The sequence below is a fragment of the Vibrio sp. MMG023 genome, from assembly GCF_021654215.1.
Classification (GTDB): Bacteria; Pseudomonadota; Gammaproteobacteria; order Enterobacterales; family Vibrionaceae; genus Vibrio; species Vibrio jasicida.
The window spans coordinates 1-115,343 of the sequence record NZ_JAKFZP010000008.1 but is presented as its reverse complement, the minus strand read 5'-3'; the positions used below and the strand labels follow the sequence as shown (position 1 = coordinate 115,343).

General features: G+C 45.6%; 99 protein-coding genes, 1 tRNA gene and 1 other RNA gene (1 of these 101 running past the window's edge). 50 read left to right on the top strand and 51 right to left on the bottom strand.

Annotation, left to right across the window (positions count from 1 at the left end; genetic code table 11):
• Positions 1–870, bottom strand: partial view of an amidohydrolase gene (locus tag L1076_RS22890; protein ID WP_237304533.1) — the 5' end (the start) only. The gene continues 873 nt to the left of window position 1, outside the view; the window shows 870 of its 1,743 coding nt (coding positions 1–870); the start codon lies at positions 868–870; the stop codon falls past the left edge of the window.
• A 247-nt stretch (positions 871–1,117) separates the two neighbouring features.
• On the opposite strand from L1076_RS22890, the gene L1076_RS22885 reads away from it, so the two are divergent.
• The 3 genes from L1076_RS22885 (at position 1,118) to L1076_RS22875 (ending at position 4,752) form a co-directional block, all read left to right on the top strand.
• Positions 1,118–2,386, top strand: coding sequence for an O-acetylhomoserine aminocarboxypropyltransferase/cysteine synthase (locus L1076_RS22885; RefSeq protein ID WP_005440265.1), 1,269 nt, complete (start codon positions 1,118–1,120; stop codon positions 2,384–2,386).
• Positions 2,387–2,593: 207 nt separating this feature from the next.
• Positions 2,594–3,925 (top strand): aspartate aminotransferase family protein, encoded by a 1,332-nt coding sequence (locus L1076_RS22880; RefSeq protein ID WP_237304532.1) that lies wholly within the window; start codon positions 2,594–2,596, stop codon positions 3,923–3,925.
• The gene (locus tag L1076_RS22875; protein ID WP_237304531.1) at positions 3,916–4,752 is read left to right on the top strand and encodes a 3-keto-5-aminohexanoate cleavage protein; all 837 of its coding nucleotides are present in this window, start codon (positions 3,916–3,918) and stop codon (positions 4,750–4,752) included. The genes L1076_RS22880 and L1076_RS22875 overlap by 10 nt, the downstream gene beginning before the upstream one ends.
• A 47-nt stretch (positions 4,753–4,799) precedes the next feature.
• Here the strand turns inward: L1076_RS22875 and L1076_RS22870 are convergent, their stop codons facing one another.
• From L1076_RS22870 to smpB, 6 genes are all read right to left on the bottom strand, one after another.
• The gene (locus L1076_RS22870; protein WP_038868783.1) at positions 4,800–6,167 is read right to left on the bottom strand and encodes a Na+/H+ antiporter NhaC family protein; all 1,368 of its coding nucleotides are present in this window, start codon (positions 6,165–6,167) and stop codon (positions 4,800–4,802) included.
• A 179-nt stretch (positions 6,168–6,346) separates the two neighbouring features.
• On the bottom strand, positions 6,347–6,922 hold the full coding sequence (locus L1076_RS22865) for a DedA family protein (RefSeq protein ID WP_237304550.1): 576 nt from the start codon (positions 6,920–6,922) through the stop codon (positions 6,347–6,349).
• Between the two features lie 145 nt (positions 6,923–7,067).
• Positions 7,068–9,110 (bottom strand): FUSC family protein, encoded by a 2,043-nt coding sequence (locus L1076_RS22860; protein ID WP_237304530.1) that lies wholly within the window; start codon positions 9,108–9,110, stop codon positions 7,068–7,070.
• A 99-nt stretch (positions 9,111–9,209) separates the two neighbouring features.
• Complete coding sequence (locus tag L1076_RS22855) at positions 9,210–10,103, bottom strand: LysR family transcriptional regulator (RefSeq protein WP_039975380.1); 894 nt, start codon at positions 10,101–10,103, stop codon at positions 9,210–9,212.
• Positions 10,104–10,241: 138 nt separating this feature from the next.
• Positions 10,242–10,608, bottom strand: a transfer-messenger RNA (tmRNA) gene (ssrA, locus tag L1076_RS22850).
• A gap of 66 nt (positions 10,609–10,674) precedes the next feature.
• Positions 10,675–11,160, bottom strand: a complete 486-nt coding sequence (gene smpB, locus L1076_RS22845) for an SsrA-binding protein SmpB (RefSeq protein WP_038868779.1) — start codon at positions 11,158–11,160, stop codon at positions 10,675–10,677.
• Positions 11,161–11,279: 119 nt separating this feature from the next.
• Between smpB and L1076_RS22840 the strand changes: the two genes are divergently transcribed.
• Together L1076_RS22840 and L1076_RS22835 are read left to right on the top strand one after the other, a co-directional pair.
• A complete protein-coding gene (locus L1076_RS22840; protein ID WP_005424743.1) occupies positions 11,280–11,723 on the top strand; it encodes an SRPBCC family protein in 444 nt (147 codons plus the stop codon).
• Positions 11,713–12,015, top strand: a complete 303-nt coding sequence (locus L1076_RS22835) for an RnfH family protein (protein ID WP_038868778.1) — start codon at positions 11,713–11,715, stop codon at positions 12,013–12,015. The genes L1076_RS22840 and L1076_RS22835 overlap by 11 nt, the downstream gene beginning before the upstream one ends.
• Positions 12,016–12,070: 55 nt before the next feature.
• On the opposite strand, the gene L1076_RS22830 is transcribed toward L1076_RS22835, so the two are convergent.
• The 6 genes from L1076_RS22830 to nadK form a co-directional block, all read right to left on the bottom strand.
• Complete coding sequence (locus L1076_RS22830) at positions 12,071–13,336, bottom strand: erythromycin esterase family protein (protein ID WP_237304529.1); 1,266 nt, start codon at positions 13,334–13,336, stop codon at positions 12,071–12,073.
• Positions 13,337–13,559: 223 nt separating this feature from the next.
• Positions 13,560–13,919 (bottom strand): outer membrane protein assembly factor BamE, encoded by a 360-nt coding sequence (gene bamE, locus L1076_RS22825; RefSeq protein ID WP_038868775.1) that lies wholly within the window; start codon positions 13,917–13,919, stop codon positions 13,560–13,562.
• 251 nt (positions 13,920–14,170) lie between these two features.
• A complete protein-coding gene (locus L1076_RS22820) occupies positions 14,171–14,653 on the bottom strand; it encodes a GNAT family N-acetyltransferase (RefSeq protein ID WP_237304528.1) in 483 nt (160 codons plus the stop codon).
• 21 nt (positions 14,654–14,674) lie between these two features.
• Entirely contained in the window at positions 14,675–16,339 is a 1,665-nt protein-coding gene (gene recN, locus L1076_RS22815) for a DNA repair protein RecN (RefSeq protein WP_237304527.1), read from the bottom strand.
• Positions 16,340–16,507: 168 nt separating this feature from the next.
• Entirely contained in the window at positions 16,508–17,695 is a 1,188-nt protein-coding gene (locus L1076_RS22810; protein ID WP_237304526.1) for a DUF3103 domain-containing protein, read from the bottom strand.
• Between the two features lie 240 nt (positions 17,696–17,935).
• Complete coding sequence (gene nadK / locus L1076_RS22805; RefSeq protein ID WP_038868771.1) at positions 17,936–18,820, bottom strand: NAD(+) kinase; 885 nt, start codon at positions 18,818–18,820, stop codon at positions 17,936–17,938.
• 145 nt (positions 18,821–18,965) lie between these two features.
• Between nadK and grpE the strand changes: the two genes are divergently transcribed.
• The 4 genes from grpE to dnaJ all read left to right on the top strand — a co-directional run bounded on the left by grpE (position 18,966) and on the right by dnaJ (position 24,842).
• A complete protein-coding gene (gene grpE / locus L1076_RS22800; protein WP_038868770.1) occupies positions 18,966–19,562 on the top strand; it encodes a nucleotide exchange factor GrpE in 597 nt (198 codons plus the stop codon).
• A 419-nt stretch (positions 19,563–19,981) separates the two neighbouring features.
• Positions 19,982–21,256, top strand: coding sequence for a dicarboxylate/amino acid:cation symporter (locus tag L1076_RS22795; RefSeq protein ID WP_038868768.1), 1,275 nt, complete (start codon positions 19,982–19,984; stop codon positions 21,254–21,256).
• Between the two features lie 319 nt (positions 21,257–21,575).
• Entirely contained in the window at positions 21,576–23,492 is a 1,917-nt protein-coding gene (dnaK, locus tag L1076_RS22790) for a molecular chaperone DnaK (RefSeq protein ID WP_038868767.1), read from the top strand.
• Between the two features lie 201 nt (positions 23,493–23,693).
• Positions 23,694–24,842 (top strand): molecular chaperone DnaJ, encoded by a 1,149-nt coding sequence (dnaJ, locus tag L1076_RS22785; RefSeq protein ID WP_237304525.1) that lies wholly within the window; start codon positions 23,694–23,696, stop codon positions 24,840–24,842.
• 96 nt (positions 24,843–24,938) lie between these two features.
• Here dnaJ and L1076_RS22780 read toward each other — a convergent pair whose 3' ends face one another.
• Complete coding sequence (locus L1076_RS22780; RefSeq protein WP_237304524.1) at positions 24,939–25,373, bottom strand: prepilin-type N-terminal cleavage/methylation domain-containing protein; 435 nt, start codon at positions 25,371–25,373, stop codon at positions 24,939–24,941.
• 103 nt (positions 25,374–25,476) lie between these two features.
• Between L1076_RS22780 and L1076_RS22775 the strand changes: the two genes are divergently transcribed.
• From L1076_RS22775 to tadA, 6 genes are all read left to right on the top strand, one after another.
• Positions 25,477–25,992 (top strand): GspH/FimT family pseudopilin, encoded by a 516-nt coding sequence (locus tag L1076_RS22775; RefSeq protein ID WP_047482221.1) that lies wholly within the window; start codon positions 25,477–25,479, stop codon positions 25,990–25,992.
• Positions 25,993–26,001: 9 nt separating this feature from the next.
• Positions 26,002–26,628 (top strand): hypothetical protein, encoded by a 627-nt coding sequence (locus L1076_RS22770; RefSeq protein WP_047482223.1) that lies wholly within the window; start codon positions 26,002–26,004, stop codon positions 26,626–26,628.
• The gene (locus tag L1076_RS22765; RefSeq protein WP_237304523.1) at positions 26,628–27,956 is read left to right on the top strand and encodes a hypothetical protein; all 1,329 of its coding nucleotides are present in this window, start codon (positions 26,628–26,630) and stop codon (positions 27,954–27,956) included. The genes L1076_RS22770 and L1076_RS22765 overlap by 1 nt, the downstream gene beginning before the upstream one ends.
• Positions 27,946–28,356, top strand: coding sequence for a prepilin-type N-terminal cleavage/methylation domain-containing protein (locus L1076_RS22760; protein ID WP_005424851.1), 411 nt, complete (start codon positions 27,946–27,948; stop codon positions 28,354–28,356). Before L1076_RS22765 ends, L1076_RS22760 begins: the two co-directional genes overlap by 11 nt.
• Before the next feature lie 288 nt (positions 28,357–28,644).
• Complete coding sequence (locus L1076_RS22755; RefSeq protein ID WP_005440222.1) at positions 28,645–30,204, top strand: AbgT family transporter; 1,560 nt, start codon at positions 28,645–28,647, stop codon at positions 30,202–30,204.
• A gap of 459 nt (positions 30,205–30,663) precedes the next feature.
• Positions 30,664–31,197 carry a tRNA adenosine(34) deaminase TadA gene (tadA, locus tag L1076_RS22750; RefSeq protein ID WP_038865456.1) on the top strand — a complete coding sequence of 178 codons (534 nt, stop codon included), beginning with the start codon at positions 30,664–30,666 and terminating at the stop codon, positions 31,195–31,197.
• 483 nt (positions 31,198–31,680) lie between these two features.
• Here tadA and mltF read toward each other — a convergent pair whose 3' ends face one another.
• On the bottom strand, positions 31,681–33,282 hold the full coding sequence (gene mltF, locus L1076_RS22745; protein ID WP_039975395.1) for a membrane-bound lytic murein transglycosylase MltF: 1,602 nt from the start codon (positions 33,280–33,282) through the stop codon (positions 31,681–31,683).
• A gap of 323 nt (positions 33,283–33,605) precedes the next feature.
• Between mltF and purL the strand changes: the two genes are divergently transcribed.
• Together purL and L1076_RS22735 are read left to right on the top strand one after the other, a co-directional pair.
• Entirely contained in the window at positions 33,606–37,517 is a 3,912-nt protein-coding gene (purL, locus tag L1076_RS22740; RefSeq protein ID WP_237304522.1) for a phosphoribosylformylglycinamidine synthase, read from the top strand.
• A gap of 380 nt (positions 37,518–37,897) precedes the next feature.
• Positions 37,898–38,206 (top strand): DUF3622 domain-containing protein, encoded by a 309-nt coding sequence (locus L1076_RS22735; protein ID WP_038865460.1) that lies wholly within the window; start codon positions 37,898–37,900, stop codon positions 38,204–38,206.
• A gap of 88 nt (positions 38,207–38,294) precedes the next feature.
• Here L1076_RS22735 and L1076_RS22730 read toward each other — a convergent pair whose 3' ends face one another.
• The 3 genes from L1076_RS22730 to L1076_RS22720 all read right to left on the bottom strand — a co-directional run bounded on the left by L1076_RS22730 (position 38,295) and on the right by L1076_RS22720 (position 42,325).
• The gene (locus tag L1076_RS22730) at positions 38,295–38,717 is read right to left on the bottom strand and encodes a hypothetical protein (protein WP_050568398.1); all 423 of its coding nucleotides are present in this window, start codon (positions 38,715–38,717) and stop codon (positions 38,295–38,297) included.
• 98 nt (positions 38,718–38,815) lie between these two features.
• Positions 38,816–41,002 (bottom strand): TonB-dependent receptor, encoded by a 2,187-nt coding sequence (locus tag L1076_RS22725; RefSeq protein ID WP_343231857.1) that lies wholly within the window; start codon positions 41,000–41,002, stop codon positions 38,816–38,818.
• A 252-nt stretch (positions 41,003–41,254) separates the two neighbouring features.
• A complete protein-coding gene (locus L1076_RS22720) occupies positions 41,255–42,325 on the bottom strand; it encodes a succinylglutamate desuccinylase/aspartoacylase family protein (protein WP_038865448.1) in 1,071 nt (356 codons plus the stop codon).
• Positions 42,326–42,655: 330 nt separating this feature from the next.
• On the opposite strand from L1076_RS22720, the gene L1076_RS22715 reads away from it, so the two are divergent.
• Positions 42,656–43,195 carry a DUF3332 domain-containing protein gene (locus L1076_RS22715; RefSeq protein ID WP_038865446.1) on the top strand — a complete coding sequence of 180 codons (540 nt, stop codon included), beginning with the start codon at positions 42,656–42,658 and terminating at the stop codon, positions 43,193–43,195.
• 84 nt (positions 43,196–43,279) lie between these two features.
• On the opposite strand, the gene L1076_RS22710 is transcribed toward L1076_RS22715, so the two are convergent.
• Entirely contained in the window at positions 43,280–44,752 is a 1,473-nt protein-coding gene (locus L1076_RS22710; protein WP_237304520.1) for a beta-Ala-His dipeptidase, read from the bottom strand.
• Between the two features lie 1,035 nt (positions 44,753–45,787).
• Here L1076_RS22710 and L1076_RS22705 point away from each other — a divergent pair.
• From L1076_RS22705 to pgpA, 14 genes are all read left to right on the top strand, one after another.
• Positions 45,788–47,077: an NCS2 family permease gene (locus L1076_RS22705; protein WP_038865443.1), complete on the top strand. Its 1,290-nt coding sequence runs from the start codon at positions 45,788–45,790 to the stop codon at positions 47,075–47,077.
• A gap of 304 nt (positions 47,078–47,381) precedes the next feature.
• Positions 47,382–47,846, top strand: coding sequence for an oxytetracycline resistance phosphoribosyltransferase domain-containing protein Tet(34) (tet(34), locus tag L1076_RS22700; RefSeq protein ID WP_005440202.1), 465 nt, complete (start codon positions 47,382–47,384; stop codon positions 47,844–47,846).
• A gap of 91 nt (positions 47,847–47,937) precedes the next feature.
• Positions 47,938–49,185, top strand: coding sequence for an esterase FrsA (gene frsA, locus L1076_RS22695; protein WP_102388295.1), 1,248 nt, complete (start codon positions 47,938–47,940; stop codon positions 49,183–49,185).
• A gap of 118 nt (positions 49,186–49,303) precedes the next feature.
• Positions 49,304–49,693 carry a sigma factor-binding protein Crl gene (gene crl / locus L1076_RS22690; RefSeq protein WP_038865441.1) on the top strand — a complete coding sequence of 130 codons (390 nt, stop codon included), beginning with the start codon at positions 49,304–49,306 and terminating at the stop codon, positions 49,691–49,693.
• 122 nt (positions 49,694–49,815) lie between these two features.
• The gene (gene proB, locus L1076_RS22685) at positions 49,816–50,955 is read left to right on the top strand and encodes a glutamate 5-kinase (protein WP_038865440.1); all 1,140 of its coding nucleotides are present in this window, start codon (positions 49,816–49,818) and stop codon (positions 50,953–50,955) included.
• Between the two features lie 17 nt (positions 50,956–50,972).
• Complete coding sequence (locus tag L1076_RS22680; RefSeq protein WP_045460885.1) at positions 50,973–52,223, top strand: glutamate-5-semialdehyde dehydrogenase; 1,251 nt, start codon at positions 50,973–50,975, stop codon at positions 52,221–52,223.
• A gap of 127 nt (positions 52,224–52,350) precedes the next feature.
• On the top strand, positions 52,351–52,800 hold the full coding sequence (gene nrdR / locus L1076_RS22675) for a transcriptional regulator NrdR (protein ID WP_038865435.1): 450 nt from the start codon (positions 52,351–52,353) through the stop codon (positions 52,798–52,800).
• Positions 52,801–52,807: 7 nt separating this feature from the next.
• Positions 52,808–53,932 carry a bifunctional diaminohydroxyphosphoribosylaminopyrimidine deaminase/5-amino-6-(5-phosphoribosylamino)uracil reductase RibD gene (ribD, locus tag L1076_RS22670; protein ID WP_237304519.1) on the top strand — a complete coding sequence of 375 codons (1,125 nt, stop codon included), beginning with the start codon at positions 52,808–52,810 and terminating at the stop codon, positions 53,930–53,932.
• 11 nt (positions 53,933–53,943) lie between these two features.
• Positions 53,944–54,597 (top strand): riboflavin synthase, encoded by a 654-nt coding sequence (locus L1076_RS22665; RefSeq protein ID WP_038875569.1) that lies wholly within the window; start codon positions 53,944–53,946, stop codon positions 54,595–54,597.
• A gap of 159 nt (positions 54,598–54,756) precedes the next feature.
• A complete protein-coding gene (gene ribBA, locus L1076_RS22660) occupies positions 54,757–55,866 on the top strand; it encodes a bifunctional 3,4-dihydroxy-2-butanone-4-phosphate synthase/GTP cyclohydrolase II (protein ID WP_038865430.1) in 1,110 nt (369 codons plus the stop codon).
• Between the two features lie 168 nt (positions 55,867–56,034).
• Positions 56,035–56,505 carry a 6,7-dimethyl-8-ribityllumazine synthase gene (ribE, locus tag L1076_RS22655; RefSeq protein WP_005440184.1) on the top strand — a complete coding sequence of 157 codons (471 nt, stop codon included), beginning with the start codon at positions 56,035–56,037 and terminating at the stop codon, positions 56,503–56,505.
• Positions 56,505–56,972, top strand: a complete 468-nt coding sequence (nusB, locus tag L1076_RS22650) for a transcription antitermination factor NusB (RefSeq protein ID WP_038865428.1) — start codon at positions 56,505–56,507, stop codon at positions 56,970–56,972. The genes ribE and nusB overlap by 1 nt, the downstream gene beginning before the upstream one ends.
• A 78-nt stretch (positions 56,973–57,050) precedes the next feature.
• A complete protein-coding gene (thiL, locus tag L1076_RS22645) occupies positions 57,051–58,016 on the top strand; it encodes a thiamine-phosphate kinase (RefSeq protein WP_237304518.1) in 966 nt (321 codons plus the stop codon).
• A 56-nt stretch (positions 58,017–58,072) separates the two neighbouring features.
• Complete coding sequence (gene pgpA, locus L1076_RS22640; RefSeq protein ID WP_038865424.1) at positions 58,073–58,576, top strand: phosphatidylglycerophosphatase A; 504 nt, start codon at positions 58,073–58,075, stop codon at positions 58,574–58,576.
• Between the two features lie 93 nt (positions 58,577–58,669).
• Here pgpA and dxs read toward each other — a convergent pair whose 3' ends face one another.
• Genes dxs through xseB form a run of 3 tightly spaced genes read right to left on the bottom strand, consistent with a single transcriptional unit; the run spans position 58,670 to position 61,705 of the window.
• Positions 58,670–60,535 (bottom strand): 1-deoxy-D-xylulose-5-phosphate synthase, encoded by a 1,866-nt coding sequence (gene dxs / locus L1076_RS22635; RefSeq protein WP_038865423.1) that lies wholly within the window; start codon positions 60,533–60,535, stop codon positions 58,670–58,672.
• Positions 60,536–60,555: 20 nt separating this feature from the next.
• Positions 60,556–61,440, bottom strand: a complete 885-nt coding sequence (ispA, locus tag L1076_RS22630; RefSeq protein WP_045400175.1) for a (2E,6E)-farnesyl diphosphate synthase — start codon at positions 61,438–61,440, stop codon at positions 60,556–60,558.
• A gap of 22 nt (positions 61,441–61,462) precedes the next feature.
• Positions 61,463–61,705 carry an exodeoxyribonuclease VII small subunit gene (xseB, locus tag L1076_RS22625; protein ID WP_038865420.1) on the bottom strand — a complete coding sequence of 81 codons (243 nt, stop codon included), beginning with the start codon at positions 61,703–61,705 and terminating at the stop codon, positions 61,463–61,465.
• Between the two features lie 265 nt (positions 61,706–61,970).
• On the opposite strand from xseB, the gene pomA reads away from it, so the two are divergent.
• The 7 genes from pomA (at position 61,971) to rlmM (ending at position 68,860) form a co-directional block, all read left to right on the top strand.
• The gene (gene pomA / locus L1076_RS22620) at positions 61,971–62,732 is read left to right on the top strand and encodes a flagellar motor protein PomA (protein ID WP_038865419.1); all 762 of its coding nucleotides are present in this window, start codon (positions 61,971–61,973) and stop codon (positions 62,730–62,732) included.
• 15 nt (positions 62,733–62,747) lie between these two features.
• Positions 62,748–63,692, top strand: coding sequence for a flagellar motor protein MotB (locus tag L1076_RS22615; protein WP_005440148.1), 945 nt, complete (start codon positions 62,748–62,750; stop codon positions 63,690–63,692).
• Between the two features lie 197 nt (positions 63,693–63,889).
• A complete protein-coding gene (gene thiI, locus L1076_RS22610) occupies positions 63,890–65,338 on the top strand; it encodes a tRNA uracil 4-sulfurtransferase ThiI (RefSeq protein WP_038865418.1) in 1,449 nt (482 codons plus the stop codon).
• 521 nt (positions 65,339–65,859) lie between these two features.
• On the top strand, positions 65,860–66,780 hold the full coding sequence (locus L1076_RS22605; RefSeq protein ID WP_005447583.1) for a transcriptional regulator GcvA: 921 nt from the start codon (positions 65,860–65,862) through the stop codon (positions 66,778–66,780).
• On the top strand, positions 66,761–67,384 hold the full coding sequence (locus tag L1076_RS22600) for an alpha/beta family hydrolase (RefSeq protein ID WP_038875574.1): 624 nt from the start codon (positions 66,761–66,763) through the stop codon (positions 67,382–67,384). Before L1076_RS22605 ends, L1076_RS22600 begins: the two co-directional genes overlap by 20 nt.
• Positions 67,374–67,772 carry a DUF423 domain-containing protein gene (locus L1076_RS22595; RefSeq protein WP_237304517.1) on the top strand — a complete coding sequence of 133 codons (399 nt, stop codon included), beginning with the start codon at positions 67,374–67,376 and terminating at the stop codon, positions 67,770–67,772. Before L1076_RS22600 ends, L1076_RS22595 begins: the two co-directional genes overlap by 11 nt.
• On the top strand, positions 67,769–68,860 hold the full coding sequence (rlmM, locus tag L1076_RS22590; protein ID WP_038865414.1) for a 23S rRNA (cytidine(2498)-2'-O)-methyltransferase RlmM: 1,092 nt from the start codon (positions 67,769–67,771) through the stop codon (positions 68,858–68,860). Before L1076_RS22595 ends, rlmM begins: the two co-directional genes overlap by 4 nt.
• A 78-nt stretch (positions 68,861–68,938) precedes the next feature.
• Here rlmM and xni read toward each other — a convergent pair whose 3' ends face one another.
• The 5 genes from xni to queF all read right to left on the bottom strand — a co-directional run bounded on the left by xni (position 68,939) and on the right by queF (position 76,327).
• Complete coding sequence (gene xni, locus L1076_RS22585; RefSeq protein ID WP_038865412.1) at positions 68,939–69,721, bottom strand: flap endonuclease Xni; 783 nt, start codon at positions 69,719–69,721, stop codon at positions 68,939–68,941.
• 58 nt (positions 69,722–69,779) lie between these two features.
• Positions 69,780–71,156 (bottom strand): nucleotide 5'-monophosphate nucleosidase PpnN, encoded by a 1,377-nt coding sequence (gene ppnN, locus L1076_RS22580; protein WP_038865411.1) that lies wholly within the window; start codon positions 71,154–71,156, stop codon positions 69,780–69,782.
• 218 nt (positions 71,157–71,374) lie between these two features.
• Positions 71,375–72,940, bottom strand: a complete 1,566-nt coding sequence (locus L1076_RS22575; RefSeq protein WP_038875579.1) for a GGDEF domain-containing protein — start codon at positions 72,938–72,940, stop codon at positions 71,375–71,377.
• Positions 72,941–73,038: 98 nt separating this feature from the next.
• Complete coding sequence (locus L1076_RS22570; protein WP_038865409.1) at positions 73,039–75,321, bottom strand: hypothetical protein; 2,283 nt, start codon at positions 75,319–75,321, stop codon at positions 73,039–73,041.
• Positions 75,322–75,481: 160 nt separating this feature from the next.
• Positions 75,482–76,327: an NADPH-dependent 7-cyano-7-deazaguanine reductase QueF gene (queF, locus tag L1076_RS22565; protein ID WP_038865407.1), complete on the bottom strand. Its 846-nt coding sequence runs from the start codon at positions 76,325–76,327 to the stop codon at positions 75,482–75,484.
• A 107-nt stretch (positions 76,328–76,434) separates the two neighbouring features.
• Here queF and syd point away from each other — a divergent pair, with 107 nt between their 5' ends.
• The 4 genes from syd (at position 76,435) to L1076_RS22545 (ending at position 81,553) form a co-directional block, all read left to right on the top strand.
• Positions 76,435–76,980: a SecY-interacting protein gene (gene syd, locus L1076_RS22560; RefSeq protein ID WP_005440129.1), complete on the top strand. Its 546-nt coding sequence runs from the start codon at positions 76,435–76,437 to the stop codon at positions 76,978–76,980.
• 2 nt (positions 76,981–76,982) lie between these two features.
• Entirely contained in the window at positions 76,983–77,759 is a 777-nt protein-coding gene (locus tag L1076_RS22555; protein WP_038865405.1) for a Zn-ribbon-containing protein, read from the top strand.
• A 318-nt stretch (positions 77,760–78,077) separates the two neighbouring features.
• Positions 78,078–80,273 carry a 5'-nucleotidase C-terminal domain-containing protein gene (locus tag L1076_RS22550; protein ID WP_237304516.1) on the top strand — a complete coding sequence of 732 codons (2,196 nt, stop codon included), beginning with the start codon at positions 78,078–78,080 and terminating at the stop codon, positions 80,271–80,273.
• An 89-nt stretch (positions 80,274–80,362) separates the two neighbouring features.
• Positions 80,363–81,553: a YibE/F family protein gene (locus L1076_RS22545; RefSeq protein WP_104028671.1), complete on the top strand. Its 1,191-nt coding sequence runs from the start codon at positions 80,363–80,365 to the stop codon at positions 81,551–81,553.
• A gap of 87 nt (positions 81,554–81,640) precedes the next feature.
• Here the strand turns inward: L1076_RS22545 and L1076_RS22540 are convergent, their stop codons facing one another.
• From L1076_RS22540 to metN, 3 genes are read right to left on the bottom strand one after another with little or no spacing between them, the layout of a single operon-like run.
• Complete coding sequence (locus tag L1076_RS22540) at positions 81,641–82,450, bottom strand: MetQ/NlpA family lipoprotein (protein ID WP_038865401.1); 810 nt, start codon at positions 82,448–82,450, stop codon at positions 81,641–81,643.
• A 32-nt stretch (positions 82,451–82,482) separates the two neighbouring features.
• Positions 82,483–83,160: a methionine ABC transporter permease gene (locus tag L1076_RS22535; protein WP_038865400.1), complete on the bottom strand. Its 678-nt coding sequence runs from the start codon at positions 83,158–83,160 to the stop codon at positions 82,483–82,485.
• Entirely contained in the window at positions 83,150–84,184 is a 1,035-nt protein-coding gene (metN, locus tag L1076_RS22530; protein WP_237304515.1) for a methionine ABC transporter ATP-binding protein MetN, read from the bottom strand. The genes L1076_RS22535 and metN overlap by 11 nt, the downstream gene beginning before the upstream one ends.
• A 343-nt stretch (positions 84,185–84,527) precedes the next feature.
• Between metN and gmhB the strand changes: the two genes are divergently transcribed.
• From gmhB to treC, 4 genes are all read left to right on the top strand, one after another.
• Positions 84,528–85,079: a D-glycero-beta-D-manno-heptose 1,7-bisphosphate 7-phosphatase gene (gene gmhB, locus L1076_RS22525; protein ID WP_038865397.1), complete on the top strand. Its 552-nt coding sequence runs from the start codon at positions 84,528–84,530 to the stop codon at positions 85,077–85,079.
• Between the two features lie 74 nt (positions 85,080–85,153).
• Complete coding sequence (gene treR, locus L1076_RS22520; RefSeq protein ID WP_237304514.1) at positions 85,154–86,098, top strand: trehalose operon repressor TreR; 945 nt, start codon at positions 85,154–85,156, stop codon at positions 86,096–86,098.
• A 178-nt stretch (positions 86,099–86,276) separates the two neighbouring features.
• Positions 86,277–87,701: a PTS trehalose transporter subunit IIBC gene (gene treB, locus L1076_RS22515; protein WP_104037605.1), complete on the top strand. Its 1,425-nt coding sequence runs from the start codon at positions 86,277–86,279 to the stop codon at positions 87,699–87,701.
• A gap of 92 nt (positions 87,702–87,793) precedes the next feature.
• Positions 87,794–89,479 carry an alpha,alpha-phosphotrehalase gene (gene treC, locus L1076_RS22510; protein ID WP_237304513.1) on the top strand — a complete coding sequence of 562 codons (1,686 nt, stop codon included), beginning with the start codon at positions 87,794–87,796 and terminating at the stop codon, positions 89,477–89,479.
• Positions 89,480–89,572: 93 nt separating this feature from the next.
• On the opposite strand, the gene L1076_RS22505 is transcribed toward treC, so the two are convergent.
• From L1076_RS22505 to L1076_RS22495, 3 genes are all read right to left on the bottom strand, one after another.
• Positions 89,573–90,472 (bottom strand): hypothetical protein, encoded by a 900-nt coding sequence (locus L1076_RS22505; RefSeq protein WP_039973738.1) that lies wholly within the window; start codon positions 90,470–90,472, stop codon positions 89,573–89,575.
• A gap of 131 nt (positions 90,473–90,603) precedes the next feature.
• The gene (locus L1076_RS22500) at positions 90,604–92,130 is read right to left on the bottom strand and encodes a winged helix-turn-helix domain-containing protein (protein ID WP_237304512.1); all 1,527 of its coding nucleotides are present in this window, start codon (positions 92,128–92,130) and stop codon (positions 90,604–90,606) included.
• A gap of 90 nt (positions 92,131–92,220) precedes the next feature.
• Entirely contained in the window at positions 92,221–92,823 is a 603-nt protein-coding gene (locus tag L1076_RS22495; RefSeq protein WP_237304511.1) for a YitT family protein, read from the bottom strand.
• A 348-nt stretch (positions 92,824–93,171) separates the two neighbouring features.
• On the opposite strand from L1076_RS22495, the gene glyA reads away from it, so the two are divergent.
• Positions 93,172–94,422, top strand: coding sequence for a serine hydroxymethyltransferase (gene glyA, locus L1076_RS22490; RefSeq protein WP_038865388.1), 1,251 nt, complete (start codon positions 93,172–93,174; stop codon positions 94,420–94,422).
• A gap of 305 nt (positions 94,423–94,727) precedes the next feature.
• Here the strand turns inward: glyA and lipA are convergent, their stop codons facing one another.
• The 12 genes from lipA to leuS form a co-directional block, all read right to left on the bottom strand.
• Positions 94,728–95,693: a lipoyl synthase gene (lipA, locus tag L1076_RS22485; RefSeq protein ID WP_038875607.1), complete on the bottom strand. Its 966-nt coding sequence runs from the start codon at positions 95,691–95,693 to the stop codon at positions 94,728–94,730.
• Positions 95,690–96,352, bottom strand: a complete 663-nt coding sequence (gene lipB, locus L1076_RS22480; protein ID WP_038865385.1) for a lipoyl(octanoyl) transferase LipB — start codon at positions 96,350–96,352, stop codon at positions 95,690–95,692. Before lipB ends, lipA begins: the two co-directional genes overlap by 4 nt.
• A 176-nt stretch (positions 96,353–96,528) precedes the next feature.
• Positions 96,529–96,807 (bottom strand): DUF493 family protein YbeD, encoded by a 279-nt coding sequence (ybeD, locus tag L1076_RS22475; RefSeq protein ID WP_038865384.1) that lies wholly within the window; start codon positions 96,805–96,807, stop codon positions 96,529–96,531.
• A gap of 161 nt (positions 96,808–96,968) precedes the next feature.
• Positions 96,969–98,147, bottom strand: a complete 1,179-nt coding sequence (locus L1076_RS22470; RefSeq protein WP_038865383.1) for a serine hydrolase — start codon at positions 98,145–98,147, stop codon at positions 96,969–96,971.
• Between the two features lie 92 nt (positions 98,148–98,239).
• A complete protein-coding gene (locus tag L1076_RS22465; RefSeq protein ID WP_038875609.1) occupies positions 98,240–99,043 on the bottom strand; it encodes a septal ring lytic transglycosylase RlpA family protein in 804 nt (267 codons plus the stop codon).
• A 3-nt stretch (positions 99,044–99,046) separates the two neighbouring features.
• Positions 99,047–100,168: a rod shape-determining protein RodA gene (rodA, locus tag L1076_RS22460; RefSeq protein WP_038865381.1), complete on the bottom strand. Its 1,122-nt coding sequence runs from the start codon at positions 100,166–100,168 to the stop codon at positions 99,047–99,049.
• Positions 100,168–102,093: a penicillin-binding protein 2 gene (mrdA, locus tag L1076_RS22455; protein ID WP_102388286.1), complete on the bottom strand. Its 1,926-nt coding sequence runs from the start codon at positions 102,091–102,093 to the stop codon at positions 100,168–100,170. Before mrdA ends, rodA begins: the two co-directional genes overlap by 1 nt.
• Positions 102,094–102,122: 29 nt before the next feature.
• Positions 102,123–102,593, bottom strand: coding sequence for a 23S rRNA (pseudouridine(1915)-N(3))-methyltransferase RlmH (rlmH, locus tag L1076_RS22450; RefSeq protein WP_038873801.1), 471 nt, complete (start codon positions 102,591–102,593; stop codon positions 102,123–102,125).
• A gap of 4 nt (positions 102,594–102,597) precedes the next feature.
• Positions 102,598–102,915, bottom strand: a complete 318-nt coding sequence (gene rsfS, locus L1076_RS22445) for a ribosome silencing factor (protein ID WP_038875827.1) — start codon at positions 102,913–102,915, stop codon at positions 102,598–102,600.
• An 88-nt stretch (positions 102,916–103,003) separates the two neighbouring features.
• A complete protein-coding gene (gene holA, locus L1076_RS22440) occupies positions 103,004–104,023 on the bottom strand; it encodes a DNA polymerase III subunit delta (RefSeq protein WP_038873805.1) in 1,020 nt (339 codons plus the stop codon).
• Positions 104,024–104,028: 5 nt separating this feature from the next.
• The gene (gene lptE, locus L1076_RS22435; RefSeq protein WP_038873808.1) at positions 104,029–104,586 is read right to left on the bottom strand and encodes an LPS assembly lipoprotein LptE; all 558 of its coding nucleotides are present in this window, start codon (positions 104,584–104,586) and stop codon (positions 104,029–104,031) included.
• Positions 104,587–104,757: 171 nt separating this feature from the next.
• Positions 104,758–107,331 carry a leucine--tRNA ligase gene (gene leuS, locus L1076_RS22430; protein WP_042601004.1) on the bottom strand — a complete coding sequence of 858 codons (2,574 nt, stop codon included), beginning with the start codon at positions 107,329–107,331 and terminating at the stop codon, positions 104,758–104,760.
• Between the two features lie 155 nt (positions 107,332–107,486).
• Here leuS and L1076_RS22425 point away from each other — a divergent pair, with 155 nt between their 5' ends.
• Entirely contained in the window at positions 107,487–107,957 is a 471-nt protein-coding gene (locus L1076_RS22425) for a zinc ribbon-containing protein (protein ID WP_038873812.1), read from the top strand.
• 60 nt (positions 107,958–108,017) lie between these two features.
• On the opposite strand, the gene lnt is transcribed toward L1076_RS22425, so the two are convergent.
• From lnt to miaB, 5 genes are all read right to left on the bottom strand, one after another.
• Complete coding sequence (gene lnt / locus L1076_RS22420; RefSeq protein ID WP_038873814.1) at positions 108,018–109,535, bottom strand: apolipoprotein N-acyltransferase; 1,518 nt, start codon at positions 109,533–109,535, stop codon at positions 108,018–108,020.
• A gap of 37 nt (positions 109,536–109,572) precedes the next feature.
• Entirely contained in the window at positions 109,573–110,472 is a 900-nt protein-coding gene (corC, locus tag L1076_RS22415; RefSeq protein ID WP_038873816.1) for a CNNM family magnesium/cobalt transport protein CorC, read from the bottom strand.
• 105 nt (positions 110,473–110,577) lie between these two features.
• Positions 110,578–111,042, bottom strand: a complete 465-nt coding sequence (ybeY, locus tag L1076_RS22410) for an rRNA maturation RNase YbeY (RefSeq protein WP_038875833.1) — start codon at positions 111,040–111,042, stop codon at positions 110,578–110,580.
• A 2-nt stretch (positions 111,043–111,044) separates the two neighbouring features.
• Entirely contained in the window at positions 111,045–112,142 is a 1,098-nt protein-coding gene (locus L1076_RS22405; RefSeq protein ID WP_038873820.1) for a PhoH family protein, read from the bottom strand.
• A 73-nt stretch (positions 112,143–112,215) separates the two neighbouring features.
• Complete coding sequence (gene miaB / locus L1076_RS22400) at positions 112,216–113,640, bottom strand: tRNA (N6-isopentenyl adenosine(37)-C2)-methylthiotransferase MiaB (RefSeq protein ID WP_038873822.1); 1,425 nt, start codon at positions 113,638–113,640, stop codon at positions 112,216–112,218.
• 258 nt (positions 113,641–113,898) lie between these two features.
• Here miaB and L1076_RS22395 point away from each other — a divergent pair, with 258 nt between their 5' ends.
• A complete protein-coding gene (locus L1076_RS22395; RefSeq protein WP_237304510.1) occupies positions 113,899–115,074 on the top strand; it encodes a 2-octaprenyl-3-methyl-6-methoxy-1,4-benzoquinol hydroxylase in 1,176 nt (391 codons plus the stop codon).
• 153 nt (positions 115,075–115,227) lie between these two features.
• On the opposite strand, the gene L1076_RS22390 is transcribed toward L1076_RS22395, so the two are convergent.
• Positions 115,228–115,312 (bottom strand) — tRNA-Leu (locus L1076_RS22390).
• Positions 115,313–115,343 lie beyond the last annotated feature (31 nt).

Sequence of the window (115,343 nt, the reverse complement as noted above, 5' to 3'; positions counted from 1 at the left end):
GCCGTCTTTAGAGGCTCGTTTCATCGCTTCATAACCTTCGATAGTAGCGCGCCCCTCCTGAGCCGTTGTATAACCATATTCGGCATACATCTTCTGAGCGGCTTCGAGCATCATGTCTTGCAGTTCAAGGTCTATAACCTTAGTGAGACCGAAGAGCATAGCAAAGTGCGCATTTTCTTCTAATACCCCGTTTGGTTCTTGGCTGCCCTCCATTCGACGAATGATGCCACCCTGAGGATCTTGAGATTCCGCTGTGATGCCTGCTAATTCAAGCGCTTTACTGTTCGCGACACTCAAGTGTCCGGACGTATGAATGATCATCACTGGTTTTTCGGTACTGACTTTGTCTAAATCGGCTTTGGTTGGGTAGCGATCTAGTTGTGCATCGTCGTAACCAAACCCTAGTATCCAGCCGGTTTTCTCAATGAACAGGCGTTGTTTATCGTCTTGTCCAGCGGATTTTAGAATTGCCACAATTTCATCCACAGTGTCTGCTTGATCATCAGGAGAAGGTAGAACATTTGCCACCATTGCCTGCAAGCCGACACCATAAACATGGCTGTGTGGATCAACAAAGCCAGGAAGTAAAGCCTTGCCTTTTAAATCAACCAGTTGGGTTTTACCAAACTGATGTTCCATCGCGCCTTTTTTGTTGCCTACGTAGATAATTTTTTCACCCAATGTTGCAATTGCTTCGGCGTACTCTGGGGTGTCTCCTGCCATTGTGAGGATGTCGCCACCAAAATAGATCTTATCGGCAGCGGTCACTTTGATTGGTTCTGCAACGGCTTCTGTTTGTTTCGTTTCTTCAGAAAAGCATCCCGTAAGTATAAGGCTTGAAAGGGCGATAGGAATACACGTTGATTTCATATAAAGACTCCGTTCTGATGTTGACTTTAATCAATCTAGTGCATATCTGTTGCAGTGTGTGCAATGTTGCATGGATTTATAAGCCCGATCAGGTAAATAGGGAATATGCGTGCTAAATCTGTTAGCCGAAGCTTGCTCAGTGAGGGATTAAAGTCGCAAAAGTTGTGTGACTTAGGACGCTTTTCTTTGCTGAAAAAATCGGCAATATAAAAGAATAACCATTCACTCAATAGTTCAGGGAAGATGCATGAAAGACGAAACACTCTCGATCCATTTTGGCTACGAAACAGACCCAACAACCAAATCTGTTGCGACACCGATTTACCAGACCGTCGCGTATGAGTTTGATAATGCTCAACATGGCGCAGACCTGTTTAACCTCGAAGTTCCGGGAAACATTTACACTCGAATTATGAACCCAACCAATGATGTGTTGGAAAAGCGTATGGCAGCACTAGAAGGCGGTATTGCTGGTTTGGTTGTTAGTGCAGGAAGTGCGGCAATTAACTACGCCATTCTCACGCTTGCGCAAGCCGGCGATAACATCGTTTCTACTCCTCAGCTATACGGTGGCACCTACACTTTATTTGCGCATATGTTGCCGAACCAAGGTATTGAGGTACGTTTTGCCAAGGATGACAAACCTGAAAGTCTCGCTGAGCTTATCGATGAGAATACCAAAGCGGTTTATTGTGAAAGCATTGGTAATCCGGCTGGCAATATCATCGATCTTGAACGTGTTGCTGAGTTGGCTCATGCGCAAGGCGTGCCTGTGATTGTAGACAATACGGTTGCAACTCCTGTGTTATGTAAACCAATCGAATTTGGTGCAGATATCGTGGTTCATTCACTGACTAAGTATGTGGGGGGGCACGGTACGACATTAGGTGGCATCATCATTGACTCGGGCAAGTTTCCTTGGGCGCAGCACAAAGATCGTTTCCCAGTATTTAATCAGCCTGAACCTTCTTACCACGGCGTGGTTTACACCGAGGCATTTGGAGAGGCAGCGTTTATTGGCCGTGCTCGCACCGTTCCTTTGCGTAATACCGGTTCTGCTTTGTCACCGATGAATGCGTTTATGTTGATGCAGGGGCTAGAAACGCTGTCGCTGCGTATGGAGAGACACACCGAAAACGCACTCAAAGTTGCGGAATACTTAAGCCAGCACGATAAAGTGAGTTGGGTAAGTTACGCAGGCTTGCCAGACTCTGAGTTCTATCCATTGGCAGAGAAATACATGCAAGGTAAGCCGTCGGCGATCTTGTCGTTTGGTTTAAAAGACGGTTACGAGGCGGGTGTACGTTTTTACGATGCGCTTAAGATATTCAAGCGACTGGTGAACATTGGTGATGCGAAGTCGCTTGCTTGTCATCCTGCATCAACTACGCACCGACAGTTGAGTGAGGCGGAGCAAAAGCAAGCAGGCGTCTCTCCGGAGATGATTCGTTTGTCTGTCGGTATTGAACATATCGATGATATTCTGGCTGATTTAGAACAAGCGCTGAACGCGTAATTATACTTTTCAATAGAGCTTTGGGTTACCCATAGGCCAGCCTTACTAAAAGCTGGCCTTATTTCTATAACGTACTTATTTATAATAATTTTTGAGTACTTGGGTTACGGTATTCCAAATGCTCATGATGGTGTACTTTTCTTACCTTGCGTATAAGTCTCATCTTACTGACTATGCTTAGAAAATAGCCACTAGGAAGGGGCGCTCATGTCTTACGTGTTTCACCGTCATTGCCACGCCAAATTGCCCACTATCGCCAGAGGGGAAGGGGTTTACCTGTTCGATAATCAAGGCAACCAATACCTCGATGCTTGCGGCGGTGCTGCTGTTTCAAACCTTGGGCATAGCCACCAAGCTGTTAAACAAGCCATGCTCGACCAAATCGAAAAAGTGCCTTTTGCTCACACGGGCTTTTTTACTAGCGAAGCAAGTGAGCAGCTGGCTGAGTTGATTTGCCAGCAGATGCCATCGCAATTTAATCATGTCTACTTAGTCAGTGGGGGCTCTGAAGCGGTTGAATCTGCGCTAAAGATGGCAAGGCAATATTTTGTGGAATGTGGCAAACCTGAGAAAAAGCAGTTTATTGCCCGCCAACAAAGCTACCACGGTAATACACTTGGTGCGTTGGCTGTTGGTGGTAATGAATGGCGGCGTGAGCCTTTTAAACCCATTTTGCACCCAAGCCATCACATTGCGCCGTGCTATGCCTATCGTCATCAAAGAGAAGATGAATCAGAGCTCGATTACTCACTGAGAGCTGCCAATGAACTTGAAGCTAAAATTTTAGAACTGGGCTCGGATAACGTCATGGCATTTGTTGCAGAGCCGATTGTTGGCGCAACAGCTGGCGCAGTGCCTGCCACTCAAGGTTACTTCAAACGAATACGAGAGATTTGCGATCGCTATGATGTGCTGCTGATCATGGATGAGGTGATGTGTGGCGTTGGGCGCAGCGGTAGTTTTTTTGCTTTTGAACAAGAGCAAACCGTCCCAGATTTAGTCTGTATGGCGAAAGGGCTGGGGGCGGGTTATCAACCTATCGGTGCCGTTGTTGCCAACGATAAAGTCTATCAAGCAATCGCGTCTGGTAGTGGCTTCTTTCAGCACGGACATACCTTTATGGCGCATCCTGTTGCGTGCGCAGCTGCCGTTGCGACCATTCAGACCATCGGTGACCAAAAGCTCCTGCAAGCCGTCAATCAACAAGGGACGATGTTAAAAAGAGAGCTCGAATCGGCGCTTTCAGACTTCCCGCATGTTGGGGATATTCGTGGTAAAGGGCTGTTTCTTGGCATTGAGCTTGTCGCAGAGAAAGTAAGTAAAATCCCGCTGCCTAATTCAACTTTGGCAGACAAAAAGATCAAGCAACAAGCGATGGCAAATGGACTGATGTGCTACCCAATGGGCGGCACGATTGATGGTGTAAATGGGCATCATATCCTTCTTGCACCGCCTTTTATCATCGAACGAAGCCACATTGACGAGCTGGTGGAAAAGCTCACTCGTACACTTAGAGAGGTGTCGCAGAAATGGCAGTGAACTCCCAAACTAAAAGAGCTCGAATCGCGATTATTGTTGCGCCCAATGGGGCGAGAAAAACTAAGCAAGACCATGATCAATTGCCGATGACTATTGAAGAAATGGTTGCCGAGGCGAAAGCATGTCAAACAGCAGGGTCTACGATGATCCATTTGCACGCGAGAGATGTGCAAGGCAGGCATTCTCTAGAGGTTGATGACAACTTAGAAATCTACCACGCGGTGAAAGCTGCGGTTGGGAATTCGATGGTTGTTCAGCTTACGACTGAGGCTGTTGGTATGTATTCATCACAACAGCAAATGGCGCTGATCAAAGTGGTAAAACCAGAGGCCGCTTCTTTTGCTTTGCGTGAACTGATTCCTGATGAGCAGAGTGAGGAGCAAGGTCTTGTCTTTTTTGATTGGGTCGCTGAACAGGGCATTCTCAGCCAAATCATTTTGTATGATCAGGCAGACATCGAGCGCTATTTCTCCCTAAGAGAGCGAGGCGTTTTACCAAAGCAAAACCAACACGCGTTAGTTGTACTTGGTCGATATCATGAGGCTCAACAATCTTCGCCATGGGATTTACGGGCACTGCATTTAGAGCGATTTATCGAAGAGAATGTTAGGTGTGCCGTGTGCGCGTTTGGCGCGAGAGAGCAAGACTGTTTAACCCATGCATTGTTATTGGGATTGGATGTTCGGGTAGGCTTTGAGAACAACCATTTGAGTGCTGATGGTCAGCCCGCGAACAGCAATGCGGAGCAAGTTCAACGATTAAAAGAGATCTGTGAATTGCTCGATGTGCCACTGCATGATGCGGAGAGTTTTCGAGAATCCATTTAGCAACAGGTACAAAAAAGGCTCCAATCGGAGCCTTCTTCAAATGTATTTTAGTTTTCAGCCTGAGTCACTGTTTGGCGCGCTGGGTGTTTGATAAACACCGCTACGACAGCGGCAATTGCCAGAGCGAAACAGTAGTAAGAGTTCGCAACAACTTCTAGTGGAGAAAGGTTAAATACCGAGCCCAATAGCAGAACCTGTGCACCGTATGGCAATACACCTTGGATAACACACGAGAAGATATCCAACAAACTTGCAGAGCGACGCGGTGAAACGTTGTTCTCTTCTGCCAGTTGGCGAGCCACGCTACCTGATACGATGATGGCAACGGTGTTGTTAGCGGTACAGGTATTCACCATCGAAACCAGACCAGCAATACCTAGCTCGCTTGCACGACCATTTGCTTCTTTCGAGTGGCTAGAACCAAACGTACGGATGATGCCGCTCACTAGGTTAGTCAGAAACGCGAGACCACCTTGGCGACGCATAAGCTCACTCAAACCGCCAATCAGCATGGACAGCAAGAAGATCTCTTGCATATTGCCAAAGCCTGAGTAGATGTCTTGAGCGAAGTTGGTTAGACCGTAATTTTCGATAGAAGACAAGCTCACGCCGCCCGCCAAAACGATACCAATAGTCAGTACCACAAATACATTCATGCCTGATACCGCAAGGATAAGAATCGTTATGTAAGGAAGTACTTTCAACCACTCAATAGAACCGGTTTCTGGTACTTGAGTCGCTGTGCTGTTGAAGGCGAAGATAACAAGCGCAACCAGTGCTGCTGGCAGTGCGATACGGATGTTTTCTTTGAATTTGTCCTTCATCTCACAGCCTTGAGAGCGTGTTGCCGCAATGGTGGTGTCCGAGATGATCGAAAGGTTATCACCAAACATTGCGCCGCTTAGCACTACGCCTGCCGTTAGTGGAAGGCTCATACCTGCCGATTGAGCAATGCCCAGAGCAACAGGCGCAACTGCTGCGATGGTACCCATTGAGGTGCCCATCGCTGTCGCGATAAATGCAGAAATCAGGAAGATACCCGGCAAGATCATGCTGGTTGGAATCGCAGAAAGACCAAGGTTAACTGTCGCATCTACACCGCCAGACGCTTTTGCAACTGCAGCAAAGGCACCGGCAAGCAGGTAGATCATACACATCGCGATGATGTCTGGATGACCAACGCCACGCATAAAGTGTTCGATAGAACGATTGAGCTTGTCTTTGCTTAGGATGAGCGCAAGGATCACCGCAGGTAATACCGCGATAGGCGCTGGCAGTTGGTAAAATGCAAAATCCACCCCTTGCAGAGACAAGTAAGTGCCCACGCCAATAAACAGCGCAAGGAATAGTACTAAAGGTAAAAGTGCGACCGCTGATGGTGCGATTGCTTTATTAGAATTTTTAGAACCAGACATGTGAACGACAACATAATCAACAAATAAGGCGAGCAGACTAATCGGACACCAAAGACTTGTCAACGTCTAGACGTCTAAATGGCTGGTTATTTTAAATCGAAAAGACCAAGAAAAAAGGCTCACATAACATATCTTATTGATACCGTGAGCCTTTGCGGAATTATATTGGTTTAGATCACTTACGCTTTTTTTCGTTTAAGAAGCGCGAAGATCATCAGTGAGAACAGCAGTGCTGCGCTAGACCAAACCACGTAACGGTGATCGGTATAGAACTGGCTAAGGACGCTCAAATGCTCAAATGCGAAGTTGGTGAGCAAACTGAACACGGCAACCCAAATGGTGGTTGCAAGCGCATTACCCAACAAGAACTCTTTGCGCGGCATCTTAGCAATACCGCAAGCAAGCGGCATAAACTGCTTCATCCCTTCTACAAAGCGACTAACAACCAAACAAGCAGGACCGTACTGCTGAATCGTACTTTGTAGCTTCTGCATCTTAGGGCCAGATATATAGCCTTTCTTATCTAGCCAACCTTCGAAGTAATAGCCAATCAGGTAGCCGCACGTGTTGCCCAAAAAGCAACTCAACCAAGAGACTATCATTACTAGGCTAAGGTTCATGACATGCTCAGATGAGATGATAGACGCTGCAATCATCAGCGATTGCCCGGGCATCGGAATACCAATGCCTTCAAGAAAGATGCTGACGATAAGGGCGAGATAGCCATATTGCTCAAGCAGCGGCTTCATCGCCATTAATAGTTCATTTATGTGTTCCAAACGCTTTCCTCTAACAAAACTGGAACGAAGCTGGAGTGATACTCCTGTTAGTTCGCTTGGTCAATCGACGTTGTTCTCCGTTAGTAAAATCTGACACGCCGTTGATAATAGTGCTGCGGATTTAGTCTTTTAGGTTACGCCTTACTAAGTCGTGCATTTGCTTAATCGTCATCAATGCTAACCAGATGATCTCTTCGACAGATCGTTGACCAGCCGTTGAGGAGGGATGATTGGCATCGGTTTTATTGCTCAGTGCTGGCAGCTCATGCACGCGATTGTCACGAATCGTACTGATCAACGCATCCATCGCATCATGAATCAGGCGTTCGACTTGCGGTGAGCCTTGATAATGGGTGCCCGTTCTCACTAGAGGGATCAGCAAGCAGAGGTAGTGACTCAACAAGCGATAATGGCTCAACATATCTTCGTAATAATGCGGATCGGCGCGAGTGTGCCTTGGCTCTTGCTGCATCTCGTTGTAAATCAGTTCAAGGTCGCTTTCAGCAGTGAGCATAGCGGCACGTTGCTTAGTGAGCGTCATATGATCACGTTGCTCTGTGTCGACTTGTAACTGCTCATAGCAATACACAAATAAGCTTTTTGAACTATCGAGCGCTTTTAATGCTTGGGTATGAATCTCCTTACCTCGCCACTGCGGCCACAATAAGCCATAACCGAGTAGGACAATTGCGCCACCGACGACATTGTCGATCAAGCGCGGTGCAGCAAAGTCGAGCCCTTGGTGTGCCATGGTCTGATAAACCAAAATTAACAGTGCGGTAATACAGCCAATCGCCATCGAGTAATGACGCATAATATTGAGCATTGCGACGGGTAATAGGACAGCTATTAACACAAACAGGATGGTCGTTGGTACGCCAAGGTGAATCAAGGAGGTGGCGAACAGTACCCCAAGCGCCGTACCTAAACAGCGTTGCCAAGTTTTACTTCGGGTTGCCAAGAAGCTCGGCTGAATGACCATTAACATGGAAATTAATACCCAATCCGGGCGAATCAATTCAAAGTATTCAGCAATCCCAGATCCAAGAGCAAACATCAAACCAACGCGAGTCACGTGGCGCCAAATCGGGTTGCCTCGACTTGGTAAACGAAAAGACAGCTCGAATGGTTGCACATCAAAGGAGCGTTCATAAGCGGGTTCATTGAGCTCAATACGACGAGAAATATGCTTGACCGCGTATGCCCAGTAGCGAAAGCGAGGTTGGTCTTCTAGCTTCACTGCTTCAATCAAATCATGAGCTTCCTGTTCTAGTGAGCTCAAGTGTTCCATCTCTTCATGCGTGTTATGCAAAAGCTGCTTGGCTTTGTGTCTTAATCTTTGCTGACAGTGTTGGCTCCAAACCAAGAGCAGATCTCGTTTCGGTTTACTGGATTGAAATTGCTTGAGCAGATCAGGGTTGCTGGTATGGCTGCTCAAGACGACTTCAAATGTATCGAGCGCCAAAAACAAAGCCTGACGTAGTGAGTTGGCGTCTTCATGTTTCGATCGAAAAGATTCCGATTGCAGAGCTTGCTGAAACAGTTCAATCAACTGATATTTGATGCGTCGTTTCGGGGCATCGTTTTCGCTTCCAAGCAAGAAAGCTTGGCGATATTGAATGTAGTCCGCTAGCGTTTCGTAAATCGCAGAAAGACAAACACGCAGCGCGTAATGTTTCCATAAGGCAAACCAAAGCCAACTGAACAGCGCAAAAGTGAGTGGTCCCAACACCAACATAGGATAGAGACCAAGTACCGCGCTGGAATTTTGTAGCGACAAACTCACGACCGCGATCAGCAAGCTCGACATGCCAAGACGTCCCCAAAACGGACCATTCACTGCTGTACTCGCCAATACTGCTCCCATCGCGCCGTAAGTCAGCCACAGTGGTAAGCCCATATTCAGCAGGGCATAACTGATGATGAGCGTAATGCTCCACGTGAAAGCAGTAATCGCAAAGCGTGTCCAGCGCCTAGGGCCGGCAGTGTCTAAACCACTGATCAATGCTGCGGGCATGGTCATTAAAGCCGTCATGGCGAGATTGATTTGGTTGAATAGCACACCCAACCCCATAAACAGAACAATCGCGCTGGTGGCACGCAGACCAAGGTTGACAGAAGGGGAGTACCAGATTTTACGCAGAAAGGCAGGAGATAACGTCATAAACCCTCATTACAGTTGGCAACCCCTTCAGTGTAACGCGAATATCTTTAGATGTGCTGGCTTCAACCACAGTTTGAAAAATTGAAGCGGAGTCGTAATCTAATCGACGCCTTCTCCAAGTTGAGTAAATAGCCAATCATTGAACAGCGAGACTTTTCGCGCCGCTAGACGGTAGTTCGGCACAAATACGTAATAGCCATAATGGCTATGCATACGCAATTGTTGGATGTGGTAGACCTCATCTCTCGACATCGCCTGTTGCACCATAAAATCAGGCAGAAGAGCAAGCCCTTTGCCGAGCTTTACCGCTTCATAAGAAAGATAGAAATGCTCATGACCGACAGGGTGATAATGAATCGTACTTTGCAGACATTGTTCTAGTTTGAACTGCTCCCACAACTGCGGGCGTGTCGTTTGAGGAATAAAAGCGAAATCCGTGATGGATTGCTTGTCGTTACACGTTGAAGAACTTGATGAGCCAGTTAGCAGCAGCGTTTCTTGACGCAACAATCGACCATGTTCGTAGTGGCTGGAGAGAGGAAGGCAACGGATAGTGATGTCACTGTCTACTTCTAACTGATTTATTGGACCGTCACTGGTGCGAACTTTAACGCGGATATTAGGATGGATTTGATGGAAGGCATCAATGTTTGGCACCAACCACAAACTGGCGAAAGAAGGCGTGACATCGACTACCAGTAACTCTTGCTCTGTGTCGGTTTGAATCAAGCTTGCCGTCGCATGTTGGATGATCTCCAACGCTTCAGTTACCTTGGGTAAGTAACGTTTTCCTTCTTCAGTGAGCTCAATACCATTGATACCACGTTGGATTAAAGGTAGCCCAACCAGTTGCTCTAACGTCGCAATTTGTTTGCTCACGGCACCTTGAGTCACGCACAAACTCTCTGCCGCTTTAGAAAAACTCAGATGGTTAGCAACCGCAACAAAGGTTCGAAGTGCACGAATAGAAGGATATTCACTGCCTTTTAGCATGATCTCATGTCCATTGATGAATGCTTAACCACAGACTAAGAGATTTTGGCTAAGAATCAAAGCGATGAGTTGAGGGGGAGATATAAATTGCAGATACAAAAAGGGCCAACCCTTTCGAGTTGGCCCTTTCCAAACGTTTGGTGGAGCTGGCGGGAGTTGAACCCGCGTCCAAAAATCATTCATCATTGGTACTACATGCTTAGTCGATCTTTAATTTCACCAGCAACCTGCGAACCGACACGCTAGTTAAAGGCTAACCTGAATTATAATTCGCGCTTTTCCTCTCAGGTGGGAGAAGCCACGCTAGCTAGTTTGGGTTTGATCTCTTATTGGTCCCCGTCTTACGAGCGGAAGCTAGGGTAAGAGAGCTCTAAGCAGGTTATTAAGCTGCTAGTGCGTAGTTTTCGTCGTTTGCGACTATTTTTTTGCGGCTTTTTACGTGGCCAACCGCCCCACGGCATGCACCTCAGACTTCAAAATTCCTGTCGAATCCTAAATCAGCCCCAAGTGTTATCCGCATAGTACCAGAAAAGCTTTCCTTGTCTAGCTCTGTGCGTTTAAGTGCTCAAGATTAACGCAAGTTACTCTTCATGATACGTGCTTTATCGCGAGCCCAATCTTTTTCTTTCATATCAGTACGTTTGTCGTGAAGCTTTTTACCTTTTGCAACACCGATTTTGATCTTCACCCAAGAGCGAGACCAGTACAGTGACAGTGCTGCTAACGTCATACCTTCACGGTTAATGCGACCAAGAAGGTTGTCGAGTTCACGACGACTCATCAATAGTTTACGCACACGTGTAGGGTTTGCGACAACGTGAGTTGATGCTTGATTAAGAGGAGTGATGGTCATTCCGCTCACAAAAGCCTCACCGTCACGCATGAAAACATAGCTTTCGGCGATATTAGCTTTTCCTTGGCGAAGGGCTTTCACTTCCCAGCCTTGTAGCTCCAAGCCGGCTTCAATTTCATCGTCAATGAAGTATTCGTGACGAGCTTTTTTATTCAGCGCGATAGTGTTGCTACCCGCTTTTTGCTTTGATTTTTTCTTTACCATAATGGGCTCATTATACGGGTTGGATATACGTTAGGAAATCCTTTTATTTGCGCTATCGTGGAATAAAAGTAAAATTGGCACAAGCCTTAAAACATGTACGCGTATCGATAGGAGTGTGTATGAAGCAAATCAGCCGTTCTGCTTTGGTGTCTTTTAGTGCAGAGCAGATGTTCGATCTGGTCAATGATGTTTCGAAGTATCCTGAGTTTCTACCTGGTTGTTCAGGTTCACGAATCATTGAGTCTTCGGGCGAGGGTATGGTGGCTTCTGTCGATGTTGCGAAAGCGGGTATCAGCAAAACGTTCACAACTTCAAATGAACTCATCCCAGGTCAGGCTATTATGATGAACTTGGTGGATGGTCCCTTTAAGACGCTGCGTGGTGGTTGGATCTTCACTGCTTTGGATGAGCAAGCGTGTAAAGTAGAACTAAAGCTTGAGTTTGAGTTTTCGAGCAAAATGATCGAAATGGCTTTCGGCAAAATATTTAATGAGCTAACCAGTAATATGGTGAACGCTTTTACTAAACGTGCGAAACAGGTGTACGAGTGTTATGAGTATTGAGTCGGACATGATTCACGTTGAGGTGGTGTATGCGCTTCCTCAAGAACAACGTGTGTTTAATCTAGTTGTGAACAAACAAGCGACAGTTGAAGAGATCATTCGTCAATCTGGTGTTCTGGAACTGTACCCTGAAGTTGATTTGAAAAAGAATAAAGTCGGCGTATACAGTCGAAATGTTCGTTTAGATGCAACTATCCGTGATAAAGATCGTATCGAGATATACCGACCGTTATTGGCCGATCCAAAAGAAATTCGCCGTAAACGTGCAGAGCAAGCAAAAGCAGCTAAGTAACGCTTATAGACAGCTGAAAAACCTCCCAAATGGGAGGTTTTTTTGTTTTAAGGTGCTATCTTGGAGAGTCAATAGAGCTTGGTGTTTCTGTTCTGGTGTAGATGATGCCGTCGGCCAGTTCTGTAGCGTAGTTGATTGGCTGCTTAATGATGCTATTTGGGTAGGTTAAGTTTGCGATATCTTCCATTTTTATGAACGCATTCTCGACGCCATTTTTTGCTAAGAGTTTCTCGACACTTCCCAGCTCATTTGTTGCGAAATGAGGGATAGCACGTAACTCAGGGTCTGATTCCATTGGTGTAATGTAACCGTCTTCAAAAGCATGGATTAAGCTATATACCTCATTAGGGTTTACTTGCTGTTTTAAGTGCCAAAATGCCCCTGTGCTGTCTGGCCAAGCACCAACATAACTGCTGATGTGGACGTTATGTCCCCACGCCAAAATACTTTTTTGTGGTAACCATTCTTTTTGTAACCAGCGCAAGTTGTCCGCTTGCATGATCTCATCTGGATTATAGGTGTCAAACCAACGGCTTTGAACGTGGGCTTGCATGCTTTTGACTATCTGTAACCAAAAAGTCGCATACTCACGAAAATCTTGGCGCTCTGTGAGTGGAGGAAGGTATTGTTCGGCTTTCATTTGAGACATTACGGAGTTGAGTGAAACCAGTTGGTTGATAAAGGCTTGTTGTGCGCTGTTATCTGGCTTATCGAAATACCAAGGGCACATCATGGCTTCGCCATTGGCGATAAAACTTTGCCAATCAAGGTTGATGAGTTGATATTTTTCGACGAAGGTTTGCATCTCCGGCAGCATGAGGCTACAAGCCGGATCGCTACTGTGTCTACCATCAAAAGCAACCAAATACAGTGGTGTGTCGGTAAACGCTTTCTGTTCTACGTATTCATAGAGTGGGTAAATCTCAGGGGTTTCAGCGTACAAGAACATGAAGGAGTACAGCATGGCATCTCGAACATCGGTCACTTCTCCATCCATTAACCTCTGCCAAAGGCGAAGGCCGTCATACAGTCCACTTTCCATGGCGAGTACATCTATTTCACCTTCTTGATGCAGGTATTTGGTTATTCGCGACTTGGCTTTAAAGCCTTGCGCACCACCATGCGTTGCTTCTCCTAAACCAATGAATGATTTTCCAGCGACAGCTTGTTTTACGGCCTCCAAGTCGGAGTTATCCGTGTGGTTAAACTCCAAGCTTTTTATGTGAGATGTTATGTGGATTTGTTCTTGGTTATCGTCCTCACCACATCCAAGCAGAGCTAGAGAAGATAAGGCAAGCAAACCGCATGATAGTGCTTTCATTTTCGTGTTCCTACATGAAAAATTCTACACTCAGAATAGGTGTGCTTAGTTGCATAGAAAACTAACGTGAAAATGATCTGCGAGTTTATTCAAATATTCCAATGAGTAAGAGAACAAATAACGAGATAGTTTGTGATTGGGTTTATGGGTTTATGGGGTTATGGAAGCAATAAAAAAGCCTCCGACGAGGAGGCTTTGAGAATTCTGTGAAAATAAAGACGGGCTACTGAATCTTTTCGTAAAAGGCATCACTTTTCGGGTAGTCGCCAGTCAGATCGGCTAACGTACCTTGGTCATTGAATTGAACAACCAGATCTTTTTGCACAGGTTCACCGTGCCCAGGAGTGTGATGGTAAATGTAGTACCAAGTATTTGGGTAGCCATTTTCAACCAACATAGGCGAACCAAGAACGTAGCGAACTTGTGCTTTAGTCATCCCAAACTTTAATTTATCAACCGCACTTTGTTCTACATAGTTGCCTTGGTTGATATCAATACGATAAACCAGTTTTTCCAATACCGAACATCCTGTCAGCAAAGTCATTGCTAATGGTACGGCAACTAACCACTTCTTTAATTGCATAATAATTTCTTAGTAACCTTTAAAATACTGCGCTGATAATAAACAAGCTCGACGCAGATGTAAAAAGCTATGCGTCGTATGGTAGAAAATCTGACAACGAATTTTGAGTTGAGTTGCATTTATTCGCTGATATTAGACGATAACTGGCGGAACATGACTCATCAAGTATGTTGTGTGTTTTTTATGATATGGGATTTAAGAGAGTGCCCGCAATATTTCGCGGGGGCGACTACTGTTGGTCGTGCGTTGCATTATCGCGGGAGGGAAAATGCTTTGAGCGTTTCACCTTCAAACCGATAATATTCTTTTTCAACAAGGTTTGCTGCACCTATGGAGCGGTAAAATTGACCAGCGATAGGATTGGTGTTTTCTGCTGTCCAATCAAGTCTTTGGCAACCCGAGGTAACTGCTAGGGTCGCTAAATGTTTCATTAGTTGAATACCAACGCCTTTTCCTCTCGCGATTGAAGAAACGAAGAGATCTTTCATGTACATTTGGCCGGAAAGTTTAGGGGCAGGGTACATCACTGTGTAAGACGCAAAACCAATAATAGAGTCGCGCTCATAAGCTGCGATGATTTTGATACTAGAATGCTCAGAGAAGACTTGGTGCTTTAGATAGTGCGTCAATTCATTCTCTGATGCGGCGTCCTCTTTGAAGTAATAGCATTCTAACTCAATAAAAAGAGGGACGAGCTCTAAACAGTTTTCTTTGTTGATGGCTTTGATATCCATTTCTCATCCCTTGTTGAATGGTTAAACCGCGATGAGTAATTCTTTTGCGTTGGCTAATGTTGAGTCGGTAATTTGGCTTCCGCCCAATAAACGAGCGAGTTCTGCCACACGTTGTTGTTCATCTAGGGCATGCATTTTTGTTTCGGTTTGCCCACTCTTGGTGTGTTTAGCAACAAACATTTGTTGATGACCACAGCCAGCAACTTGCGGTAAGTGGGTTACACACATCACTTGAGTCGACTCGCCTAACTTGCGCAGCATCTTACCGACAACCGCAGCCGTTGGGCCGCTGATACCGACATCAACTTCATCGAAGATCAAGCTTGGCGTATCCACTTTTTGTGCGGTGATAACTTGTATTGCTAGCGAGATACGTGATAGCTCACCACCTGATGCGACTTTAGCGATAGGTTGTAATGGCTGACCTGGGTTGGTTGAGACCAAGAAACACACACTGTCCATACCCAATGGAGATGGGTGGAGGTTTTCGTTGTTTACCTCGATGCTGAATACCGCTTTCTCCATGCTCAATTCGTGCATGCTTTGCGTGATAAGTTTGTTCAGCTCTTTTGCGTAACGGCTACGTGACTTGTGCAGCTTCTCTGCTTGAGTTAAGAAGCTTTGGTATTTCTGTTCTACTTCTTGAGCGAGTTCATCCAGACGCTCGTCAGAGCAATCTAATGCTTCGATTTGTGCAAGAAGATCTTGGTGATGTTGGTATAGCTCATCGGGTATAACATGGTGTTTGCGAGCCATCGACATCACTTTAGAAAAACGTTCTTCGACATAAGCCATGCGACCGGGATCGACATCAATGCCATCTAGGTAGCTGCGAAGTTCGTTTTTGGTTTCTTCTAGCTGGATCATTGCCTCTGCCAGCATGTTTGGCAATTCAGCTAACTTCTCATCCAATTCGGCTAACTGGATTAGGGAGTGATTGGCCGATTGCAAAATACCAAGCGCATTGACTTCTTCACCTTCGTAAATAAGTTCGAGGGCTTGCTGACAGGTAGTGGCGAGTTCACCACTATTGGACAGTCGTTTGTGCTCTTGCTCGAGCTCTGCGAATTCTTCTTCACCTAGCGATAACTCATTCAGTTCTTTAATTTGGTATTCAAGCAACTGTTTTTGGGCCTGATTTTGCTGGCTGTTCTCTTTTAGTTGCTTAAGGTTGTTGTCTGCTTGACGCCAATGCTGGTAAGCACTGCGTGTGCTTTTTAATAGGTTTAAATGTCCAGCATATTGGTCCAGCATGGCCATTTGATGCTCGCTCTTCATCAACTGATGATGCGCGTGCTGTCCATGGATGTTGATCAATAACTGCCCAAGAGATTTGAGTTGTGAAAGAGGGACTGGGCTGCCATTGATAAAGGCTCGAGAACGGCCTTCTTTCGTGATGATGCGACGCAAGATACATTCGCTGCCATCCAGCAGGTCGTTATCTTCTAGCCAACGCGTTGCGTGTAGATTGTTGTCCAGTAAAAAGGCGGCGCTGACTTCTGTTTTCTCTTCGCCTTGTCGTACCATGCCTGCATCGGCACGTCCGCCTAAACAAAGACCTAATGCGTCAATTGCAATAGATTTACCTGCACCTGTTTCACCAGTGATGGTGGTCATGCCCTTTGAAAGCTCGAGCTGTAAAGACTTAACAATCGCAAAATTATTAACACTTAGATGAGCCAGCATTTTTATTTACCTGTATAACTGAACAATACTGTATAAGAAAACAGTATATACTGTTTCTTTATACAGTAAAGGTGGCTGCTGGATTTTTTGTAGGAAGAAGGTATTTTTTGTGATGGTGAAGAGAAAAATAGGCCGAGCAAATGCAACGACCTATTAAAATTGAACAAGTTACGGTCGAGTTGGGTTAATTGTGAGCGGCTCAAACGTTGCCACAGCATTAACCCCTGCTCCAGGATGGTCGACATAGGAAGTGTCTTGCATCAGGGTGTAATACACATCGACAAAATCGTCATCGTTAGTGAGTGCGCCATCCGGAATTGCATCGATAATTTTGTTGGTGATCTGAGGAATAATGGCATAGGCCTGAACTTCGGGATCTGGAATTGCCTTCAGGACTTCTTCTGCAACCTGAACAAGCAGTTTGGCTAACTGTTTGTAATCGGTGCCGTCATCTTGCTCCATTAAGACGATATCCGCCGCCCCCCAACGGTAACGAGACCAGTGAATGATGATTTGGTTGGGTAAGTAGGTGGTGTTGTCGTAATCCAAATAAGGTAGCTCGACGAGATCCAAAGTGGGTTCATCACGCGTAGGGTTTACACCTGTGACAATGGCGTAGATTTCAGCTTTTCCTGAAATCCAAGGCTCTTGGTCATTGGCAAGACGAATCTTCTTCAAAACCGTAGTTTGAATTGGTTGAGGTGTACTTTCTGTGTGGGAGAAAAGAGATTTTTGAGCCTTTGCGATGTCAGTCATATAGGGTTGGACCATGGTTGCTTGCCCAAGCTTGCTCATTTCTGCCTGCATAGCCTGTAGCCCAGCTTTTAGCTCTGCAGAGCTGTTGCTGTCGACAACCAATACAGGCACGTCTGGAAGTTGATAGACATCGAGTTGGTGGACTTGGCCATAAACATCGTAAGCTTCGATGTATTGCCACTGCTCATCATCCCCTGTTGGTTCGAAAGCAAAGAGTGGGTCGACGGTCCCTTCTTGCCACACGCCGAGCATTTCTTCATTTGCAAGTCGAACTTCAAGCAATTGATCTGAGTATTCAGAGATGCCTTTCCACGCCCGAATTTGTGTATCGGCTTGTATGAGTTGTTGGCTAAATGCTGATAAAGGTTTCTGTTCGGCGAATGAGGAAAGGGGGACATTAATGTGTTCGGCAGTGATGTCTTTGCGCAGCATGGGTTCTATGTTGGCATAACTTTCGCTGAGTTGCAGAGCTAGTGTCCGCTTGGTATTCGAGATGTCCTCGGCTTTTGCGTTTGATATATCGGTAACCTTTGCCTCCTCAGATTGACAGCCAGCAAGCGCTAACGTACTGAGAACGGACAATATCATTGTTTTTTTCATAATGTGCCCTTTGAGATAATAAGTATGAATTAGAGTTTACATTCTATTCATACTGAGAATATCATCAGTCGGACACCTTTCAATTTGAGCTCAGAATTTTGTATAAAATTTACCCACAAGATCAAGTTTTATAAAATTAAATTTAACAAGGAATTAATCTGTGTCGCCTTGGGTGGGGATGCAATTGGAGTTAATGAGAGCATAGAAAAAAGGTTGATGCCTTCACATCAACCTTTCTTGTTAAAACAATTTGCTTGACCAACCGAGCTTGTTTCTTAGCACGTGGTAGTAGCTGTAGTCTTTTGGGTGGATCAGTTTAAGTACATTCGGGCTTTGATAAATATGAACTTCATCGCCTGGAGAAACCGGTAGTGAAACTTGTCCATCACAACTGACTTCTTGCGTACCGCGGTTTTCTGGTGACACGATCAATTTAATGCGTCGTTTTCCATCAACCACTAAAGGACGGCTTGAAAGAGTGTGAGGAAACATAGGTACCAAAGAGATAGCATTCAGGCTTGGCGACAAGATAGGACCACCACCGGAAAGGGAGTAAGCGGTTGAACCTGTTGGAGTTGAAACGATTAAACCGTCGGCGCGCAGCGAAAACGCAAAGCTATCATCAATGTAAACTTCAAACTCGATCATATGTGCGACTTGACCAGGGTGAAGTACTGCTTCATTTAGGGCGGCATTGTGGCTTTTAATTTGGCCATGACGATGCACTTCGGCCTCAAGTAAAAATCGCTCTTCTTCAATATATTCGCCATTCAGAACGGCTTTCAATGCCGTTTTGAAATCATCGGGGTTAAGGTCCGTTAGGAAACCAAGGTTACCTCGGTTCACACCGATCACTGCGACATCAAAGCGAGATAAAATGCGAGCTGCGCCTAACATGTTGCCATCGCCTCCAACGACAATAGCAAGATCGGCGTTTTTACCAAGTTCCACTAGGCTGGCAAATTGATTTTGTGGAATATCGTCTAAAATTGCAGCAAGGCGGTCATCGATAAACACTTGGTAACCTTCAGAGGTTAACCATTGGTAAAGCTCTCTATGAGTTTGAATAGCCTGCTGATCTCGAGGTTTTCCGATAATCGCGATCACGTTACATGGGTTTTTCATAGCATTTCCGCATTAAAGAGGCTTGAATCAGGAATCTTCATCCCCATAATAATGGCAAGTTACCTAAATATGCGAATTTTAATGTGGTTAGAGCCCGCAAAACGTGCGTAAGCTTTGAGGACATTATGTTGATTCTGGAGATATCATGAGCAACGAAGAAAACAAAGTTACTGAAGCCGAGCTTGATCAGATCATCGAAGAGGCTGAGAAAGTAGAGGCAGCCGCTCAAGAAGCAGAAGCGGAACTTGAAGACATTGGTGATGAAAAAGACGCTAAGATTGCTCAACTAGAAGCAGCACTTCTATCAAGTGAAACGAAAGTGAAAGATCAGCAAGATGCCGTTCTACGTTCTAAAGCAGAAGTAGAAAACATGCGTCGTCGTACAGAGCAAGAAATTGATAAGGCGCGTAAATACGCTTTGAACAAGTTTGCTGAAGAGCTTCTTCCTGTTATCGACAACCTAGAGCGTGCTATCCAAGCTGCTGATGCTGAGCATGAAGTGGTTAAGCCAATTCTTGAAGGTGTTGAGCTAACGCATAAGACGTTTGTAGACGCGGTATCGAAATTTGGTTTGAAAGAGATCAATCCAGAAGGTGAAGCTTTCAACCCTGAATTCCATCAAGCGATGTCTATCCAAGAAAGCCCTGACCATGAGTCAAATACCGTTATGTTCGTAATGCAAAAAGGTTACGAGCTAAACGGTCGCGTGGTACGTCCTGCAATGGTTATGGTTGCAAAATAATTCAGTAACCTACTGATATATATATTTAAATGCCTACTGGTTCTCGGTGGGCATTTTTGTTTCAAACATTGTCATTCTCATATTCACTCCTCTGAATATGAGCTAAATTTCGAAATTTGATCCTCTTCAAACTTTTTCCTATTGGCAAATAATTTTCCTATAGGAGATATCCTCTCTTTATCTTGCTTACTTATGGGATGCTGTGTCTATAAGTACCTGTTATGACTTGTCTTCAAAATAAAATTCTGAATATCAATCTAGAACTGGTGATTTACTTTTAATGTTAGTTATTAACATTTCTGTAAAGAAAGCCTTTATTTTGTAACTCCGATGTGTATTATTCGCGAGGTCTGCCGTAAAAACTAGCAGATGTAACTATAAAAATATAAATAGCAAACACAACATTTCGGAGATTTATGATGGATAAATCGCTTTCTAGTAAGATTTTTATCGGCTTGTTCGCCGGCCTCGTGCTGGGTACAGCTATTCAGTACTTATTTAGCGGTATTGCGATTTTTGATACCTATATTCTAGGTGCAGCAGAAGGTGCGGGCGGCATGTTCGTTTCGCTGATTAAACTTCTGGTTGTTCCTCTGGTTTATGTATCAATTGTATGTGGCATTGTGGAACTTAAAGACATTCGTTCTTTTGGTCGCTTGGGTGGTAAAACTTTTACTCTTTACATTTTAAATACCGTCGTTGCGATCATTGCTGCTCTTACTGTTGCTATGATTGTTCAGCCTGGTGCAGGTGCAAACCTTGCGGGTACGATTTCTGATTCTGTGGCGCTTAAGTCAACAGAAACACCAGACATCTTCTCTATGGTTGTGAACATTGTTCCAAGCAACCCTGTACAAGCGTTTGCAAATGGCGACATGCTACAAATCATCTTTATGGCAATTCTGACAGGTCTTGCAATTCAAGCGCTTGATTCAAAAGGCGGCCCTGCGGTTCGTACTTTTAAGATGGCGAACGAAATCATGATGAAACTAATTGGTCTCGTAATGAGCTTAGCGCCATACGGTGTATTTGCTCTGATGATTCAACTTGGTGCAACCTTGGATGCGGGTACGCTTGCATCAGTAGCCGGTTACGTTGCTCTTGTGGTTTCAATGCTAGTGCTTTGGATCTTCGTGGTTTACCCTCTAGCGGTTCAAATGTTCACGGGTATTTCTGCGCGCGAGTTCTCTCGTAAGACGCGTGAACAAGTGTTGTTCTCTCTATCTACAGCAAGTTCAAATGCGACGATCCCAGTAACGATGCGTACTCTTACTGACAAGATTGGTGTGTCTAAGTCGGTAGCTGGTTTTGGTGTACCACTAGGTGCAACTATGAACATGGCAGGTGCTTCAATCTACATCGCAATCGCAGCGGTATTCTGTGCAAACGCGTTTGGTCAGCCTATTGCGGTATCTGACCTAGTGACTCTAGGCTTCACGGTTCTGCTACTGTCTATCGGTGCTGGCGGTGTTCCTGGCGGCGGTGTAGTGATGGTTGGTGTTATCCTTCACCAATTGGGTCTACCACCAGAAGGTCTAGCAATCGTTGCAGCGGTTGATCGTATTAACGATATGTTCTGTACATCATCTAACGTAGTCGGCGATACAGCAGTAAACACGATTGTTGCTAAGTCTGAAGGCGAGATTGGTAAAGAAGAAATCGTGGATGCTGAACCTGCACAAGCGAGTGCGTAATTCTTAATCGCTCACTTAATCGAATTCACAGCGAGGTCTTAGGGCCTCGCTTTTTCTTTTTAATAGACGCTTCGCTTCGGGAATGGACTTCGTCCTATGGAACGCTGCGCTTCGAGATTCCAACATCCCGCTTTTTGCACAACTTTTTTCAATTTTTTTTGCTCTTTCCCTTGAAAAGCCATTTGCAGCCCTTATCTATTGGGCATAAGAGAAGCAAACATAATTATTTTTGTTTGTGAGCAAGGGTTGAAACCCGATTCTACGTCCCCACATAGGGGATATAGCAAAACGAAAATAGAATTTATTCGGAGATAGCCTGATGGGTAAAATCATTGGTATTGACTTAGGTACTACTAACTCATGTGTTGCTGTACTAGACGGCGACAAACCTCGTGTAATTGAAAACGCTGAAGGCGAACGCACAACGGCATCGGTTGTTGCATATACCGATGGTGAAACGCTAGTAGGTCAACCTGCAAAACGTCAAGCGGTTACAAACCCAACTAACACGCTATTTGCAATTAAGCGTCTAATTGGTCGTCGCTTTGAAGATGAAGAAGTTCAGCGTGATATCGAAATCATGCCTTACAAAATCGTTAAGGCTGACAACGGTGACGCTTGGGTAGAAGCGCAAGGCCAAAAAATGGCTGCTCCTCAAGTTTCTGCTGAAATCTTGAAAAAAATGAAGAAAACTGCTGAAGACTTCCTAGGTGAGGAAGTAACTGGCGCAGTTATCACAGTTCCTGCTTACTTTAACGATGCTCAACGTCAAGCAACAAAAGACGCTGGCCGTATCGCAGGTCTAGAAGTTAAACGTATCATCAATGAACCAACAGCGGCTGCTCTAGCATACGGCCTAGACAAGTCAGGCGGCGACCGCACTATTGCGGTATACGACCTTGGTGGTGGTACATTCGATATCTCTATCATCGAAATCGATGAAGTTGAAGGCGAGAAAACTTTCGAAGTTCTAGCAACTAACGGTGATACTCACCTTGGTGGTGAAGACTTTGATACACGTCTAATCAACTACCTAGTTGACGAGTTCAACAAAGAGCAAGGTATCAACCTTAAGAACGATCCACTAGCGATGCAACGTGTTAAAGAAGCAGCAGAAAAAGCGAAAATTGAGCTTTCTTCTACTTCTCAAACTGACGTAAACCTACCTTACGTGACTGCAGACGCGACTGGTCCTAAGCACATGAACGTGAAAGTGACTCGTGCGAAACTAGAATCTCTAGTTGAAGACCTAGTACAACGTTCTCTTGAGCCACTAAAAGTTGCTCTAGCTGACGCTGACCTATCTGTAAACGACATCACTGACGTAATCCTAGTTGGTGGTCAGACTCGTATGCCTATGGTTCAAGCGAAGGTTGCTGAGTTCTTCGGTAAAGAAGCTCGCCGCGACGTAAACCCTGATGAAGCAGTAGCAATGGGTGCTGCAGTTCAAGGCGGTGTACTTGCAGGTGAAGTAAAAGACGTACTTCTACTAGACGTAACACCACTGTCTCTAGGTATTGAGACAATGGGCGGTGTAATGACTAAGCTAGTTGAGAAAAACACAACTATCCCAACTAAAGCTAACCAAGTTTTCTCTACAGCAGAAGACAACCAGAACGCGGTAACAATCCATGTTCTTCAAGGTGAGCGTAAGCAAGCGTCATACAACAAGTCTCTAGGTCAATTCAACCTAGAAGGCATTCAAGCTGCGCCTCGTGGTATGCCACAAATCGAAGTAACTTTCGACCTAGATGCTGACGGTATCCTTCACGTATCTGCGAAAGATAAGTCAACAGGTAAAGAACAGAAGATCACTATCCAAGCTTCTGGCGGCCTAAGCGACGAAGACATCGAGAAAATGGTTCAAGAAGCAGAAGCTAACAAAGAAGCGGACAAAAAGTTCGAAGAGCTAGCGGCTGCACGTAACCAAGCTGACCAAATGATTCACGGTACTCGTAAGCAAGTAGAAGAAGCTGGTGAAGCACTACCTGCAGATGAGAAAGAGAAGATTGAAGCAGCTATCGCTGAGCTTGAAACTGCTCGTAAGGGTGATGACAAAGAAGCAATCGATGCGAAAGTTCAAGCGCTTATGACTGCAGCTCAAAAGCTAATGGAAATCGCTCAACAACAAGCTCAAGCTCAACAAGCACAAGGTGCTGACGCTGATGCTCAACAGTCTAAAGAAGACGACGTAGTTGATGCTGAGTTCGAAGAAGTTAAAGACGACAAGAAATAAGCTTTCTTAACTAGGCGATTGCGGTCGCCTAGAGTCGATAAGACTTTGTGTACGGGCGTTTGGGGTGACTCTTACGCCCGTCTGTTTGTCAACGTTGTCCTTCTAGCTAAGTATTTTGCAATAAGTGCACTTAGCTAGAATGATACAAACACCAAGCGGTGAATCGATGCCGTTTGCAGTAAATAATTGGTGACGAAGAACATGTCAAAACGTGATTTTTACGAAGTATTAGGCGTAAGCCGTGATGCCTCTGAGCGCGATATCAAAAAGGCGTACAAGCGTCTAGCGATGAAATACCACCCAGACCGTAACCAGGGTGATGAGTCTGCTGCGGACAAGTTTAAAGAAGTAAAAGAAGCGTACGAAATTCTAACTGAGCCTCAAAAGAAAGCGGCTTACGACCAGTATGGTCATGCGGCTTTTGAACAAGGCGGTGGCGGCTTCGGCGGCGGCGGTTTTGGTGGCGGTGGCGCTGATTTCGGCGACATCTTCGGTGATGTATTTGGTGATATCTTTGGTGGCGGCCGTCGTGGCGGTGGTCAGCAGCGAGCACAACGTGGTGCGGACCTGCGTTACAACATGGAACTGTCGTTAGAAGAAGCCGTTCGCGGTGTTTCTAAAGAGATCGAAGTGCCTACGCTAGTCCACTGTGATACCTGTGATGGCAGTGGCGCGAAGAAAGGCTCAACGGCTGAAACTTGTGGCACCTGTCATGGCCATGGTCAAGTACAGATGCGTCAAGGCTTCTTTGCTGTACAGCAGACCTGTCCTACCTGTCACGGTAAAGGCAAGATCATCAAAGACCCATGTAATGAATGTCATGGTCAAGGCCGTAAGCAGAAAACTAAGACACTTAACGTTAAGATCCCAGCTGGTATTGATACTGGCGATCGCATTCGTCTGTCTGGCGAAGGTGAAGCAGGAGAAATGGGCGCACCAGCAGGTGACCTATATGTACAAGTTCACGTGAGAGAGCATCACATCTTTGAACGTGAAGGTAACAACCTATACTGTGAAGTGCCTGTAAGCTTTGCAATGGCTGCACTTGGTGGTGAAGTTGAGGTTCCGACGCTAGATGGTCGTGTGAACCTTAAAGTACCGACAGAAACGCAAACTGGCCGCATGTTCCGCATGCGTGGTAAAGGTGTGAAAGGCGTTCGTGGTGGCGGTGTGGGTGACCTAATCGTTAAGCTAGTGGTTGAGACACCTGTTAACCTAAGCTCTCGTCAAAAAGAATTGCTGAAAGAGTTTGATGAGTCTTGTGGTGGCGATGCTGCGACTAAGCACAAACCAAAATCTGAAGGTTTCTTCAACGGTGTGAAGAAGTTCTTTGATGACTTAACCAGCTAATTGCGTGGTTAACTGAATCCAATAAAAAGCCTGCAACGATGCAGGCTTTTTTTGCATTTAGCGATTGATAGCTTAATGGATTCAAGCAAATGCGCTCTAGTTCCAACAATCGCTTGGCGATTCAATATTGGTTGAAGTGAGTGTTATTTTTTTGTCTTGGCCAGTGAAGCAACTGTCGTTGTCTTGCCCTAAATCAGACTTGGCTGTTGCTTCAATTCTATACGCTAAAGTCGCTGAACTGACGATATGAAATGAAAAGCGGTCTGAGTCTGAATCACAAATCGTACAATGCCCACCAGATACCAATCCACTCCAGTCGTAGCTCCCGTCATAAGACGTTTCGAGTTCCAATTGAAGACGAGCAATATCACTGATCGCAACAGTGCGATGGGCAGTGATACTGTGGTTGCTATAAGACGGATAGGCGATAGCGGCAATGATACCGACGATCACAACGGCTATCAGTAATTCGATCAATGTCATCCCTCTAAATCGTTTGTTGTATCCGTTACAACCAGAAATTCGAATCATGACGAGTAGTTCCCTTTTCACTTTTCCGCCTATTTTTCTTAGGTGATAGCATCAGCGCAAGATGAATTACGGCCCTTTTGCCGTTTGCATAGGAATTTGGGAAATGCCTCGCGGGTTTACGTTGTTGGAGCTTCTGATCACCATCGCAGTAATGAGTGTTTTACTGGCGGCGGCAGCACCATCTTTCCAAAATGTTTTTGAAACCAACAAAATGCAGCGTTTAGCTGATGAGCTACACGGTTTTGTTCTTCAAGGTAAGTCGGAAGCGGTTTTACGCAGAGAAAGACTCTGGGCTCACATTATTATGTCTGGGGCTTCATCAAGTGATGGCAATTGGCGAATAGAGCTTACTGATAACGGAACCGAAGGAGCAGGTACGGTTTTGTTGTCATTTTCGGGAGAGGCTTACAACGGAATTGTGGTTACGCCAAGTTATTCATCGACTCAAATCAGCTTCGATGACGTTCATGGTCGCCCTTCCTCCGGTAATATCAAATTTTATCCGGTAGGAGAATCTACAAAAGCACTTAAACTCATCTCTCACACTCTTTCTGCTCGCGTTCGTGTATGTAGTGATAACAACAATACCGAGTTCTTTGGGTACTCAACCTGTTCTTAAGGGATGAATATGTTTAACCAAAAAGGTGCCAGCCTCGTTGAGTTCATGATTGCCTCTTCTTTAGGACTGATTTCTCTCGCTATTGTCGGGTCGCTTTATATCAGTGGCCAAAAGGTGGCGATGGAGCGCTCTAAAGAGCTGATGTTATTGCAAAACACAGCCAGTGTTCTGCAGATGATGAAGAGCGATATTCAGCGCGCAGGATTTGATGGTAGCGATGGAAATTCGGTCAAAATATCCGGTGCAAGTAACACACTTTATACCATTAGTGGCGCTGACTCTGGGCTTATTGCATACGTTTATAACGTTGGGGTTTCTGGAGCTACGTCTTTGTATAAAAACGTGGTGTATGAGCAACGGGATGGCACACCTGAATCGCTCTTTGTGTGTGAAAAGAAGCAAGCCACTATATGGGATATCAATGATGTGGCCAACCTCTCCGGTACAGGGACGTGTAACACACTCTTCGATAAAAAAGCGATCCACGTTAATCGGTTTGATCTTGTGAGTGAGGTTCTCGAAAACACCGACGCTAAGAGTGCCCTAATAACCGTTACCTTGGGGACTGAATTGAAAGATGCGACGAATATTCGTACGGAGCAGTCCTTTACCGTTAAACAAAGGAACTGGCAATAATGAATAAACAACAAGGTGCAGCAGCGTTACTGGTTGTCAGTGTATTACTTGTCGCTGCGTTAATGATGTCGCTTGGTAGCTACAAGTCTCTTTTTTATCAGATCAAGCGTGCCAATAACCAAATTGAAGCGCGGCAAGAGCACTGGCGTGCTGAGGGGGGATTGGAGTGTGTTTTCGCTCTAGTTCAAGAGACTGGGGCTGTTCCGACTACAATACAGCTAGATGCCTGTAGTTCAAGTTTGACACTGAGTAAAGCCAGCCAATATTTGACGGTAGTCTCTGAGAGTGGGTTTGCTGAAATAACAAAAGTCATAAAATTCGCAGGTAGAAATGGAGCTGGAGCTATCCAGACAACGGCAGATCTTTATTTAAACGGCTCTAACTCTATTAGCCCTGATCCTTTAAAAGAAGCAAGCACTACCAATAAATGGCAATGCCGAGCCGTAACATACAGCAGTAAATTGAAAGTGTTTGGCAATTTGCAGAATAAAGGGTTAACGGATAATGCTAAACCCTATGTTGACTTTCCTTCAGGGCAGGGGTGCGATTCTGGGCATCAATCAACAGTTACTTCTTCGCCAACATCTTCTCAAAAAGATTTCTTGTTAGATGCATCACAACAGCCATTTGAAAACTTCTTTGCTGAAAAACGTGAGGATTGGTTCAAAATCATGTCCAACGAAGAGTTTGTAAAGGTATCTGCTACTTCTTTGACTAAAAGCTCTGGTGAAATGAAATTTACGCAACAAACTTTACCAGCCCCATCAAGGGTTAATGATTGTGGTACCCAGATAAAGAATATTATTAATAATGGAAAAGACTTAATCTGGATTTATGGTAATTGTCACTTAACGGGAACTGATTTAAGTAATATTGGAACTGCTATTAATACTCACACTCCTAGCGGTGTTATCTTGGTTGCTCACAATGGGTTATTTACTACAAGTGGTGCGCTTACTTTCAAAGGGTTACTTTTCCATTTCGTTTCTGGTGAAATAGATAATAGTGGAAACTTCCACCCTGACTTCACTCCCTCCTCTGCTTCATGGAGCAGCAGCTCCGCAACGGTTCAAGACGATTTAGAGGCATTGAAGTTAGTACTTGATGGCCATGTTGCTAACTTTACTCCTAAACCGACTGATACCGACATTGTGTATTATCAACAAGGCGCTTTTTTCCCTTCAGGTGGTTATGTGATGGATGCTCCGGGACAGGCCGCTATTTTTGGTGCTGCACTAGATCTATATTTTGATGGCAACGCAATTGATGTGCCTCTCTCTCGTATTCTGAAGACTAAATGGAAAAAGGGCTCTTGGAATGATCTCTAAACAAAAAGGCTTTAGCTTAATCGAGGTGCTGATTTCTTTTCTGCTGCTTGGTATTGGTGCGCTCGGTTTAACTAAGCTACAAATCTACATGGAACGTGAATCGGATTACGCGATTCAAAGTATCGAGGCACTGCGACTGGCCGAAAATCAACTTGAGTTGTTCCGCACTCGAGGTGCTTCTGAGGCAATGTCTACTATCACACCTGCCAGTTTCGCTGCTATTGCAACAGGATCTTCTGCTACTGGATCTTATATCGTTGAGTGGGAAGTGCCTGCAGCAACGATCTCCGGATCTCTCAAGACCATCACGATAACTTCTAGCTGGAAAGATAGGATGGGGGAAACGCAATCGATTGAGCTAAAAACAATGATTTCGCGTTACAGTGAGTTCGAAAACTAAGGTGTTTTGCATTTCTTGTACAATTGCTTTTATCGTAAATATTGACAATTTTTATGCTTGGTTGGGTGGTTAATAGGTGGTTTTGCAACTGTTAATGCGAATGGTGTGCTACTGTTTTTTTTATGTTTAATTGATATGTCGTTTTTGCAAAATATGTCTCCAAATATGGAAAAAAACATAGAACCTTGTGCTTTCTTAATCACTATTTAATAGAATGCTCGGTTGAAAATAGGCCGTTATAATTACTCAAATAGGCCATGGCACCAACATCATTCATATGGAGTTACCATGAGTAACCAAGCTGTAAATAAAGCACCGTCACCGAAGCCGAGCGGGATGGATCGCTTTCTGAACTTTATCGAAAGAGCGGGTAATAAAATTCCTGATCCAGCGATTCTGTTCTTCTGGGCACTAATCATTACTTGGGCTGCGTCTGCACTTTTGTCGAATGTTTCTTTCGACCTTCTAAACCCTCGAACTGGCGAAGCTCTTACTATTACTAACCTTCTTACGGGTGAAGCACTAGCAAGTTTCCTTGCTAACATGGTGACAACGTTCACTGGCTTTGCTCCACTGGGTATCGTACTTGTTGCGATGCTAGGTGTGGGTGTTGCCGATTCGTCTGGCTTCATCACCACTGGTCTTAAGAAGATGCTGAACTTCACGCCAGCAAAACTTCTTACTCCAATGCTAATTCTTGTGGCAATCGTATCGCACACTGCGGCGGATGCGGGCTACGTTCTAGTTATTCCTCTTGGTGGTATCATCTTCCACGCAGCAGGTCGTCACCCTCTAGCGGGTATCGCAGCTGCGTTTGCTGGTGTATCAGGTGGTTTCTCTGCAAACTTCATCCCTTCAGGTATCGATCCTCTACTAGCTGGCTTTACTCAAACAGCGGCACAGGTTCTTGACCCTGAGTACGTGGTTAACCCGCTAGCGAACATCTTCTTTACTGGTCTATCTTCAGTAATCATCGTTGCTATTGGTTGGTACGTAACTGAAAAAATCATCGAACCTCGCCTAGCGAACACGCCTGTTGATGAAGATGCAGAAAAAGCACCAGATCTTGGTTCTTTCACTGAAACTGAATCAAAAGCTTTCCGTTACGCTGGTTGGGCTATGATGGCAGGTATCGCACTTCTTGTTGTGGCACTTATCCCAGAAAACTCTGCACTGCGTTCACCTGAAGGTGAAATCACTGCGTTCTCTGCGCCAATCATGAAGTCTATCGTTCCGTTGATCTTCATCCTGTTTATCATTCCGGGTTACGTTTACGGTCGCGTTTCTGGCACGTTCAAGACAAGTAACGACATCATCAAAGCGATGGCGGATACTATGTCTACGATGGGCGCATACATTGTAATGTCGTTCTTCTGTGCGCAGTTCCTATCTGCGTTCGCGCAATCAAATATCGGTACGATGCTAGCGCTATACGGTGCGGAAGGCCTGAAAGCGATGAACCTACCTGGTGAAGCAACTATCATCGGTATGATTCTTCTAACGGCTTCTGTAAACCTTCTAATCGGTTCTGCATCAGCGAAATGGGCTCTTATCGGTCCTATCCTAGTGCCTATGCTAATGGCTGTGGGTATCTCGCCTGAGCTATCTCAAGCGGCTTACCGTGTAGGTGACTCTGTATCGAACATCATTTCACCTCTGATGGTATTCTTCCCTCTAGTAGTGGTTTACTGTCAACGTTACGTGAAGTCGACAGGTATCGGTACGCTAGCTTCTCTAATGATGCCATTCTCGATTGCGATGCTAATCGGCTGGTCTATCTTCCTAGTTGCTTACTGGATGCTAGGTATTCCTCTAGGTATCCAAGCGCCATACACATACACAATGTAAATACCGTCATATTTGGCGCTGTAGCGTTGTTAACTGCGCAAGTTCACCCTAATCACATAGAGCCTCTATGCTCATAGGGCTGAACTTGCTTGTTGCCTAGCTACAACACCAACTATTTAGGTATTGGTAATTCGAAAGCGCTGGTCGAGAGACTGGCGCTTTTTGGTTTTCGGGAATCGAAGAACGGACTTTGTCCTATAGAAAGCTTCGCTTTTTAAATCAAGAGGTGTACCGGAAGGTTGATGAGAGAGACTCAGTTTAAACAGCGTTGACAAAATTTGCTCCTAGAAAAACAAAATAAGCCGCATCCCGCATCCCGCATCCCGCATCCCGCATCCCGCATCCCGCATCCCGCATCCCGCATCCCGCATCCCGCATCCCGCACCCCGCTTCCACTTCCTCTCTTTGAAGGTTAAAATCCACTTTCCATAATGACCGATCCCAAAACTGGAGCCTCTTTTGTCAGACTCACAATTCTCCCCTCAAGACGAACTATTTATGCGCCGTGCGATAGAGCTTGCAGAGCAAGCTGAAGCGGAAGGGGAAGTGCCTGTTGGGGCAGTGCTTGTGAAAGATGGTGAAGTGGTTGCTGAAGGTTGGAACCGCTCTATTTGTTCGCACGATGCGACCGCTCATGCTGAGATCCAAACCTTGCGTAAAGCGGGTGAGGTGTTCGAGAACTACCGTTTACTTGATACTACGCTCTATGTGACCTTAGAGCCGTGCCCTATGTGCGCAGGTGCGTTACTACACAGTCGAGTAAAGCGCGTGGTATATGGAGCACCAGACCTTAAAGCTGGCGCTGCAGGGACCGTTCTGAATTTGTTTGAGAGCCAAGCCGCGTATCATTATGCGACAGTAGAAAGCGGTTTGCTGGAAGAGGAATGCAGAGGTCAGTTACAGGCGTTCTTTAAACGTCGTCGTAAAGAAATTAAAGCGAAGAAGCAGGCGCAAAAAGCGTTGGACAATGAACAGGGAACAAAAGACGAATAACAGGGAGTTTGATGGTTGTTTTTAGCAAACACCTACCGTGCAGTAGATGTTTGCTTCAAGTTTTCAGTGATTCACTAAGTGAACGAAAACACGATTACGTGCACTGACTTTTCTTTTCATGGTTGTAAGCGTGCGCTTACGGCGGTTAGCAGCCACTGTTTTATTCAAACGTTTTGACTGCACTCTGCGTTTTCTCATTATCAGAACCTCTTGCAGACAACGAACACACTCTCCGACACTCGCATAGCAAAGTATCCGATTCATGATCAATAGATGTTATTCTTATGATGCATACTCATGGATGATGGTGACATCATATCAAGGAGAGGGTGACCAATTGAGCTCACTGTTTCTCTTCCGTTACTCGGTATTTCACGAAAACACTGGCTAGATAAATGAGCTCGAAAGACGGGATTCTAGTGAGTTTCTGTTGGCGACTCAATAAAAAAATAGCGAGCTGTTAGCTCGCTATTTTCGAAAGGTTTATTCTTCTTTTGGATTCGGCGTTTGCTCTGCATTTTGAGTTGGGCTGGCCTCAGTACTTGGTGTTGTCTCGACCGCTCCCGAAACTTGCTCAGCTAAGGTTTCCACCGCTCCAGACGTTAACAGATCTGGGGAGAGTGGTGGAATGACTTGAAGATCTTCTGTGTCTTCGTCAATCGCAGGCTTTTGGCTGACATGACCAATGATGGATTGATAGTAGCGACGAATGTTCTCAACATAGTTGCGTGCTTCATCACCACGAGCATAACCATAACGTGTTTGGCTGTAGAAGCGCTTCTGGCGCAGCAAGGGTAAACGCTCTTTAACATCTGCCCACGCGTTTGGATCGCCGCCTTGTGCTTTAGTCAGGCGTCGTGCGTCCATCATATGACCATAACCCACGTTGTATGATGCTAAGGCAAACCAAATCTTTTCATGTTCATTAATTGAATCTGGAACACGTGCGACTATACGACGTAGGTATTCCACGCCACCGCGTACGGATTGTTCCGGATCAAGACGATCTGTTACACCAACACTTTTTGCGGTAGGGAGCGTGAGCATCATCATGCCACGAACGCCAGTCGGCGACTTCGCTTTTGGTTTCCAATGAGACTCTTGATAAGCCAATGCAGCAATCAAGCGCCAATCAAACTCTTCACTGTATTTTTGGAACAGCGGTGCCCATTTAGGCAAGGTATTGTCCAGTGCGCGTATAAAAGCACGAGTATCGACATAATCGAAGGCTTCGATATGTCCAATGTACTTCTCTTCTAAAGTCGCCAGTTCGCCAGATTGTTTAATATTGCCGAAGAACTCGATCAACATTGCGTAGAAGCTTTCATCTTCAGAGCGACGAGTAAACCAAGATACGGGTTGGTCTTCTGTCAATTCAAAGGCTAAAGCAAGATCCGGATACAGGCGCTGTGCCAAAGACAGTTCTACTGAATCGGTTACCGTAAAACGTAACTCACCTGTAGAGACATGCTTGAGCAGATCTCGCGTATCCGCATCACCAACAATCTCAAATTGGAAATCTGGGTATTGTTTCTGTAGCGCCGTTAAGGTTGGAACAAACTGAGATTGTTCAACTATCTGAAGAGTTTCTGCCCCAGCATTTGAGCCTTCTTCCGCATTACTGTCTTTTTTAGCTTGATAATTGATCAGCTGATTAATGTCGCGAGGACGAAGCTGACCTTTTTTATAAACCACTTGTTGGCTGACGTAATAGTAAGCGGGTCCAGGACGAAAACGTTGTACAGCTTCAGAAGTTTGGTTTAAACCTGTAGCAATAATATCGATGTCGCCTTTCTTTAATGCAGGGAAGAGATCCGCTTGGCGAAACGCCGGTCGAATCTCCAGCTTCACACCTAATTGCTCAGCAAATTTTCGTGCCAGTTCGTAATCCAAACCTGCCGGGCCATCAGGACCGATGTAGTAGGAGAGTTGGTTGTTTAGCGTGCCAACACGTAGGACACCACGCTCTTGGATTTGCTCGAATTCACTTTTTGGCTCCGATTCAATCTGGCAAGCAGAAAGTAAAAGCACAGACGCGAAAAGTAGGGCGCTGCGCTTGAGTCGGTTGAACTGACTTATTTGCATTAATTCGGTACGTCTCGATAAATTTCTAGTTGCCTTTATATCAAAGCGAGCTGGTTGGGCAAAGTGAATCAGGCAGATAGAGTGCGACATTGTGTGATTTATCGACATTTTAGTCGTAAATCAAATTTGACGAAAAAAATGACGCAAACGGTTGCTTTTGGTGTTACATCACAAAAACAATTGCTATATAATGCGCTCGCAACGAAGAGGTGGCATCGGCATAGGTTTGAAAAACCTTCGGGAATAGCTTCGAAGAAAACAGTATAACCCACTGAATTTATTCCAATATCACCTTAATCACTTGCAATAAGAGACCTAAGCACATGAGAATTTTGCGTGGCTCCCCAGCTCTTTCTGAGTTTCGTGTTAATAAACTACTGGAACTTTGTCGTGAACAAGATCTGCCTGTCACTGGCATTTACGCAGAGTTCATGCACTTTGCGGATCTAAAGTCTGACCTTGATGCTCAAGAGTTGGAAAAACTGGAAAAATTGCTGACTTACGGTCCTACGATCGAAGAGCATGAGCCAGAAGGTCTTCTACTTCTTGTTACGCCTCGTCCGGGCACTATTTCGCCTTGGTCTTCTAAATCTACTGATATCGCTATCAACTGTGGACTAGACAAAGTAAAACGTCTTGAGCGCGGCACTGCATACTACGTAGAGACATCGACTCCTCTTAACGATGCTCAAATTGCTGATGTAAAAGCACTCATCCATGATCGCATGATGGAAGTGACATTTACTGATTTCGATGCAGCAAATGCGTTATTCCAAGCGGCAGAACCTGCTCCTGTAGCAGACGTTGACCTATTAAAAGGCGGTCGTGCTGCGCTTGAAAACGCAAACGTTACCTTAGGTCTTGCTCTTGCAGATGATGAAATAGAATACCTTTACGATGCGTTCGTAAATAAGCTAGAACGTAACCCGACTGACATTGAGCTCATGATGTTTGCGCAGGCGAACTCAGAGCACTGTCGTCACAAGATCTTTAATGCAGACTGGACTATCGATGGCGTTAAGCAAGAGAAGTCTCTGTTCAAGATGATCAAAAACACGTTTGAAACCACACCAGAAAACGTTCTGTCTGCATACAAAGATAACGCAGCAGTTATGGTGGGTTCAGATGTAGGTCGCTTCTTCCCGAACCCGGAAACTCGCCAGTACGGTTACAGCCAAGAGAAAGCGCATATCCTAATGAAGGTGGAAACGCACAACCACCCAACGGCTATCTCTCCTTGGCCGGGCGCTTCTACTGGTTCAGGTGGTGAAATCCGCGACGAAGGCGCGACGGGGATTGGTGGTAAGCCAAAAGCAGGTCTAGTTGGTTTCACAACATCTAACCTACGTATTCCTGGTTTTGAACAGCCATGGGAAACAGATTTCGGTAAGCCAGGTCGCATCGTTACCGCTCTAGACATCATGCTAGAAGGTCCATTGGGTGGCGCGGCGTTTAACAACGAATTTGGTCGTCCAAACCTACTGGGTTACTTCCGTACTTACGAAGAAAAAGTGAACTCTCACGCCGGTGAAGAGGTTCGTGGTTACCATAAGCCAATCATGATTGCTGGTGGCATGGGTAACATTCGTGACGAGCACGTTCAGAAGAAAGAGATCCCTGTTGGTGCAAGCCTAATTGTACTTGGTGGTCCAGCAATGAACATCGGTCTTGGCGGTGGAGCTGCTTCTTCTATGGCATCTGGTCAATCAGCAGAAGACCTAGATTTTGCATCGGTACAGCGTGAAAACCCAGAAATGGAACGCCGCTGTCAGGAAGTGATCGACCGTTGTTGGCAACTTGGTGATGCTAACCCTATCGCATTTATCCACGATGTGGGCGCGGGCGGTATCTCTAACGCACTTCCAGAGCTTGTAGACGATGGCGAGCGTGGCGGTATCTTCCAACTGCGTGACGTACCAAACGACGAGCCGGGCATGAGCCCACTTGAGATCTGGTGTAACGAATCTCAAGAGCGTTACGTAATGGCAGTTGCGCCAGAGAATATGGAAGTATTCGACGCAATCTGTAAGCGTGAGCGCGCACCATACGCCGTAGTAGGTGTAGCAACGGAAGAGCGTGAACTGAAACTTGAAGATTCGCATTTCGACAACACGCCAATCGACATGCCAATGGATGTACTTCTTGGCAAGACGCCTAAGATGCACCGTGATGCGAAAACGCTTAAAGCGAATAACCCAGCGGTTAACCGTGACGGTATCGAGCTAAATGAAGCCGTGGATCGCGTTCTACGTCTACCTACGGTTGCAGAAAAAACATTCCTAATCACGATCGGTGACCGCACGGTGACTGGTCTTGTTGCGCGTGACCAAATGGTTGGCCCTTGGCAGGTTCCAGTAGCAAACTGCGCGGTAACCGCAGCAAGTTACGACACTTACCACGGTGAAGCGATGTCGATGGGTGAGCGTACACCAGTTGCTCTACTAGACTTTGGTGCGTCGGCTCGTCTAGCGGTTGGTGAAGCAATCACAAACATCGCAGCGACAAACATCGGTGATATCAAACACATTAAACTGTCTGCAAACTGGATGTCTCCAGCAGGTCACCCGGGTGAAGACGCAGGTCTTTACGAAGCAGTGAAAGCAGTTGGTGAAGAGCTATGTCCAGCGCTTGGTCTAACTATCCCAGTTGGTAAAGACTCAATGTCGATGAAGACCAAGTGGGAAGAGAACGGCGAGCAGAAAGAAGTAACGTCTCCGTTATCTCTTGTTATTACTGCGTTTGCACGTGTTGAAGATGTTCGTAAGACGATTACTCCTCAGCTTCGTACTGACAAAGGTGTTTCTAGCCTTGTACTTATCGACCTAGGTAATGGTCAAAACCGTCTAGGCGCAACAGCGCTTGCACAGGTTTATAAGCAGCTTGGTGATAAGCCAGCAGACGTAGACAACGCAGTACAACTGAAAGGCTTCTACGAAGGCGTTCAAGCCCTAGTCGCGAATGACCAAGTAGTGGCTTACCACGATAAAGGTGATGGCGGTCTATTCGTGACTCTTGCTGAAATGGCATTCGCAGGTCACTGTGGTGTGAAAGCAGATATTGCTGACCTAGGTGAAGACGTACTAGCAGCACTATTTAACGAAGAGCTAGGTGCAGTACTTCAGGTTAAGAACGAAGATTTAGACGCGGTACTTTCAACGCTATCAGCAAACGGTCTTGAGGCATGTTCTCATGTAATCGGCTCAGTAGAAGCATCTGATGAGCTAGTGATTACTTCTGGTGACACGGTAGTTCTAGAGCGTAATCGTACTGAACTACGTACTATCTGGGCGGAGACTACGCATAAGATGCAAGGTCTACGTGATAACCCAGCATGTGCTGACCAAGAGCATGAAGCGAAGAAAGACAACTCAGATCCTGGCCTAAACGTTAAGCTAAGCTTCGATGTAAATGAAGACATTGCAGCACCTTACATTGCCGGTTCTATGATAAATAAGGGCGCTAAGCCTAAGATGGCAATCCTACGTGAGCAGGGCGTTAACTCTCACGTTGAGATGGCAGCAGCCTTTGACCGAGCAGGCTTTGAAGCAACCGATATTCACATGAGCGACATCCTAACCGGTCAAGCGGTTCTAGAAGAGTACCAGGGTCTAGTCGCTTGTGGTGGCTTCTCTTACGGTGACGTACTTGGTGCGGGTGAAGGTTGGGCTAAGTCTATCCTGTTCAACGAGCAAGCTCGCAACCAGTTTGAAGGCTTCTTCCAGCGTGAAGATACCTTCTCTCTAGGTGTATGTAACGGCTGTCAGATGCTATCGAACCTGAAAGAGCTAATCCCAGGTGCAGACCTATGGCCACGCTTCGTTCGTAACGAATCTGAGCGTTTTGAGGCTCGCTTTAGCCTAGTGGAAGTACAGAAATCTGATTCTGTATTCTTCGATGGCATGGCAGGCTCTCGCATGCCAATCGCAGTTTCTCATGGTGAAGGCCGCGTAGAAGTTCGTGATGCTGACCACCTAGCCGCGATTGAAGCGTCAGGCACGGTTGCAGTTCGTTACGTGGATAACCACGGTAATGCGACTCAGCAATACCCGAACAACCCGAATGGTTCGCCAAATGCAATCACGGGTCTAACGACTCAAGATGGCCGCGTAACTATCATGATGCCGCACCCAGAGCGTGTATTCCGTACAGTTGCGAACTCATGGTCTCCAGAAGGTTGGGGTGAGAACGGTGCTTGGATGCGTATGTTCCAAAACGCACGCAAGAACATCGGTTAATCACGACGTCGTTCGTCAACGTTAACGAAAATCGATAAGCGCTGGTTGAGAGACCGGCGCTTTCTTTATTTAAGAATCGAGAACAGACTTCGTCCTACAGGACGCTGCGCTTCGAGAGTCGGGAAGGCTTCGCTGTAGGAATTGAGATGTGTGTACTGGAATACTAGAGGTCAATGCATGGACTCAATAGGTGTTGACAGTATTTGTTCCTAAGTATTCCAAATGAAATCGTCTCCCGTCTCCCTTAAAAAACTTGCAGCGTTTCGGTAACTTTTATGCTCTAATACCGCGCTTACCAAGGGATGGTGTTAAACAGCTCAGCTTAGATGGAGTTATCAAGTTGACCGAATCCCTGATTAATCCCTTAGGAAATGAAAGAAATGGCTAAAAATCCAAAATTTGCTATCCGCGTAACTGAAAAACGTAACGGTTGGAGCGCAGAGATCACTCGTCAGGTGACTTCTCGTAAAGTAGTGGTATCAAAACGTGAAACTGGTTTTGACAGCGAAGAGAAAGCACAAGCTTGGGCTGAGCAGGAACTTGCAGGTTTTGTACAAAACCAAGTAGTTCGTAACGAGCGCAAAGCAGTACAACGTCAAGAGCGTGAAGCAGAGCAACTAGCGGCAAAAGTTCGCAAAGAAGAAGCTCGTCAAGCTCGTGAAGCAGACGTAGACACTGACGAAGAGTAATCGCAGTGTGTTTGATGGTGATTGACTACCATCGACAATGAATTTGAAAATGCCCCGAGTTAATCTCGGGGCATTTTTATTTGTGTCGTTATAAGCAGTCAGAGGAAACTGAGAATGTCATTGAACTTCCTGATGAAGCGGTATTGTACGTATGGTCTTTGCGCAGTTTTTTAGGTGTGTGAACTGGCTGCAAATCAATGTGGCGTAATCCATCTGACAAATCGGTAGCTTCACCGTAGTCATAGTCTCTTGCCTCGGTAATCTCACCTTTTGCGTAGTTACAGTGACCTGACTTCCCATTTTCTCCCCAAGTCAAAGCTTCAGGCTGAGCGTCTAGATTTAAGTTATCTGAAATGTTGGCAGCGTAATGATCCTCTACTGGTAGTGTCTTACTCTGATCCATTAAATACTGAGAGATATTCTCTTGTGAGTAGCTTGGAGCAGTGAGGAAGGCGAGGCCAATTGTGATTAACGTTCTTGTTAGTAAAAAAGTAATTTGAATCTTCTTCATTAGATATACTGTGAAAAGTGACGGTGAATAAAAAGAAAAATTCGGAGCAAGTACGTATGCTCCGAATTTGGTTCGGTTCGTAATCAGACAAAGCCTGATTAGTATTGATAAGTTAGTTGGACCTTCACTTCTCGGCCGGGAGAAGGCACGCCATTAGATAGGTAAGCTTCGTAATAACGGTCTGTTAAGTTATTCACGACCGCTCCAACACTTAACCCTTTCACCTGCTGAACTTCCCAAGTGACATAAGCATTTTGCAACGTGTATTGCTCACTTGGTGATTTCACTTTTAAGTTATCACCAGACGCGTCTGTTTTGGTTTGAGCATCGTACCAACGAACTTCCCAACCATAGCGCAGTCCCGGAAGCCATTCGTAGCCCAAACCGAGATTAATATTCAAGGGCGGGACGCCCGGGTAGTCATCATCCGAGCCGGTTGAATCCGATAAGCTACCTTTATTTTTCCCGCGAATGTAACTCGCTGAGAAATCACTATAGAAATCGTTAATACGGTATTGTGAAATCAACTCGAAGCCATAGTTCTTGAAGCCATCTAGGTTTGTGCTCCAACTTTGAATATCACCGCTGTCTTTATCTAAGTTTTCACCGGTTCGGATATCAACAGTGTCACTCACATCGTTATAGAACAATGTCAGTTCTGTTGCGAGGTTGTCGCGCTCGCTAACCAATCCTTTGGCCAAATTAATCACACTGGCTTGATAAGCATGAATACGAGAAACATCGAGATCGCGTGCCGTAGCGGTGGCTGTTGCTCGAGCATATTGCACAGAGTAAATGTTATCGACGGTTGGAGCTTTTAAGGCGTAGGCATAAGAGAAGTTCAAACGAGTATTGTTGGTCGCGTCAAAATCGATATCCAAACGTGGACTAAAGCCTTTGTGGCTTGTTTCACTGTAGTCATGGCCGGCTGCTGGGTCATTGTAATCTGGCGCCGCATTACCTTTCCCTTCGCTGGTGATGTACTCATAACGCAGAGAAGGAGTAATCGTCAGGCGGTCGGTTGCTTGATAGTGGTCAGCAATGTAGGCCGCGTATATAGACTGAGTGCCCGATGGTTCATAGTACGGAGTATACCAACCGTAGTTTTTTGCTTCTTTATCATCATAAGAAGCGTTAAATACTAAGGAGTCACGATCCGTTTTTTGATACTGAAGACCCGTAACCAGTGCATGGTCACCAATTTGCGCTTGGTTGAATACATCAATGTAATCACGTTCGTAGCTTAGCCAAGATTCATGACCATAACTGCCAACGGAAACGAACATTTTTTCAAAGGCAATATCTGGACGAACCCAATGACGGTCGTTTTCAGAACGCGCCATTTTTATGTTGAAATCAATGTACGGGCTAGTCGGCATGTAATGGTAGGAGATTGTCGTCGTATTGTCTTTGTATCCGTTGTAGACCGTGTAAGCGTATTGTGCTTTTTCTAACGAACCATATTTTTTGATGTTGTAATCCGAAATGGTTGGCATTTGGCCACGACGGTTAGCCCATGGTTTACGGCCTTCATCTTTGTATCGTGTGTGACTGATTTCAAATTCATGGTCATCATTTTCGTACCCAACTTTGACGAGCATGTTTTCTTGTTCGTAACCTGAGTAATCTAGTGTTTTACCGCCACCCACTTTAATGTCGTCGGAGTCTTTTACTGAACCATTTGCGAGGAAGTAAAAGCCAGCATCATTTTTGCCATAAAGGGAGAGGGTGTATGAGTTCTCTTCGCCATTGTTGTTATAACCCGTTGACGCACGAACGCCGAAGTTGCGATCTCCTCCAAGCAGGTCGTCAACGCTTTTGGTTTTGATTCGGATAGACCCACCAAACTTACCGTTTAGAGCGCGGTAGTCATGTGCGCCTTTGATGATCTCCGCTTCACCAATTAAGAATGGGTCAAAGAAGAAGGTGCCGTAGCGGTATTGCTGGAAACCAATTGGAGCCCCATCAACAAACACGGCGATGTCGCTAGGGTTATCGAAACCGCGAATATTAATGCGTTCCCCACCAGAACGCGCCCCGCCGTCGAGCGTTGCCCCCGGCACAGCATCAATCATTTCAGCGAAGTTAGAGTATTGTTGTTCTTCGATTTGGGTCCAATCAATGATGGTTTCAGCGGGTTCTGCGACGGTAATCGGTTTGGCATAGCGGACACCAATGACTTCGAGTTCTTCGTCGACGCTTTCTGTTGCATGGAGAGAAATTGAGTTGAGCATTGCGAGCGAGACAAGGCTTACTTTTAAGCGATGGGTCGATAATCGTTTCATATTCATTTGTTATCGTAATTTGAGAGGCGGGGATTATATGAATGCTGAAAAGATTAATAAATGATAATGAGATTAATTATCAGTAATGGGTTTTGGTTTTCCTGTAAACTTTTATACCCACGATTAGACGGTAAATTGGATTATTGTTTGGTTTTTGATCTGTTAGTTAGTGAGTGTGTCTATTTGAACGACAAAAGAAAGCCCAGACAAGGAGTCTGGGCTTGGAAGTTGGCTTTCTATACTAGTTCGCAATTATTGTTGCGTTTCTAGCGGGATTTGCCCCGTTGTTACTTGGTCAACATCAAACTCAGTCAGCTCTTCAATGTAGCTTTCTACTGTTTGCTCAACCACATCATCGTCTTGCTTGAAGTAGGCAATATGGAAAATAGCATCACCTTCATTAACCAGTGGCAGTGTTTGCTGGCCAATTACGATACCGCCTTTTGGTGCTAACAGCTCTAGCTCGTCATGACCTAAAGGCGAGCTGATGTAAGCGAGAGTCTCGCCTTCTTCTACTTTATCACCTAAGTTCACAACCGTACGTAGAATACCGTTGCCCGATGCGCGAACCCAGCTGGTGGATTTTGCGATAATAGGCTCTGGTAGCTTTTTGCGGCTCGCACGTAGCATGCCGATAGCCTGCATCACACGTTGCACACCTAGTACACCAGCACTGATCGACAATGGATCAAAGCGCAGCGCTTCACCTGCTTCATAAGTCAGTACAGGAATGTCGCACTTCTCTGCTTCACTACGTAGAGAGCCATCACGTAGAGCAGAGTCTACGATCACTGGGGTTGCAAATGCTTTTGCGATGCGCAGTGTTTCTGGGTTGCTCAAGTTAGCGCGGATCTGAGGTAGGTTCGTTCGGTGAATCGCACCCGTGTGAAGATCCAGAATATAGTCACAACGCTTAGCAATGTTGTTGAAGAACCCATGTGCCATACGAGAAGCCAACGCGCCTTTTTCACTGCCAGGGAAGCAACGGTTTAGATCGCGACGGTCTGGCAGGTAGCGAGATTTATGGATGAAGCCAAACACGTTAACGATAGGCACGGCAATCACAGTACCTTTTAGTTTTGCAGGGTCCAGTTGGTTGATCATCTGACGAACGATTTCTACGCCATTCAGCTCGTCACCATGGATTGCTGCGTTTACCATTAACACCGGACCTTCTTGTTTACCGTGGATAATTTCCACAGGGATAGAAAGAGGAGAGTGTGTGTAAAGCTGCGCCGCTTCAAATTCGGTTTCTAATCGTTGTCCTGGTTGAACTTGGTGTCCTAGTAGCTCAAACACCTTGCTTTTTTTACTTCTGGCCATAAACCATCTCTATCGAATACGTTAGCAACAATGTAACAACTGGTTCAAAATCACACTAATCATTCTTCTTAATGTCACGAACAATAATTTTTATTGAAAAGATTAAAAATTCACCAAGTGTATGGCTTGTGTAAGTACATTTGGGAAATTCTTGTGTTAATTGAGTAGCTGTACGCTGTGTTTTAAATTGTTATATTCATCACAAAAATAAGACTGTGTTAAATTTAATACTAATATTTTTTTCGAGAAAAACTGTCTTTTACCTAAGGTTTTTATCCGCTACTATCCCCGCCGAATTTTTGACCTAATACTATCTAACTAGAGGTTTTGATGAAAAAGGCGATCGCTAAAATTGGCGCACTAACTGCTGTAGCAGTTTCTCTTTCTGGCTGTGTAGGCAGCAACGCTGTAACGGGTTACGTTATGGGCTTCAACTTGAAAGCTGTTGATAACCGTTACGCTCGTGGTGGTCTAAACATGCTAATGGCGCCAGTTTACGGTGTTGCTATTGCGGCTGACTACATCGTGTTCAACTCACTAGAGTTTTGGACTGGTAAAAACCCGCTAAACGGTAAGCCACACATCTTTGACAAGAAGATGGACACTTACATCGACGTAAACCACCAGTTAGATAAATCTCTAACCACTGCACCTGTTGGTCCTCTAACGAACAACCGTGTTATCGAACAAGGTCAAATGCAACAGCTTGACGAGAACACAGTTCAAATGGATATCACTTACAACAACGGTGAGAAAGCGACGCTAATGGGTGTTCGTGAAGGTGACTTTGTGACTTACTACATTGATGGTGAAGTGGTTGCTAAGACTTCTATGGATGAGCTAGCGGCATACGCGCAAACTCGTGCATAATTTGCGAAGTGCTTTTAATAGCAAACTCGCAATAAAAAAGGGTGCTTCGGCACCCTTTTTCGTATTTGTCGTATCTGGTTAAGATTACGCTTTTTCTGGAATAGCTTCTAGAAGTGCAACCATTTGATCCCAGAACAATTGAACGGTATCAATTTTCACTTTCTCATCTGGAGAGTGAGGGAATTTGATGGTTGGGCCGAAAGAAACCATGTCCATAGTCGGGTAAGGTTCTTTAAATAGACCACACTCAAGACCTGCGTGGATAACCATGATGTTCGGCTTGTGACCGTAGATGCCTTCGTACATATCACGGAAAATTGCCATGATTTCTGAGTCTGCATCTGGTTTCCAACCTGGGTAAGCGCCAGAGAACGCGATTTGCGCGCCAGCTAGCTCTGCTACTGATTGAAGCATGCCTTCAACTTGGCTACGACCTGAATCGATCAGCGAACGAATTAGACAAAGTACGGTGACTTTATTCTCTTCTGTTGTGATAACGCCAACGTTAAGAGACGTTTCAACCACGCCTTCAACTTCATCACTCATGCGCATTACGCCGTTTGGACAAGCATTCAATGCAGCGATGAAGCGTTGTTGGTCTGCAACGGCAAACACTTGTGCATCTGTTACAACTTCTTCGTTAAAAGTGACGATATCTGTTTCAATTTTGCCAAGCTCAGTTTTTAGTAACTCAGTGTAGAAGTTGAACAGTTCTGCTAGTTTATCTTGATTTTCTGCTGGTAGAGCAACGGTAATGAAGGCTTCACGAGGGATAGCGTTACGTAGGCTACCACCACGGAACTCTACAAGACGAAGATCCAATTCTTGTGCGTGACCTGCTAGGAAACGGCCTACAAGTTTGTTCGCGTTGCCACGGCCAGTGTGGATGTCACAACCAGAGTGACCACCTTTTAGGCCTTTCAGCGTTAGCCGACGAGTCACAAAACCTGCTGGGATGGCATCACGTGTAATGTCGAATGTCATTGCGCCGTCGATACCGCCAGCACAACCCATGTACACTTCGCCTTCTTGCTCTGAGTCAGTGTTTAGAAGGATGTCGCCTTCCAACCAGCCCGCTTCAAGACCGAATGCACCTGTCATGCCAGCTTCTTCATCAATCGTTAACAGTACTTCAATAGGGCCGTGTTTGATTTCAGTAGAAGCGAGAACCGCAAGACAAGAAGCCATACCAATGCCGTTGTCCGCACCAAGCGTTGTGCCTTTTGCTGTTACCCACTCGCCATCGATGTATGGTTGGATAGGATCTTTTGTGAAGTCATGATCAGTATCTTCATTCTTTTGCGGCACCATGTCGATGTGCGCTTGAAGAACAACGCCTTTTTTGTTTTCCATGCCCGGCGTAGCTGGTTTCTTAATGAACACATTGCCAGTTGGATCGCGGCGTACGTCAAAACCCTGCTCTGTCGCCCAAGTAACAATGTACTGTGCTAGTGCTTCTTCATGTTTAGAAGGGTGAGGGATTGAACAAATCTTATCGAAAAACTGCCAAAGTGGAGCAGGTGATAAGGTACTGATTTCAGAATGGAATTCAGACACGGAGGACTCCTTTTGATGTGCTTTGCCAAATATAAACCGTAAATTTAATAAGTGTTTAGCAGTAAATGCTAATCCGGTTTCGGCTTTGAATTGTTTTCAGCATACCACCAGAAGGGCGCTACTAGTAGATGTGGATAAAAGGATTTGCCCTTGAACTGTCACAGTTTATGGACACACAGAAATACACGAATGCAACTCAATTAGTATCAATTATAAGATTGGTTATTTTTTAATTTACTAAAGTGTAATTTAATTACAGTTAATTCTTGATGAAGATCAATTTATCAATGTTTTGTGATTTCTGTCACTAAAATGCTTGTAATTAAATTTCTTGGTGGTATATTTGTAACCAGCTTCTGAGAGAAGAATGAAATGCTCAAAGGATGAGTCCGTTTGTCGCCTCCAAGGAACCGAGAAATCAACCAAATTAACAGTATTAATTGATTTAGAAGGTGATATTTATGAAAGGTTTACCAAGTGCAATGTTCTGGAACAGCAAATCTGTTTACACCGGTAACTTTGTATACCCAACAAGCTTTGGTTACTAATTGAAGCCAACGCATGTGACTCGAACAAATTTGTTCACCCCTATAAATTGGAATTTTTTTTCAGTGCATAGTGCTGACATGATTCACCGCCACTCAAATTGAGTGGCGTTTTTTTATATCTCGATCCTGAACGTTGACTGATTTCTCACCGCTAAGCACCTATTCTAGGTTTGCTTCCCCAACTTATTTCATTTGCTAACCAAATTCGTGAGTGTTTTACGCTCAAAACTCCATGTTTCTGTTTGAAAGTTTAATACATTGTTCAGTTTGCACTCGTTGTCTTGCTTGAATGCCTTAATTGTTAGTTATTGTTTATTAAGCTTTAAATTTTAATCGCGTTTGAAACGCTAGCGAATCGGTTTCATATCCAAAGAAAAAAATCGCATTAGAGTGAAAATTCTATCTGGAATTTGTTATTTGATAACTTTATAATTCGAGCCAATCGATTACGCAACCGTTTACTTTTTACCCTTTACAGGATTCGATCATGCTCGAAAGGCTATTCAAACTTAGTGAAAATGGCACCAATGTGCGCACTGAGATCATCGCAGGTGTTACTACCTTCTTAACCATGGCTTACATTATCTTCGTAAACCCAGCAATCCTTGCAGATACTGGTATGGATCGTGGTGCTGTGTTCGTTGCGACGTGTCTTGCTGCGGCTATTGGCTGTTTCATCATGGGCTTAGTAGCAAACTACCCAATCGCTCAGGCTCCAGGTATGGGCCTAAACGCGTTCTTTACCTACTCTGTTGTGTTGGGTATGGGTTATACGTGGCAAGTCGCGCTAGCAGCAGTATTTGTGTCGGGTCTACTATTTATTGTGTTGAGTGTGTTCAAGATCCGTGAGTGGATCATTAACTCAATTCCACTTTCTCTTCGTACAGGTATCTCTGCAGGTATCGGTCTGTTCCTTGCGTTCATCGCACTGAAAAATGCCGGCATCGTAGTAGATAACCCAGCAACGCTAGTTTCAATGGGTAACATCACTTCGCTACCATCTGTACTTGCGGCTATCGGCTTCTTTATGACTATCGCGCTGGTTCACCGTGGTGTGAAAGGTGCGGTTATGATCGCCATTTTGGGTGTGACAATTCTTGGTCTTATCTTTGGTGACGTTCAATGGGGCGGCATCATGTCGACACCACCAAGCATCGCACCAACCTTCATGCAGCTAGACTTTTCTGGTCTGTTCGAAGTTGGCATGATCTCGGTCGTATTTGCCTTCCTATTCGTTGACTTGTTCGACACTGCGGGCACGCTAGTTGGCGTTTCACAGAAAGCAGGTCTAACTGACGAAAACGGCAACATTCCACGTCTAAACAAAGCGCTACTTGCTGACTCAACAGCAACATCTGTAGGTGCTCTATTAGGTACATCAAACACGACGTCATACATTGAGAGTGTTTCTGGTGTAGCAGCTGGTGGCCGTACTGGTCTAACGGCTGTGGTTGTTGGCGTACTGTTCCTTCTGGCTCTGTTGTTCTCGCCACTAGCAGGTATGATTCCAGCTTACGCAACATCTGGTGCACTGTTCTATGTAGCGATCCTAATGCTTTCTGGTCTTGTTGGTATCGACTGGCGTGACCTAACAGAAGCTGCGCCAGTTGTGGTTACTTGTTTGGTAATGCCTCTGACGTTCTCTATTGCAGAAGGTATCACGCTAGGTTTCATCGCTTACGCTGCTATTAAACTGTTCAGTGGTAAAGGCCGTGAAGTATCGATGAGTGTGTGGGTGATGTCTGCTATCTTCATTGTGAAATACATGGTCGGTTAATTCCAACGATTGAAAAAAGCCAGTGCGAACTCGATTCACACTGGCTTTTTGTTTGTGGATAATTTTTAAAGTAATTCATCCACTTCTCCATTTTGTATTGTTCACCGAATACGATTTTTCTGCGTAATAGGCAGAGAATTTTGATATCAGCGTTGGTATTAACGATGTGTTTCGGTAGAATAATCGTTTGCGTAGCTTGAAACCCCCATTTCCTCTGGTGTGGAAAGTTTAGCGGGATGAGTCCATTTCAGCGCCATCAGCTAGACAGAGGGGATGCATATTTTGAAATTATTAGGTTATTACAATGAGTAAAAAATTCATTATCACTTGGGATGCGATGCAGTCTTACTGCCGTGAACTGGCTGAGAAACAAATGCCAGCTGAGCAATGGAAAGGTATTTGGGCGGTAAGCCGTGGTGGCCTAGTTCCTGGTGCAATCCTAGCGCGTGAACTGGGTATTCGTCACGTTGATACTATTTGTATCTCTAGCTACGACCACGATCACCAGCGTGATATGACAGTAGTTAAAGCACCAGAAGGTGACGGCGAAGGTTTCCTAATCGTTGAAGACCTAGTAGATAGCGGTGACACAGCACGCAAGTTACGTGAAATGTACCCGAAAGCGAAGCTTATCGCAGTATGTGCTAAGCCTGCAGGTGTTGAGCTACTAGACGATTACGTAGTAGACATCGCTCAAGACACTTGGATCGAGCAACCTTGGGATATGTCTATCCAGTTTGCTGAGCCAGTAAATCGTAAGCAAAAATAAGTTTGCACCAAGAATATTGAGAAATGCCCCTTTATAGGGGCATTTTTTTTATTATTATTACAGCAATTGCCAATAGCTTAGAGTTCTTCCTATGTCAGAAGACGTCAGTAAAAACCTCTCAGAAACCTTGTTTGTTAAGCACAAGCAGGCGAAAGAAACCTCTGCACTTACTCAATACATGCCTACCAGCCAAACAATTCTTGATGAGCGAGAAGGGCAAGATGATCGTGCGTGGTATCGACACTTAAGACGTTTGCAGTGGACTTGGCAGGGTTTATCTCCAATCGAGATGGAAAGTACACTGTCTAAAATTGCGTCGTCGAAACATTCGCGTACGGAAGATAAGTGGTTAGATACAGTGATGGGTTATCACGGCGGTAACTGGACGTTTGAGTGGATAAAGCTTGGGATGGAACACCAACGCCGTTCAACCGAATTGAAAGGTGAAGATGCGGCGGATGAGTTATTTTCCGCTTCGCTGTGTTTCAGTATTGCGGGCTACCCACATTTGAAGAACGATAACCTTGCGACTCAAGCTCAAGTGTTGGCCAATAAAGCTTACAACGAAGGCTCTGAGAAAACGCAATACACGATCAAACAGATCGAAGTGCCTTATCAAAAGCGCAAGATCATCGCGAATTTACACTTGCCACGTACGGACAGGCAATTGCCCGTTGTGATGGTGAGTGCGGGTTTGGACAGCTTGCAAACAGACATGTGGCGTTTGTTCCGCAATCATTTAGCGCCTAAAGACATCGCAATGTTGACCATCGACATGCCGTCAGTGGGTCATAGCTCCCATTGGCCATTAACGGAAGATTCTAGTTGTTTGCATCAAGCGGTATTGAATGAGCTGTACAAACTGCCTTGGGTCGATCATTACAAAGTGGGATTGATTGGTTTCCGCTTTGGTGGCAATGCTATGATCCGTCTTTCATTCGTTGAACAAGAGAAGATCAAAGCGTGTGTGGCGCTCGGTGCACCTGTACATGATTTGTTTACCTCACCGAAGAAGCTGCAGCAGATGCCGAAGATGTACCTAGATCTACTGGCGTCTCGTTTAGGTAAGAACGCCGTGGACATCAATAGCATGGCTGGGCAGATGATGGCGTGGTCGTTGAAAGTACAAGGGTTCTTAAGCAGTCGTAAAACCAAGGTACCTATTTTGGCTTTGAGTTTGGAAGGGGATCCTGTTTCCCCACACAGTGACAACCAGTTGGTAGCGCTGTTTAGTCACTATGGTCAAGCAAAGAAAATCAGTTCCAAAACAATTACAAAAGGTTATGAGCAATCCCTCGATTTGGCCATAAAGTGGTTGGAGGAGGAATTATTAAGATGACAAATCTTCTAATTTAGTTAAGAGTGATATATGTGAGCAAAAAATAAGCTCATGATAATAAAAAATAATAATCATTCTTGGATAGCTAAATATCCTTACTATGGAAACGGAGATTCTTATGTCAGAGACGACTCAAGGGCCGACTCACTTTCGCTTGATGTCTAAGTTAAAGGCGATAGGTCCTTACCTGCGCGAACCACAATCACAAGAAGGCCACTACTATTTTGACTGTCTATCTGTTTGTGTAGACGACAAAAAGTCGCCAGAAAAACGTGAATTTTGGGGATGGTGGATGGACTTGGAGTCCATCGAAGGTGGCTTTACTGCAAAATACCATATTGGTAAATACAACAAAGAAGGGGATTGGACCTCAGAGCCATTACCGAATAAGGTGACTGAAGAGGTTTACCTCACCCAGAGTACCTTTCATCAGAAGCTAGTAGATACGCTGGCTGAGCATTTCAAACTGGAAGTGGAATATCACACAGAATCGTTTGATTTCGCCTAATTTGGCTGTTTTCTTCCTCTATAAGATAAAAAGGTGCGTTTTCGCACCTTTTCTGCTTGTTAAATCCCCATTTGATTGCTAAAACATCCACTCTTTATTTGTTTTTCATTTCAGAAGACATCATGACAACGAATCAACAGAATGCAGTTATTTCACAATCACAAACCGTCGTTGTGAAACTGGGTACAAGTGTGCTGACAGGCGGCACTTTGGCATTAAACCGTGCTCACATGGTAGAGCTGGCTCGTCAATGTGCTGAACTAAAAAAACAAGGCCATTCAGTCGTAATGGTTTCGTCTGGTGCAATTGCAGCAGGCCGTGAGCATCTTGGATACCCCGCATTGCCCAACGAGATGGCGAGCAAACAATTGCTTGCTGCAGTGGGCCAAAGTCGTCTGATTCAAACATGGGAGTCTCTGTTTGGCATTTATGGCATCAAAATTGGTCAGATGTTGCTAACTCGTGCTGATTTGGATGATCGCGAGCGTTTTCTTAACGCGCGTGACACCATCAATGCTCTGGTTGCAAACGACATTATACCTATCGTGAACGAAAATGACGCGGTAGCAACGAACGAGATCAAAGTGGGCGATAACGACAATTTGTCTGCTTTGGTGGGGATTTTGTGTGGTGCAGACAAATTACTGCTGCTAACAGACCAAAAAGGTTTGTTTACCGCAGACCCTCGTAAAGATCCAAATGCCGAATTGATCAAAGAAGTGAAAACCATTGATGATACTTTGCGCAAAATTGCGGGTGGTAGCGGCACAACGCTAGGTACTGGCGGCATGGCAACCAAGCTTCAGGCGGCAGACATCGCTCGCCGTGCAGGCATTGAGGTGATCATCGCTGCGGGCAGCGCACCAAATGTTATTTTTGACTCATTGAGCTCAGAGCCACAAGGGACGCGTTTCCTTCCTTGTGAAGAAGCGCTAGAAAACCGCAAGCGCTGGATCCTAGCGGGCCCTGCTGCATCCGGTGATATCATTATTGATGATGGTGCAGTTAACGCTGTTGTCGGTAAGGGCAGTAGTCTACTTGCAAAAGGCGTGATTAAGGTAAGTGGTGATTTTGCTCGTGGTGAAGTGGCTCGCGTGACCAACGCACAAGGCAAGCTGGTGGCACGTGGTATCAGCGCCTACTCAAGCGAAGACCTAGCAAACATTGCCGGTAAACACAGTAAAGATATCATCTCTATTTTGGGGCATGATTACGGCTCAGAAGTGATTCACCGCGATGATCTTGTCGTCATCCAAGAATAGATATTGAGGGAAGCAAAGTGGATTTAACGAATATGGGTAAAGCTGCCAAAGACGCAGCTTTCGAATTGGCGACAGCGTCAACCGCACAAAAAAACCAAGCACTAGCGATCATCGCTGATGAGCTAGAAGCGAATGCGGCAACTATTTTGGCTGCAAACGCAAAAGACATCGAATTAGGTCGCGAAGCGGGTCTAACAGATGCACTACTAGACCGTCTTCTATTAAATGAAGAGCGCCTTACTGGTATCGCTAATGACGTTCGTAACGTTATCAGCCTAAACGATCCTGTAGGCAGCGAAATCGACAGCAAAGTGCTAGAAAATGGCATGTCTCTGTCCCGTCGTCGTGTACCACTGGGTGTGGTTGGTGTGATTTACGAAGCGCGTCCAAACGTAACTATCGATATTGCTGCTCTATGTCTAAAAACAGGTAATGCAAGCATCCTACGTGGTGGTAAAGAGACGTTCTTTTCCAATATGGAATTGGTAAAGGTTATCCAATCGGCTCTAGCGAAAGCGAACTTGCCGGCGGCTTCCGTTCAATATATTGAAAAGCCAGATCGTGAGTTGGTTTCTCAACTCCTTAAGCTAGACGATTACGTTGATATGATCATTCCACGTGGCGGCGCTGGCTTACACAAGATGTGTAAAGAGAACAGCACCATTCCAGTGATCATCGGTGGTTTTGGTATCAGCCATATTTTTGTTGATGAGTCAGCGGATCTAGAAAAATCGTTGAACGTTGTTGAGAATTCAAAAGTTCAACGCCCTTCAGCATGTAACTCGCTAGATACTTTGCTCGTACATGAAGATGTTGCGGCGCAATTCCTATCAATGATCGTAGAGCGCATGAGCGATAAAGTGGCCTTCGTGACAGAGCCAAAGGCAAAAGTACTGATGGCTCAAGCAACACAAATTCGTGATGCAGTGGAAGGTGACTTTGATACTGAATGGCTAAGTTACACGCTGGGTGTAAAAGTGGTTGCCGACGTAAAAGAGGCGATTGACCACATGCGTGTTCATAACGCGAGCCACTCAGATGCGATCATGACCAACAGTTTGGTTAACTCGGAATTATTCATTAATTCTGTTGGTTCTGCTGCGGTTTACGTGAATGCCTCAACTCGTTTTACTGACGGTGCTCAGTTTGGTCTTGGGGCAGAAGTGGCGGTATCTACTCAGAAACTGCATGCACGTGGTCCAATGGGTTTGGAAGAGCTCACCAGCTACAAATGGGTTGGTAAAGCAAACTACCTAGCACGCAGTTAACAGAAACCGTTTGATATTGATTGAAAAAGGGGCAGTAGTGCCCCTTTTTGTTTTCTCTAACATAGCAATTCCGCTACACTAGTCTTGCTTTTGGGACGAACCCAATCGCACGCTATTTGGAGGTGATATGCATTGTCCTTTTTGTTCTGAGAACGATACAAAAGTAATTGATTCCCGCTTAGTTGCTGACGGCCATCAAGTGCGTCGTCGTCGCCAGTGCTTAGCTTGTAGCGAACGTTTTACCACGTTTGAAACGGCTGAGTTGGTGATGCCTAAAGTGATTAAGTCTAACGGCAACCGTGAACCGTTTGATGAAGACAAAATGGTCGGTGGCATTCAACGCGCACTAGAAAAACGCCCAGTGAGTGCAGATTCTATCGAATTGGCAATCAGCATGATTAAATCGCAGCTGCGTGCAACAGGTGAACGTGAAGTGCCAAGTGAGATGATTGGTAACCTAGTTATGGGCCAATTAAAAGAGCTGGATAAAGTTGCTTATATCCGTTTTGCATCGGTTTACCGCAGCTTTGAAGATATCCGTGAATTTGGCGAAGAAATAGCTCGTCTAGAAGACTGATTGAGTCATGGAACAACAGAACACTTCTTCAGTATTTACCTCTCAAGATTTCGAAATGATGTCGCGTGCGCTGAAATTGGCGAAGCGCGGCATGTATACCACAGCGCCTAACCCCAACGTTGGTTGCGTTATTGTCCGTGACGGTGAGATTGTTGGCGAAGGCCATCATCATCGCGCGGGTGAAGCTCATGCCGAAATTCATGCAATGCGTATGGCTGGGGATAAAACCGAAGGGGCGACCGCTTATGTGACGTTGGAGCCTTGCTCTCACTACGGGCGAACACCGCCGTGTGCTGAGGGACTTATCAAAGCCAAGGTTGCACGTGTGGTTTGCGCAATGGAAGACCCAAACCCGAAAGTTGCAGGGCGTGGTTTTCAAATGCTGCGTGATGCTGGGGTAGAAGTTCACGTTGGCTTGTTGGAAAGTGATGCGATCGAGCTGAACAAAGGTTTTATCAAATTCATGCAAACTGGCATGCCTTATGTTCAGTTGAAAATGGCAGCTAGCCTCGATGGGCAAAGTGCGTTGAGTAACGGACAGAGCCAATGGATTACCTCCCCAAAAGCTCGCCAAGATGTCCAACACTATCGTGCGATGAGCGGTGGTATTCTCTCTACCAGCAAAACAGTGATTGACGACAATGCCTCATTGAACGTTCGCTGGGATGATTTGCCAAAAAACCTACAATCGCAATACCCTCAGGTTGATGTTCGTCAGCCTCCACGAGTCATACTCGATCGCCAATCTCAGCTTCGTAATGATTTAAAGCTATTCAAGACAGAAGGTGAGCGTATTATTGTCAGTCAAGATGGTGATATCGCCCCTAAACTGACCGAAAACGATCAAGTTGACTTAGCTGCGACATTGAAAGCCGTGGCAAGCGAATGTCACATCAATCACTTGTGGGTCGAAGCGGGAGCGACACTCGCGAGTTCATTAATCGAAGCTAACCTTGTAGATGAACTGATCGTTTATCTCGCGCCTAAGTTGATGGGGAGCGATGGACGAGGCTTGATCGGCGCGCTTGGTTTAACCGAGATGGCACAAGTTATCGATTTAACTATTACCGACGTTCGAATGGTGGGGGTGGATATTCGCATCACCGCAACCGTCAAACGCATTCAACGCTAGAAAGAAGCATTATGTTTACAGGAATTGTAGAAGCAGTTGGCAAACTAACTGCAATCACGCCAAAAGGCGAAGACATCACCGTGACGGTGGAAGTAGGCAAATTGGATATGGCTGACGTTAAGCTAGGCGACAGCATTGCGACTAACGGCGTATGTTTAACGGTCGTCGATTTCGGTAGCAACTATTACAGTGCTGATTTGTCACTGGAAACGCTGAACAAAACTGGTTTTGCTGCTTATCAAGTGGGCGACAAAGTGAACCTAGAAAAAGCTATGTTGCCGACCACTCGTTTTGGCGGTCATATCGTTTCAGGTCATGTTGATGGCGTCGGTGTGATTGTTGAGCGTAATCAAGTTGGCCGTGCGATTGAGTTCTGGGTTGAGATGCCAGCGGAAATCTGTAAGTACGTGGCAGAAAAAGGCTCTATCACAGTGGATGGCATTAGTCTGACCGTCAATGATCTACGTAAGAATGGATTTAAATTAACGATTGTTCCTCACACCAGTGAAGAGACAACCATCGATCAGTTCCAAGTTGGCCGTAAAGTGAACCTAGAAGTAGACGTGTTAGCTCGCTATATGGAGCGCTTGCTACAAGGCCAAAAAGAAGAGCCGCAAGAATCACGTATTACAATGGACTTCTTGCAGCAAAATGGTTTTGCGTAAGCGAAACCGACCACAATCACAGAACGTTATCAGGTTAATTGACTTAATAAAGGTTAGCTTCAAACTGCTTTGCTGACTAAAGCCAGTAGACGTAACTCAACGAAACGTTAAACGCATTGCTGCTGCAATAATAAATTTTTGAATAACGGGAAACAGAATATGCCTATCAGCACGCCTCAAGAGATTATTGATGATATTCGCGCAGGCAAAATGGTCATCCTAATGGATGATGAAGACCGCGAGAATGAAGGTGATTTGATCATGGCTGCCGAGCACATTACGCCGGAAGCTATCAACTTTATGGCTACGCATGGCCGTGGCTTAATCTGTCTAACCATGACAAAAACTCGTTGTGAGAGCCTTGGCTTGCCACCAATGGTGCAAGACAACAACGCGCAATACACCACCAACTTTACGGTTTCTATTGAAGCCGCTGAAGGTGTTACCACTGGTATTTCTGCAGCTGACCGTGCTCGCACTGTACAAGCGGCAGTTGCGCCAAGTGCAAAAGCGGCGGACTTAGTGCAACCGGGCCATATCTTCCCTCTAGCAGCACAAGACGGTGGTGTTCTAACTCGCGCTGGTCATACAGAAGCCGGCTGTGATTTGGCTCGTCTTGCAGGTCTAGAGCCTGCATCGGTTATTGTTGAGATCCTAAACGACGATGGCACGATGGCGCGTCGCCCGGACCTTGAAGTGTTTGCTGAAAAACACGATTTAAAGCTAGGTACCATTGCAGACCTTATCGAATACCGCAACAACACGGAAACAACGATTGAACGCGTTGCTGAGTGTGCACTGCCAACGGAATTTGGTGAGTTCACTTTGGTGACTTACAAAGACACGATTGATAACCAAGTACATTACGCGATGTGTAAAGGTGACTTAACTGCGAATGCACCGTTAGTTCGCGTTCACTTACAAGACGTATTTACCGATGTGCTTCGCAGTGATCGTAACGCAGAACGAAGTTGGACGCTGGATAAAGCGATGAAGCGAATCGGTGAAGAAGGGGGTGTTCTGGTTGTACTTGGTCATGAAGACTCGACCGATCTGCTTATTCATCGTGTAAAAATGTTTGAATCGCAAGACAAAGGCGAGGCACCTACTCTTGCTAAGAAGCAGGGTACATCACGTCGTGTAGGTGTTGGTTCTCAGATTTTGGCGGATCTTGGCGTGCACGATATGCGTCTGCTTTCTTCAACCAACAAAAAGTACCATGCCTTGGGTGGCTTTGGCTTGAATGTTGTTGAATACATCTGCGAATAACAACTGAACGATTCCCCCTAGCCAAGTTTCGGCTTATTCTGCTGACGGCTGGGGCTTGGTGACTCGTCTCTAATTTCCATTAGATATTGCTCACAAATTTGTGATAGAATCCGGCGATTCTCACTTGATGAACAATTTTCACTTAAAAATAGAGTTAAAGGAAGGCTTATGAAAGTGATCGAGGGTGGCTTCCCAGCGCCAAATGCAAAAATTGCTATCGTTATTTCTCGTTTTAACAGTTTTATTAACGAAAGCCTACTTTCTGGTGCGATCGATACACTAAAGCGTCACGGACAAGTAAGCGAAGACAACATCACTGTTGTTCGTTGTCCTGGTGCTGTAGAACTGCCTTTAGTTGCTCAACGAGTTGCTAAAACTGGTAAGTACGATGCTATCGTATCTCTAGGTACAGTAATTCGTGGTGGTACACCACACTTTGACTATGTTTGTAGTGAATGTAACAAGGGTCTTGCACAAGTTTCTCTGGAATACAGCCTTCCAGTAGCGTTTGGCGTACTGACTGTTGATACTATCGATCAAGCGATTGAACGCGCAGGAACCAAGGCTGGTAATAAAGGTGCAGAGGCTGCACTAAGCGCACTTGAAATGATTAACGTATTATCTGAAATTGATTCCTAATGGGGGCCAGTGTGAAACCAGCCGCACGTCGTAACGCACGTCAATTCGCTCTACAGGCGATCTACTCATGGCAAATTACTAAAGACAATGTTGCCACGATTGAAGAACAGTTTTTGTCTGGTGACAAATACGATGAAGAAGAACTTCATGCATCTGAGCCAGCACTTGCTGCTCCAGAAACTGACGTAGCTTACTTCCGTGAACTACTAAGCGGTGTTGTACTTAGCCACTCAGAGCTAGATTGCAAAATCCGTCCATACGTGTCTCGTCCAATGCAGGATCTAGACATGATGGAACTTGCTCTTCTTCGCCTTGCTATGTACGAGATGACTCGTCGCGAAGATGTTCCTTACAAAGTGGTAATCAATGAAGCGATTGAACTTGCAAAAGTATTCGCGGCAGAAGACAGCCACAAATTTGTGAATGGTGTGCTAGATAAAGCGGCGCCACACGTACGTAAGAAATAACGATTTCTTTATTAAAAAGGTCAGCACATGCTGACCTTTTTTGTATCAAAAGCTTTTACATCAAAAAGAAAGTGAATTATGTCTGGTGAATTTAATCTTATCGACAAATACTTTGTTGGACGCCAAAGCCAGCGCAAAGACGTCCATCTAGCAGCGGGGGACGACTGTGCGTTAGTGAAAGCACCTGCGAATGTACAAATTGCTATTAGTACCGATACGCTGGTGGCAGGCACGCACTTTCTTTCTAATGCTAACCCTGCGTGGGTGGCGCACAAAGCATTAGCGTCAAACATCAGTGATTTAGCTGCAATGGGTGCAACACCTGCTTGGGTAAGCTTTGCGTTAACTATGCCAGACCCAGATGAAGCATGGCTTGCCCCTTTTTGTGATGCGTTTTTTGAGTTAGCTGATTACTTTGGTATTCAGCTTATTGGGGGCGATACGACCAAAGGTCCACTAAGCCTGACGCTTACGGTGCAAGGCTTTGTACCTGAGGGCAAAGCTTTGACTCGCTCTGGAGCAAAAGTCGGTGACTGGGTGTATGTGACAGGTAACCTTGGTGATGCCAAAGCTGGTCTGGATGTCGTTCTTGATAACACATTACGTACTCGAATAGCTGCCCCAGAGTTAGAGAAAGCACATTATCTCAGTACGCCACGCGTGTTGGCTGGGCAAGCATTAGTCGGGTTAGCGTCATCAGCAATTGATATTTCTGATGGCTTGATTTCTGATATCAAACATATTCTTAAGCGTTCTGATGTTGGAGTCAGTTTAGATGTGTCCCAACTGCCGATATCTCCAGAATTGGTTCAATTTTTAGATGATAAGGTAAGCGCACAGCAGTATGCTTTATCCAGTGGTGAAGAGTACGAATTGTGCTTTACTGTGCCTGAGCAGAACAACGGTTCATTGCAAAGTGCGTTGTCGCACGCTGGGTGTAAGTTTACGTGCATTGGCCAAATTCGACCAAAAGGTACCTTCGAGCTGCACGACAACAATCAACCTCTTGATTGGGAACTCAGTGGCTTTGACCACTTTAGATAATCTGAGCTAGGCTCTAGCCTAAGATTGAAACCAACTAGCAGTATAGGTTTAAGGAAATGACCAATCCCCTCTCTCTGATTTCATTAAAGAATCCGTGGCATCTTTTGGCAACGGGTTTTGGTAGCGGCTTATCACCAGTGGTTCCAGGAACTATGGGGACGTTGGCAGCTGTGCCGTTATTCTTGTTACTGGCGCAGTTACCCTTCCCACTGTATGTCGTATTAGTACTCATCTCTTGTGTTATTGGTATTAAGATCTGCCAAGTGACATCAGATGACATGGGGGTTCATGACCATGGCTCAATCGTGTGGGATGAGTTTGCAGGCTTTTGGATCACCATGAGCTTAGTACCAGCACTAAATATCCCAGTCACGGAATGGAAGTGGTTGCTGACTGGTTTTATTTTGTTCCGCTTCTTTGACATGGTAAAACCATGGCCAATTGGCTGGTTGGATAAACGTGTTCACGGTGGTTTGGGTATCATGATTGATGATATCGTGGCCGGTATCATGGCGGGTATCGCACTGTTCTTAGTGGCGAAATACGCAGGTTGGATGTAGTCATACCGCTTTAACAATCGACAGATAAACAAAAGGGATGCCATCATGGCATCCCTTTTTGGTGTTTACTTTTTAGCGCTTGTTTGCGTTAACTTACTTCGCGAGATACTCGTTGATCGACTTCTCAATGCCCTTCGCGTCTAAGCCAAGCTCTTCATGAAGCTCGTCTTGTGTGCCTTGAGGAATAAAGCGATCAGGCAAGCCAAGGTTGAGTACAGGCTTAATGATCTTATCTTGCATCATAAACTCAATCACACCCGCACCCGCACCGCCAGCAATTGCGTTTTCTTCTAGCGTGACTAATACATCGTGCTCAGACGCTAACTGGCGAATCAATTCTTCATCAAGTGGTTTCACGAAGCGCATGTCTGCGACGGTTGCATCCAGATTTTCAGCCGCTTCTAGCGCGTTACCTAAGAAGGTACCGAAGTTTAGAATCGCGACTTTTTCGCCTTTACGAAGCACACGGCCTTTACCAATCTCAAGTGCAGTAAATTCTGGCTCGATTTCTGTGCCCATGCCGCTGCCGCGAGGGTAGCGAACTGCACTTGGTCCAGTGTGTTTATGACCGGTGTACAGCATTTGACGACATTCGTTTTCATCACTTGGTGCCATGATCACCATGTTTGGGATACAACGCATGAAGCTAAGGTCGAACGCGCCTTGGTGAGTTTGACCATCTGCGCCAACCAGACCTGCACGGTCGATAGCGAACATGACAGGTAAATCCATGATCGCCACGTCGTGGATTAACTGATCGTAGCCACGCTGCAAGAAGGTTGAGTAGATAGCGACGATCGGGTGATCGCCGGCAATCGCCATGCCTGTTGCTAGCGTCACAGCATGCTGCTCTGCAATTGCAACATCAAAGTACTGTTCTGGGTACTCTTTCGAGAAACGAACCATGCCAGAGCCTTCACGCATCGCTGGCGTAATCGCCATTAGCTTAGGATCTTGCGCGGCCATATCACATAGGAAGTCACCAAAGATCTTAGAGAAGGTCGGTTTACCGCCACTGCTCTTCGGCAAACTGTTATGTGATGGGTCGAACTTTGGAACACCATGGTAGCCGATAGGATCTTTTTCTGCTGGTTCATAACCTTTGCCTTTCTTGGTCATGATGTGCAGGAATTGAGGACCTTTTAGCTCACGCATGTTTTTCAGCGTTTTGACTAACTCGTTAACATCGTGACCGTCGATAGGGCCGATGTAGTTAAAACCGAGCTCTTCGAATAATGTGCCAGGAACAACCATGCCTTTAAGGTGCTCTTCTGTACGACGAACCAACTCTTTAATTGGAGGAACGCCAGACAGCACTTTCTTCCCGCCTTCACGGATAGAGGTGTATAAGCTACCAGAAAGGACTTTAGCAAGGTGGTTGTTCAATGCGCCAACGTTTTCTGAAATCGACATCTCGTTGTCGTTTAGAATCACTAGCATATCAGGATGAACGTCACCAGCATGGTTCATGGCCTCGAATGCCATACCTGCTGTGATTGCACCATCACCAATAACACTTACCACCTTTCGACCTTCATCTTCTTTTTGTGCACTGATTGCCATACCGAGCGCTGCACTGATAGAAGTCGATGAGTGGCCAACAGATAGCGTGTCGTATTCGCTCTCTTCACGCCATGGGAATGGGTGAAGGCCGCCTTTTTGGCGGATGGTTGGCATTTGGTCACGACGGCCAGTAAGAATTTTGTGTGGATAAGCCTGATGACCCACGTCCCAGATCAATTGATCCACTGGGGTGTTGTAAACATAATGCAGAGCAACGGTTAGCTCTACTGTGCCTAAGCCAGACGCTAAATGTCCGCTAGACTGACTCACTGAATTTAGCAGATACGTGCGTAATTCATCGCACAAAGTTGGCAATGTTTCTTTCGGAAGAAGACGCAACTCTTCCGGTGTATTTGCTAACGCCAGTGTTGGGTACTTTGAAATATCAAGAGTCATATAAATGCGCGCTTATAGTGTTAGTTCTTGCGCTCGATGACATATCGGGCGAACTCTTCGAGTAACTGAGTATTGTATGGGATTGCCTCCAATGCTTGAAGTGCTTCTTGCAGCAGAGTGTGAGCTTTCTCCATAGCTCCCTCTAACCCCAGTAAAGATGGGTAAGTGCTCTTGTTTAGCTCTTGGTCTGAACCTTGAGGCTTACCCAATGTTTCTGTATCACTAATTATATCAAGAATATCGTCTTGAACCTGAAACGCCAGACCGATCGCTTTAGAGTAGCGCTCAAGGTGAGGCATAACCTCTAGGCCCTTATCGCCAGCGGCAAGTGCGCCTAGTTTTACGGCACAGTTAATCAGTGCACCAGTCTTATTGCGATGAATTTCTTCCAATTCTGCGAGAGACACTCGACGATTTTCTGCACCTAAGTCCAATGCTTGACCAACGCACATGCCATTCGCACCAGAACTTTGTGCAAGGGCTTGCACCATCTTTATACGGTGGCTTTCTGCGTTCGGATTCAGTTCGCCTTCTGCAAGGATCGTAAATGCGAGGGTTTGCAGTGCGTCACCGGTCAGAATGGCTGTCGCTTCATCAAATTTGATGTGGCAAGTCGGTTGTCCACGGCGCAGGTCGTCGTCATCCATAGCAGGTAGATCATCATGGATAAGAGAGTAGGCATGGATACACTCAATCGCAGAAGCCGGTGTATCTAGGTCTTCAGGTTCACAACCCAGCATTTGACCAGTGATGTAAACAAGGAAGGGACGAACACGTTTACCGCCGAGGAGTAGGCCGTATTTCATGGCTTGAATCAACGGCTGTTCTTGATGAGGTAATTGCTCAAGCCATTGATTTAACTGTTGGTTATTTCTTTGTTGATAAGACGTCAATGTCTCTTGCATCACATTGCTCACTACTGATTTATTATTCTGACTCAGGGTTGAAGTCACTCAGTGGTGCTTCATCATCTTCGCTTAGAAGAATGCTAACGCGATGTTCGGCGTCGCTCAGTTTCGTTTGACCAGCACGAGCGAGTGCAATGCCACGTTCAAATTTACGTAGAGCATCATCTAGAGCAAGGTCACCGTTCTCTAGTTGATCAACCAAGCTGTCTAGCTCATCGATGGTTGCTTCAAAGGTCATGTTTTCTGGTTTCTTAACCGCCATCTTTTATCTGCCTTAATCAAGCCTCTAATAGAATGCACGCAAGTTACCTTAGCCTAGTAACTTGGTCAAATTTAACCTTATATAATTGTCACAAATTTAGCGTTCAACGGGTCTGATGAGACGAAGACCATTAATAAGTTAAGGTATTAACGATCTTTTTGTGATGTATTAACCAAGATTTTTCTAAAAATTCTGCTCTAGTTGTCGATACAAGTAATAATTCGCCTGACTGGGCAATGTTTGAGTATAGCGTGAGGAGTGCTTTGTGGATTTAGCAACCCTAATAGGTTTGATTGGTGGTTTTGCATTCGTCATTATGGCGATGGTGCTTGGTGGCAGCATTGGCATGTTCGTAGACGTCACCTCAATCCTAATCGTCGTTGGTGGTTCAACGTTTGTAGTATTGATGAAGTTCACCATGGGGCAATTCTTCGGCGCGACTAAAATTGCGGGCAAAGCGTTCATGTTCAAATCGGACGAGCCAGAAGATCTGATTGCTAAGATCGTAGAAATGGCAGACGCAGCGCGTAAAGGTGGCTTCCTAGCATTGGAAGAGATGGAGATTAATAATAGCTTCATGCAAAAGGGCATCGACTTATTGGTGGATGGGCATGATGCGGATGTGGTGCGTGCTGCTTTGCAAAAAGACATTGCACTGACCGATGAGCGCCACTCGCAAGGCACGGGTGTTTTTCGAGCATTCGGTGATGTCGCTCCGGCAATGGGTATGATCGGTACCTTGGTTGGTTTGGTTGCCATGCTTTCAAATATGGATGATCCAAAAGCGATCGGTCCTGCGATGGCCGTTGCACTTTTAACCACTCTTTACGGTGCAATTCTTTCTAACATGGTGTTTTTCCCAATTGCGGACAAGCTTTCACTACGCCGTGATCAAGAAACACTCAACCGTCGTTTGATTATGGACGGTGTACTCGCAATTCAAGATGGTCAGAACCCACGTGTTATCGATAGCTATCTGAAGAACTACCTCAACGAGGGCAAACGCGTCCTTGAGATTGACGAGTAATCTGGAGGTCATCTAATGGATGAAGATAACAAATGTGATTGTCCGCCACCTGGCCTCCCCCAATGGATGGGGACGTTCGCTGACTTGATGTCCTTGTTGATGTGTTTCTTCGTATTGTTGCTTTCGTTCTCGGAAATGGACGTACTGAAGTTCAAACAGATCGCTGGCTCTATGAAATTTGCTTTTGGTGTTCAGAACCAACTTGAGGTTAAGGACATACCTAAAGGCACCAGCATTATTGCGCAAGAGTTCAGACCAGGTCGCCCAGAGCCAACACCGATTGATGTCATCATGCAGCAGACCATGGACATCACTCAGCAGACGTTGGAGTTTCATGAAGGGGAATCTGACCGAGCTGGTGGCACTAAGCGTGACCAAGGGAAGTTAACCGGTGGTCAATCACCAGAAACGTCAACGCAAAACAACCAATCAGCGGAATCAGACATGCAACAACAGCAGTCTGAGCAAACCTCGCAAGAGATGGATACCTTGATGGAAAGTATCAAGAAAGCGTTGGAGCGTGAGATTGAGCAAGGGGCAATAGAGGTCGAAAACCTTGGCCAACAGATCGTGATTCGAATGCGAGAGAAAGGGGCATTCCCTGAAGGCTCTGCGTTCCTCCAGCCGAAGTTTAGACCGCTGGTGCGTCAGATTGCGGAATTGGTGAAAGATGTACCGGGCATCGTACGAGTTTCTGGCCATACGGATAACCAACCGTTGGATTCTGAGCTGTATCGCTCCAATTGGGACCTGTCGTCGCAACGAGCGGTATCGGTTGCTCAAGAAATGGAGAAAGTACGAGGCTTCTCGCACCAACGCTTACGCGTGCGTGGTATGGCAGACACTGAGCCATTGGCACCAAATGATTCGGATGCGAACCGAGCGCTTAACCGCCGCGTCGAAATCAGCATCATGCAAGGTGAACCACTCTACAGCGAAGAAGTGCCGGTAATTCAATAACCGAGTATTTATTCTTATACTAAAGCGAGCTTCAAGCTCGCTTTTTTTGTCATTCCATTTCGCTTGGGTGTATAATCTTGCGCCTTTAAAAGTGAGCTCAAAAGTTTGAGTGTGACATGCGCGATATTTTTACGTATGAACACCTAGTGCGGAGTATCACTCATTGTTGATTGCGAAACTAACCTGCGAACTAGACTATGAAATTTATTGTAAAGCCCCATCCAGAAATTTTTGTAAAAAGTGAATCTGTGCGCAAGCGCTTCACAAAGATTTTAGAGTGCAACATTCGTAACATCGTTAAGAGCCGTACGGAATCTGTCGCGGTATTCAACCGTCGTGATCACATTGAAGTGACCTCTGAGAGTGACGAGTTTCACGCTGAAGTTTTAGAAGTCCTGACTCATACCCCTGGTATCCACCACGTTCTTGAGGTGAAGCAAACTGAGTTCAAAGACTTGCACGATATTTACGAGCAAGTGTTGGAGTTAAGCGGTTCACTGATCGAAGGTAAGACTTTCGTCGTGCGTGCTAAACGCCGTGGTAAACATGATTTTACTTCTATTGAACTAGAGCGTTACGTAGGTGGCGGTCTTAACCAAGCGGTAGAAAGTGCTCGTGTTAAGCTAAGCAAGCCAGACGTAACGATTAACGTTGAAGTAACCAATGACAAGCTAAACCAAGTGTTGGCTCGTCACAAAGGCCTAGGCGGCTTCCCTCTAGGTACACAAGAAGACGTACTAAGCCTGATCTCTGGTGGTTTCGACTCTGGTGTTTCAAGTTACCTGCACATCAAGCGTGGTTCAAAAGTTCACTACTGTTTCTTTAACCTAGGTGGCCCAGCACACGAGATCGGCGTTAAGCAGGTTTCTCATTACCTGTGGAACAAGTACGGTTCTTCTGCAAAAGTTCGCTTCATCTCTGTTGATTTCGAACCAGTAGTTGCTGAAATCCTAGAAAAAGTCGACGACGGCCAAATGGGCGTGATCTTGAAGCGCATGTTCATGCGTGCCGCTGGTATGGTGGCAGAGAAGTTTAAGATCGAAGCATTGGTTACGGGTGAAGCTCTAGGCCAAGTATCAAGCCAAACACTGACTAACTTGCGTCATATCGATAATGTGACTGACACTCTGATTCTTCGTCCGCTTATCAACTGGGATAAAGAAGACATCATCAACCTAGCGCGTGACATCGGTACTGAAGACTTCGCTAAGACGATGCCTGAGTACTGTGGTGTTATCTCTAAGAAGCCAACAGTGAAAGCGGTAAAAGGCAGACTGAACGCGGAAGAAGAGAAGTTTGACTTTGCGATTCTTGAGCAAGTTGTGCAAGAAGCTCGCGTGATGGACATTCGTGATATCGCAAAAGAGTCTGAGCAAGCAGCACCAGAAGTAGAGCAGGTTCAAGCTGTAGAAGAGCACGCTATCGTTTTGGATATTCGTAGCCCTGAAGAGGAAGACGATAATCCATTAGAAATCGATGGTGTGGACGTTAAGCACATTCCATTCTACAAGCTAGGTACTCAGTTCGGAGACTTAGACCAATCTAAGACTTACCTTCTGTACTGTGACCGCGGTGTGATGAGCCGTCTACAGGCATTGTACTTGCAGGAGCAAGGTTTCAACAACGTGAAGGTTTACCGCCCATAGAATCGTTGTAAAACAGAAGATCACAAAAGCGCAAATTGAGAAATCAGTTTGCGCTTTTTTCGTTTTAGCGCGCGCAAAATGGAGTGTATTAAAGTGGTAGTATTGCGTTAAATCACACGTTTCGAAATTTGTATTGATATAACGATAGATAATCCGAAATGAGGATGAAAAGTGACGTTGATGCCAATTTTTTATAAAAGAAGAAATGTGGATGGTCTAGATAAAAAAACACCGCCTAATTAGGCGGTGCAAGAAATTTGACAGACAGGTCAAAATAAATACAGGAAGTATATGTTTTGTCACAGGGAGTGTGGACAAAACATCATGGTAGAATTCTACCGAACTCGAAATACGAGTTTGCAAACACAACATCGCAACAACGAAGCCAATTGATTCACAAATGGAATCAAGCCGTTCAGGCTCGTGTTGCGGGATGAAATATAGAATTTATCTGGCTGTTCGGCAACGGACATTTTATAATGTTTCAGATTAAAAAAACTAATCCTACTTGAGGTCCCATAATGTCTCGCAGATTGCCTCCGTTAAATTCGCTTCGCGTTTTTGAAGCGGCTGCTCGCCATCTTAGTTTTACCCGTGCTGCTGAAGAGTTGTTTGTTACTCAAGCCGCAGTGAGTCATCAAATTAAAGCGTTAGAAGAGTTCTTATCGCTGAAACTTTTCCGTCGTCGTAATCGTTCGTTATTACTGACGGAAGAAGGGCAAAGTTACTTTTTAGACATTAAAGATATCTTCACTTCCATTGCTGAAGCGACCGATAAGGTATTGGAACGTAGTGAAAAAGGTGCGTTAACCATCAGTTTGCCACCGAGTTTTGCCATCCAATGGCTAGTGCCTCGTTTAGCCGATTTTAACGCGCAAGAACCAGACATTGATGTGCGCATTAAAGCGGTGGATATGGATGAAGGTTCACTGACTGATGATGTTGATGTAGCTATCTATTATGGTCGTGGAAATTGGCCTGGTTTGCGTGCCGATAAACTCTACCAAGAGTTTTTGATCCCACTTTGTTCACCATCGTTACTTTTAGGTAACAAACCATTAGAATCTCTAAGTGACCTTAAATTACACACCTTGTTACACGATACTTCTCGTAAAGATTGGAAGCAGTTTGCTCGCCAACAAAATATCGAAGGTATCAACGTAAACCATGGTCCAATCTTCAGCCACTCAACCATGGTGTTGCAGGCGGCGGCGCATGGGCAAGGTGTTGCACTAGGAAACAACGTACTCGCTAAACCTGAAATGGAAGCAGGACGCTTGATTGCACCATTTGATGAGGTGCTGGTTTCTAAGAATGCCTTCTACGTGGTGTGTCACGAACAACAAGCGGATATGGGACGTATCGCGACGTTCAGGGATTGGATGTTGGCGACCGCACGAAAAGAACAAGAGGAAGTACTAGATGAGCCATTGGATAGCTGAAGGGCCTGAGAACGGACCACTTTTTATTTTTGCTCACGGTGCAGGTGCCGGTATGGAGCATGACTTCATGATTGCTGTAGCCAAAGGATTAGTTGAGCAAGGTATTCGTGTGGTGCGTTTTAATTTCCCTTATATGGTTAAGCGAGCAGAAGATGGTAAAAAACGTCCGCCAGATCGTGCGCCAAAGTTACTGGAAGCATATGAAGAAGTGATCACTCACTTTACTTCACAGCCTATTGTCATTGGTGGTAAATCGATGGGTGGCCGTATGTCGAGCCTGCTTGCAGACAATAACCTAGTAGCAGGCGTTGCGTGTCTGGGCTTTCCGTTCCATCCGCCAGGCAAACCTGAAAAGTACAAAGGTGAGCATCTCGCGACGATCAATAAGCCGACGCTTATTTTACAAGGGGAGCGAGATACCTTTGGCAAGCGAGAAGAATTCGATGGCTTTGCTCTTTCTGACCAAGTAACGGTGAGTTTCTTGCCCGATGGCGACCATGGATTCAAGCCTCGTAAACGTTCCGGCTTTACGGAAGAAGGCAATATTGCCTTGACGGTAGAGCAATTAGCGACATTTATTAAAGAGGTATCCAATGAAAAGTAAGTGGTTACTTTCTTTTACAGGACTTTCTGGTTTAACTTCTGTTGCGCTAGGAGCGTTTGCTGCTCATGGTTTAAAAGCAACGCTCTCGCCTTATTTACTCGGTGTGTTTGAGACCGGTGTTTTGTACCAATTCATCCATACTTTGGTTATCGCGCTTTGTGCCATTTTGCTCGTACTAAATTTGGGACAAAAAGCACAAAAGTATTTTTTCATCGCGGCGATTTGCTTTATCATCGGCATCTTTTGTTTTAGCGGCAGTCTTTACGCGCTGGCGCTGACAGGTATCAAGTGGTTTGGACCAATCACCCCGATGGGAGGATTCTTGTTCATGATCGGTTGGTGTTTGTTCTTTTTTGCTGCGTTTAATATCAAAGAGGTCTCCAAGTGAAACAACTAATGCTCTATTGCCGTTCTGGCTTTGAGAAAGAGTGTGCTGGTGAAATTCAGGACAAAGCAACAAAACTTGAAGTGTATGGCTTCCCTCGTGTGAAGAAAAATTCAGGTTATGTTGTCTTCGAGTGTTACCAAGATGGAGACGCAGATAAGCTAGCGAAAGGTCTAGATTTCAGCGCATTGATTTTTGCTCGCCAAATGTTTGCCGTTGCTGCTGAATTTGAAGCTCTGCCAAGCGAAGACCGTATCAGTCCAATTCTTGCTGAACTGTCTGAAATGGAAGAATTCCCACGTTGTGGTGATCTACGTATTGAAACCCCAGACACCAACGAAGCGAAAGAGCTATTGAAGTTCTGCCGTAAGTTCACGGTACCAATGCGTCAAGCGATGCGTGGTAAAGGTCTGATGTGGAACAAAGACAATGCGAAGAAGCCTGTGTTGCATATTTGCTTTGTGGCTCCTGGTCATTGTTACGTAGGTTACTCTTACCCAGGTAACAACTCTCAGTTCTTCATGGGCATTCCTCGTTTGAAGTTCCCTGCAGATGCGCCAAGCCGTTCTACTTTGAAGCTAGAAGAAGCGTTCCACGTGTTTATTCCTCGCGAAGAGTGGGATGAGCGTTTAGCACCAGGCATGTGGGGCGTAGATCTCGGTGCGTGTCCAGGCGGTTGGACTTACCAATTGGTGAAGCGTTCGATGTTCGTTCACTGTGTCGATAACGGCATGATGGCAGACAGTCTAATGGAAACGGGACAAATTAAGCACCACATGGTGGATGGCTTTAAGTTTGAACCAGACCGCAAGAACGTGACTTGGATTGTATGTGACATGATTGAGAAGCCAGCACGCGTTGCTCACTTGATGGGACAGTGGTTACTGAAAGGTTGGGCAAAAGAAGCCATTTTCAACCTGAAACTGCCAATGAAAGGTCGCTACGACGAAGTACTGCAAGATCTGGAAAACCTAAAAATGTTCCTGATTGAGAACAAGGTGAAGTTCAAGCTGCAAGCTAAGCACCTGTACCACGACCGTGAAGAAATCACGATTCACATTCAGTGCCTATCGAACATTTCTCCGCATTAATCTACGCGTTGATATGCGATAGAGTAGAAGCAAAAAAGCGCCTGCAATAGGCGCTTTTTTAGTGTTTGAAGTCGATTGCTATTCCGCTTTGTTTGGTCCGGTAAAGCGAATGTCTTGTAGGTTGAAACCTAGTTCAATATCGCATTTAAGTGCTGCGACGCGTTTGCATAAGCGCGCCGACTCAATATGTTCATCAAACTTCTTACGATATTTCGGTACCAGTTCTTCGCTAGCGTAAGCGGCTTCAATGTCTTCGAATTGAGTTAAGATCTCTTTGGCTGCTTTAGGGCCAACACCCGGAATGCCCGGAACTTGGCTTGAGCTGATTCCTGTCAAACCCCAATAATCCGCAAGCTGAGATGGTTTTACGCCAAACTCTTTTTCGATAAACGGTTCATCTAGCCAACGGTGTTGGAAGTAATCTCGGATCTGAAGAGTCGGGGAGAGCAGTTGGCAGTAGCCTTTGTCGGTAGAGACAATCGTGACCTTTTCGCCGTGGCTCGCCACTTTAGTTGCCAGTGTTGCGACTAAATCATCGGCCTCATCGCCTTCAGACAATAGTGAATCAATGCCTTCTTCCCACCAAGCTTGTTGGATGGCATCCAATCCCTGCATTAGCGGCTCTGGCATAGGCTTACGATTTTGCTTGTAGTTCGGAAGAATTTCAGCGCGCCAGCCTCTATCTTGCTCATGATGATCAAACACCGCGATGATGTGCGTAGGTTGAGCTTCAGAAAGGATGCGAGTTAGCGTTCGTCCTGTCGTCGTGATGGTTCTTGCTATGTCGGTCGGATCGGGTTGTGCAGAGTGCACGCGACGAATCAGGTTTAGGGCATCAATAATAACAAGATGAATAGACATAATGACTTAGCAATAAAAAAGGGGCGTAATGCCCCTAGTGTAACCAAAGCTGAGTTATCTATCGACCACCATTTTCCTGATGGGCAATTCGGTAACATGGCTCATAGGCCGTTCCGCCTGGTAGTTTCATGCGGTGTTGTTCAACAAAGTCTTTCAGTAACTTATCCAGCTTCTTCATTAGCACGGGATCGCCGTTGATGGTAAATGGACCATGACGTTCGATTTCTTGAATGCCTTCTGCTTTTACGTTACCCGCAACAATGCCAGAGAAAGCCTGACGCAAGCTTGCAGCCAGTACCTGTGGTTGTTGGTTCAAGTGCAAATCTAAGCTTGCCATCGCATCGTGAGTTGGCTCAAAAGGCAATTGGAATTCTGGTTCGATCTTCATTGACCAGTTAAAGCTGTAGGCATCGCCTTTTTCTTTGCGGTGTTGACGAACATCTTCCATCGAACGCTTCATAATACGAGCGACTTCGGCCGGATCATCAATAACGATTTGATAGTGTTTCTGGCCTTCTTCACCCAGCGTATCTGCAATGAAAGCATCGATTGAGCGGAAGTAAGCTTCGCTTTCTTTTGGACCCGTTAGCACGATTGGCATTGGTTGGTCGGCGTTATCTGGGTGCATCATGATGCCCAAGATGTACAGCAACTCTTCTGCCGTACCCGGACCACCAGGGAAGATCACTATGCCGTGCGCCATACGTACAAAGGCTTCGAGACGCTTCTCGATGTCTGGCATGATCACCAGTTCATTCACGATAGGGTTTGGTGGCTCTGCAGCAATGATTGAAGGCTCTGTCAAACCAAGGTAGCGCTGCTCAGTGTAACGCTGTTTAGCGTGACCAATCGCTGCCCCTTTCATTGGTCCTTCCATTGCACCAGGGCCACAGCCTGTACAGATGTTCAGCTCACGAAGGCCAAGCTCGTTACCTACTTCGCGAGTGTATTGGTATTCGGTTGCATTGATCGAGTGACCACCCCAACACACGACAAGGTTTGGCTCGATGCCCGGAGTTAGGGCGCCCGCATTGCGCAGAATGCCAAATACAAGGTTGGTAATGTGCGTAGCATTGGTGAGATTAAGGCGTTGGTTGTCCGCCAAGTGCATGTTCACGTACACGATGTCACGTAGAACAGAGAATAGATGTTCTTGAATACCTTTAATGATTTCGCCATCGACAAATGCATGCTCAGGCGGATTCGCTAATTCAAGCTTGATGCCGCGCTCACGTCTAACCACGTTCACATCGAATGAAAGGTATTTGTCTAATAGCTCTTTTGAGTTATCGGTGTGGCTGCCGGAGTTGAGGACCGCGAGCGTACAATTACGATAGAGTTGGTATAACTCACTCGATGCGGTTTTCTTAAGACGTTCAACTTCCAGTTGGGATAGCAAATCCATGCTACCTGCGGGGCTTATATGGGTAATCATAAGGCCTCCTTGCTAATGCATTCTTTTGAGGGAAGAAACCAACTCACCTGTCAGTTTATACGTATCGTTTTACTCAGTGGTTGGCAGACTTTGTTTTATAGCGTTTAAACAGCTTAGCAGACTGATAAGGGAGAAACGTGATAACTCGTTGAAAATTTGAGGCAATATGACAAAACAGCACGTAAAAAGCGTTCGTTTGGTTGTTTTTTGAACGCTTTTTAGTTCCAGTTTACCTGACTGTTACCACGCTGCTTGGCATCTCTTAGCATGTTACCAAGACGATCTAAGACGTACTCAGGGTTGTCTGCTTCTTTGAAGGAAGTGGAAACCGCCGTCAGCGTAATCATGATGTTTTGTTCGCGGAACTTGAATGGCAACTTACTGATATCACGCTGAATGTGCTTCATCAATTCAAGCGTGTATTCTTCTGATTGCTCAGGGATAAGCATGATGAACTCTTCACCGCCAAATCGAGCGACGGTTTCGGTATCGGCGATGCGCTTGCTCATGGTACGAGCAATAATCTTCAATGCTTTGTCGCCAGCAGTGTAGCCATAGCTGTCGTTAACGGCTTTGAAGTTATCGACATCAAACAGTACAACACGAAGGTTTTGTTGTGAGCGAATCCAACGACGATATTCTAACTCTAAACGATCATTAAAAGCCGCGCGGTTATATACCTTGGTCAATGGGTCTAGCAGCATGCGCTGTGCTTGATCTTCCAAGCGACGACGATAATCTTGCGTTGATTCGAAGACGGCTTCAAGCTGGTTTTTGCTGTAGCTTAAGCGTTCTTGAAGGGCTTGTTCGCGCTCTTCGGTCATTCTTAAGCGCTCAGTCAAAGAGGCCATCTTGGCCAGCAATGGTGATACTTCACCTTTCAACTCTTCGAGATCTTGTGCATGTTCCAGAGATTCTTGGCTGCGTTCCACCAAGGTAGTCATCTCTGAATTTAATTCTTGGCGATGTTCGAAGTAGGTTTGATGCTGATCGACGTTCTGATGAACGGTTTTCAGATTGCTTGAAAGCGAAGTATTGAGTTGCTCTAGGAACTGTTCTGATGATTTACGCTCGTACTTAGTAGCTTCGACGACCAGTTTAAGCGTATTTAACGTCAGCTCAATCAGTGACTCAGCGTTCACACCCAAAAGCAGTTTGGCACGGATATCCAACAATTGATCACCCGATTCGCCTTCAAAGTCGAGCTCGGTAATCGTGTGCTGGAGGTCGCTGGCTAAACATTCCAGTTGTGATTTATCTGGCCCGTTTTCTAGCTCGCCAAGGTTAAGGCGTGAGTTGGATGTGATGATCTTGAGCGCACGCTCATAAATGCTCAGTAGCTTGGTTGCTTGGTCAACTTTTTTACCCGCATGAACTTCAGAAAAGCTCATGAGATTTCGCAGTTCGCGTTTTAGCTGCGCAGGCAAACCTGTGATGCGCTGAAGCGTCTCACCACTGTGTTTGATTTGTTCGTCGAGATAGCCGTTTTGTTTTTCCATCGCCTTAGACTGCTGTTTGAGCATTCTTTCTAGCACTGCTAAACGAGGGATCAGCGCGCTGACATCTTTTTGATGTTCGAGTTCTTGCTGAATTTCGAGCAGGTAGTTGGTTACTTGAGAGTTTGAACCCTGACAAGCAGAAGACAATGATGCCACAACTCGCTTCAGAACTTGCTGCTCACGTTTAAATTTGAGCGAAGTATCACGATGAGTCAGCCTGAGTTGGTCAAGTTGACAACTCAGCTGATGAAGCTGCGACTGAATATCGGATTCCAAGATTCCCATGAAGTGACTACGGTTAAGTCCATGTACTACTGACGATTATTTGATAATAACAAAAAACTTTATAGCGTCATCACTGATTATGCTCAACCGTTGGTTAATTATCCGTTTTTTAATATTTTTTTGATGTCGTCCTCATTCTTGTACGAAGAATGAATCTTTATTAGCCCTTGGTTGATGGCATGTTGGCAAGCGGTTCTTATGTTACCGGTTGCAAAGCTTGCGGCGGGCGCGTTATCAATCGCCTTCAAGAACACCCAATGGCTGTGTTTATCTTTTAAGCTGACCTCACGGGCAATGTGCGTAGCGAGCAACAATAAGTCGAGCAGTTCTTCATCATTAATGGCGGTGTAGGCACGTGGCAAGAATGGGTAATCACTGATACCCATACGAATCGTGCGATTCACATGGTGTTTGGCCGCAAACTCATCCACCCAACTTTGGAATTTGTTGAATGTGGCTTCCGCAGAAGCATCGCGATCAGCATTGGGTTCGATGTACAGTAAGTTTGCATCTGAGAAGTGGTACAAACGTGTTGGTTTCTGGATACGTTCTGCCAAGAACTCACCAAAAGCCCGCTCTAGTTCCAAACCAGCTTTGTAGCCGTGTTGTACGTACATACTTCGTAAGAATGGTAAGTCGATCATCACAAAGCGTAGGCGGTCGTTGAGGGGCTCGTGGATCAGTTCGCCCATTTGCCATTGTTCAAACGTATCGCTCGATTTCTTCAACGAACGCGACAGTTTCACGTTCAACATACGTAAGTTACGTAGACGCGAACGCGAGTGGGTGAAGAGATCATTACGTAGCTTGTCGATTTGTGATGTTTGACGCTGCATGATCACACCACGACGCATGATGAATAAGAACATCACCAGCACAGTAATGAACAGGGCGAATGAAATCTTTTGGAACTTGCGATGTTCCATCTCAACTTGTGCAAGCTTGTCCGCTTGGCCGACATAATGAATGCTTTGTTCGGCAAACTCTTTTTGCTGGCGAAAGGCATCCTCACTGATTTGGTTAAGTTGCTTTTGCTCTAATCGCACAAGACTGGTGTACTTTTTGTAGGCTTGTAACGACAGTTGGTATTCGCCTGCTTGCTCATACCCCAAGCCCAGTAGGCGGTAAGACTGCTGTTTGATAAAGCCTGTATCGTCCGGTGCCTTCTCGATCAGGTCGAGTGCTTTTTTCGCATTATTTATGACATTTTTACTTTCATTTTGGTGGTAAGCCAATCCCGATTGCAGTAATGCCGCTTTCGCTTCTAGTTGTGGTAGGTCTGCGTATGCAAGCAAATCCATAGAGCGGTCAAGGTACTGCTCTGCTAATGCGTAGTTATAAAGCTGGAGATAGGTTGCCGCTAAGCTCAAACGGATCTTGATAATGCGGTTGATATTCTTACTTGTGCTGTCATGGTCCAGTACGTTGAAGTAGTGCACCAAAGCCAGATTAAATTTGCCTTGGTAGAAATAGATGTCACCCATTTGCTCTAGCACATCGGCCAGAATAGGCGAGCTTGGATAGCTATCGTAAAAGTCTGCGGCCTGAGAGAGGTACTCGATCGCTTTGTCATACACGCGGCGTTCTTGAAACAGGCGCGCTAATAAACGATTTACTTTTGCTAAGCGTGCACCGCTGTCGCTCTCGATTGACTGCCAATAGCCGTATAGCAGTTCAGAAAGGGCGAGGTTGTACTTTTTATCATTGAGATAAAATTCGCCTACGGCGGTGTGGTAATCAATTAAAATCAGGTCCGAGCGGTTATCTTTCAGCATGGTTTTAGCTTGTGCGTATAAACGGTCGGCGTTAACGCTATCACCACTGTTTGCTGCCAGTAGCGCACGCTGCATCACTAAGCGATAATGCACGCTGTCGGTGCGTTGCAATACAGGGTTGGCGTCTTCAATCTGTTTTTCGATTTGATCGAGTTTTTCTTCTGCGGCTGCGTAGTTTTTGTCATACATCCAAATCATTTGGTTGCGCATTAGCTGCACGTCCAGGTTCATGTATGGCAATTGGTATTCTTTGGCAAGACGTTCGGCTTCATCAAGGTTATTGATAGCAGAACGAATGTTCCCCATGGTGTAATCGGCTTGGGCAATGATCTTGTGTGCTTCGATGGTACTGCTTGGCGTGCGGATACTGCGATCGGTCTCTTCACGAGACATAGCAGACGGGCTTCCGTTCTCTTGACGCTCTGTCAGCTCGCGTTGCAATAGGTAGTTTTTGGCCGCTTGTTTGGCTTGTGAAGGCTCAATCTCAGCAAGTTGTTGAGCTTCATTAAGTAAAGCGGAAGATAAAATGGTCGCGTGAAGTGGCTGTGCTAGTAATAAGCAAAGAAAGCCAATCAGCCTAAATAGACGCGAACTGTCCCAAAACATCCTTTTCGTTCCCTCGAACTGTGTCGTAAATTACGTGTTTTTGAATAAACAATAGTAGAGAAAAACGCCCAGCAATCCAACAGATAGCTGAGCGTTTTTGAGTATTTAAGTAATTAGTTTCTGAGTGTGGAACTCAAGCACTTTTGATTCTCAACTCAGATTACTGACGCGCCATGCGGTTATTGTGCGTGGGCTTGTCTTGTTCCGTTGAACGGTAAGGGTTGATATCCAGACCACCACGACGTGTGTAACGTGCAAATACCGTCAGTTTTGTTGGCTGGCAGTACTTCATCAAGTCAGTGAAAATACGCTCAACACATTGCTCGTGGAACTCGTTGTGCTCACGGAATGAAACGAGGTAACGAAGCAACTTCTCACGATCAAGCTTGGCGCCTTGGTAGCGAATTTCTACGCTGCCCCAGTCTGGCTGGTTGGTGATCAAACAGTTCGATTTTAGTAGATGGCTGTGAAGAATTTCTTCTACTTGCTCATCACCAGCAGCTCCTTCAAGCAGTGCAGCATCAAAATCGTAGCTGGTGATTTCGATGTCTTGAGCGTCAATACACTCGCCTTCCATCGTCACGATAGGTTGGTTGGTGTAATGAGTTACTGGGTTTACTTCCACAAGTACTTGCTCACCTGCGCATGCCGATAGGTCTTGCGTCAAACGCTCAGTCACTTCTTCCCAAGTAGCGAAACGCGTTTGGTTGTAGCTGTTTAAGTACAGTTTGAACGACTTTGACTCAATCAAGTTTGCGCTTGTTGCTGGAATGTACACTTCGCCAACCGCAACTTGAGGCAAGCCTTTGCTGTTTAGCCAAGATAGCTCGTACAGTGTCCAAATGTCGTGGCCCATAAACGGTAGGCTGTCGCCAAGTTCAAGGTCGTCACGGTTTAAGCTGCGAGGAACAGGTTGCAGCAAGCTCGCGTCGTATTGGTTTGCGTACTCGGTCTTTTTACCCAGAGTCAGGCCAGCAAGCTCTTTAGCGTCAGAATATTTGCTCATACTTTGTGGTCATTTTCGATTAGAATGGCGAGAATTTTACTGAATCCGCTGATTAATTGCCATCCGGCAGATACCGCAACCTGATAAAAACAAACCAGGAGACCTTCATGACCCAAACCGTTCCTCAGGCTCTACAGGATTTTAGCCTGCGCTACCAACAAGCTTGGCAAGACAAACACAACGAACTGCCACGCAGTGAAGAGCTTGCTGATCTTGTTTCTCCATGTGTAGAAGAGAAACGCGATGAGGTCGTTTTGTGGAAATCGGTTCCACGTGAAGAGATGGCAGACTTCACCAACGTTGAGAATGCAATTGAATTGACGTTGCATGAAGACATTAAGCTTTTCTATGGTTCGCAATACAGTGCTGATATGGACGCGACTTGGCAAGGCAATGAACTGACACTGCTGCAAGTTTGGAGTGACGATGACTTTACTCGTCTGCAAGAGAACATTCTTGGTCACCTGGTGACTCAGCGTCGTCTAAAACTAAAGCCGACGGTATTTATTGCAGCGACTGATGCCGAGCTGGATGTGATTTCAATCTGTAACTTAACGGGCAATGTGATTCTTGAGCGCTTGGGTTCTGATAAACGTGACGTATTGGCTGAAACACTGACCGAGTTTCTAAGCAAACTTGAGGCAGCGGTGTAAGCATGTACGTTGTTGAGTTGCAATTTGAGTGTTTTGATAACACTACCGTAAGCGCCGTAGATAAAGCGATTAATGGTCTGATGGACGCACTGCGTTACAACGGACAAGTTCTGGGGCGTGAATTTCCTATCGTAATGGGTGATGGCGAGTTTTATGTTCGCGTCGTTTGCCCAGAGCAAGACAGTTTGCATCCTCGCTACCATTCTGATTTCGTCAAAGTGTGCATGAATCGTTTGTCGGAAGCGTCGTTGCTTGCGCCGAAAATGCGCATGTTGGGTCGTGATTTGAATTCAGAAGAAGCGGCGGAAGAAGAAACACCAAGCTGGCAAGTACTCTACACCACTTACGTGCATACCTGCTCTCCACTGCGCAGTGGTGAGACGCTGTTGCCAATTCCACTTTACCGTAATGGGGCAACACTGAATGGTGACCATAAAGCGGTGGTGAAATGGCAAACCGAATGGCAAGCGTGTGATGAAATCCAAATGGCGGGTGGCTGCCGCGCTGAACACGCTGCGCTGCATGAAATTTGCGACTCAGACAGTGTGTTGTTCCGCCGTGGTTGGGATTTGCGTGGCCGTATTGAATACATCACCAAGATTCCAACGTACTACTACCAATACCGCGTCGGTGGTGAGTCACTTGAAGCGGAAAAAGCGCGCAAGTGTCCAAAATGTGGTGGTGACTGGTTACTCGACGAACCGCTGCACGACATTTTCTACTTTAAGTGTGACGATTGCCGAATTGTCTCCAACATCTCTTGGGACCACATCAAGTAGTCTATTTTTTTAAAGCTGGCGTCTATGCCAGCTTTTTTCTATCGATATAAATGAATCAAACCTGATCAGTAAAATTATCTATTATTGATTTTGTCAATATATTGATTCAAAAAGCATTTTCACTGACCATTCCTCTCATCCCCTTGATTGTGATCTTTGTTCATATTCAAAGAAAAATGTAACTTAGTTGCATGCTTTATAAGCATTGAAACGTTTGCTTCTCAAAAAATTAAAATAACATCCATATCCTTTTTAAGGTTTTGGGAAGAGGGCCCCTTCCGAAAATATATATAAAAAAATAATCTGGAAGGAATTGTGATGACATTATTTAAACGAAGCCTCGTCTGTATTGCTGTTGTCGGCCTGATGGCTGGCTGTAATGACGACGATACGAAATACGTAGAAGTTCCATCGGACTACAGCCCTGTAGTCGCAGAAGGCAAAACACTGACTAACACGCCTGATGTGGTTGTGAAAGGTGAAGCGACACAAGCTGATGAAGTCACCATCGCTATTGCGGCTACATCTGACCTACATGGTCGTTTATTCGGTTTTGACTATGCATTGAATGCGGAAGATGACGACGCTGGTATTACGCGAATTGCGACTCTGCTTGCTGACCAAAAAGCGGCGCACCCAAATATGATCCTGATTGATATCGGTGATACGGTTCAGGGCAACTCCGCGCAGCTATTCAACGATGATCCAACTCACCCAGTAGTCGAGAGTATGAACTCTCTTGGTTTTGATGTTTGGGTACCTGGCAACCATGAATTCAACTTTGAGCGTTCGTTTGTCGATCGCAACCTCGATCATTTTAATGGTGCGGTACTGTCTTCAAACATCAAATGGGAAAGCAACGATGTGAACTACATTCGTGCGTTCCAAATGTTTGAAGTCGAAGGCGTGAAAGTGGCGATCGTTGGTCTAACGCCATCGAACGTCCCGAACTGGGAAGCGTCTGCGCCGGATCACTTCAAGGGTTTGAAGTTTGAGAACGAATTGGATGCCACTAAAGAAGCGGTTGACCAACTGGTGTCTAAATACAACCCAGATGTGATTGTTGGTGCACTTCACCTTGGTCGCCAAGAAGACGGTGGTGTGGGCGTTTACGAAATCGCGTCAGCAATGGCGGATAAATTCGATGTCATCTTAGCGGGTCACGAGCACGCGAACTACATCGAGCAAGTGAATGCTGATGGCACGGTTACCCCAATCAGTAAATCAACATCAGAAATCGGCGGTGAAAATACGTTGATTGAAGACAAAACCAAGTCTGGTGAATACAACCAAGACAACCGCGTTCAAAGCGTCAAAATCATTGAGCCGGGCAAATGGGGTGCTTACCTTGCGAAAGCTGAGATTCAACTGAAGAAAGTTGATGGCAAGTGGACGATGGAAGACACCACATTGACCAACATCGGTACGAAGAAAGTGGAACAAGAGCAAGCGCTGCAAGCGAAATTCCAATACGTGCATGATATCTCGGTTGAAGACGCAACTCGTGAGCTTGGTCGTGTAACGGGTGACTTCACACCAAGCGCAACTGGCTTCCCAGATGAAGCGACAGCGACGGATTACAACTACACCGCAGAGCGTCTGTACTCGACGATTCACCTTGCGAAAGTCGTTGATACTCCGTTGATGGACGTGATTAACCAAATCCAAATGCAGAAAATCGAAGATGCGGTTGGTGAAGGTAATGGTGCGGTTGTGTCTGCTGCGTCGTTGTTCTCTGATCAATCTAACCTGATCGATGGTGAAGTGTACACCAAAGGTAAATCGACCAACTTGTACAAGTACGACAACACCTTACTTGGCGTTGAGATGACAGGTGCGAACCTAAAACGCTTCATTGAGTGGTCATACTCTTACTTCAACCAGTATCAACCGGGTGACATCACGGTGTCGTTTAAGAAAGGCGCGCCAGCTTACCTATACGACCAATTTGATGGTGACATCGAGTTCACTGTGGATCTAAGCAAACCGTCGCTAGAGTTGGATGAAAACAACGCCGTAACGAATGAAGGTAGCCGCGTGAATATCACCAGCATTGGTGGCGAGCAGTTCGATCCAAATGCGACTTACAAAGTGGCGATGAACAGCTACCGCTTTGGTTCGCAAATCCAGAAGTTTGGTTGGGCGAGCAAAGACGATGTGTTCTATGACTCAGTGAATGAACAAGTGTACGCAATTCGCGACATGCTGACGGAGTATGTTGAAGAGAACAAAGGTATCAACGTGGCAGATTTCAGTGGCAGCGTGGGTAACTGGTCATTCACTCAATATCTACCAAGTGGTGACATCACGACACTGCGTGAGGGCGAAGGCAAAGCGCTGTGGGATCAATTGAAGAACATGGAAATCTGTGTCTCGATTGACTTGGAAAATCCAAAGTACCCAGCGATTGTTAAGTCTGTGAACATCAATGATTCGTCTAGCTACTTTGTTAACCCTAACAAAGACGCGGCGACCCTTGATGAGAAAATAGCAGGTTGTAATCCAACTCATTAATCCTGCATGTGGGCGCGGTAGTTTACCGCGCCTAATTTTACTTGCTTAAGACAAAACCGGTTTGAGTGAGTGATGTAGAAGAGTGCTTCATGATCAAAAGAATCTATAACCGATGGGGTTTCACCCTACTGATTACCCTTATCTCCACGCTTATCTTCCAGTTTTCTTCTTCGTGGAGTGAAGATTTCCGTCCTAAATCTCGTCAGCAACAAGAGTTTGTTGAAGCGACCGTCACGCGTTCGATCTCAAACCATGTTGCGCCAGATCCGCTCGTGCCGGATGTGATGACAGGTAAGCAAGTCTTCATGGCAAAAATCCTTGAGGGAGAGAGTGAAGGCTTAGAGGTGGAAGTCACCAATCCTCTTAGTCGCCAGCACAACGTGTATGTCAGTGAAGGCGATACCTTCATCATGATGATCCGTGAAACCACAAATGGCACCGTCTATTGGGCGTATAACCACAAACGGTCAGACGCGATTTACTTGATGCTTGCGCTGTTTTGCGCGCTGCTGCTGAGCTTTGGCAAGAAAGAGGGCATCAACTCAATGGTTGCTCTTTATTTCACTGCTGCATTGATCGTTGGCGTGTTGGTGCCGAGTATTTTTGCGGGTTGGAATCCGATGTTGGTCAGCATCTTATTGATGGTGGTGATCATCGTGGTCAGCTTTATTCTCGTCTCTGGCTATAACCGTAAGAGTTTATGTGCCATGGGCGGCACGTTATTGGGCGTGATCGCCGCAGGTGTAATGGCGCAGTGGTTTGGTGAAATGGCGCACTTGTCGGGCATTTACCTCGACAAAGGCGAAGACGTTATTTATCTAACGTCGGTGAAGATGGGCATTCGCTGGTTGATGTTCGTGACGATTGTCGTTGCTGCGCTTGGCGCTGTTATGGACGTTGCGATTTCGATTGCATCGGCATACGCGGAGTTGCAACAAACTGATCCGAAACTCAAGCCAAAGCAGTTGGTTAGAGCATCGATGAACATTGGTCGAGACATCATGGGAACCATGACTAACACCTTGATCTTGGCGTTTGCTGGCGGCTCATTGACGACCATCATGATGGTGTGGGGGCTTAACATGCCAGCGAGCCAGTTTATGAATATGCCGTTGGTAGGACTCGCCGTGGTGAATGCGTTAGCGGGCAGTGTAGGCATTGTGCTTACTATCCCTTTTACTGCATTTTTAGCGCCTTATGTGTTTAAACATCCGCAAGTGGATACGCAGCCAGAACAGGAGCAAAAGAAGGTTGAGCAAGACGAAATTCAGCTGTTTTAACGATATAAAACCGCAATGAAAACAAATGCAAAAAGGGCGCTCCGATGAGCGCCCTTTTTAAGTTTCAAGTGTTGTAGAAAGAGGGGATTACCAACCTTTAACTACGCCACCTTTGAAGATGTCTTTCGCTGCTTCGTAAACTTCATCTGTTTGGTATGCCTTAACGAAGTTTTGTACGTTAGCTGCTTGCACGTTGTCTTCACGAGCAACGATTAGGTTTACGTATGGAGACTCTTTGTCTTCTACGAAGATACCGTCACGCTCAGGTGTTAGGTCGATTGAGCTTGCGTAAGTCGTGTTGATGATAGAAATCGCTACGTCATCAAGAGAACGTGGAAGTTGTGCTGCATCTAGCTCCACGATAGTGATGTTTTTTGGGTTACCAACGATGTCACGTACTGTTGCTTGTAGACCAACGCCATCACGCAGTTCGATCAGACCTTGTTGCTCAAGAAGTAGAAGAGAACGACCAAGGTTTGTTGGATCGTTTGGTACCGCGATACGAGCGCCATCTTCGATCTCATCAACCGATTTAACTTGCTTAGAGTAACCCGCAATTGGGTATACGAAAGAGTTGCCAGCCGTTACTAGCTTGTAGCCACGGTCAGTTACTTGCTGGTCTAGGTATGGCTTGTGTTGGAACGCGTTTGCGTCGATTGAGCCATCATCTAGCGCAGCGTTTGGTGTAACGTAATCAGTGAACGTCACCAACTCAACATCTAAGTTGTATTTCTCTTTCGCAACTTTTGCTGCTACTTCAGCAACTTGAGCCTCTGCACCCGCCATTACGCCAACTTTTACTTTGTTTGCGTCGACTTCTTTATCACCACAACCTGCTAGAACAAGTGCAGAAGCGGCAGTGGCTACAGTCAAAAGACTCTTAAGGCTAAATTTCATCTTTATCTCCTTATAATTGGTATTTTCAATTCTTATCTGTGGTCTACACGGCGTACGATTGCATCACCGATAGACTGAATAATTTGTACTAACACAATTAGCATCACGACTGTCACGGCCATGATAACGACATCATAACGGTGGAAGCCATAACGGATGGCTACGTCACCAAGACCGCCGCCGCCTACCGTCCCCGCCATTGCTGAATAGCTTACTAGTGTTACTAGGGTAATGGTCACTGAGTTAACAATAGTCGGCATTGCTTCAGGAAGCAGAACTTTTGTGATGATTTGAGTTGGGGTTGCGCCCATAGACTGAGCTGCTTCCACTAGGCCTGTCGGTACTTCCAGTAAAGCACCCTCGATCAGACGTGCCACAAATGGGATTGCACCAATCGTGAGTGGAACAATCGCTGCCGTTGTACCAATAAACGTACCGACAAGCAGCTTGGTTACTGGAATAATCGCAACCATCAATACTAGGAAAGGCACTGAACGGCCAATGTTGACTATCGCACCAAGAACGCCATTTAGCTTGGTGTTTTCAAGCAAGCCCCCTTTTTTAGTGGTGTGTAGAATCACACCAAGAGGGATGCCAACCGCGAAACCAACGATGCCAGCAACTGCCACCATGTAAAAGGTTTCCCACGTTGCGCCCAAAAGTAGGTTGCTGTTTAAGCTCAGCCATTCAGAAATCGTATTAAAGGACATAGCCAAGTACCTCTACTTTCACGTTGTGCTCACGCAGGAATTCAATTGCTGCGTTATCATCTTCTTCGCTACCAAACAGTTCTGCGACCATCATGCCGAACTTCACGCCGCCAGCGTAGTCCAGATCGGAACTTAGGATGCTCACGTCGATGTTGTACTTACGAGCGATTTGCGTCATCAGAGGGGCATCCACGGTTGCACCAGTAAATTCTAGGCGAACCAACGGGTAGCTGTTTTCTACGCGCGTAGTTTGTAAGCGAGCTTGGTAATCTTCTGGAATAGAAAGATCCAAAGTAGAGCGAATGAACTCGTGTGCCAGAGCTGTCTTCGGATGAGCGAAGATTTCACCCACGGTGCCTTTTTCCACAAGTTCACCATCACCAATGATCGCCACTTCGTGGCAGATGCTCTTAACCACTTCCATTTCGTGAGTGATAAGCAGAATCGTGATATCCAGTTTGCGGTTGATTTCTTTTAGAAGTTCTAGGATTGACTGCGTCGTTGCAGGGTCGAGTGCGCTGGTCGCTTCGTCACACAACAAAACACTTGGATCAGAAGACAGAGCACGTGCAATCGCCACACGCTGCTTTTGACCGCCACTTAGGTTTGCTGGGTAGCTTTCGTGCTTGCCAGAAAGGCCAACCAGTTTAAGCAACTCAGTCACTTTTGTTGTGATTTGCGATTTGTCTTTGCCTGCTAACTCAAGAGGGAGTGCGACATTATCAAAAACGGTGCGAGACGATAGCAGGTTAAAGTGTTGGAAGATCATCCCGATGTTGCGGCGGGTTTCTCCCAGTTGTTTCTTGTTGAGTTTGGTCAGGTCTACGCCATCAACAATGATGGAGCCTGATGTTGGGGCTTCCAGCATATTCACGCAACGGATCAGAGTACTTTTACCCGCGCCCGATGAGCCGATAACACCAAAGATGGTGCCCTTCGCGATATCTAGATTAATGTCCTTAAGGGCAAGAATTTCCTTACTGCCTTGGTAGAACACTTTATTGACGTTTTTAATTTCTATCATGTTTCAACCTGCACAGAGATACTGGGAACTTCGCTGTTAAAAACGGCTTTTAACAGGAGTAAATTTTGAACTCTATCTCAATTCTCAGTTGATGCTATGGGTTAAGCAGTAGTAAGTCAATAGATATTTTTACGTCTAGACGTCTAAAAGTATGGATGTTTTGTTAGGAAATAAAGCAAGAAGATGTTCGGCGGAACGGGATATAAAAGAGGGATATTCAAGATGTACCGATTCTCGGGTGACAAATCAACTGTTTTGTCACTTCCTCATACCAATTAGATAGTGTGAGTGCTTATAAGGTATGTAATAATCTGATGAAACCGAGTAAATAGAGAAATACGTTTTGGCAAAACCTGCTGTTTTTATCGATCGTGACGGCGTGATCAACGTTGACCATGGCTACGTTCATGACGAACATGATTTTGAGTACATTGACGGTGTCTTTGAAGCGACGAAAGCGCTGAAAGATAAAGGCTACCTGTTGGTGCTTGTGACCAATCAATCAGGCATTGCACGTGGTAAATTCAGCGAAGATCGTTTCATTTCTTTGACTCAATGGATGGACTGGAACTTTTCCGACAACGGTGTTGAGTTTGATGGCATCTATTACTGTCCTCACCATCCTGAACACGGTATCGGCGAATACAAACAAGATTGTGATTGTCGTAAGCCAAAACCAGGCATGTTCATCTCTGCTCGTGATTTTTTGAAAATCGACATGGCTAAGTCAGTGATGATTGGTGATAAAGCCGAAGACTTGATGGCGGCTGAAGCGGCTGGTGTTGGTACTAAGATTTTGGTTCGCACTGGTAAACCAGTTACCGAACAAGGCGAAGCGATTGCTACGGTTGTTCTCGACAGCATTGCAGACGTTCCTGCATACCTAAACAAGTAATCTTCATTACTGATTGAGATAAGGGAAGCCGCTGCTTCCCTTTTATTTAAATCCAACTTTTAGTTTGATCACTTATGAGCAAAAAACTCACTATTCTTGATATCGCGAAATTGGCAGGTGTTGGTAAATCGACAATAAGCCGTGTGTTAACCAATGATCCTAAGGTGAAACCGCAAACGCGAGAGAAGGTAGAAAGAATCATTCGTGAATCTGGTTATGTACCTTCTAAGTCTGCACAGTCGATGCGTGGGGGCAGCCAGAAAGTGATCGGGGTGATTATATCTCGTTTGGATTCCCCTTCAGAAAACCGTGCCGTCGGCACTATGCTCAATGCTTTGTATTCAGCAGGGTATGACGTGGTGATCATGGAAAGTCAGTTCGATCGTGAAAAGACCAACGAACATTTAAACGTACTTAAACGCCGTAATGTCGATGGTATTATCGTGTTTGGTTTTACTGGGTGTGATGAGCAAGCGTTAGCGGAGTGGGGCAATCGCATTGTCGTGATCGCGATGGATACCAAGCTAGTCTCTTCTATTAATTACGATAACCAAGGCGTTATTGAGATGGCGTTGTCACACCTCGAGCAACAATCTATTTCTCGCATTGCTTATATCGGCGTTGATCCAGAAGACCGTACGACGGGGCTTGCTCGCCTGAAGACTTACCAATCTTGGTGTGAGAAAAAGCGCATCGAACCTTGTTTTCAAACCGGCAAGCTTAGCCATGAAAGTGCTTATCATCTGGTGGATCAAGTCGTTCAATCCGACACGCAAGCCATCGTTTGTGCCAGTGATACCATTGCTCTTGGGGTGATTAAGCGCCTGCAAGAAAGAGGGCGTGAAGATGTCGTGGTTACTGGTGTGGGTGGCAATGAGCTACTTTCCTTCCTTTTTCCAAATGTTTTCAGTGTGGACCCCGGTTACTCTCTCGCAGGTGAAAAGGCCGCTAACATGCTGATTAATCAATTAAATGGTGATGAGTCTGTGATGCACTTTACCCAGCAGCCAGTTCGTTAATAATCCTCCTTTCGATGGTTTGCTCTAAAATTATACTGTGATCGTTCTCAATTAATGGGACTGTTCCCATTTTGTTTTTGAATGCGGAGTGGCAATATAAAAATCATCGAATGGGAATGTTCCCATTATAAAAATAAAATGATGAATTGAATGTATCCAATACAGGGTGGACAAAGTTATGAGTAAGATTGCGCGTCAAGATGTACAGCGTCTTATTGAACTGGTCGGGGGATCGGACAATATTGCCAGTGTAAGCCACTGTTTAACTCGCTTGCGTTTCGTGTTGAATGACACTGACAAAGCCGATATTGAACAATTAGACGCATTACCTATGGTAAAAGGCTGCTTTACTAACGCAGGTCAGTTCCAAGTGGTGATTGGTACTGAAGTTGATGAGGTTTACAAAGTACTGATCGAGCTGACGGGTAAAAGTGAAGCGAGCAAAGACGAATCAAAAAACGCAGCTCGTCAAAACATGAACATTGTTGAGCGTGGTATTTCTCACCTTGCAGAAATCTTTGTGCCATTGTTACCGGCGATCATCACTGGTGGTCTGATTCTTGGCTTCCGTAACGTGATTGGCGACATCAAGATGTTTGATGGTCAAACGCTAACGGAAATCAGCCAGTTTTGGGCAACGGTACACTCTTTCTTATGGCTAATTGGTGAGGCGATTTTCTTCTTCTTACCGGTTGGCGTGTGTTGGTCAACAGTCAAAAAACTCGGTGGTACTCCGATTTTGGGGATTACATTAGGTGTGACACTGGTTTCGCCACAGTTAATGAACGCCTATCTGATTGGTAAGCAAGTGCCAGAAGTGTGGGACTTTGGCTTATTCGCCATCGAGAAAGTGGGGTATCAAGCGCAAGTGATTCCGGCCATGTTAGCGGGTGTCGCCTTGGCATTCATAGAAACTAATTTAAAGCGAATCATTCCTTCATATCTTTACCTCGTTGTGGTGCCGTTTGTCTCTATCATCGTATCTGTGATTCTTGCGCATTCTATTATTGGTCCATTTGGTCGTATGTTGGGTGACGGCGTTGCTTTCGCAGCAAAAGCAGCCATGACGGGTGACTTCGCGATGATTGGTTCAACCATCTTTGGCTTCCTATACGCACCTTTGGTGATTACGGGTATTCATCACACTACCAATGCGGTTGACCTTCAACTGATGCAAGAGCTAGGCGGTACGCCAATCTGGCCATTGATTGCACTATCAAACATTGCTCAAGCTTCAGCGGTAGTCGGCATCATTATCATCAGCAAAAAACACGGCGAGCGCGATATCTCAGTGCCTGCGGCTATCTCTGCTTATCTTGGTGTAACAGAACCTGCAATGTACGGTATCAACTTAAAGTACAAGTTCCCAATGCTGAGCGCGATGATCGGCAGTGCGATTGCCGCTGCTATCTGTGGCAGCGCAGGTGTGATGGCGAATGGTATTGGTGTGGGCGGCTTACCGGGTATCTTGTCTATCCAACCACAGTTCTGGGGTGTTTTTGCTCTGGCGATGTTGGTGGCGATTGTGGTCCCAGTAGCGCTGACGCTTGTGTTGTATAAGCGCGCACAGGTGAAAGGCGAGTTAGAAACCGCTAACGCGTAATTCAAACCGAGGCAGCGATTTGGCTGCCTCGTTTATCTCCTCTATTTTTTAAGATTTTTAAGTTTCCGTTTAATGGTAAGTGAGCGTTAGAAATGGCAATGACCAAGCATGATGAGAGCTGGTGGAAAACCGCAACCATCTACCAAATTTACCCAAAAAGCTTTTGTGACAGTGGAAGTAAAGGCACGGGCGATATTAAAGGGATCATTTCTAAACTGGATTATCTAAAACACCTTGGTGTGGATGCGATTTGGCTGACGCCGGTTTATCAATCGCCAATGATCGACAACGGTTATGACATTTCTGATTACTATGCGATCAACCCAGATTTCGGCACCATGCAAGATTTCGATACCCTGTTGGCTGAGGCTCACCAACTGGGTATTCGAATCATCATGGATATCGTGGTCAACCATACTTCGACAGAACACAAGTGGTTTCAATCGGCACTGGGTGACAAAAACAGCCCTTACCGTGATTACTACATCTGGAAAGATCCTGTTGATAGCGCAGAGCCAAACAACTGGCAATCTAAGTTTGGTGGCAACGCTTGGGCGCTGGATGAAAAAACGGGTCAGTACTATTTGCACCTTTTTGCTAAAGAGCAAGCGGACTTAAACTGGGAAAACCCGGTAGTGCGTGAAGAAGTGAAAGAAGTCATCAGCTTCTGGGCAGAGAAAGGTGTCGATGGTTTCCGTCTTGACGTTATCAACCTGATTTCCAAGCAGCAAGATTTCCCAAGTGACGATATTGGTGATGGTCGCCGTTTCTACACGGATGGTCCTCGCGTGCATGAATACCTTCAAGAGATCAGCGAAGCCGTGTTCCAAAAGTACGGCAGCGTGACGGTGGGTGAAATGTCTTCCACCACGCTAGAGCATTGTCAGCAGTATTCAGCGCAAGATGGCAAAGAGCTGTCGATGGTGTTCAACTTCCACCACTTGAAAGTTGATTACCCGAATGGTGATAAGTGGACGAAAGCGCTGTTTGATTTCATCCAACTGAAACAGATCTTCAACCATTGGCAAACCGGCTTAAATGGCAAAGGGTGGGGCGCACTATTTTGGTGTAACCACGACCAACCACGTGTTGTGAGCCGATTAGGTAACGACGAACAATACCGTGTTGAATCTGCCAAAATGCTTGCGGCATCGGTACACATGATGCAAGGCACGCCTTATGTTTATCAAGGTGAAGAGATCGGCATGACCAACCCAGGCTACACCGAAATCAGCCAATATCGTGATGTTGAAAGCACGAACATGTACGACATCATGATCAATCGCGATGGCGTATCTCACGACGACATGATGGCGATTTTGGCGCAGAAGTCGCGTGATAATTCACGTACCCCAATGCAATGGAACAGCGCGAAACATGCGGGTTTTACTGAAGGCACGCCGTGGCTAGAGGTGGCTCAGAACTATTGTGAGATCAATGCGGAAGCCGCAATTGCCGATTTGAACTCGGTGTTCTACTTCTACAAGCGCTTGATTGAACTGCGTAAACAGGTTCAAGTAATCACTGATGGTCGTTACGAGGACTTGCTGCCAGAGCACAAACGTATTTTTGCTTACGCTCGCCAGAACGACAAGCAAACGTTGTTGTGTATTAACAATTACTACGGCGAAGAAGTGGAGTGTGTGTTACCAGAGCGCTTTGATATGAGCAAAGCCAAGAATCTGCTTTCCAACTATCAGAATGCGACCAGCGCGATTGCTTCCAATCATCAAGTTCTACGTCCTTACGAAACACGCATCTTGCTGATTGAATCTTAAAGGCCAATAAAAAATACCCCTAAGGATTTCGATCCTAAAAAAAGGCTTTGGAGTGCTCCCCAAAGCCTTTTTTCTATGAGATAAGACTGCGGCTTATGCTTTCTCGATCTTGCTCAGTGTCGCTTTCTCTTCACTGATTTGAGTCTGTTCTGCTTTCAACAGTTCAACTTGTTCAATCAACCCTAGTGCAGGGTTGAACCAGCGCTCTGCGGATGTTTCAAACTCCATTGAGTCCATCTCGTCACATCTTAGGTTATAAGTATTCGTTTCGGTTAGGTAGGCGGCTTCAATTGATTTACCAGACACTTTGAAAGTTTTGCGTGCGCCTGTTTCGGTGATTTGTTGGCTCCAGCCCGCTTTACAGTTTGCCTCATTTGGCAAAGTTTTTACCCATTGGTGATCATCAAAATCATTCAGTAGGTTTGCCACTTGTTCACCATTTAGATCTAAAATGACTGAGACCGTGTTTACGCTGATATCAATGTTCGGATCTTTCTCCTTAACTGTCGAACCTTCCAAGCGAAATACTGGGCTGCTGTTCATGATGGGTACGATAAAGCGATGATCAACGAGATAGGTGTCCGTGATTTCATGCAGTGCGCCATCCGTACCGGCAAAGTAAATCGACTTCTCTTCTTCGCCGCTCTCTTCCACTTGCTGTGATAGGTAAAACTGAGTGATACCGTTGTTGACTAAGTCATGGATAACTTGTTGCACTGGAGCTGATTGTGGGATCAGAGTTAAAGCGTCAAGAAGTTCTTGGCTGCTCATTGGATCAAAATTCATCAGCACCGAGCCCACTTGTTGCCCGTCTGCAGAAATGGCGTAGTTCAGTTTTGTTGTTACTACTGGGGAAAAAGATGAGTTTTGGATCGGGTAATCGATGCTATTTTGTGGGCCTTTATTGCCGCTTGATGAGCCGGAAGAAGAGCCGCCGCCACAGCCGTAAAGTGCGATTGTAGCTGCTGCGATAAGCGTCATTTTTTTAAGCATGAGTTTACATTCCTAGTTGGTAAAGGCTGATAAATCGAGCCGTTATTTGAATGCCGCCATGCTAAGTTTTGTGGCAGAAAAAGGGCAAAAAACAAAAGCTAACAGAGTTTAATGAAAGCTTAATTTCATATTTAGGTCTTTGTTTTATCTGGAGTAATTTCAGCGTCGATATTCGTGCAGTATTCTTCGATTAGCGCCTTCCAACGCATCACAATTTCTTTCTCTTTAATGCTGACACGCAGTTTTGTCCAAGGTTGTAAACAGGTCTCTTTTGATTCTGGTTGTGACAAGCGACTGAATAATTCTTCAGAAGGCATGACGCGTAGCAGAGCCACCAAAGACTCCATGTAATTGAGACGGAATTGGTCGAGCTTATTCTGCTTGTAAGCGATATGAGAAACGAAGGTGTACACCAAGGCGTTTTGAATTCGTGAGTCGCCAACTGGTGTCGTCAGTAACGTTTTGGCTTTATCGAGGTTACCTAACTTGTAGTGCAAGATACCAAGCCACAAACTCAGCTCGTCGGGGAGGACATCAAATTCCGATTGAGCCTGAGTGAGGTATTCCTCTAGCTTGGTTTTATCTTGTTCGTACAACGCAAGATGACGAGCGATGGTGATAGCAGTGAACTCGTCCATGTACTCAATTGGTGCGTTGGAAAACTGCTCGTCGAGCAACATCTTTTCGTGTGTGTCAGTAAAGTGCCAAGTGCTTTTTGAAGGTTCCGGCAGATTGAAGTACTGAGCAATGTCGCTGTGTAAGCGGAATAAGTCTGATTGCAGGTGGTCGATACGCAGGACGTACTGATTTCGAAACGCTAATTTTCCCGTCGCTGGGTAAATCAGGTTCATCTGCGCTTTTATCATGCCCTCTGTCGGACTGTCTTTGAGTTCGATGTTGAGCTGATAATCACTGGTCTGCATGTTGCGGGCGCCGGGGAAATAAGGCGTCTCGTTGATTGGATCGAGAAAGTAGCTCGGAGCATCTTGGTTAGCAATATCTGTATATGGGTACTCAACTTGTTGTTGCAATAATATCGCTTTCACCATGGTGCGGTATTCCCTTGCCTCTGCACCTAAGGCGTCAACACGGTTAAGCAGTAGCTCCACTTTTGGAATCAGCAGTTGGTTACGAGTTTGCTGAGTGGAGACTCCTTGCTGTTGCCAGACAACAACGGAAAGTATCACGCAAGAGGCAGCTAGCAAAGCACAAAGGCAGTAGGCGATAGGCCGTTTCAATGACGAAGTCGTTTTTTGTGGGTTTGCCACCTTCGCTTTACGTTTGTCGGCTCTCGCTGGTGGTATTAACTGAATGTTGGCTGGGTTGAAAAAGTAACCTTTACGCGGGTAGGTCACCAATAGTTTGGCGGCATCATGCTCTGGTAAGTGCTCTTGTAGCAAGGCCCGAAGTGTACTGATTCGATTGGTAAGTACGTTCTTTGAGATAAACTTACTTTGCCAAATAGTCTCTATGATAGTTTCTGCAGACAGCGGGTGGCCAACACTGGTGAGCAACAGTTCTAATAACTCGATGCTACGCGGCTCAAGATCGATAACGACCGCTTGTTTGTGAAGGGTTTGAGTCTCTGGGTTGTAGATCAGCTCGCCAATAACAATCTGACTGTTGGTTTGTTTGGCTCGTTGTAGGAAGTCGCGCATACCATCATGAGTGATTAGGAAATGGCGAAGTATTATATAGTCATTGGAGCGCAAAATCTTATAAATTGCGCTCCAATTATCACAGAAAGGTTATGAACCGTAGCTCACAGAATAGCGATGTGGTTTGTGGTTCATCGCAAGCACTAGGTTCAGTGCGAATGCACCAAGAATCGATAGGCCGATAACCCAAGGCGTGACGAAGAAGAAAGACGCAAATAAGATGCAAGCGTCAATCGCCATCTGCGATTTGCCAACAGAAATGCCAAACTTGTCTTGAATGAATAAGCACAGTACGTTGAAGCCACCCAAGCTTGAACGATGACGGAATAAGATCAGCATACCTAAACCCATCAGTAAGCCACCGGCTACCGCACAATAAACCTCGTTAATCGATTCAAGTGAAATCAGCAAATACAGGTTGTCCGCAAAGATAGAAACCAAAGCGCCAGAAATTGCACTATTAATCGCAAAATGACGGCCAAAGCGTTTCCAAGCCAGCAAGTAAAAAGGACAGTTGGCTAAAAAGTACAGCACACCAAACGTAAAAGGTGTAAATTGGCTAATAAACAGAGCCAATCCAGTGGTGCCTCCCGTTAAGAGGTTCGCGGATTGGAGAAAGAAAACGCCTTGAGCTACCAAAAAGGTACCTGTAAGAATGGCCATCCAGTCTTCTTTTCTTGAGTGTTTTTCCATCTAATATGCAGTCGTTGATGATAAATCGGGCATGCATAGTAGTAAAAAGATGATCTTTTCGGTAGCTAGAGGGTAAAATTTGCGGTAAACCTATGTAATTGTTGTTTTACAGGGTGTAAAGCACAAATTTGACAGTCAGTGGATCATGGTTGAACGATTGCAACATCGTCATGATAATCCTTACTTGTCATCATGAAAAAACTGCATGAGAAAAATTGTAAATTTCTCTTTATGACCTAGATCAAATTATGTAGAATGCGCGCCATTACGGTGACGAAAACGTTTGCGTTAGGTCATTTAGTCGGTTTTTTTGCAACTTTCAGTACCAATCTGAGTCAGGAGATACAGATGCTTAAGCGTGATATGAACATCGCAGATTACGATGCGGAACTGTTCGCAGCTATCCAGGAAGAAACACTTCGCCAGGAAGAACACATTGAACTTATCGCTTCTGAAAACTACACAAGCCCACGTGTAATGGAAGCGCAAGGTTCTCAGCTAACGAACAAATACGCTGAAGGCTACCCAGGTAAGCGTTACTACGGCGGTTGTGAGTACGTAGATAAAGCTGAAGCACTAGCTATCGATCGTGCATGCCAACTGTTTGGTTGTGAGTACGCGAATGTACAGCCTCACTCAGGTTCTCAAGCAAACAGCGCAGTTTACATGGCGCTTCTAAACCCAGGCGACACAGTTCTAGGTATGAGCCTAGCGCACGGTGGTCACCTAACTCACGGTTCACCAGTAAACTTCTCTGGTAAGCACTACAACGTGATTCCTTACGGTATCGACGAAGCAGGCCAAATCAACTACGACGAGATGGAACAGCTAGCGCTTGAGCACAAGCCTAAGATGATCATTGGTGGCTTCTCTGCTTACTCACAAATCGTTGATTGGAAGCGCATGCGTGAAATCGCAGACAAAGTTGACGCTTACCTATTCGTAGACATGGCGCACGTTGCTGGTCTAATCGCAGCAGGCGAGTACCCAACACCAGTTCCACACGCTCACGTAGTAACAACGACTACGCACAAAACGCTAGCGGGTCCTCGTGGCGGTCTTATCCTTTCTAACGAAGGTGAAGAGCTGTACAAGAAGCTGAACTCAGCAGTATTCCCTGGCGGTCAAGGTGGCCCTCTAATGCACGTTATCGCTGGTAAAGCAGTAGCGTTCAAAGAAGCGATGGAACCTGAATTCAAAGCTTACCAAGCTAACGTCGTGAAAAACGCGAAGGCAATGGTTGGTCAATTCCAAGAGCGTGGCTACAAGATCGTTTCTAACGGTACTGAGAACCACCTGTTCCTTGTTGACCTAATCGACAAAGATATTACTGGTAAAGATGCAGATGCGGCACTAGGTGCAGCAAATATCACAGTAAACAAGAACTCTGTACCAAACGACCCACGCAGCCCATTCGTTACGTCTGGTATTCGTGTAGGTACGCCAGCAATTACTCGTCGTGGCTTCACTACTGAAGACGCGAAAGAGCTAGCAAACTGGATGTGTGACGTTCTAGATAACATCGGCAACGAGGAAGTTATCGAAGCAACGAAACAGAAAGTTCTAGAGATCTGTAAGCGTCTACCAGTTTACGCATAGTTCTCTGTGTAAATTCGCTTTCTTTGAAAATAACTCAGGCGAACTCGTTCTATTTCTGCGATTCGGTTTGATTATTTGATTGATGAAAGGTCCTCATTTGAGGGCCTTTTTGTTTTTCTAGCGTATGGAAATATCAGCTTAGAGTGCGCTGAAATCAGATTTCTGATATCGCCTAGGATCTTCGGAATGACGCTGCTTTTGGTTCTGAGAAATAGGCTTATTGTCCAAATGATAGTGTTTTATGTTCGACAGATACAAAAAAGGCTGGCACTGAGCCAACCTTTCTCTTCAAAACAAGCGAGCGCTTATTTAATCTCGATACCTTGAGCCTGCATATCGGCATGGTAAGAAGAACGAACGAATGGACCACACGCCGCGTGCGTGAAGCCAAGTTCTAGTGCGATCTCTTTTAGCTCGTCAAACTCTGATGGTGGAACGTAACGCTCTACTGGCAGGTGGTGACGGCTTGGTGCTAGGTACTGACCAAGTGTCAGCATTGTTACACCGTGTGCACGTAGGTCTTTTAGTACTTGGACGATCTCTTCTTTCGTTTCGCCAAGACCCATCATAACACCTGATTTGGTCGGTACATTTGGGTGCTGCTCTTTGAACTTTTGCAGCAATTGTAGTGACCACTTGTAGTTCGCGCCTGGGCGAGCTTTACGGTACAAACGAGGTGCCGTTTCTAGGTTGTGGTTGAAGACATCTGGCGGGTTGTCTTTCATCAGATCAAGTGCTACATCCATACGGCCACGGAAATCAGGTACAAGCGTTTCAATCTTGATGTGTGGGTTCAGTTCGCGGATTTCACGGTTACAGTTTGCAAAGTGCTCTGCACCGCCATCACGCAAATCATCGCGGTCTACTGAAGTGATAACGACGTATTTCAGCTTCATGTCTGCGATGGTTTTAGCCAGTTTCTTCGGCTCTTCAGCTTCTACTGCAAGCGGACGGCCATGGGCAACGTCACAGAATGGACAACGGCGAGTACAGATAGCGCCAAGGATCATGAAAGTAGCCGTACCGTGGTTAAAACATTCCGCTAGGTTAGGGCAAGAGGCTTCTTCACATACTGAGTGAAGGTTGTTCTTGCGCATCGCTGATTTGATGTCTTGAATACGTTGGCTGTCGGCTGGTAGCTTGATCTTCATCCAATCAGGCTTACGTAGCACTTCTTTCTGCTCTGTAGGCATGTTCTTTACGGGAATCAATGCCATTTTGTCAGCGTCGCGGTATTTGACGCCTTTTTCCATCTGGATTGGTTTGCTCATGCTTTGTTACCTTGAGAAGGTGCTTCTGTGCTGAATTCTACTTGCTCGTAATCAAGCAAAGTAACGAGTTCTTGTATTAGTTGTTTTTCCACGACTTCGATATCTTCAGGGCCGCCAACTTGGCTAACCTGAACCATCTCCATTCCTTCATAGCCACAAGGGTTTATACGTAAAAACGGACCTAAGTCCATATTGACGTTCAACGCTAGGCCGTGGAATGAGCATCCTTTGCGAATGCGAAGGCCGAGAGAACATATTTTTTTACTGTCGACATAAACACCTGGGGCATCTGGTCGCGCAGCAGATTCGATATTGTATGCCTTTAGGGTGTTGATCACGAGGTTCTCGATGTGTGTAACGAGATCTCGCACCCCTAATTTTTTACGACGCAGGTTGATCAGAAAGTAAGCGACAAGCTGACCAGGACCATGGTAGGTCACTTGACCCCCGCGATCGCTTTGTACAACAGGAATATTACCAGTGTTAATGAGGTGTTCGGCTTTACCCGCTTGACCTTGTGTAAATACTGGGTTGTGTTCTACCAACCAAACTTCATCAGGCGTGTCGTCTGTGCGTTGATCAGTGAACTCATGCATCGCCTTCCATACAGGCTCATAATCTTGGCGTCCAAGTCGTCTTACAACAAGTTGGTGTTGCATGGGGATTCCTGTCACTAATATATAAAGTTTTTGGATTATAAACCGGATGAGTTTGATGCTCTACAGTTGAGTAACAGATTTTTAACTGAAAGAGTCAGTGGTTTTCATTATCTACATGATAAATAAAAAGAAAGCAGCCGAAGCTGCTTTCAAAAAAAATTTAATTTATCAAAAAATTATAGAACCATGCGTACGATGTCGATTTCACCCAGTTCTTTGTAAAGGGTTTCAACCTGCTCGATAGAGGTAGCAGTAATATTGATAGACACCGAGTGGTAGTTGCCCTTAGCACTTGGTTTTACTGCTGGGCTGTAGTCACCTGGAGCATGACGCTGGATTACTTCAAGAACGAGTTCTGGAAGTTCAGGTTTTGCATGCCCCATTACCTTGTAAGTAAATGAACAAGGGAACTCAAGCAGGTCTTTCAATTTTGCATCAGAGTTGATGGTTAGCATATCGGTAACTCCAGTTGGTATTCGTTGCGGTGCGAAATAGTACAGTCAAATTAGGGTGAACTCAAGATCATCCCCAAGCATCTTAACGTCGCTTAAGTATAGATAACAAAGCCGCCCTAATTGGCGGCTTTGCGGACTTGTTTGTTGTTCAGAAGCAACTGTTAGAAGAAGCTCTTAAACAACAATACGATGTAGTCCCACATACGGCTAAATAGGCTGCCTTGGTCTACAGTTTCTAATGCCATTAGTGGGTACTCAGCAATATCTTCACCATCAATTTGATAGTATAGCTTACCAACTACATCACCTTTATTAATTGGGGCTTCTAGCTCTTTTTCAAGTACAAAGCTTGCCTTTAGATTCTTTGCTTCACCACGAGGTAGCGTTACGTAAGTATCTTGGTCAAGACCCAGAGCAACCGTATCTTTGTTACCCATCCATACTTTTTCTTCTACAAACGTTTCACCCGCTTTATGTGGCGCAACGGTTTCGAAGAAGCGGAAGCCGTAGCTCAGTAGCTTTTTGCTCTCTGATTTACGAGCGTTTGCATCTTTGGTACCCATTACCACTGCAACTAGGCGCATTTGACCTTCAGTTGCCGAACTTACTAGGCTGTAGCCCGCGTTGCTAGTATGGCCAGTCTTGATGCCATCAACGTTCATGCTCTTATCCCACAATAGGCCGTTACGGTTGTACTGTGTGATGCCGTTGTAAGTGAATTTTTTATCTGAGTAGATACGGTACTCATCAGGAACGTCACGGATCAATGCTTTACCAAGCAATGCCATGTCATAAGGTGTTGAGTATAGATTTGGGTTATCTAGGCCGTGCACGTTAGCAAAATGCGTGTTGCTCATGCCAATTGTGTTTGCCCATGCGTTCATTAGGTCTACGAATGCATCTTCAGAGCCTGCAATGTGTTCAGCCATTGCGACACAAGCGTCGTTACCTGATTGAATGATGATACCGCGGTTTAGGTCTTTCACCTTAACTGTGGTGCCAACTTCAATGAACATTTTTGAAGAATCAGGGAAGTTTTTCGCCCATGCGTTCTTACTGATGGTTACATCATCGTCTTCTGAAATATTACCACGCGCTAGCTCTTGGCCAATTACGTAGCTGGTCATCATTTTTGTCAGACTAGCAGGAGACAACTTTGTGTTCATCTCTTTCTCAGCCAGAACTTTACCTGAGTTGTAATCCATCAAAACGTAGCCTTTCGCTGCGATTTGAGGTGCGTCTGGGACAACAACTGGTGAAGCAAAAGCAGATTGAGCGATGGTTGCAGTTAGCGCAACCGAAGAAACGAGAATAGATTTCACAAACTTATTTTTATTCATGGTAATTCAAATTTTTTGGTTAACTGTCGACATCTTAACAGAATCCCTGCTTATGTAAGAAGGGCTCTGCATAGAAATTCATGACACCAAGGTCATTTGTCAGTTTTGTGTTTTTTAATAAATGCGGACGAATAGCCGAGCAACTTTACTTTATCCAGTGTTGCTTGCGTCAGGGAATAGTCAGTAAATGGCCCTAGCAACAAGCGGTGAGTTTCTTTCGTGCTCTCCAAGAAAGTTTCTGTATCCAGCTTTTGACCAAGCTCTTGGCCTAAAGTTCGCGCTCGATCTTCATATTTTGAAGAAGCAACTTGAATCACGTATTTTGGGTGCGCAGCTAAAGACTTTTCATCGGTTGGCTTATCAATGGTGATGACTTCAATTTGTACGTTCGCTGTGCCTGTTTTCACGACGTCGAGCTTATGAGCGGCGGCGTAGCTTAAATCAATAATACGGCCGTCATGAAATGGGCCACGGTCGTTAACACGTACAACGGTTGATTTACCATTGTCGGTATTGGTGACTTTAACGTAGCTCGGTAATGGCAGCGTTTTGTGTGCGGCTGTCATTGAGTACATATCGTAAATTTCACCGTTGGACGTAAGGTGACCTTGGAATTTTTTTCCGTACCAAGAGGCACGGCCTTTTTCCGTAAAACCTTTTGCGTCACGAACGATTTTGTAGTCGGAACCTCGTAGATTGTAATCGCTGTTACCACCTAAGCTGTATGGTTCATATTTAGGATGCGCATCCTCAATGTGCTCGACCGATAGAGGTTTATCTGGTGCTACATCGGATTCAAGTTCATAACGGCCTTCTTGTGTTTTTTGGTCGGTAGAAGAACAGCCCGCCAAAATAACAGCAGAAAAAACTAAGGAATATAAAGCGCGTTTTTGCATGGTCTAGGTCGCCTTAGAGAATGCTTTTCGGTGCGTGTGGATCGACATCAAAATGCCAAAACCAGCCATCAGTGTCACCATGGAAGTGCCACCATAACTGATCAACGGTAAAGGTACGCCTACTACGGGTAGGATGCCACTTACCATGCCGATATTTACAAAAATATACACGAAGAAGCTGAGTACAATACTGCCTGCCATCATTCGGCCAAACGCAGTTTGTGCTTGGCTTGCGAGGTAGAGACCTCGTCCAATAATAAAGAGATAGATGGTCAACAGGCAAAGGAAGCCAATCATACCCCATTCTTCAGCAATTACTGCAAAGATAAAGTCAGTGTGACGTTCAGGAAGAAATTCTAACTGTGATTGAGTGCCTTGCAACCAACCTTTGCCGGAAATACCACCAGAACCAATCGCAATTTTACTTTGGATGATGTGATAACCGGCACCGAGAGGGTCTGATTCAGGGTTGAACAGAGTACGAACGCGCACTTTTTGATACTCACGCATCAAGAAGAACCACAAAACGGGAATGAAACCACCAAGCGCCAGTGCGGCACCAGCAATGATTTTCCAACTGATACCCGCAAGGAAGATAACAAAGATGCCTGATGCAGCGATCAGAATCGAGGTCCCTAAGTCAGGTTGCTTTGCGATGAGAATGGTTGGCAAGCAAACCATGATCAACGCAACGATGAGGGTTTTGAACGTCGGGGGAAGTGGTTGACGACCGATATAGCGCGCGACCATCAAGGGTACGGCGAGCTTGAGAAGCTCAGAAGGTTGGAATCGAACAAAGCCAAGATTTAGCCAGCGCTGTGCGCCTTTGGAAGCTTCACCAAAGAAGAGCACGCCAAAGAGCAGTATGACACCACCGACAAACATGAGAGGCGCGAGGCTTTCGTAAGTTCTGGGCGAGATCTGTGCTAAGACGATCATCACGACTAATGATAGGGCCATGCGCATGGCTTGGCGGTCCATCATCGCCAAGCTCTGGCCACTGGCGCTGTACATGATGACCAAGCCAAAGGCCATTAGTGCAAAGATGCCGAGTAAAAGCGGCAAGTCGATATGGAAGCGTTCAAACAGGGCTCGGTTCTTACCTGTAGAGGGATCCATTTTCATCACTGCGTTACCTCTTGTTTCTCTTTGGCTTGCTCATCGTCTGGTTCGATTTTTTCTGGCCCAACGATCACTCGGTCGAAGATCTTTCTTGCTACTGGTGCGCCATTACTTGAACCACCACCGGCGTTTTCAAGCACGATTGAAACGACAACTTTAGGATCGTCAAATGGCGCAAAACCGGTAAACAGGGCGTGGTCGCGCAGATGTTCTGCGACTTCGTCTGCGTTATATTCTTCGTCTTCACCTAGACCGAAGACCTGAGCAGTACCTGATTTACCACCCGTTTGGTAATCCATATTGTAGAAAGAGCGACGAGCCGTCCCTTTCGCACCATGGTTTACCAAGCGCATGCCTTCTTTGGCCATGTTCCAGTATTTATCCGGCACATTTTGAATTGGCGGATAGGTGACGTATTCAGAGGTTTTTTGCTCTTCAAAATCACCGCCATTATCAATTGTCGCTTTAAGCAAATGTGGCGCGGCTACGGCGCCTTCGTTGACCAATACCGATGTTGCTTTGGCAATTTGCATTGGTGTTGCTGTCCAGTAACCTTGCCCGATACCAACAGGAATCGTATCGCCTTTGTACCAAGGGGTTTTATGGCGAGCCATTTTCCATTCACGCGTTGGCATGTTTGCTTTGCTTTCTTCGTAAATATCGATGCCGGTATAGTCACCAAAACCAAACATCATCATCCAATTCGAGATACGGTCGATACCCATGTCATAAGCGACTTGATAGAAGAAAGTATCAACGGATTCTTCTATCGACTTGATGATATCTACGCGGCCATGGCCCCAACGCAGCCAGTCACGGAATGGGCGAGTATCGGAGTTTGGAATGCGCCAGTAGCCAGGGTCATTACGCGTGGTTTTTGGTGTTACCACACCCTCTTCCAAAGCTGCAACGGCCATAAATGGCTTAATGGTGGAAGCTGGGGGGTAAATACCTAGCGTAGTTCGGTTTACAAGTGGACGGTTTTTGTCGTTCAAGAGGGCTCGGTAAGCTTTGCCTGAGATACCGTGGACAAAGGAGTTTGGATCGTAGCTCGGGCTTGAAACCATCGCGAGCACACCATTGTCTTTAGGATCCAAAACCACCGCACTACCACGACGCCCATCTAATAATTGGTGAACGTATAGTTGTAAGTTAATGTCGAGGTTTAACACGATGTCTTGACCCGGAATCGGCGGGACGTACTTTAAGGTACGAATTACTCGGCCACGGCTATTGACTTCGACTTCTTGGTAACCCGCAGTACCGTGCAATAAATCTTCGTAGTATTTTTCAATACCTAGTTTGCCGATATCACGAGTGGCTTGGTAGTTCGCGTCTTTTTCTTCACGAACTAGGCGTTGCATGTCACGATCGTTGATGCGTGATACGTAGCCAATAACGTGGGTCAGTACTTCACTAAATGGGTAGTAACGCTTCAATGTTGCGCTGATTTCAACACCCGGAAAGCGGTATTGGTTTACCGAGAAAACAGCAACTTGGTTTTCATCTAACTGAGTCAGTAGTGGTACGGATTTAAAGCGACGTGTACGTTTACGTTCACGCTGGAAACGTTCAATTTGCTCTGGCGTGATTTCAAGAATGGTTTGTAGCTCTTCGATGGTGCCATCAATGTCTTTGATTTTTTCTGGAGTAAGCTCCAAGTTGAAGACAGGGCGGTTTTCAGCGAGCAGAATACCGTTGCGGTCGTAAATAAGACCACGGTTTGGTGCGATTGGAACGACTTTGATGCGGTTGTCGTTAGAGCGAGTTTGGTAATCTTGGAACTGGTTAACCTGTATGTTGTACATGTTAGCAACCAGCAACCCCATCAAAATGACGATACCCAAAAAAGCAAAAATAGCGCGACTGGAAAACAGGCGCGCTTCAGCTTGGTAGTCTCGGATTTGACTGCGGCGTTTACGAATCATTAACGCTTGTCTCTACGGCTAAGCAGCGATTATTCGCGGTGATAAGGGTGGTTAGCAGTAATGCTCCACGCTCGGTATAAACTCTCCGCCATGACAATACGCACAAGTGGGTGCGGTAAGGTCAATGCAGACAAAGACCAACTTTGATCAGCGGCGGCTTTACATGCAGGAGAAAGCCCTTCTGGGCCACCAATTAAAATAGAAACGTCGCGAGCATCTAATTTCCAAGCTTCTAGCTGTTCTGCCAGTTGTGGTGTATCCCACTTTTTGCCCGGGATATCCAATGTCACGATGCGGTTGCCTTTTGGGACCGCTGCCAACATAGCTTCGCCTTCTTTTTGAAGAATACGTGCGATGTCGGCATTTTTTCCACGTTTCCCTGCTGGGATCTCAACCAACTCAAGTGGCATATCATGAGGGAAGCGACGACGGTATTCTTGGAATCCCTCTTCGACCCATTTGGGCATTTTAGTGCCTACAGCAATCAGTTGAATTTTCAAAAGATTAACCCCAAAGCTTTTCTAGCTGGTACAGGTTACGGTGTTCATCTTGCATGACATGAAGCATGGCATCGCCCATATCGAGAACAACCCATTCACCTTCTTTCTCGCCTTCCATACCTAGTGGTTCTAGACCAGCTTTCTTCACTTCAGATGCGACGTGATCAGCAATAGATGAAACGTGACGTTTAGAGGTGCCAGTACAAATGATCATGTAATCTGTCACGCTAGATTTGTCTTCTACATTCAGAATTACAATCTCTTCTGCTTTCATGTCGTCAGCTTTATCAGCTAAAAAGTCTTTAAGTTCTTCGCGAAGCACTCGGTTTTCCTCGGTTTTCTTTTCAATCTGTGGGTGTTTTGAATCATATTAATCAAAACTGGCCGCGCACTATATCACGCTTTGAATTCTAAATTGCCAGCTTAATATCAGGTGAACAGGTTTCTAAGCTCAACTGGTGAATCGTTGGCCACACAGATTCTTCATATTGGGTTTTCGCTTTTATCTCGGCGTGAGCCAAAAGAGATAAAAGCGCACAAATGCGGCTTGTTGACAGACGTGTCAAAGCTGCGTTGTAAAATGGGCGTTTGTTTTGCCACACACGATGCTTTTCAAATACCTGGATCATACCCATTTGGGTTAAGTCGCGGTGCATGTTCAGCAGTTGATTAAACTCTTTCTGTACACTGCGGATCAGAATGATGGTTTCGACGCCTTCCGCTTCTAATTGACGCAGTATACGTTGTGCACGATTGGCTTTACCCGCTAACAGAGCGTCGATCCAGTGGAAGGTCGTAAAGTGGTTATGGCGACTTAAGGCTGCTTCCAATCGCACCACAGTTAACTCACCATCTGGGTAGATTAGAGCAAGTTTCTCTAAGCTTTGTGAGAGCGCAAACAAATTACCTTCATGCCATTGTGCCAACACTTGCAGTGATTGTTGGTCCGCCTTTAGACCAAGGGCACGGCAGCGAGTTTGCACAAACATGGGTAAGCGTTGTAAATCGGGCGTTAAGCAACTCACCCAATCACCCTTTGCACTCAGGGCTTTAAACCATTTTGCGTTTTCTTGTGCTTTGGTAAGTTTGCTGCCAATGACGACTAACATGATATCGTCATGCAGCATTTCGCATAGGCTGACTAGCTCTTTACTAATGGCTGCGTTTGCGCCGGCTTCTGGTAACTCTAATTCAATTAACTGACGGCTTGAAAACAAACTCAATGCTTGGAAGCAGTCGTAAACTTGGTTCCAATCTAGACTCGCATCCACGGCAAAGCGATGTCTTTCTTCAAAACCGTGCTGGCGCGCGGTGTGCTGAATCGCTTGTCGGCTTTCTTGAATCAATAAGGGTTCATTACCGAAAATTAGATAAACCTGCTTTACGTGTTTTGCTAAATGGTCGGCCAGCTTATCGGCATAAATTCGCATTTTGATTAAGAGTCAGTTTTGTTGTCGTTAGTGTTTGTCGCATCAGGAGTAATATGGCCTTGTTCGTACTCTGCACGAACTCGACCTAGCTGACGCATCATTTGGCTTGCGGCTTGCTGACGCATTTCATCTTCGATAACGTCGCGCTCTACTGACTTAGCTAGGGCAGTGAGTGGGTTATCAAGATAGTTACGGTTTACTGTTGTTGTGAAGGCTTTTGAACCGAACTCAGGAATTGTAACGCGGTATTGCACTACATAGGTCAGCTCTTTTTCTGCAGCACGACTGTTTTGATACAGCGACAGCGTACGTTCGTCAATGGTTGCTTCAATTAGGTGTAGGTTTGGTGTGTTAGCAGAAGGCTGTACCAAGTCCACTTTATTCAGTTCAAGTTGAGCTCGTACATATCGAGTCAAAGGACTGTATTCATCATAGCTAGTGAATGACATGGTGTGCAGTTCTTCCGGAACGGAATACTCGCCACGAAGGTGAAAACCACAGGCAGAAAGAAGCCCCGCTAATACCAATACCACTGGTAGTTTAATCAAAGAGAAAAAGCGCATTGATTGTATTCATCCTAAATTTAAGGGGTTATTTACCTTAAACCACTCATCGTGAATGGTTTGAGGTAAATAAACAGGGTGAGGACTCACCCTGTTAGAAAACTCATGCCGAACGAATCAGTTCGCTCGGCGTTGAGTTCTTGCAAGCTGCATTTCGTTGGTAACGAGCGGCTAGTTTGCAACGATGTTCAATAGTTTACCTGGTACGTAAATCACTTTACGGATAGTTAGACCATCTAGGAACTTCTTCGCGTTCTCGTCGTTTAGACCAAGCTCACGAACTTGCTCTTCTGAAGCGTCAGCAGCAACGGTTAGCTTCGCACGTAGTTTACCGTTGATCATCACAACGATAGTTTTCTCGTCTTCAACCAGAGCTTTCTCATCAAACGTTGGCCATGCCGCGTTGTCGATGTCTGCCTCACCTAGCGCTGCCCATAGTTCGTAAGAGATGTGCGGAGTGATTGGGTAAAGCATCGCAACTACAGCTTTAAGTGCTTCATCAAGGATTGCACGGTCTTGTACAGATTCTTGAGGCGCTTTCGCAAGCTTGTTCATCAGTTCCATGATCGCTGCGATTGCTGTGTTGAATGTTTGACGACGAGCGATATCGTCCGTTACTTTCGCGATAGTTTTATGAACGTCACGACGAAGTGCTTTTTGGTCGCCAGAAAGTGCGCTTGCATCAACTGACTCAGCTGCACCTTTTGAAGCGTGAGCGTGAACCAGTTTCCAAACACGTTTCAGGAAGCGGTTAGCACCTTCTACGCCAGACTCTTGCCATTCAAGGGTCATGTCTGCTGGTGAAGCAAACATCATGAATAGACGTACCGTGTCAGCACCGTACTTGTCTACCATTTCTTGAGGGTCGATACCGTTGTTTTTCGACTTAGACATTTTGATCATGCCTGAGTGCGTTACATCACGGCCTTCATTGTCTTTCGCTGAAGTGATACGACCTTTACCGTCACGTTCAACAGCAACATCTGTTGGGGCAACCCACTCTTTACCGCCTTTTTCGTTCTCGAAGTAGAACGCATCAGCCAGTACCATGCCTTGACACAGCAGTTGCTTGAACGGTTCGTCAGACGTTACGTAGCCTGCGTCACGTAGCAGTTTGTGGAAGAAGCGAGAGTACAGTAGGTGCATACAAGCGTGCTCGATACCACCGATGTACTGGTCTACCGGTAGCCAGTAGTTTGCTTTTTCTGGATCTAGGATGTCGTCAGCTTGTGGTGAACAGTAACGTGCGTAGTACCAAGAAGACTCCATGAACGTATCGAACGTATCTGTCTCACGTAGAGCAGGTTCGCCGTTGAATGTTGTCTTCGCCCATTCTTTGTCTGCTTTGATTGGGCTTGTTACGCCGTCCATTACCACGTCTTCTGGAAGAATAACGGGTAGTTGGTCAGCGGGTACTGGGTGAACTTCGCCGTCTTCAGTGGTTACCATAGGGATTGGTGCACCCCAGTAACGTTGACGAGATACCCCCCAGTCACGTAGACGGAAGTTAACTGTCTTAGTGCCTTTGCCTTCTGCTTCTAGCTTCGCTGCGATTGCATCGAACGCCGCTTGGAATTCGAGACCGTCGAATTCACCTGAATCGAACAGTACACCTTTCTCTGTGTATGCCGCTTCAGAGATGTCTAGCTCACTGCCATCAACCGGTTTGATGACAGGAACAATGTCTAGGCCGTATTTCGTTGCAAATTCGTAGTCACGTTGGTCGTGTGCAGGAACCGCCATTACTGCGCCTGTGCCGTAGTCCATCAGTACGAAGTTTGCTACGTAAACTGGCACTTCACGACCGTTCAATGGGTGAATAGCAGTAAGGCCAGTAGCCATACCTTTTTTCTCCATTGTCGCAAGCTCAGCTTCTGCTACTTTGGTGTTTTTACATTCTTCGATGAATGACGCTAGCTCTGGGTTGTTCTGAGCTGCGATAGCCGCAAGAGGGTGACCTGCTGCGATACCAACGTAAGTCACACCCATTAGCGTGTCTGGACGCGTGGTGTAAACTTCTAAATCTTGTTGACCGTTAACTTCAAACTTGAGTTCCACGCCTTCAGAACGACCTATCCAGTTACGCTGCATGGTCTTAACCATTTCTGGCCAACCTTCAAGTTTGTCTAGGTCGTCTAGTAGCTCTTGAGCGTATTCAGTGATCTTAATAAACCACTGTGGAATTTCTTTTTGTTCTACCGGAGTATCACAACGCCAGCAACAGCCGTCTTCAACCTGTTCGTTTGCAAGAACAGTTTGATCGTTTGGACACCAGTTAACAGAAGAGGTCTTCTTGTAAACCAGACCTTTCTCGTAAAGCTTAGTGAAGAACTCTTGTTCCCAACGGTAGTATTCTGGCGTACAGGTTGCGAATTCACGATTCCAGTCGTAACCAAAGCCAAGAAGCTTAAGTTGGTTCTTCATGTATTCAATGTTTTCGTAAGTCCAAGGCGCCGGTGCAGTGTTGTTTTTTACTGCCGCGTTTTCCGCAGGTAGACCGAATGCATCCCAACCGATTGGTTGCATTACGTTTTTGCCTTGTAGGCGTTGGAAACGAGATACTACGTCACCGATGGTGTAGTTGCGCACGTGACCCATGTGCAGTCGACCACTTGGGTATGGGAACATGGATAGACAGTAGAATTTTTCTTTGTTTGGGTCTTCACTTACAACAAAGGTCTTGTTGTCATCCCAGTGCTTTTGAACTTTTTGTTCAAGGTCTTGTGGATTGTATTGTTCTTGCATCGATGGTATCCGGTTATCTTGGAATTTGTGAGTTCGGTTAGAACAGACTTAAATAGATCGTCATAGAATACCTAAAGCTAGGGATCACAACAATAGCCAATCTGTACCCATGCGCCTAGAAGTGACGCTTGGTAGTGGAAAGATGGAGGTCAGTTATGCCTAAACGTAAAGCAGGTTATGAGGAAATGCTCGAGGATGTGATGGAAACCTTGAAGCACAGTCCGGATGAAGTTAACAAAGTATTCGAAACGTCGGGCAAAGTCGTGGATGCCGCTAACGACATGACCAAAGATGAGCTCTCACTAATTTCAGCTTACGTAAAAGCCGATTTAAAAGAGTTCTCCGACAGCTATGAGGAAGGAAAAAGCGGGCCTTTTTATCTCACCATTGCCGATTCAATCTGGCAAGGTTTACTGGATATTACCGATAAAACTAAAGTTGAGTGGGTTGAGTTGTTCGATGATTTAGAGCATCAAGGCTTGTATGAAGCGGGCGAAGTCATCGGGCTCGGGACATTGGTCTGTGATGAATGTGGTCATAAAACCACTTACAACCATCCAACGGTCATAATTCCATGCATCAAGTGTAATCATACTGGTTTTAGTCGCCAATCTCTCAAGCCATAACATGCAGTCAAAAAATACAACGCAATAAAAAAGAGGCTACCAGAGCCTCTTTTTTTGATGTTATTTGCGTTTTCTTGGTAACCACCAAGCCAATATAAGGCTCAGTGCTGCCCAGATATATAATGGCCAAGTACCAAAGGTGCGATAAGGTGTTTGCCCGTCTGTCGGAACCAACTCTGCGCGCAATACCGCTGTCTCAAACTGAGGGATTTGCTCGATGATCTTACCTTTATGATCAGTAACAGCTGTCAAACCATTATTGGTTGAACGAATCAGCGGTTTTCCAAGCTCCAATGCACGCATACGTGCGATTTCCATATGTTGTAGTGGACCAATGGAGTGACCGAACCAAGCATCATTTGATAGCGTTAGTATGAAGTCAGTATCGTCTGTGACGTTCTGACGAACTTGTTCACTAAAGATGATCTCGTAGCACAAAGCCGGGTCCATATGTTTACCATTCGCCACAATGTTTGGTTGTACGAAATCGCCACGGCTGAACGATGACATCGGTAAGTTGAAGAAGGGCGCTAATGGACGTAACACCTCTTCAAATGGAACAAATTCACCAAATGGAAGTAAGTGATGTTTGTGATAGCGTTTGTCTAAATCAAAGCTGTAATCGCCATATGGATTCACACCCAATGAGAGAATGCTGTTGTAGAACTGGCCGTCTTCTCCTTGGTTAACCACGCCGGTGATGATCGCGCTGTTATTCATTTTCGCCGCAGCATCGATGTTTCTCAAGAACGACGGGACTTCGATTTCAAATGCCGGAATCGCAGCCTCAGGCCAAACGATGATGTCGGCATCCCAGTTTTCACGCGTTAAGTCGGCATACTTCATGATGGTTGGCCAGCGTTGGCTTGGTAGCCATTTTAGGTTCTGATCAACATTACCTTGGATTAAGGCGACTTTGGTTGTGTCTTCTGGACGAGGTGTCACCCAGTCGTATTGGCTGATGCCAAAACCTGCGCTGAGCAAAACCACAGGGATAATGACCATCAGCCACTGCTTATGCACCCAAGCGTAAGCCAGAGAACCAGCACTCATTAGTATGAATAAGGTTAGGAGTTCAACACCACCAATAGGTGCGAAGCTGGCCAATGGGCCATCAATTTGGCTGTAACCCAGCCACAACCATGGAAAGCCGGTCATAACCCAACCGCGTAGCCAATCAGTGACTAACCACAGAGCAGGAGCGGCTAATAATGCTTTAGTGAGGGTAAGTTGTGGGAAGAACTTATTGCTGAGCCAAGCGAATAGGCCGGTGTAAATCGATAAGTAAGCAATCAGCAAACCCATCAGGAATAGATTTGCAATGAGCGGCATCCCGCCGAAGCCAGCGATGCTGACATAAACCCAACTAACGCCGGTGGAGAATTGGCCGAGTCCCCACGCATAACCGATCCAAAGTGCACGCTTAGGTGATTGGTTTGCAAGGAGAATAAGAAGGATAGCAGGGCTGAGTATGGCAATAGGCCATAACTGGTAAGGGGCAAATGCTAAGGTAGTGGAAGCGCCAACAAAAGCGGCCACTAAGGGCCGCTTTAGGCGATGAAAGAGTACATTCATCATTATATTTTTCTGATATTCCCGTTGTTAGGGTATCGCGTTACTCTTGAGTGGCTTCAACCAGCGTTTCTTCGTCTGGAATCGTCACTTGGAGTTGAATGACACGACGGTTATCGGCAGCGGTGACTTTGAAGTTATAGCCTTCAATTTCGACCAACTCACCACGAGATGGTAAGTGACCAAAGGCAGTCATTACCATACCACCTACAGTATCCACTTCTTCATCGCTGAAGTCGGTACCGAATGTCTCATTAAACTCTTCAATGGTTGTCAGAGCTCTGACAGCAAAGGTATGCTTGCTTAGCTTACGGATATCGGTTTCTTCTTCGTCATCGAACTCATCTTCAATATCCCCTACGATTTCTTCAAGGATATCTTCGATTGTTACTAGACCAGAAACGCCACCGAATTCGTCGACAACAATCGCCATGTGATAACGTTCTTCACGGAATTCTTTTAGCAGGCGGTCGACACGTTTACTTTCCGGTACAACCACTGCTTGTCGAATTACTTCTTCGATATCAAATGGGTTACTGCCTGAGCCCAAGTATTTGAGTAAGTCCTTCGCTAATAGAATGCCTTCTACATGGTCTTTATCTTCGCTGATCACAGGGTAGCGAGAGTGTTGAGCATCAGTAATTAGAGCGATCAAAGTATCAAGATCGTCTGTGCGCTCAACCGTAACCATTTGCGAACGTGGGATCATGATGTCACGCACGCGCATTTCAGAGATTTCCATAACACCTTCAAGCATGTCGCGGGTGTCGTGGTCAATCAGGTCGTTGATTTCTGAGTCGCGGATAACATCCACAAGCTCTTGGCGGTCTTTTGGTTCGCCTTGAAATAGTTGACCTAGACGTTCAAAGAAGGACTTTCTACTCGGACCTTCTGCCTTTTCTTTCTTGCCTTCATTAGAAGAGGGAGAATTATCTTCGTTCATTGTTTCTCAATTAAGTAACGCTATCAGATGTGTGATAGCTCACATAGAAAAGCGATCACGAGGTCGCACCTAGGTGGTTCGCTTTTCCCTGTCGAGCAACCAAAGTTACTCTTTTTCAGCAATGTACGGGTCTTCGTAACCCATGCCTTGCATGATTTCTGTCTCGAGGGATTCCATCTCTTCAGCTTCATCATCCTCGATATGATCATAACCTAGCAGATGCAAGCTGCCATGTACAACCATATGCGCCCAATGTGCTAGTAGAGGCTTATTCTGCTCAATTGCCTCTTTTTCAACTACTTGGCGACAGATTATCAAATCGCCTAGGAGATCCATTTCCATACCAGGTGGTACTTCGAATGGGAAAGACAGCACATTAGTCGGCTTATCTTTACCACGGTATTCGTGGTTTAGCTCGTGACTTTCTTGCTCGTCGACAATACGAATCGTCAGTTCCGCTTGAGGCTGAAATAGAGGAATAGTCTTATCTAGCCACAATTGGAAATCTTGCTCAGAAGGTAAACCTTCTTCATTTTCGACTGCCAGTTGCAAATCAAGTTCAATTGCCATGTTTATTCCTTACTCGCCGCGACTTGTGAACTCAGCTCTGCTTTTGCTGCTTCTAGCAATTTAGCATCACGTTCTTCGCGTCGGCGTTTTTCAAACTCTTTGCGCTCTTTTTGGTCTTGCGCTTCCCACTTCTCATAAGCATTAACAATACGAGCAACCACTGGGTGGCGCACGACATCGTCTGCTTGGAAGAAGTTAAAGCTGATGTCATCAACTTCACTCAGTACTTCAATTGCGTGGCGAAGACCTGATTTTGCACCGCGTGGTAAGTCAATCTGGGTAACGTCACCAGTCACAACGGCACGAGAGTTGAAGCCGATACGGGTCAGGAACATCTTCATTTGCTCAACCGTGGTGTTTTGACTCTCATCAAGAATGATGAAAGCGTCGTTCAAAGTACGACCACGCATGTAAGCAAGAGGCGCAACCTCTATCACGTTACGTTCAATCAGCTTTTCTACGCGCTCAAAACCCAGCATTTCAAATAGGGCATCGTAGAGAGGACGTAGGTATGGGTCGACTTTCTGGCTCAAATCACCAGGTAGGAAGCCCAGTTTCTCACCTGCTTCAACCGCAGGGCGAGTTAATAGAATACGACGGATCTCTTGACGCTCTAGTGCGTCAACGGCTGCTGCAACCGCGAGATAGGTTTTACCTGTACCCGCAGGACCGATACCGAAAGTGATATCGTGCGTCACCATGTTCATCAAGTATTGACCTTGATTCGGTGTACGCGGCTTGATCACGCCTTTTTTGGTTTTTACGAAGACTTCTTTGCCGTGCTCGAACGTTGATTCTGTCGTCTGTTCCAGTACGCCTGATTCTTTGATTGCCAGATGGATCTGTTCTGGCTCAATGTCAGGTGTTTCACCACGAACGGGTGCTGTTTCTACGTATAGGGTTTTGAGAATATCCAGCGCAGCTGCCGCGGTATGAGGTTTACCCACGATGGTGAAAAGATCGCTACGGTGGTTGATTTCAACGCCTAAACGACGTTCTAAATGCTTGATGTTGTCATCGAAAGGACCGCACAGGCTTGCAAGTCGGCGGTTGTCTGAAGGTTCTAGATTGATTTCTAGCGTTACGATTTTATTGCTCAATGTTGCCTCTCATTTTATGCCACTTAACGAGAGCCTGACAACGACCAGGCTCTCAATGGCTATTTGTACGAGCTTATGGCGTAAAAGTAGCTACACCTAGCTCATCTTCGCGACGTGTTTTCGCCATCATTTGCATTGGTGAAATCACACTACGAAGGTCCATGTCTTTTTCTGTACGCACTAGCTCACCACGTAGTGAGTTAGCAAATACGTCCGTAATCTTCACGTCAACGAACTGACCGATTAGGTCTGCGCTACCTTCAAAGTTTACTACACGGTTGTTTTCTGTACGAGCACGTAGCTCCATTAGGTTCTTTTTAGAAGGACCTTCAACCAGAACGCGTTGCTCAGTGTCTAGCATTAGACGAGAGTAGCGCATTGCTTGTGTGTTTACGGTTTGTTGTAGCTCGTATAGACGCTCTTTCTTCACTTGCTCTGATAGATCACAAGGGTAATCTGCCGCTGGTGTCCCTGGGCGTGGAGAGAAGATAAAGCTGAAGCTCATGTCAAAGTCTACGTCTTTGATTAGCTTCATTGTGTCTTGGAAATCTTTGTCTGTTTCACCAGGGAAACCAACGATAAAGTCTGAACTGATTTGGATATCAGGACGTGCTTTACGTAGCTTACGGATGATCGACTTGTATTCGATGCCAGTGTGAGGACGTTTCATCATAGTCAGCACTCGGTCACTACCACTTTGTACTGGTAGGTGAAGGAAGCTTACTAGCTCAGGTGTGTCTTCGTATACTGCGATGATGTCATCAGTAAACTCTAATGGATGGCTTGTTGTAAAGCGGATACGATCAATACCATCGATAGACGCAACCAAACGAAGCAGTTCTGCGAATGAACAGATCTCACCGTCGTGCATAGGACCACGGTACGCGTTTACGTTTTGGCCCAGTAGGTTCACTTCACGGACGCCTTGTTCTGCTAGTTGTGCGATTTCGAACAGTACGTCATCCATTGGGCGGCTTACTTCTTCACCGCGAGTGTACGGTACTACACAGTAAGTACAGTACTTAGAACAACCTTCCATGATAGAAACGAACGCTGTCGCACCTTCAGCACGAGGCTCTGGTAGACGGTCGAACTTTTCGATCTCTGGGAATGAAATGTCCATGACTGGTGCTTCATCCGATTGAGATTGCTTAATCATCTCAGGAAGACGGTGAAGGGTTTGTGGACCAAAAATTACGTCAACGTATGGAGCACGTTGACGAATGTGATCGCCTTCTTGAGTTGCTACACAACCACCAACGCCGATAACCACGCCAGGTTTTTTATCTTTTAGTGTTTTCCAACGACCAAGCTGGTGGAAAACTTTCTCTTGCGCCTTTTCACGGATCGAACAGGTGTTAAGTAGAAGTACGTCTGCTTCCTCTGGCTCTTCGGTCAGCTCATAGCCGTTTGCAGCATTAAGCAGGTCGGCCATTTTTGATGAATCGTATTCGTTCATCTGGCAGCCCCAGGTTTTAATTAGCAGTTTCTTACTCATCTCACTTTCGCTCGTTCAGTTGTACTTAAATCGGAGAGCTATTGCTCAAATTATAGCCGCCATCTCGGCGGTAAGCGGCGTATTGTACTGCTTTAAAAAGCACCTGACTAGTGATCTGACGAATTCTCTGCAAACCCTGATGAAATCTAGATTTTTACCCCATACGAAGCAAGGTTTTGTATTAAAGAATTTTGTAAAAATAGCCGTGGAACGTACAATTAAAAAACGCCAAATAATCAATACGATGAAGAGCAAAAAATGAACAAGTATGATATCGCCGTAATCGGTGGCGGCATGGTCGGTGCAGCGATGGCTGTCGGGTTTGCTAAGCAGGGCAGAAGTGTTGTGGTTGTGGAAGGTGCTGAACCTAAGGCTTTTGAAGCTTCTCAAGCCTTAGATATTCGTGTTTCAGCAATCTCACACCAATCAGTAAAGTTACTTGATTCATTAGATGCGTGGTCAGCAATTGAGAGCATGCGAGTGTGTCCTTATCGTCGTTTGGAAACGTGGGAACACCCAGAGTGCCGTACTCGTTTTCACTCTGGTGAACTGTCATTGGAGCAGCTAGGCTATATCGTTGAAAACCGACTAATCCAACTTGGTCTTTGGCAAGCTTTCGCACAATACGACAACTTAACGGTAATGTGTCCAGAGCGACTAAAAGACATTGAATTTGCCGAGGTTAACCGTGTAACACTAGAAAGTGGCGAGCAGTTTGAAGCTAGCTGGGTGATTGGTGCCGATGGCGCGCACTCAAAAGTTCGTCAATTGGCGGGTATTGGCGTAACCGCATGGGATTACCGTCAACACTGTATGCTGATCAACGTGAAAACCGAACTTCCTCAACAAGACATCACTTGGCAGCAATTTACTCCGTCAGGTCCACGCTCGTTCTTGCCACTATGCTCATTAACTGAAGATGGCAAAGAAGTAGGGCAGGGCTCGCTGGTGTGGTATGACTCGCCAAAACGCATTAAGCAATTGTGCGCGATGACGAAACCTCAGTTAAAAGAAGAGATCCTACGTCATTTCCCTGCTGAATTGGGTGATATCGACGTTTTACAGTTTGGTTCATTCCCACTGACGCGTCGTCATGCTCAAAGTTATTCAAACAAGAATTGCGTGTTAGTGGGCGACTCTGCCCATACAATTAACCCACTTGCTGGGCAAGGCGTGAATCTTGGCTTCAAGGATGTTGATGTCCTGCTTTCAGTGACGGATCAGCAAGAGCAACTTAATGATTCATTACTCGCCAAGTATGAGCGCGCTCGTCGACCAGATAACTTGCTAATGCAAACTGGCATGGATGTGTTCTACAAAGGCTTTAGTAATGATTTAGGGCCATTGAAGTTCGCTCGTAATGCGGCATTAAAGTTAGCGGAGAACTCAGGGCCGATTAAAGCTCAAGTATTGAAGTACGCATTGGGTATGTAAGTCTGGATACTCAATGCGTCAGGTAGAAAAGCAATAGATAGAAAAAAAGCGAGCCATGAGCTCGCTTTTTTAATTCGATAAATCAGAGATCTACCGAGTCCAGAATCGGAAAAAAGAAAAAACCCAGCAAATTAATGCTGGGTTTTTCAATCATGGTGCGGTCGGAGAGACTTGAACTCTCACACCTTGCGGCGCCAGAACCTAAATCTGGTGCGTCTACCAATTCCGCCACGACCGCATCGTGTTTTTTAGTCACTAAGGTAATTGGC

Bases quoted from the DNA above. Each gene is read 5' to 3' on its own strand.
- L1076_RS22885 (WP_005440265.1), top strand. From the start codon at position 1,118: ATGAAAGACGAAACACTCTCGATCCATTTTGGCTACGAAACAGACCCA.
- L1076_RS22880 (WP_237304532.1), top strand. From the start codon at position 2,594: ATGTCTTACGTGTTTCACCGTCATTGCCACGCCAAATTGCCCACTATC.
- L1076_RS22875 (WP_237304531.1), top strand. From the start codon at position 3,916: ATGGCAGTGAACTCCCAAACTAAAAGAGCTCGAATCGCGATTATTGTT.
- L1076_RS22870 (WP_038868783.1), bottom strand. From the start codon at position 6,167: ATGTCTGGTTCTAAAAATTCTAATAAAGCAATCGCACCATCAGCGGTC.
- L1076_RS22865 (WP_237304550.1), bottom strand. From the start codon at position 6,922: ATGGCGATGAAGCCGCTGCTTGAGCAATATGGCTATCTCGCCCTTATC.
- L1076_RS22860 (WP_237304530.1), bottom strand. From the start codon at position 9,110: ATGACGTTATCTCCTGCCTTTCTGCGTAAAATCTGGTACTCCCCTTCT.
- L1076_RS22855 (WP_039975380.1), bottom strand. From the start codon at position 10,103: ATGCTAAAAGGCAGTGAATATCCTTCTATTCGTGCACTTCGAACCTTT.
- smpB (WP_038868779.1), bottom strand. From the start codon at position 11,160: ATGGTAAAGAAAAAATCAAAGCAAAAAGCGGGTAGCAACACTATCGCG.
- L1076_RS22840 (WP_005424743.1), top strand. From the start codon at position 11,280: ATGAAGCAAATCAGCCGTTCTGCTTTGGTGTCTTTTAGTGCAGAGCAG.
- L1076_RS22835 (WP_038868778.1), top strand. From the start codon at position 11,713: ATGAGTATTGAGTCGGACATGATTCACGTTGAGGTGGTGTATGCGCTT.
- L1076_RS22830 (WP_237304529.1), bottom strand. From the start codon at position 13,336: ATGAAAGCACTATCATGCGGTTTGCTTGCCTTATCTTCTCTAGCTCTG.
- bamE (WP_038868775.1), bottom strand. From the start codon at position 13,919: ATGCAATTAAAGAAGTGGTTAGTTGCCGTACCATTAGCAATGACTTTG.
- L1076_RS22820 (WP_237304528.1), bottom strand. From the start codon at position 14,653: ATGGATATCAAAGCCATCAACAAAGAAAACTGTTTAGAGCTCGTCCCT.
- recN (WP_237304527.1), bottom strand. From the start codon at position 16,339: ATGCTGGCTCATCTAAGTGTTAATAATTTTGCGATTGTTAAGTCTTTA.
- L1076_RS22810 (WP_237304526.1), bottom strand. From the start codon at position 17,695: ATGAAAAAAACAATGATATTGTCCGTTCTCAGTACGTTAGCGCTTGCT.
- nadK (WP_038868771.1), bottom strand. From the start codon at position 18,820: ATGAAAAACCCATGTAACGTGATCGCGATTATCGGAAAACCTCGAGAT.
- grpE (WP_038868770.1), top strand. From the start codon at position 18,966: ATGAGCAACGAAGAAAACAAAGTTACTGAAGCCGAGCTTGATCAGATC.
- L1076_RS22795 (WP_038868768.1), top strand. From the start codon at position 19,982: ATGGATAAATCGCTTTCTAGTAAGATTTTTATCGGCTTGTTCGCCGGC.
- dnaK (WP_038868767.1), top strand. From the start codon at position 21,576: ATGGGTAAAATCATTGGTATTGACTTAGGTACTACTAACTCATGTGTT.
- dnaJ (WP_237304525.1), top strand. From the start codon at position 23,694: ATGTCAAAACGTGATTTTTACGAAGTATTAGGCGTAAGCCGTGATGCC.
- L1076_RS22780 (WP_237304524.1), bottom strand. From the start codon at position 25,373: ATGATTCGAATTTCTGGTTGTAACGGATACAACAAACGATTTAGAGGG.
- L1076_RS22775 (WP_047482221.1), top strand. From the start codon at position 25,477: ATGCCTCGCGGGTTTACGTTGTTGGAGCTTCTGATCACCATCGCAGTA.
- L1076_RS22770 (WP_047482223.1), top strand. From the start codon at position 26,002: ATGTTTAACCAAAAAGGTGCCAGCCTCGTTGAGTTCATGATTGCCTCT.
- L1076_RS22765 (WP_237304523.1), top strand. From the start codon at position 26,628: ATGAATAAACAACAAGGTGCAGCAGCGTTACTGGTTGTCAGTGTATTA.
- L1076_RS22760 (WP_005424851.1), top strand. From the start codon at position 27,946: ATGATCTCTAAACAAAAAGGCTTTAGCTTAATCGAGGTGCTGATTTCT.
- L1076_RS22755 (WP_005440222.1), top strand. From the start codon at position 28,645: ATGAGTAACCAAGCTGTAAATAAAGCACCGTCACCGAAGCCGAGCGGG.
- mltF (WP_039975395.1), bottom strand. From the start codon at position 33,282: ATGCAAATAAGTCAGTTCAACCGACTCAAGCGCAGCGCCCTACTTTTC.
- purL (WP_237304522.1), top strand. From the start codon at position 33,606: ATGAGAATTTTGCGTGGCTCCCCAGCTCTTTCTGAGTTTCGTGTTAAT.
- L1076_RS22735 (WP_038865460.1), top strand. From the start codon at position 37,898: ATGGCTAAAAATCCAAAATTTGCTATCCGCGTAACTGAAAAACGTAAC.
- L1076_RS22730 (WP_050568398.1), bottom strand. From the start codon at position 38,717: ATGAAGAAGATTCAAATTACTTTTTTACTAACAAGAACGTTAATCACA.
- L1076_RS22725 (WP_343231857.1), bottom strand. From the start codon at position 41,002: ATGAAACGATTATCGACCCATCGCTTAAAAGTAAGCCTTGTCTCGCTC.
- L1076_RS22720 (WP_038865448.1), bottom strand. From the start codon at position 42,325: ATGGCCAGAAGTAAAAAAAGCAAGGTGTTTGAGCTACTAGGACACCAA.
- L1076_RS22715 (WP_038865446.1), top strand. From the start codon at position 42,656: ATGAAAAAGGCGATCGCTAAAATTGGCGCACTAACTGCTGTAGCAGTT.
- L1076_RS22705 (WP_038865443.1), top strand. From the start codon at position 45,788: ATGCTCGAAAGGCTATTCAAACTTAGTGAAAATGGCACCAATGTGCGC.
- frsA (WP_102388295.1), top strand. From the start codon at position 47,938: ATGTCAGAAGACGTCAGTAAAAACCTCTCAGAAACCTTGTTTGTTAAG.
- crl (WP_038865441.1), top strand. From the start codon at position 49,304: ATGTCAGAGACGACTCAAGGGCCGACTCACTTTCGCTTGATGTCTAAG.
- proB (WP_038865440.1), top strand. From the start codon at position 49,816: ATGACAACGAATCAACAGAATGCAGTTATTTCACAATCACAAACCGTC.
- nrdR (WP_038865435.1), top strand. From the start codon at position 52,351: ATGCATTGTCCTTTTTGTTCTGAGAACGATACAAAAGTAATTGATTCC.
- ribD (WP_237304519.1), top strand. From the start codon at position 52,808: ATGGAACAACAGAACACTTCTTCAGTATTTACCTCTCAAGATTTCGAA.
- L1076_RS22665 (WP_038875569.1), top strand. From the start codon at position 53,944: ATGTTTACAGGAATTGTAGAAGCAGTTGGCAAACTAACTGCAATCACG.
- ribBA (WP_038865430.1), top strand. From the start codon at position 54,757: ATGCCTATCAGCACGCCTCAAGAGATTATTGATGATATTCGCGCAGGC.
- ribE (WP_005440184.1), top strand. From the start codon at position 56,035: ATGAAAGTGATCGAGGGTGGCTTCCCAGCGCCAAATGCAAAAATTGCT.
- nusB (WP_038865428.1), top strand. From the start codon at position 56,505: ATGGGGGCCAGTGTGAAACCAGCCGCACGTCGTAACGCACGTCAATTC.
- thiL (WP_237304518.1), top strand. From the start codon at position 57,051: ATGTCTGGTGAATTTAATCTTATCGACAAATACTTTGTTGGACGCCAA.
- pgpA (WP_038865424.1), top strand. From the start codon at position 58,073: ATGACCAATCCCCTCTCTCTGATTTCATTAAAGAATCCGTGGCATCTT.
- dxs (WP_038865423.1), bottom strand. From the start codon at position 60,535: ATGACTCTTGATATTTCAAAGTACCCAACACTGGCGTTAGCAAATACA.
- ispA (WP_045400175.1), bottom strand. From the start codon at position 61,440: ATGCAAGAGACATTGACGTCTTATCAACAAAGAAATAACCAACAGTTA.
- xseB (WP_038865420.1), bottom strand. From the start codon at position 61,705: ATGGCGGTTAAGAAACCAGAAAACATGACCTTTGAAGCAACCATCGAT.
- L1076_RS22615 (WP_005440148.1), top strand. From the start codon at position 62,748: ATGGATGAAGATAACAAATGTGATTGTCCGCCACCTGGCCTCCCCCAA.
- thiI (WP_038865418.1), top strand. From the start codon at position 63,890: ATGAAATTTATTGTAAAGCCCCATCCAGAAATTTTTGTAAAAAGTGAA.
- L1076_RS22605 (WP_005447583.1), top strand. From the start codon at position 65,860: ATGTCTCGCAGATTGCCTCCGTTAAATTCGCTTCGCGTTTTTGAAGCG.
- L1076_RS22600 (WP_038875574.1), top strand. From the start codon at position 66,761: ATGAGCCATTGGATAGCTGAAGGGCCTGAGAACGGACCACTTTTTATT.
- L1076_RS22595 (WP_237304517.1), top strand. From the start codon at position 67,374: ATGAAAAGTAAGTGGTTACTTTCTTTTACAGGACTTTCTGGTTTAACT.
- xni (WP_038865412.1), bottom strand. From the start codon at position 69,721: ATGTCTATTCATCTTGTTATTATTGATGCCCTAAACCTGATTCGTCGC.
- ppnN (WP_038865411.1), bottom strand. From the start codon at position 71,156: ATGATTACCCATATAAGCCCCGCAGGTAGCATGGATTTGCTATCCCAA.
- L1076_RS22575 (WP_038875579.1), bottom strand. From the start codon at position 72,940: ATGGGAATCTTGGAATCCGATATTCAGTCGCAGCTTCATCAGCTGAGT.
- L1076_RS22570 (WP_038865409.1), bottom strand. From the start codon at position 75,321: ATGTTTTGGGACAGTTCGCGTCTATTTAGGCTGATTGGCTTTCTTTGC.
- queF (WP_038865407.1), bottom strand. From the start codon at position 76,327: ATGAGCAAATATTCTGACGCTAAAGAGCTTGCTGGCCTGACTCTGGGT.
- syd (WP_005440129.1), top strand. From the start codon at position 76,435: ATGACCCAAACCGTTCCTCAGGCTCTACAGGATTTTAGCCTGCGCTAC.
- L1076_RS22555 (WP_038865405.1), top strand. From the start codon at position 76,983: ATGTACGTTGTTGAGTTGCAATTTGAGTGTTTTGATAACACTACCGTA.
- L1076_RS22550 (WP_237304516.1), top strand. From the start codon at position 78,078: ATGACATTATTTAAACGAAGCCTCGTCTGTATTGCTGTTGTCGGCCTG.
- L1076_RS22545 (WP_104028671.1), top strand. From the start codon at position 80,363: ATGATCAAAAGAATCTATAACCGATGGGGTTTCACCCTACTGATTACC.
- L1076_RS22540 (WP_038865401.1), bottom strand. From the start codon at position 82,450: ATGAAATTTAGCCTTAAGAGTCTTTTGACTGTAGCCACTGCCGCTTCT.
- L1076_RS22535 (WP_038865400.1), bottom strand. From the start codon at position 83,160: ATGTCCTTTAATACGATTTCTGAATGGCTGAGCTTAAACAGCAACCTA.
- metN (WP_237304515.1), bottom strand. From the start codon at position 84,184: ATGATAGAAATTAAAAACGTCAATAAAGTGTTCTACCAAGGCAGTAAG.
- treR (WP_237304514.1), top strand. From the start codon at position 85,154: ATGAGCAAAAAACTCACTATTCTTGATATCGCGAAATTGGCAGGTGTT.
- treB (WP_104037605.1), top strand. From the start codon at position 86,277: ATGAGTAAGATTGCGCGTCAAGATGTACAGCGTCTTATTGAACTGGTC.
- treC (WP_237304513.1), top strand. From the start codon at position 87,794: ATGGCAATGACCAAGCATGATGAGAGCTGGTGGAAAACCGCAACCATC.
- L1076_RS22505 (WP_039973738.1), bottom strand. From the start codon at position 90,472: ATGCTTAAAAAAATGACGCTTATCGCAGCAGCTACAATCGCACTTTAC.
- L1076_RS22500 (WP_237304512.1), bottom strand. From the start codon at position 92,130: ATGCGCGACTTCCTACAACGAGCCAAACAAACCAACAGTCAGATTGTT.
- L1076_RS22495 (WP_237304511.1), bottom strand. From the start codon at position 92,823: ATGGAAAAACACTCAAGAAAAGAAGACTGGATGGCCATTCTTACAGGT.
- glyA (WP_038865388.1), top strand. From the start codon at position 93,172: ATGCTTAAGCGTGATATGAACATCGCAGATTACGATGCGGAACTGTTC.
- lipA (WP_038875607.1), bottom strand. From the start codon at position 95,693: ATGAGCAAACCAATCCAGATGGAAAAAGGCGTCAAATACCGCGACGCT.
- lipB (WP_038865385.1), bottom strand. From the start codon at position 96,352: ATGCAACACCAACTTGTTGTAAGACGACTTGGACGCCAAGATTATGAG.
- ybeD (WP_038865384.1), bottom strand. From the start codon at position 96,807: ATGCTAACCATCAACTCTGATGCAAAATTGAAAGACCTGCTTGAGTTC.
- L1076_RS22470 (WP_038865383.1), bottom strand. From the start codon at position 98,147: ATGAATAAAAATAAGTTTGTGAAATCTATTCTCGTTTCTTCGGTTGCG.
- L1076_RS22465 (WP_038875609.1), bottom strand. From the start codon at position 99,043: ATGCAAAAACGCGCTTTATATTCCTTAGTTTTTTCTGCTGTTATTTTG.
- rodA (WP_038865381.1), bottom strand. From the start codon at position 100,168: ATGAAAATGGATCCCTCTACAGGTAAGAACCGAGCCCTGTTTGAACGC.
- mrdA (WP_102388286.1), bottom strand. From the start codon at position 102,093: ATGATTCGTAAACGCCGCAGTCAAATCCGAGACTACCAAGCTGAAGCG.
- holA (WP_038873805.1), bottom strand. From the start codon at position 104,023: ATGCGAATTTATGCCGATAAGCTGGCCGACCATTTAGCAAAACACGTA.
- lptE (WP_038873808.1), bottom strand. From the start codon at position 104,586: ATGCGCTTTTTCTCTTTGATTAAACTACCAGTGGTATTGGTATTAGCG.
- leuS (WP_042601004.1), bottom strand. From the start codon at position 107,331: ATGCAAGAACAATACAATCCACAAGACCTTGAACAAAAAGTTCAAAAG.
- L1076_RS22425 (WP_038873812.1), top strand. From the start codon at position 107,487: ATGCCTAAACGTAAAGCAGGTTATGAGGAAATGCTCGAGGATGTGATG.
- lnt (WP_038873814.1), bottom strand. From the start codon at position 109,535: ATGATGAATGTACTCTTTCATCGCCTAAAGCGGCCCTTAGTGGCCGCT.
- corC (WP_038873816.1), bottom strand. From the start codon at position 110,472: ATGAACGAAGATAATTCTCCCTCTTCTAATGAAGGCAAGAAAGAAAAG.
- ybeY (WP_038875833.1), bottom strand. From the start codon at position 111,042: ATGGCAATTGAACTTGATTTGCAACTGGCAGTCGAAAATGAAGAAGGT.
- miaB (WP_038873822.1), bottom strand. From the start codon at position 113,640: ATGAGTAAGAAACTGCTAATTAAAACCTGGGGCTGCCAGATGAACGAA.
- L1076_RS22395 (WP_237304510.1), top strand. From the start codon at position 113,899: ATGAACAAGTATGATATCGCCGTAATCGGTGGCGGCATGGTCGGTGCA.